The organism is Agromyces terreus, assembly GCF_009749465.1.
Lineage (GTDB): Bacteria > Actinomycetota > Actinomycetes > Actinomycetales > Microbacteriaceae > Agromyces > Agromyces terreus.
Genome location: NZ_WBIS01000009.1, coordinates 1 through 99,190, shown reverse-complemented (window position 1 = coordinate 99,190; position 99,190 = coordinate 1). Strand labels below are relative to the sequence as shown.

General features: G+C 70.4%; 100 protein-coding genes and 1 tRNA gene. 14 read left to right on the top strand and 87 right to left on the bottom strand.

Annotated features, from left to right (window positions below; all coding sequences use genetic code 11):
* Positions 1-561: 561 nt before the first annotated feature.
* The 5 genes from GQQ92_RS14480 to topA form a co-directional block, all read right to left on the bottom strand.
* A tRNA-Thr gene (locus tag GQQ92_RS14480) sits at positions 562-637 on the bottom strand.
* Positions 638-717: 80 nt separating this feature from the next.
* Complete coding sequence (locus tag GQQ92_RS14475) at positions 718-2,295, bottom strand: alpha/beta hydrolase (protein WP_157000012.1); 1,578 nt, start codon at positions 2,293-2,295, stop codon at positions 718-720.
* Positions 2,292-3,491 carry a DNA polymerase III subunit delta' gene (locus tag GQQ92_RS14470; protein ID WP_157000011.1) on the bottom strand — a complete coding sequence of 400 codons (1,200 nt, stop codon included), beginning with the start codon at positions 3,489-3,491 and terminating at the stop codon, positions 2,292-2,294. Before GQQ92_RS14470 ends, GQQ92_RS14475 begins: the two co-directional genes overlap by 4 nt.
* A 55-nt stretch (positions 3,492-3,546) precedes the next feature.
* Positions 3,547-4,167, bottom strand: a complete 621-nt coding sequence (tmk, locus tag GQQ92_RS14465; protein WP_157000010.1) for a dTMP kinase — start codon at positions 4,165-4,167, stop codon at positions 3,547-3,549.
* Positions 4,164-7,034 carry a type I DNA topoisomerase gene (topA, locus tag GQQ92_RS14460; protein WP_157000009.1) on the bottom strand — a complete coding sequence of 957 codons (2,871 nt, stop codon included), beginning with the start codon at positions 7,032-7,034 and terminating at the stop codon, positions 4,164-4,166. The genes tmk and topA overlap by 4 nt, the downstream gene beginning before the upstream one ends.
* Positions 7,035-7,247: 213 nt before the next feature.
* On the opposite strand from topA, the gene GQQ92_RS14455 reads away from it, so the two are divergent.
* Complete coding sequence (locus tag GQQ92_RS14455; protein ID WP_157000008.1) at positions 7,248-7,484, top strand: ubiquitin family protein; 237 nt, start codon at positions 7,248-7,250, stop codon at positions 7,482-7,484.
* 74 nt (positions 7,485-7,558) lie between these two features.
* Here the strand turns inward: GQQ92_RS14455 and GQQ92_RS14450 are convergent, their stop codons facing one another.
* From GQQ92_RS14450 to GQQ92_RS14430, 5 genes are all read right to left on the bottom strand, one after another.
* Positions 7,559-7,954 carry an Rv3654c family TadE-like protein gene (locus tag GQQ92_RS14450; RefSeq protein ID WP_157000007.1) on the bottom strand — a complete coding sequence of 132 codons (396 nt, stop codon included), beginning with the start codon at positions 7,952-7,954 and terminating at the stop codon, positions 7,559-7,561.
* The gene (locus tag GQQ92_RS14445) at positions 7,954-8,262 is read right to left on the bottom strand and encodes a TadE family type IV pilus minor pilin (protein WP_157000006.1); all 309 of its coding nucleotides are present in this window, start codon (positions 8,260-8,262) and stop codon (positions 7,954-7,956) included. Before GQQ92_RS14445 ends, GQQ92_RS14450 begins: the two co-directional genes overlap by 1 nt.
* A 16-nt stretch (positions 8,263-8,278) precedes the next feature.
* Entirely contained in the window at positions 8,279-8,572 is a 294-nt protein-coding gene (locus GQQ92_RS16995) for a DUF4244 domain-containing protein (RefSeq protein ID WP_372493390.1), read from the bottom strand.
* 61 nt (positions 8,573-8,633) lie between these two features.
* A complete protein-coding gene (locus GQQ92_RS14435; protein WP_157000004.1) occupies positions 8,634-9,653 on the bottom strand; it encodes a type II secretion system F family protein in 1,020 nt (339 codons plus the stop codon).
* Positions 9,650-10,654, bottom strand: a complete 1,005-nt coding sequence (locus tag GQQ92_RS14430; RefSeq protein ID WP_232057709.1) for a TadA family conjugal transfer-associated ATPase — start codon at positions 10,652-10,654, stop codon at positions 9,650-9,652. Before GQQ92_RS14430 ends, GQQ92_RS14435 begins: the two co-directional genes overlap by 4 nt.
* A gap of 703 nt (positions 10,655-11,357) precedes the next feature.
* Here GQQ92_RS14430 and acs point away from each other — a divergent pair.
* Positions 11,358-13,310 (top strand): acetate--CoA ligase, encoded by a 1,953-nt coding sequence (gene acs, locus GQQ92_RS14425; protein WP_157000002.1) that lies wholly within the window; start codon positions 11,358-11,360, stop codon positions 13,308-13,310.
* Between the two features lie 67 nt (positions 13,311-13,377).
* Here acs and GQQ92_RS14420 read toward each other — a convergent pair whose 3' ends face one another.
* Positions 13,378-14,424 carry a glycerophosphodiester phosphodiesterase family protein gene (locus GQQ92_RS14420; protein WP_232057708.1) on the bottom strand — a complete coding sequence of 349 codons (1,047 nt, stop codon included), beginning with the start codon at positions 14,422-14,424 and terminating at the stop codon, positions 13,378-13,380.
* A gap of 159 nt (positions 14,425-14,583) precedes the next feature.
* Between GQQ92_RS14420 and GQQ92_RS14415 the strand changes: the two genes are divergently transcribed.
* The gene (locus GQQ92_RS14415; protein WP_157000001.1) at positions 14,584-15,387 is read left to right on the top strand and encodes a Bax inhibitor-1/YccA family protein; all 804 of its coding nucleotides are present in this window, start codon (positions 14,584-14,586) and stop codon (positions 15,385-15,387) included.
* 133 nt (positions 15,388-15,520) lie between these two features.
* Here the strand turns inward: GQQ92_RS14415 and GQQ92_RS14410 are convergent, their stop codons facing one another.
* From GQQ92_RS14410 to GQQ92_RS14380, 7 genes are all read right to left on the bottom strand, one after another.
* Positions 15,521-16,465, bottom strand: a complete 945-nt coding sequence (locus GQQ92_RS14410; protein WP_157000000.1) for an L-lactate dehydrogenase — start codon at positions 16,463-16,465, stop codon at positions 15,521-15,523.
* 111 nt (positions 16,466-16,576) lie between these two features.
* On the bottom strand, positions 16,577-18,160 hold the full coding sequence (gene guaA, locus GQQ92_RS14405; RefSeq protein WP_156999999.1) for a glutamine-hydrolyzing GMP synthase: 1,584 nt from the start codon (positions 18,158-18,160) through the stop codon (positions 16,577-16,579).
* Positions 18,157-18,654 (bottom strand): DUF3817 domain-containing protein, encoded by a 498-nt coding sequence (locus GQQ92_RS14400; RefSeq protein ID WP_156999998.1) that lies wholly within the window; start codon positions 18,652-18,654, stop codon positions 18,157-18,159. Before GQQ92_RS14400 ends, guaA begins: the two co-directional genes overlap by 4 nt.
* A gap of 43 nt (positions 18,655-18,697) precedes the next feature.
* Positions 18,698-19,561 carry an SURF1 family cytochrome oxidase biogenesis protein gene (locus GQQ92_RS14395; protein WP_156999997.1) on the bottom strand — a complete coding sequence of 288 codons (864 nt, stop codon included), beginning with the start codon at positions 19,559-19,561 and terminating at the stop codon, positions 18,698-18,700.
* A gap of 123 nt (positions 19,562-19,684) precedes the next feature.
* Positions 19,685-21,511, bottom strand: coding sequence for a glycerol-3-phosphate dehydrogenase/oxidase (locus GQQ92_RS14390; protein WP_156999996.1), 1,827 nt, complete (start codon positions 21,509-21,511; stop codon positions 19,685-19,687).
* Between the two features lie 133 nt (positions 21,512-21,644).
* A complete protein-coding gene (locus tag GQQ92_RS14385; RefSeq protein WP_156999995.1) occupies positions 21,645-22,769 on the bottom strand; it encodes a GuaB3 family IMP dehydrogenase-related protein in 1,125 nt (374 codons plus the stop codon).
* 22 nt (positions 22,770-22,791) lie between these two features.
* Complete coding sequence (locus GQQ92_RS14380; protein ID WP_156999994.1) at positions 22,792-24,492, bottom strand: ABC-F family ATP-binding cassette domain-containing protein; 1,701 nt, start codon at positions 24,490-24,492, stop codon at positions 22,792-22,794.
* Between the two features lie 201 nt (positions 24,493-24,693).
* Between GQQ92_RS14380 and GQQ92_RS14375 the strand changes: the two genes are divergently transcribed.
* Complete coding sequence (locus GQQ92_RS14375; RefSeq protein ID WP_156999993.1) at positions 24,694-25,863, top strand: MalY/PatB family protein; 1,170 nt, start codon at positions 24,694-24,696, stop codon at positions 25,861-25,863.
* Between the two features lie 137 nt (positions 25,864-26,000).
* Here GQQ92_RS14375 and guaB read toward each other — a convergent pair whose 3' ends face one another.
* Positions 26,001-27,503 carry an IMP dehydrogenase gene (gene guaB / locus GQQ92_RS14370; RefSeq protein WP_156999992.1) on the bottom strand — a complete coding sequence of 501 codons (1,503 nt, stop codon included), beginning with the start codon at positions 27,501-27,503 and terminating at the stop codon, positions 26,001-26,003.
* Between the two features lie 330 nt (positions 27,504-27,833).
* Here guaB and GQQ92_RS14365 point away from each other — a divergent pair, with 330 nt between their 5' ends.
* The 4 genes from GQQ92_RS14365 (at position 27,834) to GQQ92_RS14350 (ending at position 31,904) form a co-directional block, all read left to right on the top strand.
* The gene (locus GQQ92_RS14365; RefSeq protein ID WP_156999991.1) at positions 27,834-29,117 is read left to right on the top strand and encodes a branched-chain amino acid ABC transporter permease; all 1,284 of its coding nucleotides are present in this window, start codon (positions 27,834-27,836) and stop codon (positions 29,115-29,117) included.
* A gap of 9 nt (positions 29,118-29,126) precedes the next feature.
* Entirely contained in the window at positions 29,127-30,107 is a 981-nt protein-coding gene (locus tag GQQ92_RS14360) for a branched-chain amino acid ABC transporter permease (RefSeq protein ID WP_156999990.1), read from the top strand.
* Positions 30,108-30,207: 100 nt separating this feature from the next.
* Complete coding sequence (locus GQQ92_RS14355; protein WP_197738276.1) at positions 30,208-31,167, top strand: ABC transporter ATP-binding protein; 960 nt, start codon at positions 30,208-30,210, stop codon at positions 31,165-31,167.
* Positions 31,164-31,904 (top strand): ABC transporter ATP-binding protein, encoded by a 741-nt coding sequence (locus tag GQQ92_RS14350; protein WP_156999989.1) that lies wholly within the window; start codon positions 31,164-31,166, stop codon positions 31,902-31,904. The genes GQQ92_RS14355 and GQQ92_RS14350 overlap by 4 nt, the downstream gene beginning before the upstream one ends.
* A 696-nt stretch (positions 31,905-32,600) precedes the next feature.
* On the opposite strand, the gene GQQ92_RS14345 is transcribed toward GQQ92_RS14350, so the two are convergent.
* The 3 genes from GQQ92_RS14345 to groES all read right to left on the bottom strand — a co-directional run bounded on the left by GQQ92_RS14345 (position 32,601) and on the right by groES (position 35,654).
* The gene (locus GQQ92_RS14345) at positions 32,601-33,887 is read right to left on the bottom strand and encodes an ABC transporter substrate-binding protein (protein WP_156999988.1); all 1,287 of its coding nucleotides are present in this window, start codon (positions 33,885-33,887) and stop codon (positions 32,601-32,603) included.
* 333 nt (positions 33,888-34,220) lie between these two features.
* A complete protein-coding gene (rarD, locus tag GQQ92_RS14340) occupies positions 34,221-35,174 on the bottom strand; it encodes an EamA family transporter RarD (RefSeq protein ID WP_372493389.1) in 954 nt (317 codons plus the stop codon).
* Between the two features lie 183 nt (positions 35,175-35,357).
* Positions 35,358-35,654, bottom strand: a complete 297-nt coding sequence (gene groES / locus GQQ92_RS14335; protein ID WP_022889766.1) for a co-chaperone GroES — start codon at positions 35,652-35,654, stop codon at positions 35,358-35,360.
* 147 nt (positions 35,655-35,801) lie between these two features.
* On the opposite strand from groES, the gene GQQ92_RS14330 reads away from it, so the two are divergent.
* A complete protein-coding gene (locus tag GQQ92_RS14330; protein WP_156999987.1) occupies positions 35,802-37,019 on the top strand; it encodes a THUMP-like domain-containing protein in 1,218 nt (405 codons plus the stop codon).
* Here the strand turns inward: GQQ92_RS14330 and GQQ92_RS14325 are convergent.
* From GQQ92_RS14325 to glmS, 10 genes are all read right to left on the bottom strand, one after another.
* On the bottom strand, positions 36,998-37,549 hold the full coding sequence (locus GQQ92_RS14325; protein WP_156999986.1) for a DUF4190 domain-containing protein: 552 nt from the start codon (positions 37,547-37,549) through the stop codon (positions 36,998-37,000). The genes GQQ92_RS14330 and GQQ92_RS14325 overlap by 22 nt on opposite strands.
* Positions 37,550-37,554: 5 nt before the next feature.
* A complete protein-coding gene (locus tag GQQ92_RS14320; RefSeq protein ID WP_156999985.1) occupies positions 37,555-38,205 on the bottom strand; it encodes a DUF4190 domain-containing protein in 651 nt (216 codons plus the stop codon).
* Positions 38,206-38,233: 28 nt separating this feature from the next.
* Positions 38,234-38,737, bottom strand: a complete 504-nt coding sequence (locus GQQ92_RS14315) for a DUF4190 domain-containing protein (protein ID WP_156999984.1) — start codon at positions 38,735-38,737, stop codon at positions 38,234-38,236.
* 129 nt (positions 38,738-38,866) lie between these two features.
* Positions 38,867-39,922, bottom strand: coding sequence for a tRNA (adenosine(37)-N6)-threonylcarbamoyltransferase complex transferase subunit TsaD (gene tsaD, locus GQQ92_RS14310; RefSeq protein ID WP_156999983.1), 1,056 nt, complete (start codon positions 39,920-39,922; stop codon positions 38,867-38,869).
* Positions 39,919-40,500 carry a ribosomal protein S18-alanine N-acetyltransferase gene (rimI, locus tag GQQ92_RS14305; protein WP_156999982.1) on the bottom strand — a complete coding sequence of 194 codons (582 nt, stop codon included), beginning with the start codon at positions 40,498-40,500 and terminating at the stop codon, positions 39,919-39,921. Before rimI ends, tsaD begins: the two co-directional genes overlap by 4 nt.
* A complete protein-coding gene (gene tsaB / locus GQQ92_RS14300; RefSeq protein WP_156999981.1) occupies positions 40,497-41,117 on the bottom strand; it encodes a tRNA (adenosine(37)-N6)-threonylcarbamoyltransferase complex dimerization subunit type 1 TsaB in 621 nt (206 codons plus the stop codon). Before tsaB ends, rimI begins: the two co-directional genes overlap by 4 nt.
* Positions 41,118-41,126: 9 nt before the next feature.
* Positions 41,127-41,669 carry a tRNA (adenosine(37)-N6)-threonylcarbamoyltransferase complex ATPase subunit type 1 TsaE gene (tsaE, locus tag GQQ92_RS14295; RefSeq protein ID WP_372493388.1) on the bottom strand — a complete coding sequence of 181 codons (543 nt, stop codon included), beginning with the start codon at positions 41,667-41,669 and terminating at the stop codon, positions 41,127-41,129.
* Positions 41,666-42,847, bottom strand: coding sequence for an alanine racemase (gene alr, locus GQQ92_RS14290; protein WP_156999980.1), 1,182 nt, complete (start codon positions 42,845-42,847; stop codon positions 41,666-41,668). Before alr ends, tsaE begins: the two co-directional genes overlap by 4 nt.
* Positions 42,844-43,218: a holo-ACP synthase gene (locus tag GQQ92_RS14285; RefSeq protein ID WP_156999979.1), complete on the bottom strand. Its 375-nt coding sequence runs from the start codon at positions 43,216-43,218 to the stop codon at positions 42,844-42,846. Before GQQ92_RS14285 ends, alr begins: the two co-directional genes overlap by 4 nt.
* Positions 43,219-43,237: 19 nt before the next feature.
* Positions 43,238-45,088 carry a glutamine--fructose-6-phosphate transaminase (isomerizing) gene (glmS, locus tag GQQ92_RS14280; RefSeq protein WP_156999978.1) on the bottom strand — a complete coding sequence of 617 codons (1,851 nt, stop codon included), beginning with the start codon at positions 45,086-45,088 and terminating at the stop codon, positions 43,238-43,240.
* Positions 45,089-45,243: 155 nt separating this feature from the next.
* Between glmS and coaA the strand changes: the two genes are divergently transcribed.
* Positions 45,244-46,149, top strand: a complete 906-nt coding sequence (gene coaA / locus GQQ92_RS14275) for a type I pantothenate kinase (protein ID WP_232057715.1) — start codon at positions 45,244-45,246, stop codon at positions 46,147-46,149.
* 82 nt (positions 46,150-46,231) lie between these two features.
* Here the strand turns inward: coaA and glmM are convergent, their stop codons facing one another.
* The 34 genes from glmM to rpsJ all read right to left on the bottom strand — a co-directional run bounded on the left by glmM (position 46,232) and on the right by rpsJ (position 67,464).
* The gene (glmM, locus tag GQQ92_RS14270) at positions 46,232-47,599 is read right to left on the bottom strand and encodes a phosphoglucosamine mutase (RefSeq protein WP_156999975.1); all 1,368 of its coding nucleotides are present in this window, start codon (positions 47,597-47,599) and stop codon (positions 46,232-46,234) included.
* Positions 47,600-47,620: 21 nt separating this feature from the next.
* Entirely contained in the window at positions 47,621-48,106 is a 486-nt protein-coding gene (gene rpsI / locus GQQ92_RS14265) for a 30S ribosomal protein S9 (protein WP_156999973.1), read from the bottom strand.
* A 41-nt stretch (positions 48,107-48,147) separates the two neighbouring features.
* Positions 48,148-48,594 (bottom strand): 50S ribosomal protein L13, encoded by a 447-nt coding sequence (gene rplM, locus GQQ92_RS14260; RefSeq protein ID WP_156999971.1) that lies wholly within the window; start codon positions 48,592-48,594, stop codon positions 48,148-48,150.
* Between the two features lie 136 nt (positions 48,595-48,730).
* On the bottom strand, positions 48,731-49,681 hold the full coding sequence (locus GQQ92_RS14255; RefSeq protein ID WP_156999970.1) for a tRNA pseudouridine synthase A: 951 nt from the start codon (positions 49,679-49,681) through the stop codon (positions 48,731-48,733).
* Between the two features lie 144 nt (positions 49,682-49,825).
* Positions 49,826-50,350 carry a 50S ribosomal protein L17 gene (gene rplQ / locus GQQ92_RS14250; RefSeq protein WP_156999968.1) on the bottom strand — a complete coding sequence of 175 codons (525 nt, stop codon included), beginning with the start codon at positions 50,348-50,350 and terminating at the stop codon, positions 49,826-49,828.
* 48 nt (positions 50,351-50,398) lie between these two features.
* Positions 50,399-51,385, bottom strand: a complete 987-nt coding sequence (locus GQQ92_RS14245) for a DNA-directed RNA polymerase subunit alpha (RefSeq protein ID WP_055860115.1) — start codon at positions 51,383-51,385, stop codon at positions 50,399-50,401.
* Between the two features lie 173 nt (positions 51,386-51,558).
* Positions 51,559-51,957 (bottom strand): 30S ribosomal protein S11, encoded by a 399-nt coding sequence (rpsK, locus tag GQQ92_RS14240; RefSeq protein ID WP_156999966.1) that lies wholly within the window; start codon positions 51,955-51,957, stop codon positions 51,559-51,561.
* Between the two features lie 32 nt (positions 51,958-51,989).
* Positions 51,990-52,370, bottom strand: a complete 381-nt coding sequence (gene rpsM, locus GQQ92_RS14235; protein ID WP_156999964.1) for a 30S ribosomal protein S13 — start codon at positions 52,368-52,370, stop codon at positions 51,990-51,992.
* A 172-nt stretch (positions 52,371-52,542) separates the two neighbouring features.
* A complete protein-coding gene (gene rpmJ / locus GQQ92_RS14230) occupies positions 52,543-52,656 on the bottom strand; it encodes a 50S ribosomal protein L36 (protein ID WP_047561540.1) in 114 nt (37 codons plus the stop codon).
* Between the two features lie 68 nt (positions 52,657-52,724).
* On the bottom strand, positions 52,725-52,946 hold the full coding sequence (gene infA, locus GQQ92_RS14225; protein ID WP_021759551.1) for a translation initiation factor IF-1: 222 nt from the start codon (positions 52,944-52,946) through the stop codon (positions 52,725-52,727).
* Between the two features lie 214 nt (positions 52,947-53,160).
* Positions 53,161-54,819 (bottom strand): phosphoenolpyruvate--protein phosphotransferase, encoded by a 1,659-nt coding sequence (gene ptsP, locus GQQ92_RS14220; protein WP_156999962.1) that lies wholly within the window; start codon positions 54,817-54,819, stop codon positions 53,161-53,163.
* A 105-nt stretch (positions 54,820-54,924) separates the two neighbouring features.
* Positions 54,925-55,752 carry a type I methionyl aminopeptidase gene (map, locus tag GQQ92_RS14215; RefSeq protein ID WP_269149185.1) on the bottom strand — a complete coding sequence of 276 codons (828 nt, stop codon included), beginning with the start codon at positions 55,750-55,752 and terminating at the stop codon, positions 54,925-54,927.
* A gap of 5 nt (positions 55,753-55,757) precedes the next feature.
* Positions 55,758-56,372, bottom strand: coding sequence for an adenylate kinase (locus GQQ92_RS14210; RefSeq protein WP_156999960.1), 615 nt, complete (start codon positions 56,370-56,372; stop codon positions 55,758-55,760).
* Positions 56,369-57,688: a preprotein translocase subunit SecY gene (secY, locus tag GQQ92_RS14205; protein ID WP_156999959.1), complete on the bottom strand. Its 1,320-nt coding sequence runs from the start codon at positions 57,686-57,688 to the stop codon at positions 56,369-56,371. Before secY ends, GQQ92_RS14210 begins: the two co-directional genes overlap by 4 nt.
* 138 nt (positions 57,689-57,826) lie before the next feature.
* Positions 57,827-58,516 carry a 50S ribosomal protein L15 gene (gene rplO, locus GQQ92_RS16880; protein ID WP_156999958.1) on the bottom strand — a complete coding sequence of 230 codons (690 nt, stop codon included), beginning with the start codon at positions 58,514-58,516 and terminating at the stop codon, positions 57,827-57,829.
* Complete coding sequence (rpmD, locus tag GQQ92_RS14195; protein WP_055860148.1) at positions 58,516-58,701, bottom strand: 50S ribosomal protein L30; 186 nt, start codon at positions 58,699-58,701, stop codon at positions 58,516-58,518. Before rpmD ends, rplO begins: the two co-directional genes overlap by 1 nt.
* Entirely contained in the window at positions 58,701-59,372 is a 672-nt protein-coding gene (rpsE, locus tag GQQ92_RS14190; protein ID WP_372493386.1) for a 30S ribosomal protein S5, read from the bottom strand. Before rpsE ends, rpmD begins: the two co-directional genes overlap by 1 nt.
* A gap of 26 nt (positions 59,373-59,398) precedes the next feature.
* Positions 59,399-59,758, bottom strand: coding sequence for a 50S ribosomal protein L18 (gene rplR / locus GQQ92_RS14185; protein WP_156999956.1), 360 nt, complete (start codon positions 59,756-59,758; stop codon positions 59,399-59,401).
* A gap of 2 nt (positions 59,759-59,760) precedes the next feature.
* Positions 59,761-60,297, bottom strand: coding sequence for a 50S ribosomal protein L6 (gene rplF / locus GQQ92_RS14180; RefSeq protein WP_156999955.1), 537 nt, complete (start codon positions 60,295-60,297; stop codon positions 59,761-59,763).
* 4 nt (positions 60,298-60,301) lie between these two features.
* Positions 60,302-60,700: a 30S ribosomal protein S8 gene (gene rpsH / locus GQQ92_RS14175; RefSeq protein WP_156999954.1), complete on the bottom strand. Its 399-nt coding sequence runs from the start codon at positions 60,698-60,700 to the stop codon at positions 60,302-60,304.
* Positions 60,701-60,829: 129 nt separating this feature from the next.
* Complete coding sequence (rplE, locus tag GQQ92_RS14170; protein ID WP_156999953.1) at positions 60,830-61,417, bottom strand: 50S ribosomal protein L5; 588 nt, start codon at positions 61,415-61,417, stop codon at positions 60,830-60,832.
* Positions 61,417-61,776, bottom strand: coding sequence for a 50S ribosomal protein L24 (gene rplX / locus GQQ92_RS14165; RefSeq protein WP_055860164.1), 360 nt, complete (start codon positions 61,774-61,776; stop codon positions 61,417-61,419). The genes rplE and rplX overlap by 1 nt, the downstream gene beginning before the upstream one ends.
* A 2-nt stretch (positions 61,777-61,778) precedes the next feature.
* Positions 61,779-62,147 carry a 50S ribosomal protein L14 gene (rplN, locus tag GQQ92_RS14160; RefSeq protein ID WP_156999952.1) on the bottom strand — a complete coding sequence of 123 codons (369 nt, stop codon included), beginning with the start codon at positions 62,145-62,147 and terminating at the stop codon, positions 61,779-61,781.
* A 32-nt stretch (positions 62,148-62,179) separates the two neighbouring features.
* A complete protein-coding gene (rpsQ, locus tag GQQ92_RS14155; RefSeq protein WP_156999951.1) occupies positions 62,180-62,485 on the bottom strand; it encodes a 30S ribosomal protein S17 in 306 nt (101 codons plus the stop codon).
* 2 nt (positions 62,486-62,487) lie between these two features.
* Positions 62,488-62,811: a 50S ribosomal protein L29 gene (rpmC, locus tag GQQ92_RS16955; protein ID WP_092967732.1), complete on the bottom strand. Its 324-nt coding sequence runs from the start codon at positions 62,809-62,811 to the stop codon at positions 62,488-62,490.
* Positions 62,811-63,230 carry a 50S ribosomal protein L16 gene (rplP, locus tag GQQ92_RS14145; protein ID WP_022889731.1) on the bottom strand — a complete coding sequence of 140 codons (420 nt, stop codon included), beginning with the start codon at positions 63,228-63,230 and terminating at the stop codon, positions 62,811-62,813. Before rplP ends, rpmC begins: the two co-directional genes overlap by 1 nt.
* A gap of 2 nt (positions 63,231-63,232) precedes the next feature.
* Positions 63,233-63,985 carry a 30S ribosomal protein S3 gene (gene rpsC / locus GQQ92_RS14140; protein ID WP_156999950.1) on the bottom strand — a complete coding sequence of 251 codons (753 nt, stop codon included), beginning with the start codon at positions 63,983-63,985 and terminating at the stop codon, positions 63,233-63,235.
* Positions 63,985-64,350 carry a 50S ribosomal protein L22 gene (gene rplV / locus GQQ92_RS14135; RefSeq protein ID WP_055860181.1) on the bottom strand — a complete coding sequence of 122 codons (366 nt, stop codon included), beginning with the start codon at positions 64,348-64,350 and terminating at the stop codon, positions 63,985-63,987. The genes rpsC and rplV overlap by 1 nt, the downstream gene beginning before the upstream one ends.
* A gap of 25 nt (positions 64,351-64,375) precedes the next feature.
* Positions 64,376-64,657: a 30S ribosomal protein S19 gene (gene rpsS, locus GQQ92_RS14130; protein ID WP_022889728.1), complete on the bottom strand. Its 282-nt coding sequence runs from the start codon at positions 64,655-64,657 to the stop codon at positions 64,376-64,378.
* Between the two features lie 12 nt (positions 64,658-64,669).
* A complete protein-coding gene (gene rplB / locus GQQ92_RS14125; RefSeq protein WP_156999949.1) occupies positions 64,670-65,509 on the bottom strand; it encodes a 50S ribosomal protein L2 in 840 nt (279 codons plus the stop codon).
* Positions 65,510-65,525: 16 nt separating this feature from the next.
* Positions 65,526-65,828: a 50S ribosomal protein L23 gene (rplW, locus tag GQQ92_RS14120; RefSeq protein ID WP_156999948.1), complete on the bottom strand. Its 303-nt coding sequence runs from the start codon at positions 65,826-65,828 to the stop codon at positions 65,526-65,528.
* Positions 65,825-66,487, bottom strand: a complete 663-nt coding sequence (rplD, locus tag GQQ92_RS14115; RefSeq protein ID WP_156999947.1) for a 50S ribosomal protein L4 — start codon at positions 66,485-66,487, stop codon at positions 65,825-65,827. The genes rplW and rplD overlap by 4 nt, the downstream gene beginning before the upstream one ends.
* Positions 66,488-66,490: 3 nt before the next feature.
* A complete protein-coding gene (gene rplC, locus GQQ92_RS14110; RefSeq protein ID WP_156999946.1) occupies positions 66,491-67,147 on the bottom strand; it encodes a 50S ribosomal protein L3 in 657 nt (218 codons plus the stop codon).
* A gap of 8 nt (positions 67,148-67,155) precedes the next feature.
* Positions 67,156-67,464: a 30S ribosomal protein S10 gene (gene rpsJ, locus GQQ92_RS14105; RefSeq protein WP_017201594.1), complete on the bottom strand. Its 309-nt coding sequence runs from the start codon at positions 67,462-67,464 to the stop codon at positions 67,156-67,158.
* A gap of 556 nt (positions 67,465-68,020) precedes the next feature.
* On the opposite strand from rpsJ, the gene GQQ92_RS14100 reads away from it, so the two are divergent.
* Positions 68,021-68,488, top strand: coding sequence for an OsmC family protein (locus GQQ92_RS14100; protein ID WP_156999945.1), 468 nt, complete (start codon positions 68,021-68,023; stop codon positions 68,486-68,488).
* Positions 68,489-68,545: 57 nt separating this feature from the next.
* Here the strand turns inward: GQQ92_RS14100 and GQQ92_RS14095 are convergent, their stop codons facing one another.
* The 18 genes from GQQ92_RS14095 to GQQ92_RS16640 all read right to left on the bottom strand — a co-directional run bounded on the left by GQQ92_RS14095 (position 68,546) and on the right by GQQ92_RS16640 (position 90,765).
* Positions 68,546-69,838, bottom strand: a complete 1,293-nt coding sequence (locus GQQ92_RS14095; protein ID WP_197738275.1) for an acyltransferase family protein — start codon at positions 69,836-69,838, stop codon at positions 68,546-68,548.
* Positions 69,839-69,985: 147 nt separating this feature from the next.
* Positions 69,986-71,179, bottom strand: coding sequence for an elongation factor Tu (gene tuf, locus GQQ92_RS14090; protein WP_156999943.1), 1,194 nt, complete (start codon positions 71,177-71,179; stop codon positions 69,986-69,988).
* A 134-nt stretch (positions 71,180-71,313) separates the two neighbouring features.
* Positions 71,314-73,428, bottom strand: a complete 2,115-nt coding sequence (fusA, locus tag GQQ92_RS14085; RefSeq protein WP_156999942.1) for an elongation factor G — start codon at positions 73,426-73,428, stop codon at positions 71,314-71,316.
* Positions 73,429-73,511: 83 nt separating this feature from the next.
* A complete protein-coding gene (gene rpsG / locus GQQ92_RS14080) occupies positions 73,512-73,982 on the bottom strand; it encodes a 30S ribosomal protein S7 (RefSeq protein ID WP_156999941.1) in 471 nt (156 codons plus the stop codon).
* Positions 73,982-74,356: a 30S ribosomal protein S12 gene (gene rpsL / locus GQQ92_RS14075; protein WP_022889720.1), complete on the bottom strand. Its 375-nt coding sequence runs from the start codon at positions 74,354-74,356 to the stop codon at positions 73,982-73,984. The genes rpsG and rpsL overlap by 1 nt, the downstream gene beginning before the upstream one ends.
* Before the next feature lie 290 nt (positions 74,357-74,646).
* Entirely contained in the window at positions 74,647-75,294 is a 648-nt protein-coding gene (locus GQQ92_RS14070; protein WP_156999940.1) for a spermidine/putrescine ABC transporter substrate-binding protein, read from the bottom strand.
* 120 nt (positions 75,295-75,414) lie between these two features.
* Entirely contained in the window at positions 75,415-75,891 is a 477-nt protein-coding gene (locus GQQ92_RS14065) for a DUF6121 family protein (RefSeq protein WP_156999939.1), read from the bottom strand.
* 52 nt (positions 75,892-75,943) lie between these two features.
* Entirely contained in the window at positions 75,944-76,285 is a 342-nt protein-coding gene (locus tag GQQ92_RS14060; protein WP_156999938.1) for a hypothetical protein, read from the bottom strand.
* Positions 76,285-77,154, bottom strand: coding sequence for a T6SS immunity protein Tdi1 domain-containing protein (locus GQQ92_RS14055; RefSeq protein WP_156999937.1), 870 nt, complete (start codon positions 77,152-77,154; stop codon positions 76,285-76,287). Before GQQ92_RS14055 ends, GQQ92_RS14060 begins: the two co-directional genes overlap by 1 nt.
* Before the next feature lie 145 nt (positions 77,155-77,299).
* Complete coding sequence (locus tag GQQ92_RS14050) at positions 77,300-77,650, bottom strand: hypothetical protein (RefSeq protein WP_156999936.1); 351 nt, start codon at positions 77,648-77,650, stop codon at positions 77,300-77,302.
* A 214-nt stretch (positions 77,651-77,864) separates the two neighbouring features.
* Positions 77,865-78,152, bottom strand: coding sequence for a hypothetical protein (locus GQQ92_RS14045; protein WP_156999935.1), 288 nt, complete (start codon positions 78,150-78,152; stop codon positions 77,865-77,867).
* Between the two features lie 10 nt (positions 78,153-78,162).
* On the bottom strand, positions 78,163-83,739 hold the full coding sequence (locus tag GQQ92_RS14040; protein ID WP_156999934.1) for a polymorphic toxin type 15 domain-containing protein: 5,577 nt from the start codon (positions 83,737-83,739) through the stop codon (positions 78,163-78,165).
* A 266-nt stretch (positions 83,740-84,005) separates the two neighbouring features.
* On the bottom strand, positions 84,006-84,545 hold the full coding sequence (locus GQQ92_RS14035) for a hypothetical protein (RefSeq protein ID WP_156999933.1): 540 nt from the start codon (positions 84,543-84,545) through the stop codon (positions 84,006-84,008).
* The gene (locus GQQ92_RS14030) at positions 84,542-86,167 is read right to left on the bottom strand and encodes an ADP-ribosylglycohydrolase family protein (RefSeq protein ID WP_197738274.1); all 1,626 of its coding nucleotides are present in this window, start codon (positions 86,165-86,167) and stop codon (positions 84,542-84,544) included. Before GQQ92_RS14030 ends, GQQ92_RS14035 begins: the two co-directional genes overlap by 4 nt.
* Before the next feature lie 44 nt (positions 86,168-86,211).
* A complete protein-coding gene (locus GQQ92_RS14025; protein ID WP_156999932.1) occupies positions 86,212-89,376 on the bottom strand; it encodes an ADP-ribosyltransferase in 3,165 nt (1,054 codons plus the stop codon).
* Positions 89,377-89,458: 82 nt separating this feature from the next.
* The gene (locus tag GQQ92_RS14020) at positions 89,459-89,770 is read right to left on the bottom strand and encodes a WXG100 family type VII secretion target (RefSeq protein ID WP_197738273.1); all 312 of its coding nucleotides are present in this window, start codon (positions 89,768-89,770) and stop codon (positions 89,459-89,461) included.
* Positions 89,763-90,407: a WXG100 family type VII secretion target gene (locus GQQ92_RS16645; protein ID WP_197738272.1), complete on the bottom strand. Its 645-nt coding sequence runs from the start codon at positions 90,405-90,407 to the stop codon at positions 89,763-89,765. The genes GQQ92_RS14020 and GQQ92_RS16645 overlap by 8 nt, the downstream gene beginning before the upstream one ends.
* A gap of 64 nt (positions 90,408-90,471) precedes the next feature.
* On the bottom strand, positions 90,472-90,765 hold the full coding sequence (locus GQQ92_RS16640) for a WXG100 family type VII secretion target (RefSeq protein ID WP_056010942.1): 294 nt from the start codon (positions 90,763-90,765) through the stop codon (positions 90,472-90,474).
* A 168-nt stretch (positions 90,766-90,933) separates the two neighbouring features.
* Here GQQ92_RS16640 and GQQ92_RS14010 point away from each other — a divergent pair, with 168 nt between their 5' ends.
* Positions 90,934-91,554: a hypothetical protein gene (locus GQQ92_RS14010; protein ID WP_197738271.1), complete on the top strand. Its 621-nt coding sequence runs from the start codon at positions 90,934-90,936 to the stop codon at positions 91,552-91,554.
* Positions 91,554-92,297: a hypothetical protein gene (locus GQQ92_RS14005; protein WP_156999928.1), complete on the top strand. Its 744-nt coding sequence runs from the start codon at positions 91,554-91,556 to the stop codon at positions 92,295-92,297. Before GQQ92_RS14010 ends, GQQ92_RS14005 begins: the two co-directional genes overlap by 1 nt.
* Here GQQ92_RS14005 and GQQ92_RS14000 read toward each other — a convergent pair whose 3' ends face one another.
* From GQQ92_RS14000 to GQQ92_RS13990, 3 genes are all read right to left on the bottom strand, one after another.
* Complete coding sequence (locus GQQ92_RS14000) at positions 92,298-92,918, bottom strand: FHA domain-containing protein (RefSeq protein ID WP_156999927.1); 621 nt, start codon at positions 92,916-92,918, stop codon at positions 92,298-92,300.
* A 63-nt stretch (positions 92,919-92,981) separates the two neighbouring features.
* The gene (locus GQQ92_RS13995) at positions 92,982-97,313 is read right to left on the bottom strand and encodes an FtsK/SpoIIIE domain-containing protein (RefSeq protein WP_156999926.1); all 4,332 of its coding nucleotides are present in this window, start codon (positions 97,311-97,313) and stop codon (positions 92,982-92,984) included.
* 25 nt (positions 97,314-97,338) lie between these two features.
* Complete coding sequence (locus GQQ92_RS13990; RefSeq protein WP_156999925.1) at positions 97,339-98,460, bottom strand: hypothetical protein; 1,122 nt, start codon at positions 98,458-98,460, stop codon at positions 97,339-97,341.
* Positions 98,461-98,554: 94 nt separating this feature from the next.
* On the opposite strand from GQQ92_RS13990, the gene GQQ92_RS13985 reads away from it, so the two are divergent.
* Positions 98,555-99,103 carry a hypothetical protein gene (locus GQQ92_RS13985; RefSeq protein WP_156999924.1) on the top strand — a complete coding sequence of 183 codons (549 nt, stop codon included), beginning with the start codon at positions 98,555-98,557 and terminating at the stop codon, positions 99,101-99,103.
* The last annotated feature ends 87 nt before the right edge of the window (positions 99,104-99,190 follow it).

Genomic DNA, 99,190 nt, shown 5'->3' with positions numbered 1-99,190 from the left:
GGTCTTGCCGGGCTTCGACTGCCAGCCGGGTCGCGCGCTCACGCAGCTCGTCCGGATACTTCTTGGGTGTTGCCATGACTCTCATCCTCCGTGAGATCAGAGCCTCCACCGAACCCGGGGCGCATCACGACGCCGCTGACAGACACAGCCCCCGTCGCGACATGCTTTCCCGAATCGGAGAAGCTATTCCCGAGCCCCAGGGATGCAACTGTAAGTGGTGCACCAATCATGCAGCTTCGTGTGTTCCAATCCGCCATGCAGCTGGCTCCGGCGGAGACGAGCCCGGCGCCCGCTGCCGCTACGTCTGCGACAGGCGCAACGCGGGGAAGACCCTCGCAAACACCACCGTAGCAAGCCTTGCATAACCCCCAATATCGCCGACAGCGCCCGCAAAGGCGAGCAACTTGCGTTTGTTACTTTTGGCCAGCGCTTTGGAGTATTCGGCAAGTCGAGCCGACTCGTACACGAGTCGTCGGACACGGCTCTCAAGCGATAAGCGCCGACCACATGAATCTCTTCTCCCTCTACGAGGGGGCGAGATCCGCGGACTGGTCCAGAAGATGGAGCCGCCTGTGGGAATCGAACCCACGACCTTCTCATTACGAGTGAGACGCTCTGCCGACTGAGCTAAGGCGGCGTGCATTCGATCGAGGCTCGAGAGCACCGATCGGCACGAGAGACCATGTTACCGGATCTCGGAGGCGTTGATGACCACCCTCAGCAGGTCAGCCCGTCGGCGGGCACCGTGCCGTCGACGAAGTACGCCTCGACCGCGTCGCCGACGCAGTCGTTCGACTTGTTGTAAGCGGTGTGGCCCTCGCCCTCGTAGGTGACGAGCACGCCGCTGTCGAGCTGGTCGGCGAGCGAGACCGCCCACGTGTACGGCGTCGCCGGGTCGTTCGTGGTGCCGATGACGACGATGGGCGCGGCTCCCTCGGCGTGGATCGGCGCGCGCTCGGCGGTCGACGCGACCGGCCACTGGATGCACCCGAGGTCGCCGTACGAGAAGTACGGCCCGATGACGGGCGCTGCGGCCGCGATGCTCGCGGCCTTCTCTCGCATGACGGCCACGTCGGACTGGTAGGCGTAGTCGAGGCAGTTGATGGCGAGGAACGATTCGGTCGAGTTGTCGCTGTAGGTGCCGTCGGGGTTGCGCCCGTAGTACCCGTCGGCGAACGAGAGTGCGGCGTCGGCATCGCCGAGCATGACCGCGTCGAACATCTGGCTGAGGTACGGCCACGAGTCGGCGCTGTAGAGCGGGTACACGATGGCCGTGACGAGCGTGTCGGCGCCGACCTCGCGGCCGTCGCTGCCCCGGATGGGACTCGCGTCGACCGAGGCGAGAAGCCGGCTGATCTCGTCCATCGACTCGTCGACGGTGCCGCTGAACGGGCAGTCGGCGCCCGCGAGGCAGTCGGCGAGATATGCGCGCATGGCGGACTCGAAGCCGACGGCCTGCTCGCGCGAGACGTCCTCTTCTTTCGCGGCGGGGTCGATGGCGCCGTCGAGCACGAGGCGGCCGACGCGATCGGGGAACAGGCCCGCGTAGGTCGCGCCGAGGAACGTGCCGTACGAGTAGCCGAGGTAGTTGAGCGCGTCGTCGCCGAGGGCCGCGCGCAGCATGTCGAGGTCGCGGGCGGCGCTCTGCGTGTCGATCTCGCCGAGCAGGTCGCCGGTGCCCTCGCCGCACGCGGCGCCGAAGTCGGTCTTGACCTGCAGGGTGTTCTGGATCCACTCGTCGCTGCCGCGCTCGCCCGGCACGATGTCGAACAGGAACGAGTCCATGTCGGCCGGGTCGTAGCAGGCGACCGCAGAGGACCTGCCGACGCCGCGGGGGTCGAACCCGACGACGTCGAAATGCTGCTGCAGCGGCTCGCCGACGGCGTAGTCGAGCGAGTCGGCGATGAAGTCGTAGCCCGAGCCGCCCGGGCCGCCCGGGTTCACGAGCAGCGACCCGAGGCGCTCGCCCGTGGCGCGGTGCCGCACGAGCGCGAGGTCGATCTCGCCGGCCGACGGGTCGCTCCAGTCGAGCGGCGCGGTGGCCGTGGTGCATTCGAGCCCGTCGCCGCACCCTTGCCAGGCGAGCACCTGGCCGTAGAACGGCTCGAGCTCGGCGTCGACCTGCTCCCCGGTGGGCGTCGACTCCGCCTTCTGCGGCTGCAGGAAGGCGGGCACGCACGCGGTGAGCGCGAGCAGCACCGAGAGCGAGGCGGCGATCGCGGCGGCACGGACGCCGGCCCGCGGCATCCGGCCCTCGGAACCCCGTCGCGAGACGCGAGTGGATGAGTCGGTCATGCGGCTCCTCGTTCGGAATCGGGGCGTCGGATCGCGGAGACGAGCATGGCCTCGAGCGCGAGCGCCGGTGCCACGTTGCCCTCGATGCGTTCGCGCGCCTCTTGGATCGCATCGAGCGTCGCGAGGGTTCGCGCCGGAGCAGCGGATGCCGCGGCGCCACGCAACGCGTCGATCATCTCGCGGTTGACGAGCTCGACCTCGGCGTCGAGCTGCAGCAGCAGCACGTCGCGGTAGAGGGTCGCGAGGTCGACGAGGATGCGATCGATGCCGTCGCGCAGGCTGCGGGTGGCGCGGCGCTTCTGGTCGTCTTCGAGCGCCTTGATCTGCGGGCGCAGCGCCGACGGCACGGCCTGCCCCGGGGCGATGCCGAGCGAGTGCAGGGCGTGCTCGCGTTCTTCGGCGTCGCGGAGCGCGGTGATCGCCTTCGCGTCATCGCCCGCGATCTCGAGGTAGCGCGCCGCGGTCGAGACCGCGGTGGCGGCCGATCGCACCTCGAGCGCGAGCCGCAGCGTCTCGGCGCGCCGCCGGCGGGCCTCGTCGCTCGTGGCGAGCCGGTGCGCCATGCCGATGTGGCTCTGCGCCTCGCGGGCGCAGCGCTCGGCGAGGTCGGGATCGATGCCGTCGCGCCGCACGAGGAGGGCGGCGACGTCGGCGACGCTCGGCATGAGCAGCCGCACGGAGCGAACCCGCGAACGGATGGTGGGGATGAGGTCGGCCTCGCTCGGCGCGCACAGGATCCAGACGGTGCGCTCCGGCGGCTCCTCGAGCTCCTTCAGCAGGAAGTTCGACGTCTGCTCGGTCATGCGATCGGCGTCTTCGACGATGATCACGCGGTGCCGCCCGATCGACGGCGCGTAGTGCGACCGCTTCACGATCTCGCGCACGTCGTCGCGCTTGATGATGACGCCCTCGGTCGCGAGCACGTGCAGGTCTGGATGGCTGCGTGCCTCGACCTGGATGCGGGTCGTGTCGTCGCCGTCGGGCCGGCCGGAGATGAGCGCCACGGCGAACGCGTACGCCAGGTTCGAACGCCCCGACCCCGGGGGCCCGGTGATGAGCCAGGAGTGCGTCATCTGCTGCGAGCCGCCGACCTGATCTGCGGATGCCTCGCGGCTCGCGCCGCCCGCCGACTCGGCGGCCGCGCGGAACACCGCGATCGCGGCATCCTGACCCGTCAACTCGCTCCACACGCTCACGGCACCACGCTACCCTTCGGCGCCGACACCGACGACGCCGCGGCCGAGCGCACGGTCAGAGCAGCGTCGAGACGCGCGCGCGCACCGCCTCGGCGATGGCTTCGACGGGCTGCGCCGCGTCGACGACGAGGAAGCGCTCGGGCTCCGCGGCGGCGAGCGCCAAGTACGCCGAGCGGACCCGGTCGTGGAATTCGGATGCCTCGGCCTCGAGCCGGTCGTACCGCGTCCGCGCTCCGTCGAGCCGCTCCCGGGCCGACGCCGCGTCGAGGTCGAGCAGCACGGTGAGGTCGGGCAGCAGCCCCTCGGTCGCCCACTCGGAGAGCCCGCGCACGGCCTCGGGGTCGAGCACCCGTCCGGCACCCTGATAGGCGACCGACGAGTCGATGTAGCGATCCTGGATGACGACGTCGCCGCGCTCGAGCGCCGGGCGCACGAGCGTGGCGACGTGATGCGCGCGGTCGGCCGCGTAGAGCAGGGCCTCGGCGCGCGGGGCGATGTCGCCGCGGTGGTGGAGCACGATCTCGCGCACCTCGACGCCGACGTCGGTGCCGCCGGGCTCGCGGGTGCGCACGACCGCGCGGCCCTGCGCGACGAGCCAGGACTCGAGCAGTTCGGACTGGGTGGTCTTGCCGGTGCCGTCACCGCCCTCGAGGGTGATGAAGACGCCGCGGCTCACGCGTCGCTCGGCTTCGTCGGCGCCTTTCGGACCGCGGGCTTCTTCGCGGCCGACGTGGTCGACGCCTTGGCCGCCGCGGTGGTCTTCGGGGCGGCCTTCTTGGCGGCGGGCTTCTTCGCGGCGGGCTTCTTGGCGGCGGGCGCCTTCTTCGCCCGCGGCGCGGCCGGTCCCTTGTCGCGCTTGATCTGCAGCAGTTCGACGGCGCGCTCGAAGGTGATCTCCTCGACCGACTCCGAACGCGGGATCGTGGCGTTCGTGGTGCCGTCGGTGACGTACGGGCCGAACCGGCCGTCCTTGACCTTGATGGGCTTGCCGCTCACCGGGTCTTCCGCGAACTCCTTCAGCGCGCTCGACGCGCGGCGCGCACCGTACTTCGGCTGGGCGAGGAGTTCGAGCGCACCGGCGAGGTCGAGGTCGAAGATCGCGTCCTCGCTCGGCAGGGTGCGGGTCTCGGCCGCCTTCTTCAGGTAGGGGCCGTACCGGCCGTTCTGCGCGGTGATCTCCTCGCCCGACTCGGGGTCGAGGCCGACGACGCGCGGCAGGTCGAGGAGCTTCAGCGCGGTCTCGAGGTCGACCTCCTCGATCTGCATGCTCTTGAAGAGCGACGCCGTGCGGGGCTTGACCGCCGCGGGCTTCTTGGCGCCGCGCTTGGGCTTCGGGGCGTCGACGACCTCGCCGGTCGCGGGGTCGACGGTCGCGGCATCCGCTTCGGGGGCCGGCTCGAGCTCGGTGACGTACGGACCGAACCGGCCGTCCTTCACCACGATCTCCTTGCCGTTGGCGGGGTTGGTGCCGAGCACGCGGTCGGTCTGCACGGGCGCGTCGACGAGTTCCTGCGCCTTGGCCGGCGTGAGCTCGTCGGGCGCGAGATCGAGCGGGAGATTCACCCGACGCGGGGTCGCGTCGGCCGCGGCATCCGGGTCGACCGTCTCGAGGTACGGGCCGTACTTGCCGATGCGCAGGGTGATGCCGTCGGTGATGCGGATCGAGTTGATCTCGCGGGCGTCGATGTCGCCCAGGTTGTCGACGACCTGACGCAGGCCCCGGTGCGTGTCGCTGCCGAAGTAGAACCCGTTCAGCCAGTCGACCCGGTCGGCCTCGCCCGAGGCGATGCGGTCGAGGTCGTCCTCCATCTCGGCGGTGAAGTCGTACTGGACGAGGTCGGCGAAGTGCTCCTCGAGCAGGCGAACCACCGAGAAGGCGATCCAGCTGGGCACGAGGGCCTGGCCGCGCTGCGTGACGTAGCCGCGGTCGATGATCGTCGAGATGATCGACGCGAACGTCGACGGGCGGCCGATGCCCAGCTCTTCGAGGCGCTTGACGAGGCTCGCCTCGGTGTATCGCGGCAGCGGGCTGGTCTCGTGGCCCTTGGCCTCGACGTGCTCGAGGGAGATCTCCTGCCCCTCCTTCAGCGGCGGCAGCTTGGCCTCGCCCGACGCGTCTTCGGCGTTGCGCTCCTCGTCGCGTCCCTCTTCATAGGCGGCACGGAAGCCCGGGAAGGTGATCACGGTGCCGCTCGCGGTGAATTCGGCGATCGTGTCGGTGATGACGGCGGTCGCCGTCTCGGGAGCAGCGGCATCGGATGCCGTGGGGCCGACCTCGATCGTGACGGTGGCCGTCTGGCCCTTCGCGTCGGCCATCTGCGACGCGACGGTGCGCTTCCAGATGAGGTCGTACAGCTTGAACTCGCTGCCGCGGAGCACGCTCGCGAGCTCGGACGGCGTGCGGAAGACCTCGCCCGATGGGCGGATGGCCTCGTGCGCCTCCTGCGCGTTCTTCGACTTGCCGGTGTACACACGGGGTGCCGACGGGATCGAGTCCGCCCCGTACAGCGCGGTCGCCTGCGCGCGGGCCGCGTCGATCGCCTGCTTCGAGAGCGAGACCGAGTCGGTGCGCATATAGGTGATGTAGCCGTTCTCGTAGAGCGACTGCGCGACCCGCATGGTGTCGCGTGCGGAGAGGCGCAGCTTGCGCCCGGCCTCCTGCTGCAGCGTCGACGTGGTGAACGGCGCCGCGGGGCGGCGGGTCCACGGCTTCTGCTCGAGCTTGGAGACGACGGTGCGCACGCCCGGTGCGCGCAGCGCCTCGGCGAGCGCGAGCGCGGTCGGCTCGTCGAGCACGGCCGCCTTCGACTTCAGCTTGCCGAGGTCGTCGAAGTCGCGGCCGGCGGCGATGCGCTCACCGCCGAGTCGCACGATCTTCGCGTCGAAACCCGAGGCGGATGCCGCGGGCGCGAAGCGCCCCAGGAGGTCCCAGTACTCGGCGGAGACGAACGCGAGGCGCTCGCGTTCGCGGTCGACGACGAGCCGGGTCGCGGCGGACTGCACGCGGCCGGCGGAGAGGCCGGGTCCGACCTTGCGCCAGAGCACGGGCGAGACCTCGTAGCCGTAGAGACGGTCGAGGATGCGGCGCGTCTCCTGGGCGTCGACGAGCGCGGTGTCGAGCTCGCGGGTGTTGTCCTTCGCGCGCTGGATCGCGTCTTTGGTGATCTCGTGGAAGACCATGCGGCGCACGGGGATCTTCGGCTTCAGTTCCTGCAGCAGGTGCCACGCGATGGCCTCGCCCTCGCGGTCCTCATCGGTTGCGAGCAGGAGTTCGTCGGCGTTCTTCAGCGCCCGCTTGAGTTCGGCGACGGTCTTCTTCTTCGAGTCCGAGACGACGTAGTAGGGCTCGAAGCCGTTGTCGACGTCGACGGAGAACTTGCCGAGCCCGCCCTTCTTCAGCTCGGCCGGCAGGTTCTTCGGCTCGACGAGGTCTCGGATGTGACCGACCGACGAGAGCACCTCGTAGCCGTCGCCCAGGTATTGGGCGATCGACTTCATCTTGGTCGGAGACTCGACGATGACCAGTTTCTTCGCGCCTGACACCAGACTCCTCTGTATTCCGTGATGGAGATCGCACGCGGACCGCGCCCCCGAGCGGTGTGCCGCCGGGAGACCGAATGCTCCCGACAAGCCACACCATACACAGTTCAGCCGGGAGCGCACCGATTCGCCGACCGTCGCGACGCGACGCACGGCCCGCGGGAACACGCTTCGCAACCCCTTGCATTCCGCCCGGAGCGGAGGAGAATCATCCTCATGGACACCTCTTCCACGAGCACCTACACCGCCAAGCTGATCGACGGTCCGCTCGAGGGCAAGACGGTCGCGACCGCCTTCCTCGATTCGGGCGACCCCCAGCCGAGGCTCGAACTCAACGTCGAGCAGGGCAAGCACTACATCTATAGCCGAGGCGCCGGACTCGAGTTCAGCGCCGACGACGACGACCGCCCCACGGCGGTCGAGTACCGCTTCATCGAGACCGTCTTCGAGTGATCCGCCCCGGGCGCCGCTGACGCGCCCGACGGCCGCCGTTAGACGTCGATCCGCCGTCCGATTCACCGTCCGGTTCACCGGCCGGTGCCCGGCGGTCCGGCTCGGGCGGATGCCACGGGTTCGACCCCCGGCACGCGGCCGCGCACGGCGACCGAGACCTCGCTGACCGGCCCGTCGACCGAACAGACGACCAGTCGCGCCCCGTTGCGGGCGGCGACGCGCTCGGCGGCTTCGCACGGAACCCCGACGACCGCGCCGGAGAGGGTGTCGGCCGCGGCGAGCGCCGCCGCGTCGGCTGCTGCCGCCGCCCGCCGGGCATCGACATACGACGACACGATGCCGAGCGTGAGCGTGGTCAGCAGCACTACGGCCGCGAGCAGGCCCACCGCGACGACGCTCGCCGCGCCACGTTCGTCGGAGGACCGACGAGTTCGGCCGGGGCGCCCCGGCTCGACGGGGACCGAGCCCATCATCGTCCGCCGGACATCGCGCACGAACCGCTGCTGAGCCGCACGGGGGCGAGCAGTCCGCCGCCCGAAGCCCCCAGCGTGACGCACGCGAAGTCGCCGTCGTCCGATGCGGCGAACGACGAGGGCCCGGCGATGCGCGCGGCGATGCGGGATGCCTCGTCGACGGTCTCGCCCCGGCCGAGCGCCCGGGCTGCCGCGGCTGCGGCGTCGGTCAGGCGCACCTCGAGGCTGACGAGGTGCACGGCCCCGAGGCAGATGGCGAGCACGAGCATGATCGCGGGCAGCGCGACGGCGAATTCGGCCGTCACGCTGCCGCGATCGCGGTCAGCCGACGGTGAGCGCGTTGCGCACGAGGTCGGTGAGGATGCCGCGCACCTCCTCTCCGCGCAGGATGACGACGAGCAGGCCGGCGAAGCCGACCGCGGCCATCGTGGCGACCGCGTACTCGGCCGTGGCCGCGCCGCGCTCGACGGCGAGCATCGCTCGCAGTCCTCGCATCCGGTGCGATCGGCCGCGGCCGCGCAAGGCGCGTCCGGCGCTTGCGACGGGCTCGGGGCCGCCGGTCGGCGCAGTCCCGTCGACGGGTTCCGGGGCGGTGCGACAGGTGGTGATGGACATGGAACGGTTCCTTCCGGTGGGGCCGGCTCGCCGGCGTCTGGGTGGCACGTCTTGGCGTCGTTCACGCGGCACCGCCGAGGGTGCCCGTGACGACGGAGATGAGGAGCGGTGCGACGCCGAGCAGCACGAAGGCCGGCAGCACGCACACGCCGAGCGGGAGCATGAGCCGCACGCCGAGCGCAGCCCCTCTCGTCGCGGCTTCGGTGCGGGCGATGCGCCGCAGCCGACGCGCCTCCGCCCGAAGAAGGTCGACGAGCGGCGCCCCGGCGCGTTCGGCCAGCGCCACCGTCTCGACGACGGCGCCTTCGCCCCTGACCGGGATGCGTTGCGCGGCGAGCGCGTCGACGACGCATCGGCGCGCCCGCTCGACGGACGCCCCGCCCGCCATCGCGATCGCGAGGAGCTCGAGCTCGAGTCCGGCGCCGTCGTCGAACGCCGCGGCTCGGGCGGCGAGGGAACGGCTCCAACGGCGCGCGACCACGAGGAACGCGACCCCCAGCACGAGGCAGATCAGGCCCACAGGGTTGCCGAGCAGCACCGTGGCCGTGTCGAATCCGAGCACGGAGCCGAATGCGAGCGCGACGAGCGGCAGCGCGAGCACCATGCGAGCGCTGGCGGTGGGGCCGGCGAGCGAGGTGCGGATCTCGCGGCGCAACTGCGCCTCGTCGCGGAGCGCCGCCCCGAGTTCGCGCAGGCTCGTGGTGAGCGGCGCCCCGGACTCGCTCGCGACCGCCCAGGCCGCGGCGAGCACGGCCCAACCCCCGGCACGTTCACGCCGACCGGCGGGCCCGCGCGCCTCGCGCGCCTCGCGCCCGTCCGACGGCGCCGAAGGCCCCTGGGCGCGGATCGCCTCGTCGAGGGCGAGCGCGATCGGCTCCCCGCGCCCGGCTGCGGATGCCGCGGCCGCGAGCATGTTCGAGCCGCCGGCCTCCGACAGATACCGCCAGGCCGTGGCCGACGGGACGCCGGCCGAGAGGAGCACGGCCAGTCGCTCGACGACGGCGGCGACCTCGTCGACCTCGGCCGCATCGTCGGGTCGCGGCCGGAGGAACGGCAGGCGCGTGCGGAGCCGGGCGATCATCGCGCCGTCTCCCCCGTGCCCAAAGCCTCGACGGCGAGCGCCTCGCCGTCGAGCCGCAACCGACCGATTCCCGCGACGCGGCGACGGCCGTCGACGCGTTCGAGATGCACGACGAGGTCGAACGCGCTCGCCGCCTGCCGCGCGACGGCGGCGGGCGGCATGCCCGCGACCGAGCCGAGCGCCTCGAGCCGGGCCGCGACGTCGCCGAGGGAATTCGCGTGCAGGGTTCCGGCACCGCCGTCGTGGCCCGTGTTCAACGCCGACAGCAGCTCGCGCAGTTCGGCGCCGCGGCACTCGCCGACGACGAGCCGGTCGGGCCGCATGCGCAGCGCCTCGCGCAGGAGCGCGTCGAGCCCGACCCGCCCGGTGCCCTCGATGTTGGCCTGCCGGGCCTCGAGGCTGGCCACGTGCGGATGCGCGATCTGCAGCTCGGCGACGTCCTCGATCACGACGATGCGCTCGTGCGGCGGGGCCTCGGCCAACAGCGCGGCGAGGAGGGTCGTCTTGCCGGTGCCGCCCGCGCCGGTGACGAGCAGGTTCTTCCGCGAGGCGACCGCTTCTCGCAGGATCCGCGCCCCCTCTGCGTCGATCGCCTCGGCGCGCACGAGCGAATCGAGGGTGAACCCGCCCGGCCGCGGGATCCGGACGGAGAGCAGGGTTCCCTCGGCCGCGAGGGGCGGGAGCACGGCGTGGATGCGGATGCCGCGACCGAGGCGCACGTCGACGGCCGGCGTCGCCTCGTCGATGTGCCGCCCGCCCTTCGCGATCAACCGCACCGCGAGGGCGCGGACGACCGACTCCTCGGCGACCCACTCTGGCCGATGCTCGGCGCCGCGGCCGCGGTCGACCCACAGCCCGGCGGCGCCGTTGACGAAGAGGTCGGTGACGTCGGCGGATGCCGCGAACGGTGCGAGCGGTCCGAGAGCGTCGAGTTCGTGGGGCTCGAGGCGGGCGGCGACGGGCGCGACGATCGGCCCGGCCGCCGCCGCCTGCGGAGGCACGGTTCTCGGGGCCGCCGCGTGCAGAGGCCCGGCACTCGGTGCCGGCGCGTGCGGCGGCCCCGCCTGCGCGGGAACCGTCGCCCCCTCGTCTGACGGACGACGCGTCGAAGACTCGAGGAGCGGCAGCCCCGGCAACGGCGGCCCGAGCGTCGGCGGAGCGAACGCCGAGGCCGCGAACGGCTGATCACGCGCATCGAGCGGGGCCAGCCACGAGGGCGAGGCGACGTAGGGAACGGGCATGCGTCGACGGTACGAACGGCGGGGGCCCCGCGGCATCCGATCGGGCCCGGAAATGGAAAGAGCCTCCTCCACACCGTTGTGGAGGAGGACTCGTTTCTCTCAGCGCCGCCCGCGGACGGCTCCCTTAACGAAAGGGGGCGGCACCCATTGGGGGGAACAGGTGCCGCCTCGGCAGCACAAGGATTGGGGGGAATCGCGAGTGCTGCAGGCCGCAGAACGATGTCTGGGCGGTACTCAGCATACGGCCTGACGATGCCAACGCAAGTACTTTTTGTCCTCATTTGTGCGGACATACAGATTTCTCTGCGCAAAGGCACAGTAATGGTGGAATCGCGCCAAGGGAAGGGGCCGACGCACCGAGTCTCCGACACCGTGCGAAACCCGCTCCACGTGGGAGGTAGGGTGCTTCTTGGGGCAGGCGACCCACCGATGATCCGTATCGCGAAGGAGCGACTGAAGAACCATGACCGTTCAGATCGATCACGCGCTCGAGGAGATCAGGCGATTCCGCCCGAGCCCCGAGTTCGCCGCCAACGCCGTCGCCGACGCCGGCCTCGCCGAGGCTGCGCAGGCCGACCGGCTCGGCTTCTGGGCCGACCAGTCCCGAGAGCTCCTCCAGTGGGAGAAGCCGTTCACGAAGACCCTCGACTGGTCGAACCCGCCCTTCGCGAAGTGGTTCGAAGACGGCGAGCTCAACGTCGCCGTCAACTGCCTCGACCGCCACGTCGAGGCCGGCAACGGCGACCGCGTCGCCCTGCACTGGGTCGGCGAGCCCGGCGACACCCGCGACATCACCTACGCCGAGCTGACCGACGAGGTCAAGCGCGCCGCGAACGTGCTCACCGAGCTCGGCGTCGGCTCGGGCGACCGCGTCGCCATCTACCTGCCGATGATCCCCGAGGCCGTGGTCTCGATGCTGGCCGTCGCCCGCATCGGCGCGATCCACTCGGTCGTGTTCGGCGGGTTCAGCGCCGACAGCCTCGCCTCGCGCATCGACGACGCCGAGGCATCCCTCGTCATCACCGCCGACGGCGGGTACCGCAAGGGCAAGGTGTTCCCGCTGAAGCCCGTCGTCGACGAGGCCATCGGCAAGTCGGTCGCGGGCTCGGTCAAGAACGTGCTCGTCGTGCGCCGCGGCGAGAACGAGGTCGCCTGGAACGACCGCGACCTCTGGTGGCACGACACCGTCGGCGCCGCGTCGAACGAGCACGAGGCCGAGAGCTTCGAGGCCGAGCACCCGCTGTTCATCCTCTACACCTCGGGCACGACCGGAAAGCCGAAGGGCATCCTGCACACGAGCGGCGGATACCTCACGCAAGCCGCGTTCACGCACAAGAACGTGTTCGACCTGCACCCCGAGACCGACGTCTACTGGTGCACCGCCGACATCGGCTGGATCACCGGGCACTCGTACGTCGTGTACGGCCCGCTCGCGAACGGTGCGACGCAGGTGCTCTACGAGGGCACCCCCGACACCCCGCACCCCGGTCGCTGGTGGGAGATCATCGAGAAGTACCGGGTCTCCATCTTCTACACGGCACCGACGGCCATCCGCTCGTTCATGAAGGCCGGGCGCCACATCCCGCAGGCGTTCAACCTGCGCTCCCTCCGCCTGCTCGGCTCGGTCGGCGAGCCGATCAACCCCGAGGCCTGGATCTGGTACCGCCACGTCATCGGCGGCGGCTCCATCCCGGTGGTCGACACCTGGTGGCAGACCGAGACCGGCGCGATCATGATCTCGGCGCTGCCGGGCATCACCGACCTCAAGCCGGGCAGCGCCCAGGTCGCGATCCCGGGCGTCTCGATCGACATCCTGAGCGACGACGGCACGCCCGTCGAGGGCGTCGACGGCGGGCTGCTCGTCGTGACGGAGCCCTGGCCCTCGATGCTCCGCGGCATCTGGGGCGACCCAGAACGCTTCAAGGAGACGTACTGGGAGAAGTTCGGCGACAAGTACTTCGCCGGCGACGGCGCCCGCCGCGACGAAGACGGCGACATCTGGCTGCTCGGCCGTGTCGACGACGTCATGAACGTCTCGGGGCACCGCCTCTCGACCGCCGAGATCGAGTCCTCCCTCGTCGCCCACCCCTGGACGGCCGAGGCCGCCGTCGTCGGCGCGGCCGACGAGACCACGGGGCAGGCCGTCGTCGCGTTCGTGATCCTCAAGGCGAGCCAGGCTGAGCGGGTCACCGATCTCGCGGCGGCGAGCGACGAGCTGCGCAAGCACGTCGCGACCCAGATCGGCGCCATCGCGCGCCCCCGGCAGGTGTTCATCGTGAACGAGCTGCCGAAGACGCGCTCGGGCAAGATCATGCGCCGCCTCCTGCGCGACCTCGCCGAGGGCCGCGACATCGGCGACACGACGACGCTCGCCGACACCTCGATCATGCAGACGATCAGCGACCAGGTGAAGTAGGCGCACGCCTCGAACGACGGATGCCGCGGCCGGGAGGCTTCTCCCGCCGCGGCATCCGTCGTCTGCGTCAGCCCCGGCCCGCGGCGAGCGCCCGAGCCTCGACCCCGAGGTCGGGGTGATCGACGAAGATCCCGTCGACGCCCGTCGCGAGCACCGCGCCGAACGCGCCGAGCCAGTCGCCCCACGCGGCCTTGCCCTTGCCGCGTCGGTACGCGGCCGGCAGGAACCGGTTCTCGGGCCGGAGCGTCCAGGTGAACACGCCGAGTCCGGCATCGTGGGCGGTGTCGACGAGCGCGCGACCGGCGAGCGGGCCGGGCGCAGCGGCATCCGCACCGGAGCCCTCGAGGAGCCGCGCCACGCCGACGCTGACGCCGTCGAAGCGGCCCGCGAGCGAGCGCAGGCCCTCGCGCGTCACGAAGGCGTCGTAGGAAGGCGCCGCCGAACCGGCCGAGCGGATGAGATCGGCGGGCGCGCCCGACCCCTCGATCAGCAGTACGCGAGCACCGCGGATGCCGCGCGCCCCGAGCTCGTCGAGCACGGTCGGCTCGAACGCCTCCATCACGAGGCGGTCGCCGCCGTCGCCCCATCCGGCGGCCTCGAGCTCGGCCGCGAAGAGCTCGTCGAGGGGCAGCCCGATTCCCGCGAAGTACGACGCGTGCTTGAACTCGGCGACCATGCGGAGCACGCGCCCGGCGTCGTCGGCGGCACGGTCGACGAGTTCGAAGAGCTCGCGCAACCGGATCACCGGGTAGCGTCCGTCGAAGCTCGCGCTCGCGTGGCGGAGCGCGCCGAGCCGTTCCCTGGCTCGCAGGGTCGACAGCTCCGCCCAGGTGAAGTCCTCGGTGAACCAGCCCGTCAGCGGGGCGCCGTCGATCTCCCGAGTGGTGCGCCGTGCGGCGAACTCGGGCCGGGACGCGACATCCGTCGTTCCCGAGATCTCGTTCTCGTGCCGCAGCACCAGCACGCCGTCGCGGGTCGCGACGAGGTCGGGCTCGACCGCGTCCGCGCCGAGCGCGAACGCGAGTTCGTAGGCCGAGCGGGTGTGCTCCGGACGGTACCCCGACGCGCCCCGATGGCCGATGACGAGCGGATTCGGCATGGATTCGTCCGTCATGCGCCTCAGCGTAACCGTCGGTGCGGGCGGCGACGGCGGAAATCCGCGCCCATTCACGGCATCATCACGGATTTCACCGGATAGATTGGATGTTGCACCGGATCCAGCATCCGTCCACCTTCCCCCGCACCGACGACAGCCGAAAGCAGAGGAACACCCATGGCTCTCGACAACCCCGCCTTCTCGCGGAACTCCGCATTCTCCTCGCAGGGAGCCCAGGCCGTTGCGCAGAACGTGTCAGCGCAGGAGCTGCACGAGATGTACAACCAGCCCGCGACGCTGCCCGACCGCGAGGTCATGACGGTCGAGAACACGATCTCCAAGACGGTCGGCGCCTTCGCCGTCCTGCTCGTGGGTGCCGCGATCGGCTGGGTCATGACCCCCGTCATGCCGGCGCTGTTCTGGATCGCCTCGATCGTCGGATTCGTGCTGGCCCTCGTCAACATCTTCAAGAAGGAGCCGTCGCCGGCCCTCATCCTCGCGTACGCGGGCGCGCAGGGCATCTTCATCGGCGGCATCTCGCAGATCTACGAGGGCATGTACTCGGGCATCGTGGCCCAGGCCGTCATCGGCACCCTCGTGGTGTTCGGCGTGACGCTCGCGCTCTTCGCGAGCGGCAAGATCCGCGCCTCGAAGAAGGCGACCAAGGTCTTCCTCATCGCCATGGTCGGGTACCTTGTCTTCTCGCTCATCAACATGATCCTCATGTGGACCGGCGTCAACGACGACCCGTGGGGCCTTCGCGGCGCAGAGATCTTCGGCATCCCGCTCGGCCTCGTCATCGGCGTGCTCGTCATCATCATGGCGGCCTACTCGCTCGTGCTCGACTTCGACCTCATCCAGCAGGGCGTGCGCAACCGCGCCCCCAAGAAGTACGGCTGGACCGGCGCCTTCGGCATCATGGTCACCGTCATCTGGCTGTACCTCGAGATCCTGCGCTTCATCGCGATCGCACGCGACTAGCACTCGGCTCGCACGAACGAACGGGGTCGCCTTCGGGCGGCCCCGTTCGTCGTGTCAGCGGCGCAGAGACGACAGCGGGGCGGATGCCGCGACCACGCGACATCCGCCCCGCTGCCTCGATTCCGTGGCGGCGTCAGAATCCGAGCGACGCCAGGGAGCCGCGGATCGTTTCGGCCGAGGTCGCGAGCAGTTCGGCTTCGTCGTCGGACATCGGCGCCTCGGCGATGGGGAACGCCCCCTCGCCGCCGACAATGCTCGGCAGCGACAGGGCGATGCCGTCGAGGCCTCGGATGCCGCTCAGCACCGTGCTGACGGGCAGCACCGCGCGCTCGTCGCCCACGATCGCCTCGACGATGCGTGCTCCGGCGAGTCCGATGGCGTAGTTCGTGGCTCCCTTGCCCTTGATGACCGTGTACGCGGCGTTGCGCACCTCGTCGGCGATCTCGTCGAGCTCGGAGAGGGTGAACGGCTCGCCGCCGCGCCAGTCGAGAATCGGCACAGGGCCGATGCCGGCCTGCGACCAGAGCGGGAACTCGGTGTCGCCGTGCTCGCCGACGATCGCCGCGTGCACGCTCGACGTGGAGACGCCCGCGCGCTTGGCGAGCAGCCAGCGCAGGCGCGAGGTGTCGAGCACCGTTCCCGACCCGAAGATGCGGTTGGCGGGCAGTCCCGAGATGCGCTGGGCGGCGACCGTCATGACGTCGACGGGGTTCGTGACGAGCACGTAGATCGCGTCGGGCGCCCGCTCGAGCAGGTCGGGCAGCAGGCTCTCGAGGATGCGCACGTTCGTGCCCGCGAGGTCGAGGCGCGTCTGCCCCGGCTGCTGCTTGGCGCCGGCCGTGATGACCACGACGTTGGAGCCCTCGACGACGGCGAGATCGGCGCCGCCGCTCACGCTCGCGCCGGTGAACTGGGTGCCGTGCGCGAGGTCGAGCACCTCGGCCTCGACCTTCTCGCGGGCGATGTCGTAGAGCACGACCTCGCTCGCGGCTCCCCTGATGAGCGTGGCGTAGGCGAGGCTCGTGCCCACGCTTCCGGCTCCGACGACGGTGACCTTGACATTCTCGACGACCTTCACCCTGCCCATCCTGCCGTCATCCGTGTCGAATGTCAGGAGCCCGGACCGGAATGCCGCGTGAACGACGAACGGCCGCCCGAGGGCGGCCGTTCGAGTCGCGTCAGGGCGCGATCACTCCCACTCGATGGTTCCCGGCGGCTTCGACGTGACGTCGAGCACGACGCGGTTGACCTCGGGCACCTCGTTGGTGATGCGGTTGGAGATCTTCGCGAGCACGTCGTACGGCAGGCGGGTCCAGTCGGCGGTCATGGCGTCTTCGGAGCTCACCGGGCGGAGCACGATCGGGTGCCCGTAGGTGCGGCCGTCGCCCTGCACGCCCACCGAGCGCACATCGGCGAGGAGCACGACGGGGCACTGCCAGATCTGCTGGTCGAGGCCCGCCGCGCTCAGCTCTTCGCGCGCGATCGCGTCGGCCTCGCGGAGCAGAGCGAGACGATCACGGGTGACCTCGCCCACGATGCGGATGCCGAGGCCTGGCCCCGGAAACGGCTGTCGTCCGACGATCTCTTCAGGCAGGCCGAGCTCGCGGCCGATGGCCCGCACCTCGTCTTTGAAGAGGGTGCGCAGGGGCTCGACGAGCTCGAACTGGAGGTCTTCGGGCAGGCCGCCGACGTTGTGGTGGCTCTTGATGTTGGCCGTGCCGGTGCCGCCGCCGGACTCGACGACGTCGGGGTAGAGCGTGCCCTGCACGAGGAACCGGATCGGCTGCCCGTCGGACTCGGCCTCGGCGACGAGGTCGCGCTCGGCGGACTCGAACGCGCGGATGAACTCGCGGCCGATGATCTTGCGCTTCGTCTCTGGGTCGCTGACACCGGTGAGCGCGTCGAGGAACGTGTCGGCCGCGTCGACCGTGACCAGGCGGATGCCGGTGGCGGCGACGTAGTCGACCTCGACCTGGCGGCGCTCGTCTTTGCGGAGCAGCCCGTGGTCGACGAACACGCAGACGAGCTGGTCGCCGACGGCCTCGTGCACGATCGCGGCCGCGACGGCGGAGTCGACGCCGCCCGAGAGCCCGGCGATGACACGGCCGCTGCCGACCTGCTCGCGGATGCGGGCGACCTGCTCGGCGATGACGTTGCCCGAGTTCCAGTCGGCGGGGATGCCCGCCGCACGGTGCAGGAAGTTCTCGATGACGTCCTGGCCGTACTCGGAGTGCTTGACCTCGGGGTGCCACTGCACGCCGTAGAGCCCCTGCTCGTCGTTCGCGAACGCCGCGACGGGCGTGGTCGCCGTCGACGCGAGCACCTGGAACCCCTCGGGCGCGATCGCGACCGAGTCGCCGTGGCTCATCCATGTGACCTGGTGGTCGGGCTGGCCGCCGAGCAGCGCGTTGTCGTCGTCGGTGCGCACCGTGGTCTCGGTGGCGCCGTACTCGCGGTGGCCGGTGTGCGCGACCTCGCCGCCGAGCTGCTGCGCCATGACCTGGAAGCCGTAGCAGATGCCGAGGGTCGGCACGCCGAGGCGGAGGATGCCCTCGTCGAGCGACGGCGCACCGGGCTCGTAGACCGAGGACGGCCCGCCCGAGAGCACGATGCCGATCGGGTTCTTCTCACGAACCTCTTCGGCCGTGATCGTGTGCGGCACGATCTCGGAGTAGACGGATGCCTCGCGCACGCGTCGTGCGATCAGCTGCGCGTACTGCGCGCCGAAGTCGACGACGAGCACGGGGCGCTGCTCGGTGGGCTGATCGGTCACGGCTTGGCCTCCACGGGATCGGCGTCGGATGCGAGGTCGGGGGTCTGCGATGCGGCCTCACGGGCCTCGCGCTCGGCGAGGTACGCGTTCACCTGGCGCGCGATGCGCCCCTCGAGGAAGAAGGAGAGGAACGGGATGATGCCGCCGAGCGCGATGAGCAGGAACTGCGAGAACGGCCAGCGCATGAGGCTCCAGAGCCGGAAGTCGCCGAAGAGGTAGAGCACGTAGAACCAGCCGTGGGCGATGAGGATGCCCGTCGAGAGGTTGACGCCTTCGCCGGTGGAGACGAGACCCGCGGGGGTCTCGACGACCGGGGCGAACGAGAGGAAGCCGGCCGGACCGAACCCGAAGAGCTCGTAGTGGAAGACGTACTTCAGGATCATCTCGGCGCAGAGCAGGAGCAGCATCACGCCGGTGATGACCGACGTGACGGCGTAGAGCTTCAGCGCCCCGCGAATGCGCGGCAGATCGGCGAGTTTGGGCTCGAGGGGCATGCCACCAGTCTACGTGGCCGGAATCCGAGTGGATGCCGGGAGATCACGCGCCGCGCGGGCCGCCCGAGGGGCCGCCCGGCGCACCGGCAGGCGCACCGTCGGACGCACCGCCCGACGGCGAAGCTGCGCCGCCTGCCGCAGCCGCGGCCGCCTCCTCCGCCTCCTGCTGCTCGCGCTCGACGGCGTCGCGCACCAGGCGGTACCAGAGGTAGACCGCGAAGCCCGCGAACACGACCCACTCGACGGCGTAGAAGACGTTGAGCCAATTGAGCTCGAAGCTGTGCTCGGGCGCCGGCGAGACGATCGGCTCGAGCCCTGGCGCGGCATCGGTCGTCGTGACGTAGCCGAAGTACACGGGCCGGTCGTCGTAGTCGGCCCAGACGTTGATGAGCTGGGCGACGGCCACGGTCGTCATCGCGAACGGGTCGCCGTCTTCATCTGGCGCGACCGGCGCCTCGCTCGGCAGGAACCGTCCGACGACCGAGACCTCCGCCCCGTCGGCCGCGGCGTCGAACGCGTCGGCCGCGGCCTGCGCGGTCTCACGGTCGGCGGCCCAGCCGAGGGCGACGGGCAGGCCGCCGGGCGAGGCATCCGTCACCTCGAGATGGGCGACCGCCCAGTAGCCGGCGACGCCGTCGTTCAGCCGCCCCTCGACGAGCACCGTGTCGCCCGGCACGAACGTGCCGTGCACCTCGACGCGCTGGGCGGTCGCGACCTGCTCGGTCGGCGCGTCGGGCTGCACGAGGTCGCCGAACGGCAGCACCTCTTCGGTCGGTCGCTCGACGGTCGTCGACTGCTCGACCGCGCGCTCGATCTGCCACTGCCCGAGCAGCGCGAACGCGGCCGCCACCGCGAGGGCGAAGAGGAGCGCGAGCACCCATCGCGGGCGCAGCATCATCTGCAGCATCAGGCCCCGATGCCTCGCGCGCGGGCGGTTCGGATGGCGTCGGGCATGCCCTCAAGTCTACGTCGACGAGCCGGCGCCGATTCACGGCGCCGGCTCCTCGACGGGGTGAGCGTGCGAGCCGGGTCAGTCCATCTTCACGATGTCGGGGGCTCCGAGGCGAACGCGGTCGGCCGACTCGTCGTCGGGCTGGAGTTGCGACTCCCGCTCGGCGGCCACGCGCTCCAGGTACCGCTCGACCTCGAGCGCCTCGCGCGCGGCGTCCCAGCCGAGCACGCCGCCCATGAGCCTCGCCGCGACCGGCGCCGCCGAAACGCCGCGGTCCCACGCCTCGATCGAGATGCGCGTGCGCCGCGCGAGCACGTCGTCCAGGTGCAGCGCGCCCTCGTGGGAGGCCGCGTACACGACCTCGGCGGCGAGGTAGTCGTCGGCCCCGGGCAGGGGCTCGCCGAGCGACGGATCGGAGCGGATGAGGTCGAGCAGTTCGTCGGTCAGGGTGCCGTACCGGTTCAGCAGGTGTTCGATGCGCACCTTGTGCACGTCGAACGCGCGCGCGATCTTGGCGCGCTTGTTCCACGCCGCCTGGTAGCCCTCGGCACCGAGGAGCGCGATGTCCTGCGTCGTCGACTTCGGCACCCGGCCGTCGAGCGCGTCGGCCGCCGCGTCGATGGCGTCCATCGCCATGATGCGGTAGGTGGTCCACTTGCCGCCCGCGACGACGACGAGTCCGGGGACCGTGTGCGCGACGACGTGCTCGCGCGACAGCTTCGAGGTCTGGTCGCTCTCGCCGGCGAGCAGCGGCCGCAGCCCGGCGAACACGCCCTCGACGTCTTCGCGGGTGAGCGGAATCGCCAGCACCGCGTTCACGTGTTCGAGCACGTAGTCGATGTCGGCGGCCGTCGCCGCGGGGTGCGCCTTGTCGAGGTTCCAGTCGGTGTCGGTCGTGCCGATGAGCCAGTGCCGGCCCCACGGGATCACGAAGAGCACGCTCTTCTCGGTGCGGAAGATCATGCCCATCGCCGACTGGATGCGGTCGCGGGGCACCACGAGGTGGATGCCCTTCGAGGCCCGCACCTTGAACGTGCCGCGCTCGCCCACCATGCGCTGGGTGTCGTCGGTCCAGACGCCCGTGGCGTTCACGACCTGTTTCGCGCGGATCTCGAAGTGCTCGTCGGTCTGCAGGTCGTGGGCCTTCACGCCCACCACACGCTCGCCGACCTTGATGAAGCCCTCGACCTTGACCCGCGACGCCACGTGGGCGCCGTAGGAGGACGCGGTGCGGGCGAGGGATGCCACGTAGCGGGCGTCGTCGACCTGCGCGTCGTAGTACGTGAGCCCGCCGACGAGCGCGTCGTTCGACAGCGACGGGATCGCGCGCATGACCTGGCGCTTGGAGAGGTGCCGGTGGTGCGGCACACCCGGAGGGCGCCCGCCCGTGTAGCTGAAGATGTCGTACAGCAGCATGCCCGCGCCGATGTAGACGCGCTCGAAGAAGCGCTGCTTCAGCGGGTACAGGAACCGAACCGGCTTGACCAGGTGCGGCGCGATGCGCTGCAGCAGCAGTCCGCGTTCGATGAGCGCCTCGCGCACGAGCCGGAAGTCGAGCTGTTCCAGATACCGGATGCCGCCGTGCACGAGCTTCGACGACCGGCTCGACGTGCCCGAGGCCCAGTCGCGCGCCTCGAGCAGCCCGGTCGACAGGCCTCGCGTCACGGCGTCGAGCGCGGCACCCGTGCCGACGATGCCGCCGCCGACGACGAGGATGTCGAGCTCCTTCTCTTTCAGCCGCGCGATCGCGGCATCGCGTTCATCGGGGCCGAGCTTCGTCGATCGGGCGACGGATGCCGCGGCATCCGCCTTCGCGCCCGTGCTCGCCGCCTTCGCCCCGGCCCTCGGTGCGGTCTTCGCCGCCGAACGCCCGGTGCCCGCCGCTTCCGACTTCTGTGTCGCCATCGTCGTCCCCATCCTCGCGATCGCAGACGGCGACCGCGTGATCCGAGTTCAACGCTACCCGAGCGGAGCCCGGATCAGGCGGGAACCGCGGGATCCGGTCGAACCCCGCGCGAACGAGCGCGGCGTGCGCGGATCAGAACGACTGGTACGGCGCGACGACGACCTCGACGCGCTGGAACTCCTTGAGGTCGGAGTACCCCGTCGTCGCCATCGAGCGACGCAGCGCGCCCACGAGGTTGGCGCTGCCGTCGGCGGCCGGGGCCGGTCCGTAGAGCACCTCCTCGAGCGCGGCGACCTGGCCGACCTCGACCCGGCGGCCGCGCGGCAGCTTGGCGTGGTGCGCCTCGGCGCCCCAGTGGAAACCGCCGCCGGGTGCGTCGGTCGCACGTGCGAGCGCGGCGCCGAGCATGACGGCGTCGGCGCCGCACGCGATGGCCTTGACGATGTCGCCCGAGGTGCCGAGCCCGCCGTCGGCGATGACGTGCACGTATCGCCCGCCCGACTCGTCGAGGTAGTCGCGACGTGCGCCCGCGACATCCGCCACGGCCGTGGCCATGGGCGCGTGGATGCCGAGGGTCGCCCGGGTGGTCGACGCGGCGCCGCCGCCGAAGCCGACGAGCACGCCCGCGGCGCCGGTGCGCATGAGGTGCAGGGCGGCCGTGTAGGTCGAGGCGCCGCCGACGATGACGGGCACGTCGAGCTCGTAGATGAAGCGCTTGAGGTTCAGCGGCTCCTGGTTCTTCGACACGTGCTCGGCCGAGACCGTGGTGCCGCGGATCACGAAGAGGTCGACGCCCGCGGCGACGACCGTGCCGTACAGCTCCTGCGTGCGCTGCGGCGAGAGCGCGCCGGCGACGGTGACGCCCGCGGCCCGGATCTCGGCGAGGCGCTCGGTGACGAGTTCGGGCTTGATCGGCTCGGAGTACAGCTGCTGCATGCGGGCCGTCGCCTGCTCGGGCGCGAGGTTGCGGATCTCGGCGAGCACGGGCTCGGGGTCTTCGTACCGGGTCCAGAGGCCCTCGAGGTCGAGCACGCCGAGACCGCCGAGCTGGCCCATCATGATCGCCGTCTTCGGCGACACGACGGAGTCCATCGGCGCCGCCAGGAACGGGATGTCGAACTGGTACGCGTCGATCGACCACCCCACCGAGACGTCTTCGGGGTCGCGGGTGCGCCTGCTGGGCACGATGGCGATGTCGTCGAACGCGTAGACGCGACGGCCCCGCTTGGAACGGCCGATCTCGATCTCCTGAGTCACCTTGACAGCCTACCGAACCGCGTCAGCGCACCCGTTCCACCCGCGACTCGTCCCAGACGGGCGCGTCGGACTCGACGACCCGACCGTCGGAGCGGAACACGACGAACCGGTCGAAGCTCCTCGTGAACCACCGGTCGTGGGTGACGGCCAGCACCGTGCCGTCGAAGCGCGAGAGCGCGTCCTCGAGCGCCTCGGCCGAGACGAGGTCGAGATTGTCGGTCGGCTCGTCGAGCAGCAGCAGGGTCGCCCCGCTGAGCTCGAGCAGCAGGATCTGCAGCCGCGCCTGCTGGCCGCCCGACAGGTCGTCGAACCGCTGCAGCGCCGCGCCCGCGAGCCCGTAGCGGTCGAGCGCCGAGCTCGCCGCCTCCCTGGCCATGCCGTCTCGGTCGGCGTCGCCGCGATGCAGGATGTCGAGCAGCGTGCGGCCGCGGAACTCGACGTGCTCGTGGTTCTGCGCGAACCAGCCGGGCACGACCCGGGCGCCCAGCACGGCGCGCCCCTCGTGCGGGACGCGGGACAACGACTCCCCCACGGTCGTGACGTGGCCGAGGGTGCGATCGGGATCGGTGCCCCCGCCCGCAAGGAGCCGCAGGAAGTGCGACTTGCCCGAGCCGTTCGACCCGAGCACGGCCACCCGGTCGCCGTACCAGACCTCGAGGTCGAAGGGCTTCATGAGCCCGCTGAGCTCGAGCCCCTCGCACACGACCGAGCGCTTGCCCGTGCGCGACCCACGGAGCCGCATCGACACCGCCTGAGCCGGTGGCCGCTCCTCGGGCGGGCCCGCCTCCTCGAACCGCTCGAGCCGCGTGATCGCGGCCTGGTACCGAGAGGCCATGCCGTCGTTGTACGTCGCCTTGACCTTGAGGGTGTTCACGAGCGTCTTCAGCGCCTGATGCTGCTCGTCCCAGCGGCGCCGCAGCTCGTCGAGCCGCGCGAAGCGCTCCTCGCGCGCCGCGTGGTACCCCTCGAAGCCGCCGCCGTGCACCCACGCGGTGCTGCCGGCCGGGCTCGCCTCGAGCGTGACGATGCGGTCGGCCGCGCGCGCGAGCAGCTCCCGGTCGTGCGACACGAGCAGCACCGTCTTGGGCGTCGCGCGGAGCGCCGCCTCGAGCCATCGCTTGCCGGGCACGTCGAGCGAGTTGTCGGGCTCGTCGAGCAGGAGCACCTGCTCGGGGCCGCGCAGCAGGGCCTCGAGGGCGAGCCGCTTCTGCTCGCCGCCCGAGAGCGTGGACAGGCCGCGCCACCTCGCCCGCTCGAACGGAACGCCGAGCGCCGCCGACGTGCAGTGGTCCCACACGACCTCCTGCTCGTAGCCGCCGGCCTCGGCGTACTCGGCGAGCGCGGTCGCATACCGCATCTGGTTCGCCGTGTCGTCCGTCTCGATGAGCGCCTGCTCCGACGCCTCGAGCTCGACCGCCGCCGCCCTGATCCTCGTCGGCGCGACCGAGACGAGCAGGCTCGCGACGGTCGCCTCGCCCTCGGGCTCCGACGCGGTGCGCCCGACGAACTGATCCATGACCCCGAGTCCGCCGTCGACCTGCACGCTGCCCTCGTCGGGGCGCAGGTCGCCGCGGATGATGCGCAGCAGCGTCGACTTGCCGGCCCCGTTCGCCCCGATGAGCGCCGTCGTGCGGCCGTCGACGACGCGGAACGCGAGATCGACCAGCAGCGGCCGGCCGTCGGGCAGCGAGAAGGAGACGCCGTTGACGTCGATGAACCCCATGCGAGACATCCGTTCCGATTCGCGACCTCCGTCGCGGCGCACAAGGCAGCCGATCAGCCTACCCGCCACGAGCGGATGCCGCGAGCCGACGCCACGAGCCGACGCCACGAGCGGATGCCGCGAGCCGCCACCCGAACGGGGCCGCGACGGCATCCGGGCGCCACGGGGCATCCGCCCGCCCCGATGCGGCATGCTGGAGCCATGCATCGCACCGAAGCGGACTCCATCGATCTGCTGCGCGCACGCACGAGCGTGAAGTGGCGTACCTACGCCGACGACGTGCTGCCGCTGCCCGTCGCCGAGATGGACTACCCCCTCGCCGAGCCGATCGCGCGCGCCCTGCACCGGGCCGTCGACCGTTCCGACACCGGGTACTCCTCGCTCGCCCCCGCGGTCGCCGAGGCGTTCCAGGGGTTCGCCGCCCGCCGATTCGGCTGGGAGCCCGACCCGGCCCGCGTGACCTGCACCGCCGACGTGTCGATGGGCATCGTCGAGGTGCTGCGCCAGGCCGTCGCGCCGGGCGACCGCGTCATCGTGACCTCGCCGATCTACCCGCCCTTCTTCGACCTCGTCACCGAGGCCGGCGGCGTCGTCGACGAGGTCCCGCTGCTCGGCGGCATCCGCGACGGGTGGTCGTTCGACCTGCCCGGCATCGAGGCCGCGTTCGCCCGCGGTGCGCGCGCGATGCTGCTCTGCAACCCGCACAACCCGACCGGATGGGTGCCCTCGCGCGCGCAGCTCGAGGCGATCGCCGAGCTCGCCGCCGCACACGGCGCCACCGTGGTGAGCGACGAGGTGCACGGCCCGCTCAGCCAGCCCGCGACGCCGTACACGCCGTTCCTGACGGTGTCCGACGCCGCACGCGAACACGGCGTCGCCGTCACTGCCGCGACCAAGGCGTTCAACATCGCCGGGCTCAAGACCGCGCTCATCGTCACCGCGAGCGAGCGCGGCGATCGCCTGCGCGAGGCCATGCCCTACGAGGTCGCCTGGCGCATGAGCCACTTCGGCGCCGTCGCCACCGTCGCCGCCTTCGCCGAGGGCGGCCACTGGCTCGACGGCGTGCTCGGTAGCCTCGACGACAACCGGCGACTGCTCGCCGACCTCCTCGAGGAGGATCTGCCCGGCGTCGGCTACCGGGTGCCGGATGCCACGTACCTCGCGTGGCTCGACCTCACGGCGCTGGGCTGGGGCGACGACCCGGCCGAGACCGCGCTCGAGCGGGCGAGGGTCGCCCTCGTGAGCGGGCCGACGTTCGGCGCGCAGGTGGGCCGAGGCCACGCCCGCCTCAACTTCGCCTGCTCGCCCGAGATGCTCGCCGAGGCGATCGCGCGGCTGGCCGACGCACGCGCGAGCGGCGACGGTCGCTGACCCGAGGCATCCGCGGGCCGACGACGACCCGCGACGCCGCAGGCTGACGCCGACCCCGCGACATCCGCAGGCCGACGACGACGTCCGCAGACGCGACGACGCCCGCCCGGGTCGACCGGGGGTCGTCGTGCGAGCGATCAGCGCTTGTAGTTCGGCGCCTCGACCACGATCTGCACGTCGTGCGGGTGCGACTCCTTGAGGCCCGCGGCCGTGATGCGCACGAACTTGCCCTTGGCCTTGAGCTCGGCGATGGTGTGCCCGCCCACGTAGAACATCGACTGCCGCAGGCCGCCGATGAGCTGGTGCGCGACCGCCGCGACCGAGCCGCGGTAGGCGACCTGGCCCTCGATGCCCTCGGGGATCAGCTTGTCGTCGCTCGGCACATCGGCCTGGAAGTAGCGGTCCTTCGAGTACGAGGTGTTCTTGCCGCGGGTCTGCATCGCCCCGAGCGAGCCCATGCCGCGGTAGAGCTTGAACTGCTTGCCGCCCTGGAAGACGACGTCGCCGGGCGACTCGTCGGTGCCGGCGAGCAGCGAACCGATCATGACGGTGTCGGCGCCCGCGACGAGCGCCTTCGCGATGTCGCCCGAGTACTGCAGGCCGCCGTCGGCGATGATCGGCACGCCGGCCTCGCGCGCGGCGAGGTACGACTCGTAGATCGCCGTGATCTGGGGCACGCCCACGCCCGCGACGATGCGGGTCGTGCAGATGGAGCCCGGCCCGACGCCGACCTTCACCGCGTCGACGCCCGCCTCGATGAGCGCCTGCGCGCCCTCGCGGGTCGCCGCCTGGCCGCCGATGACGTCGATGTGCTCGAACGTGGGGTCGGCCTTGATGCGCTTGACCATGTCGATGACGCCGGCCGAGTGGCCGTTCGCCGTGTCGACCACGATGACGTCGACGCCCGCGTCGCGCAGCGCCTCGGCGCGCTCCCACGCGTCGCCGAAGAAGCCGATCGCGGCGCCCACGCGCAGGCGGCCCTCGGCGTCCTTCGTCGCGTTCGGGTACTGCTCGGACTTGTCGAAGTCCTTGACGGTGATGAGGCCCGTGAGCTTGCCCTCGTCGTCGACGAGCGGGAGCTTCTCGACCTTGTGCTTCGCGAAGATCGCGAGCGCCTCGTCGGGGTTCATGCCGACGCGGCCGGTGATGAGCGGCGCCTTCGTCATGACGTCGGCGACCTTCGTGGTCGGCTTCTCGAACTCGGAGACGAAGCGCATGTCGCGGTTGGAGATGATGCCGACGAGCACGCCCCGGCCGTCGACCACGGGCAGGCCGCTCACCCGGTACGTCGCGCACAGCGCGTCGACTTCGGCCACGGTCGCCTCAGGCGTCGTCGTCACGGGGTTCGAGACCATGCCCGACTCGCTGCGCTTCACACGGTCGACCATGTCGGCCTGATCGGCGATCGAGAGATTGCGGTGCAGGATGCCGATGCCGCCCTGGCGGGCCATCGCGATCGCCATGCGCGCCTCGGTGACCGTGTCCATCGCGGCCGACAGGAGCGGGGTCGCGACGCTGATGCGACGGGTGAGCCGGGACGTCGTGTCGGCCTCGCTCGGAATGACGTCGGTGTGACCCGGGAGCAACAGCACGTCGTCGTACGTGAGTCCGATGAATCCGAACGGGTCGTGCTGGTCCATTGGGGCGCCCCTTATCGCGTGATCTGCTTTCGAACGGCACCGCCGCCGGCGCGAAAAGGGCCTTGCACGGTGTCTACCGATTCTAAGGGCGACGGGGCTGGGAGTATTCCCCGTGCGAATCCCTTGCGCGAGAGCAGGTCGCGACGGCGGGAATCACGCGTTTCTCACGATTCGGCTGCGGTTCCCGAACGTGGGGCATGCGAAACACGGACGACACACTACGCTCATAACGTCTCCTTCACGGCCGATGGGACTCCTGTCGCCGTGGTGTCCCAACCTGGAGGTTTCGTGAGATCCCCATTCCCTGCCGTCGCGCACCCACCCGGTCGCATGATCCGGCTCCTCGGCGTCATCCTCGCCGTCACCGCAGCCATGCTCGGCGTCTTCGCGCTCTCGGCCTCACCGGCCGTGGCCGCCGAAGGCGATCCGTACCGCATCAGCGGCAACGTCCAACTCGACGGCGAACCCCTCGAGGGCGTCAAACTCGTGATCGACGGGCCCGGCGGCAAGCAAGAGGTCGAAACCGACGAGAACGGCCAATGGCGCGTCAGCGTCCCCGAGAAGGACGACTACACCGTCACGCTCGATGAAGAGACCCTTCCCGAGGGCATCGCGGTCGTCGACCCCGAAGACGACAGCCCCGACGAGAAGGACGTCACCGTCGGCGCCGGCGGGCGCGTGACCGTGAACTTCTTCATCGGCGAGGGCGAGCGCAACGTCACGAGCATGTGGGACCAGTTCATCCAGCGCACCGTGCAGGGCCTGAACTTCGGCCTCATGCTCGGACTCGCGGCCATCGGCCTGTCGCTCGTGTTCGGCACCACCGGCATCTCGAACTTCGCGCACGGCGAGATGGTGACCTTCGGCGCCGTCGCGGCATCCTTCCTCGTCAGCGCGGGCTCGCTCGCGCTGCCCCTGTGGATCGGCCTGCCGCTCGCGGTGGTGCTGAGCGCCGGGTTCGGACTCCTCCTCGACATGGGCCTGTGGAGACCGCTCCGCCGCAAACGCGTGGGCGTCGTCCAGCTCATGATCGTGAGCATCGGCCTCTCGCTCGCGCTGCGCTACACCTTCCAGTTCTTCATCGGCGGCGGCACGACCCAGCTGCCGTACGCCTCGGCCCCGAAGCTCAACTTCGGGCCCGTGCAGCTGAGCTGGATCGACATCGCGTCGATCGTCATCTCGATCGTCATGATCATCGCGTTCGCGCTCTGGCTGACCCGCTCCCGCCTCGGAAAGGCGACCCGGGCCATCAGCGACAACTCCTCGCTCGCGGCGGCATCCGGCATCGACGTCGACTACGTGGTGCGTGTGGTCTGGATCATCGCGGGCGGCCTCGCCGGCCTCGCCGGCGTGCTCTACGCGTACTACCGACCCGGCATCAAGTGGGACATGGGAGCGCAGATGCTGCTGCTCATGTTCGCGGCCGTCACCCTCGGCGGTCTCGGCACGGCCTACGGCGCGCTCATCGGCTCGCTCATCGTGGGCGTGCTCGTCGAGGTGTCGGGGCTGTGGATCCCCAGCGACCTCAAGTACGCGGGTGCTCTCGTCATCCTCATCGTCATCCTGCTGTTCCGGCCACAGGGCATCCTGGGCCGACGAGAGAGAATCGGTTAGGCACGCATCATGGACTGGATTCAGATACTCTCCAACACCGCGTCGTCGATCCTCAGCCCGGCGACGATCGGGTACGCGCTCGCCGCGCTCGGCCTCGCCGTGCACTTCGGTTACGCGGGACTGCTCAACATGGGCATCGCCGGCTTCATGGCCATCGGCGCCTACGGCTACGCCATCTCCATCCTGACGTTCGATCTGCCCTGGTGGCTGGCCGCGATGATCGGCCTCGTGGCCGCAGCGATCTTCGCGCTCATCCTCGGCGTGCCGACGCTGCGACTGCGAGGCGACTACCTGGCCATCGTGACCATCGCGGCCGCCGAGGTCGTCCGCCTGCTGTTCCTGACGACGGCGTTCGACGACGTCACCGGCTCGGCCGACGGCCTCAGCGGGTACCACGCGAGCTTCCGCGAGGCCAACCCGATCCCGCCGGGCATGTACGGCTTCGGGCCGTGGGTCTACAACGAGAACCAGTGGTGGGTCCGCATCCTCGGCCTGCTCACGCTCGCCATCGCCGTCCTCGTCGTGTGGATGCTCATGCGCAGCCCCTGGGGCCGCGTGCTCAAGGGCATCCGCGAAGACGAAGACGCGGTGCGCGCGCTCGGCAAGAACGCGTTCGCCTACAAGCTGCAGGCGCTCGTGCTCGGCGGCGTGCTCGCCGCGGCCGGCGGCATCGTCTACGCCCTGCCCTCGGCGGTCAGCCCCGGCGTGTACGTGACCTCGCTCACGTTCTTCGTCTGGACGGCCCTCCTGCTCGGCGGCGCCGCGACGGTCTTCGGACCGCTGCTCGGCTCGCTGATCTTCTGGGTGCTGCAGACGTTCCTCAGCAATTTCCTGCCGGCACTCGTGCAGGCGGGGGTGCTCCCGTTCATGACGCAGATCCAGGCGGGCACGCTGCGCTTCATCCTCGTCGGTGTCGCGCTCATGCTGCTCGTGATCTTCATGCCGCAGGGAATCCTCGGCAACAAGAAGGAGCTGACCTTTGTCAAGTGAGATCCCGGCTCCCACCGAGCCCACCACGGATGCCGCGGCCGAAGCCGCGGACCAGCACGACCCCACGGCGGCGCCCGTCGAACGGCCCAAGACGACCGGGCTGCACGTCGGCGACGCGAAGCCCGGAGTCGCGAAGGTCGACCCGATCATCGTGGCCGACGGCGTGCGACGCACGTTCGGCGGCCTGACCGCCGTCGACGTCGAGCACCTCGAGATCCCGCGCGGGGCCATCACGGCCCTCATCGGGCCGAACGGCGCCGGCAAGACCACGCTGTTCAACCTGCTCACCGGGTTCGACAAGCCCAATGAGGGCACCTGGACCTTCGACGGCAAGTCGCTCTCGGGCGTTCCGGCCTTCAAGGTGGCACGTCTCGGCCAGGTGCGCACGTTCCAGCTGACCAAGGCCCTCGGCCTGCTCACCGTGCTCGAGAACATGAAGCTCGGCGCGACGGGCCAGCGCGGCGAACGATTCTGGTCGAGCCTGATCCCCGCCCTGTGGCGCAAGCAGGACGCCAAGATCGAAGCCCGGGCGATGGGTCTGCTCGCGAAGTTCAAGCTCGACGCGAAGGCTCCCGACTTCGCGGCGAGCCTGTCGGGCGGCCAGCGCAAGCTGCTCGAGATGGCCCGCGCGCTCATGAGCGAACCGAAGCTCGTGATGCTCGACGAGCCGATGGCCGGCGTCAACCCGGCCCTCACGCAGTCGCTGCTCGACCACATCCTCGACCTGAAGGACGAGGGCATGACCGTGCTCTTCGTCGAGCACGACATGCACATGGTCCGCCACATCGCCGACTGGGTCATCGTGATGGCCGAGGGCAAGGTCGTCGCCGAAGGCGACCCCTACTCGGTCATGCGCGACCCCGCCGTCATCGACGCCTACCTCGGCGCGCATCAGGAGCTCGACCTCGGCGTCGTGACCGGGCGCGTCACCGCCGAGGAGGCCGACCCGACCACGGATGCCGCCGCGTCGACCAGCGTCGACGCCGACGAGCTCGCGAGCGCCGGCACGGCAGAGGCCGAGGCGGAGTTCGCCCCCGACACCGAGGAGAAGAAGAAGTGACGAACGCGACCGCAACCGCGACCCCCGTCGTCGTCGTCGACGAGGTGCACGCGGGCTACCTCCCCGGGGTCAACATCCTGAACGGATGCTCCCTCGTGGCCGAGCAGGGCGAGCTCATCGGCATCATCGGCCCGAACGGCGCCGGCAAGTCGACCCTCCTCAAGGCGATCTTCGGGCAGGTCAATGTGCGCGAGGGGTCCATCACCCTGCAGGGCGAGGACATCACCGGGCTCAAGGCGAACAAGCTCGTCTCGCGCGGCGTCGGGTTCATCCCCCAGACGAACAACGTGTTCCCGAGCCTCACCATCGAGGAGAACCTCCAGATGGGGCTCTACCAGAATCCCGGTGCGTACAAGGAGCGTCTCGAGTTCGTCACCGGCATCTTCGCGGAACTCGGCAAGCGGCTGAAGCAGCGCGCCGGGTCGCTCTCGGGCGGCGAGCGCCAGATGGTCGCCATGAGCCGCGCGCTCATGATGGACCCGAAGGTGCTGCTCCTCGACGAGCCCTCGGCGGGTCTCTCCCCCGTGCGTCAGGACGAGGCGTTCATCCGCGTCTCCGAGATCAACAAGGCCGGGGTGACCTGCATCATGGTCGAGCAGAACGCCAGGCGCTGCCTGCAGATCTGCGACCGCGGCTACGTGCTCGATCAGGGCCGCGACGCCTACACGGGCACCGGGCGCGAGCTGCTCAAGGACCCCAAGGTGACCGAGCTCTACCTCGGCACGCTCGGTACCTGAGCCGCGGCGAACACGAACGGGCGGGTCCTCGCGCAAGCGGGGCCCGCCCGTTCGTCGTCTCGCGGCCGCTCGGCGTCGTGGCGGCTCGGCGGCTCGGCCACTCTTCACGCCATCAGCCTCTCGGCATGGCACTTTTCAGGAAGGGGTATGGGCAAGACGGCGCACAATGTCGTCATCCACCGCCGGATGCCCCTCCGTGCCCACACCCGCTCCTGAAAACGGTGTCCGTGCCGGCCGTCTGGCGGCGCCTGACGTGCCCGGCACGGGGCGTGTCCCCCTGCTCGCGGGTCGTCGCGGGTGCGCGCCTGCGCCGGGCGCCGAGCGCGCGCGAATGCGACGAGAACACGGTGCCGAGCGCGCGCACTCGTCGCATTCGCGCGCGCTCACGCGGGCCGTCGTGGAGCGGCCGTGCGCCACGAGCGCCACGAACGCGACGTGCGCGACACGTGCGACGAAGTACGACATGCGAGGGTTTCGCCGAGGAGGGGTGTCGGCGGCCGCACGGAACACTCGCGGCATCCGGAATTCAGGACGGGCGGCGATGGGTGCCGCGGATCCACGCCGATCCGCGCCGCGCCACGCACCTATGACCCGGAGCGTTCCTGAATTCCGGCGCAAGGGGGAACACGACGCCGGGCGCACGAAAGGGCCCCGGTCCGAAGACCGGGGCCCTGACGGTTCGGGTCAGACTGTTTCTCAGCCCTCGTACGCGGCGTAGTTGTTGTCTTCGCCGTACTGGTAGATGCCGATCGACGCCTCGGTCGGGTCGCCGACCTCATCGAACGTGATCGGGCCCGAGATGCCGTCGTAGTCGGCGGTGCCGCCGCCCACGATGATGTCGGCGCACTCTGCGAACGTCGAGCACTTCTCGCCGTCGCCGCTGCCGCCCGAGACCTCCTGCAGCTTCGCCGCGATGTCGGCCGAGTCGGTCGAGTTCGCAGCGAGCGAAGCGAGGGCGAGCAGCACGGTGGCGTCGAACGACTCCGCCGCGTAGCTGTAGTCCTCGAGCGCGGGAGTGCCCTCTTCTTCGAGGAAGGCGTCGAGCTCACCCGTGAAGTCCGAGATCGAGTCGATCGTCAGACCGGGCAGCGTGCCCTTGGCGCCCGTGAGGGAACCGGCGGGGAACGCGTCGGCGAAGTTCTTCAGGTTGCCGTCGACGAAGTACAGCTTGTCGGACGGGAACTGACCGAAGAGGCTCGGGAGGATGGTCGACACCTCGTCGAACGTGATCAGTGCGATCGCGTCGGGGTCGGCGGCGAGCACCTCGCTGAGCTGTGCGTCGAACGTCGTGTCACCCGTGTTGTAGGTGGGCGCCGCGACGACCTCGCCGCCGGCGGCCTCGAAGGCGTCGGTGACGTACTTCGCCAGGCCGGTGCCGTACGAGTCGTTCAGCACGAGGAGGCCGAGCGTCTGGTTGCCGTCTTCGGCGATCAGGTTGCCGAGGACCTCGCCCTGCAGCACGTCGGACGGAGCGGTACGGAAGTACAGCCCGTTGTCGTCGTACGTGGTGAACGCGTCGGACGTGTTGGCCGGCGAGAACTGGATGACGCCCGCACCGACGACCTGGTCGATGAACTGGAGCGACGTGCCGGAGGACGCTGCGCCGAGGATGGCGGAGACGTCTTCGCCGAGCAGACGCGGGATCTCGGTCTCGTATGCCTTGTTGTCGGTGTCGCCGGAGTCGCCGTAGACGACGTCGAGCGTGAGGCCCGTCGTGTCGCTGACCTCGTTGATCTGCGACGTGGCGTACGCGACGCCGGCCTCTTCGGGCGGGCCGAGGAAGGCGAGGTTACCGGTCTGCGGCAGGGCGGTGCCGATGGTCAGGGCCAGTTCGTCGCGGGGACCCGCGCTCTCGCCGGAACCGGAATCGGCATCTCCGCTCGCGCAGGCGGAGAGGAGGAGGGCGCTCGCAGCGGTGACCGCCACGCCCGTCCAGACCTTGCCGCGCGAACGAGCCGGTCGGGACTTGCCGAATACGCTCATGTTGCTCCTTGGGACTGAAGGAATGATACAAATCGGCGAGCTGAGGCACGCCGTCCTGTCACAGTATTCGGCCAGTGGCACATCGCAAAGGAATCCCGGTCACAACCCGATAACACTGTACGAAGTGTTACCTTCCCGTCACATTCCGACCGCCGAAAGCGCGTTCCACGCACGATTCCGCCATCTGGCCGCGCCTCGGCCCACCCCGATTCGGGGGGGGTGTCGGCGGCCCGACGAACGGCCCGCAGGCGCGGCATCCGCGCCTCGACGGGCACACGCGCAAGCGCGGCATCCGCCCCTCCGATGCGCACCGCAGCCCCGTCGCCGGGGAGCTCAGGTGAGCTCGACGACCTGGCGCCGCGCCGACCGGGCGCCCCGCGCCAGATCGACGGTGAGCACGAGGAGCGCGAGCCATACGAGCCCGAACCCGATCCACCGCTCGACCGGCATGGGCTCCTGCAGCACCACCACGCCGACGAGGAACTGGATGAACGGCGCGAAGTACTGGATGAAGCCCATGTAGATGAGCGGGAGCCGGCGCGAGGCCGCTGCGAACAGCAGCAGCGGCACCGCGGTGACGGCGCCGGCGAGCAGGAGCAGCACCGTGTGCCAGGGGCTCACCGCCCCGAGCGTGAGGCCGGCGGTGGTGCTCACGAAGACGAGCTGCACGATCGCGAGCGGCGTGAGCCAGGCGGTCTCGAGGGTGAGGCCGGAGAGCGCGTCGACCTTGGGGCCGACCCGCTTCTTGATGAGCCCGTAGAACCCGAACGAGAAGGCGAGCACGAGCGCGATCCACGGCAGCTGGCCGTAGCCGACGGCGAGCACGACGACGGCGATGATCGAGATGCCGACCGCGGTCCACTGCGTCGCGTTCAGCCGCTCGCGCATCACGATGACCCCGAGGAAGACGGTCACGATCGGGTTGATGAAGTACCCGAGCGCCGCCTCGACGACCTGCCCGGACACCGCCGCGTACACGTAGGTCTGCCAGTTCACGTAGATGAGCACGCCCGCGAGCGCCATGGTGAAGAGGATGCGCCGATCGCGGACCAGCACGACGAACGGCCGCCACGCCCTGGTGGCGGTGATGAGCACCGCGCAGAAGACGAGCGAGAGCGTCACGCGCCAGCCGACGATCTCGAACGGACCGGAGGGCGCCAGGGCCAGGAAGTACAGCGGGAGGAAGCCCCAGAGCAGGTAGGAGCCGATCGCGTAGGCGAGACCCGAACGGCTGAGCACCTCGCGGGCGGGCGCGGCGGAACGCGCGGGGTCGGGGCCTGATGTCACCAACCAACAGTACGCCCGACCGCCGACACCGGATGCCGCGGGCGGGCCTCCCGGGTCGCGCAGCGGGCCGCGCACGGGCCTCGTCGTCGTGCGGTCACCGGTGCGCGCCGTCGCGTGCCGTCGCCGGGAACGACGAAGCCCGGATGCCGCAGGGGCATCCGGGCTTCGGAAGGCGGGTGTCGACTAGCGGACGACGACCGCGAGCACGTCGCGGGCCGACAGCACGAGGAAGTCCTCGCCGCCGAACTTGACCTCGGTGCCGCCGTACTTCGAGTAGATCACCTTGTCGCCGACGGCGACGTCGAGCGGAACACGGTTGCCGTTGTCGTCGATGCGGCCGGGGCCAACTGCCACGACCTCGCCCTCCTGGGGCTTCTCCTTGGCGGTGTCGGGGATGACCAGACCCGATGCGGTGGTCTGCTCGGCCTCGACCTGCTTGATGACGATGCGATCCTCGAGCGGCTTGATGGAAACCGACACGGTTGACCCCTTCTGTAGATGAAGAACTGTCTCAATGAAGACTGGTTAGCACCCTCGGAGCGAGAGTGCTAAAACGAGTCTAGGCGCGTTTTGGCACTCGTGCAACGTGAGTGCCAACACTTCGGAGCGGAGTGCTAGCGTGGCCGGGTGGACCGCGCCGAGCTCGTCGAACTGCTCTCCCCCGAGGGCCTCCGGCTCCTCGACTCGTTGCCCGAGTGGCAGGCGAAGACAGACATCGTCGGGGCCGTGTCCGACCTCCGCCGCCGAGGACACTCCCCCTCCCTCGTCGCGGCCGTGCTCACGCAGTCGAAGCTGCGCGCGCGGGCGAAGGCGAAGTTCGGCGACTTCGCCGCCCGCATGCTCTTCACCGAGGCCGGCCTCGAACAGGCCACCCGCCTGCGCGTCGCAGCGCTGCACGCCGGCAGGTTCTCGCGAGCCGGCGTCGGCCACGTCGCGGATCTCGGCTGCGGCATCGGCGGCGACTCCCTCGCCCTCGCCGCCGTCGACCTCGAGGTCACCTCGGCCGAGGCCGACGAGGTGACCGCGGCGATCGCCGCGTACAACCTCACGCCCTTCGAGAAGGCCCGCGTCGTGCACGAGCGCGCCGAAGACGTGCACCTCGGGGGCATCGGCGGCGCGTGGCTCGACCCGGCACGCCGCGTCACGAGCGGGGGGCGCACCCGTCGGCTCTCGGATGCCTCGGACTACACGCCGAGCCTCGACTTCGCGTTCGGGCTCGCCGACCGCATGGCCGTCGGCGTCAAGCTCGGCCCGGGCACCGACCGCGACGTGATCCCGCCCGGCGTCGAGGCGCAATGGGTCTCCGTCGGCGGCGACGTGGTCGAGCTCGGCGTCTGGTTCGGCGCCGTCGCGAGGCCGGGCATCGGCCGCGCGGCGCTCGTGGTCGGCGACCACGGCGCCGACGAGCTCACCGCCGCGGCCGACAGCGAGGACGCCCCCGTCGGCCCGCTCGGCGAATACCTCTACGAACCCGACGGCGCCGTGATCCGCGCGCGCCTGATCGGCGACCTCGCCCGAGGGCACGGCGCATGGATGCTCTCGAGCGGCATCGCCTACCTCACCGCCGACACGGCGTTCGAATCCCCCTTCGCCCAGGGCTTCCGCGTGCTCGAGCGGCTGCCGGTCGACGAGCGCCAGCTCCGGCAGGCGCTCCGCGCGCGCGACATCGGGACCCTCGAGATCAAGAAGCGCGGCAGCGACGTCGACCCCGCGGCGCTTCGCACGAGGCTCAAGCTGCAGGGCGCGGCATCCGCGACCCTCGTGATGACCCGCGAGGAGGGACGTCACGTCGCCCTGCTCGTCGAGCGGATGCCTCGGGCCGGTCAGGTCTCGAGCGCGCCGTAGACGATGGCGTAGTAGCCGATCCAGACGGCCGAGAACACGAGTCCGCCGACGCCGGTGAAGATGGCGACGAAGGCCAGCGTTCGCCCGTGCTCCTCACGGCGCAGGCCGAGCACGCCGAAGATGATCGCCGCGATCGACAGCGGCAGCATCCACCCGACGAGGAGCGATGCGGCGGCGCCGATGATGCCGAAGACGGCGCCGACCCAGCTGTAGACCCGCCGCTGGGTCTCCTCCTCGACGAGGTCTTCGGGCTCGTCGTAGGTCTCGGGGCGGTGCACGATGAGCAGTTGGCCGGTCGGCACCGTGCGCAGCTCGCCGGTGTCGAGCGGCATGTCGAACTTGCGCGGGGCGACCGCGAGCGGGAGCGGGGCGCCGGTGATCGGATCGACGCTCGGGAGCGGGTCCACCGGGGGCAGCCCCGTCGGTGCGGCCCCGTACGGCGCAGACGGAGGCGCCGAGGTGCCGGATGCCTCGGCTGAGGCATCCGGCACCTGCGGCGTTCGCACCGGTTCGGCCGTGGGGTCGGTCATCGAGTTCAGTAGTAGGTGTACGAGCTCGGCACCGACGCGAACAGCACCAGCCAGAACACGATCGAGATGAGCGCGATCGCGATGCCCACGAAGCCGAGGATGATGCCGGTCATCCACATGCCCTTGGCCGCGGGCTCGCGCTTGCGGCCCATGAAGCCGAGCACCACCGCGGCGGCGGGGATGAACAGCTGCATGATGCCGCCGACGAACGGGATGAACACGACGAAGAACCCGACCAGGCCGATGATGCCCGCGATGAGCGAGATCAGGCTGTAGACGGGGGTCGGCTTCGACGGCGTCGCCGGGGCGTAGGGGTTCGCCGGCGCGGCACCGTACGCCGGGGCCGCGGCCGGCGCACCGTACGCGGGCGAGGCGGGAGCGCCGTACGCCGGCGGGGCCGGCGGGGTCGGCGGGGTAGGAGCACCGTAGGACGGCGGGGCCGGCGGGGTGGGCGCACCGTACGCCGGCGGCGCTGCGGGAGCGCCGTAGGCGGGCGGCGCGGGCGGCGCGGGCGGCGCCGGCGCCTCGGGGGCCGCGGGCGGGTTCGGCGCGCCGGGCACCTCGGGCGCCGAGGGCGCCTCGGGAACGGCGGGCGTCTCGGGGGCTCCGGGATCCTGCGGCTCGGAACCTGCTTCGGGGGTGTTCGGGTCGCTCATGGGATCGCCTTCCGTTCGGGGGATCGAATCAGTACGTGTACGACGTGCTGACCGCGGCCAGCGACGCGAAGATCGCGATGAACACGATCGTGAGGATGATCGAGATCACGATGCCGATGTAGCCGATGATGAGACCGGCGATCGCCATGCCGCGACCCTGCTCGCCGTTCTTCTTGATCTGGCTGAGCGAGATGTGGCCGCACACGATGCCGACCAGGAATCCGATGCCGGTGAAGAAGCCGACGAGGGATGCCACGAGCGACACGATCGCGAGCACGTTGGTCTTCGCGGGCTGCGGGGCGCCGTAGGCGGGCGCCTCGGCCGGAGCACCGTAGGCGGGCGCCGGCTGGGCGGGCGGAACCGACGCCGATGCCGCGCCGAAGTCGACGGCGGGCGCGGCCGGAGGCGCGGGCGGGGCGGGCGGCGCCTCGGCGTACGTCGGCTCGGCCGCGACGGGGGCCTCGGGGACCTCGGGGACCGACGGGGTTTCGGGCGCGTCTTCGGGCTTGCCGGGAACGTTCGGATCGGTCACGATGATCTCCTCGATGCTGTGCCGAAGCCGGTCGCGGCCCGCTTCGGATCGATGCGTGCGGAAGCGACTTCCGCCCCCGCTCGCCACTTTAGCGCGGGAGGCCCGCCCGGCACACCTGCAGCGGCGCCGTCAGGCGACCTGCACCTCGGTGGCGGGCAGCGTCGAGTCGGCACCGAAGCCGAGCCCCGACGGCTCGTGCCCGGCCATGATGAGCTGGGAGCCCAGCGCCGCGATCATCGCCCCGTTGTCGGTGCAGAGCGACAGCGGCGGGATGCGCAGCGCCACGCCCGCGGCATCCGCTCGCTCCCGCGCGACCTCGCGCAGCCGCGCGTTGGCGACCACGCCGCCGCCGAGCAGGAGCCGCGGGACGCCGAGGTCGGTGCACGCCGCGATCGCCTTGGACACGAGCACGTCGGCCACCGCCTCGCGGAAGCTCGCCGCGACATCGGCGACCGGCACGGGCTCGCCGGCGGCCTCGCGCTGCTCGACCCACCGCGCGACCGCGGTCTTCAGCCCCGAGAAGCTGAAGTCGTAGCGGTGCGCCGCCTGGTCCTTCGCCTGCGTGAGCCCGCGGGGGAACCGAATCGCCTTCGGATCGCCGCCGATCGCGGCGCGGTCGATCTCGGGCCCTCCGGGGTAGGGCAGCCCGAGCACGCGCGCCACCTTGTCGAACGCCTCGCCCGCCGCGTCGTCGACGGTCTCGCCCAGGAGTTCGACGTCGGAGACGAGGTCGCGTACGAGCAGGAGCGAGGTGTGCCCGCCCGAGACGAGCAGGGCGACGGTCGGGGTCTCGAGCGGCGCATCGGCGTCGAGCAGGTCGGCGCCGACGTGGCCGACGAGGTGGTTCACCGCGTAGATCGGCTTCCCGAGCGCGAGGGCGAGGGCCTTCGCCGCGCCCACCCCGACCATGAGGGCGCCGGCCAGGCCGGGGCCGCTCGTCACGGCCACGGCGTCGAGGTCTTCGAGCGCGACGCCGGATGCCTCGAGCGCGGCGTCGATCGCGGGGCCGAGCGCCTCGAGGTGCGCTCGCGCCGCGACCTCGGGCACGACGCCGCCGTAGCGGGCGTGCTCGTCCATGGAGGACGCGATGACGTTCGCGAGCAGGTCGGTTCCGCGCACGATGCCGATGCCGGTCTCGTCGCAGGAGGTCTCGATGCCGAGCACGAGCGGGGCGTCGCGGTTCATGCGGCTCCTCCGGGGGTCGAGGAGCGGATGCCCCGGGCCGGCGTCGTCGCGGTGCCCGGGGCCGGTCTGCGGGACTGCGGCGTCGGGGACGCGGGGCGGGTCACCGCCTCGGGGACGTCGAGCCGCATCGCGATCGCGTCGACGCCGTCGGGCTGGTAGTACCCCTTGCGGACGCCGATCTCGACGAACCCGAGCGAGTCGTAGAGCGACTTCGCGATCGGGTTGTCGGCGCGCACCTCGAGGAACACGCGTGCGACGTGGATGCGCCTGGCGTGCGTGATGAGCGCGTGCATGAACCCGCGACCCAGCCCGATGCCGCGGGTGGCGGGCGCCACCGCGATCGTCTGCACGTCGGCGTCGCCGGTGCCCGCGGGCGCGTACAGGCCGGCGTAGCCCATGAGCCGTTCCCCGGCGTCGTCGGCCTCGTCGTCGACGGCCACGAGGTAGTACCCGTGCTCGCCCTCGATCTCGGCGCGCATCATGGCCTCGGACCAGGCGTCGTTCGCGAACGTCGCACGCTCGAGCGCCATGATCGGTTCGAGGTCGTCGAGGCGGGCGCGCCGCATGAGCACGCTCATCGCAGGACCCGCTTCCCCGCCGAGGGCGTGACGTCGGGCGCGCGGAGGTAGAGGGGCGACTCGCCCGTGAGCGGAAGCCGCCCGGCGGCGAAGGCGAGCTCGGCGACCATGCCCACGCCGCCCGCCGAGACGGTGGTCGCGTCGACCCGCGTTCCCCGCCGCTCGGGCACGTCGTCGCGTGGCACGAGGACGGGGCCGTCGAGCCGCGTCGGGAGTCCGTCGTCGTCGACGCCGTCGTAGGCGGAGACGGCGAACTCGCGCCGCCGCGCATCGGTGACGACCTGCATCGGGCCGTCGCCGCCGTCGCGGTACCAGACGTAGGCGACCGCGTCGTGGCTCACGACCGGGACGAACGGACGCCGGATGCCGAGCGCGAACGCATGCGCGGCGGCGATGCCCACCCTGAGGCCGGTGAACGGGCCGGGCCCCATGCCCCCCGCGACGCCCGACAGGTCGGCCGGCGCGACTCCGGCTGCGGCGAGCGCCTGGCGGATGAGTTCGCCGACGACCTCGGCGTGCCGCATGGTGTCGGCCGTGCCGACCTCGGCGATCACACCGGCGTCGTGGTCGACCACGGCGACGCTCGTGCCCGTCGAGGTGTCGATCGCGAGCAGCATGGGTCAAGCCTACCGAGGGTCGGCGTACGCGGTGCCCGCCCAGCGGGGTCCGAGGCCCCGAACGGTCACGACGCGCGGCTCGTCGGCACCGAGGAACTCGGCGTCGAAGGGGTCGCCGCCGGCCGGCTCATCGGCGTCGGCACCGATCGGCCCCGAGGCATCCGCCGCGCCCTGCGGCCGTTCGATGACGACCTCGAGGCGGGACTCCCCGACCCCGTCGAGGAGGCCCTCGCCCCATTCGACGACGACGACCGAACCGGCGAAGTCGAGATCGAGGTCCTCGACGAGCTCGGCCGTGCCCAGGCGGTAGGCGTCGACGTGCACGAGCGGCGCCCCGCCGACGAGGCTCGGATGCGTGCGCGCGAGCACGAAGGTCGGCGACTGCACCGGTCCGCGCACCCCGAGGCCCGCGCCGATGCCCCTCGTGAGCGTGGTCTTGCCCGCGCCGAGCGGGCCCGTCAGGATCAGCAGGTCGCCCGCGCGGAGCTCGGCGCCGAGGCTCCGCCCGAGGGACTCCATGCCCGCGGCATCCGCGATCTCCCGGCGCATCATGCGGGCTCCGATCCGGTGCGGGCGGCGTCGCCCGAGGCCGACGCGGTCGAACGCGTGTAGGTGCGCGGCACGCGCGGCCCGATGCGGGTGACGATCTCGTATCCGATCGTGTCGGCGGCGGCGGCCCAGTCGTCGGCGGTCGGGGCGCCCTCGGCCGGGTCGCCGAAGAGCACGACCGGATCGCCGACGGCGACCTCGTCGTCGCCCACGTCGACGACGAACTGGTCCATCGCGATCCGACCGACGACACGGCGGCGGCGGCCGGCCAGGAGCACCTCGCCCCGGCCGGAGGCCTGCCGGGGGACGCCGTCGGCGTATCCGAGGGGCACCAGGGCCAGTGTCGTGGCCCGCTCGGCGCGCCACGTGTGGTCGTACGAGACCCCGGTACCGGCCGCGACGCGGCGCACGGCGACGACCCTGGCGCGCAGCGTCATCGCCGGGGCGAGGCCGAGGTCGGCTGCGGTGCGCCCGTCGCCGTAGGGCGTGACGCCGTACGCGCCGATGCCGATGCGCACCAGGTCGTAGCGGCTGCCGGGCGATTCGAGGGCCGCCGCGGTCGATGCGAGGTGGCGCAGTTCGGGATCGAGGCCGGCGGCGGATGCCTCGGCGAGCGCGCGCTCGAACGCGGCCGCCTGGGCGGCGTCGGCCTCGGCGTCGGTGTTCGCGAGGTGGCTGAACACCCCGCGCACGCGGATCCGGCCCGCGCGCTCGTGGGCGCCGGCGGCCGCCACCAGGCTCGCCCACTGCTCGGGCGCGACCCCGTTGCGGCTGAGCCCCGTGTCGATCTTCAGGTGCACGTTCGCCGGCGCCGAGCCCTCGCCCCCCGCGCGTGCGGCGCGTTCGAGCTGCTCCCCGGACGAGATGCCGAGGTCGACGTCGCGGGCCACGGCCTCGGCGAAGGGGGCGTCGGGGGCGTGCAACCAGGCGAGCACGGGTGCCGCCACGCCCGCGTCGCGCAGTGCGACGGCCTCGACGAGGTCGGCGACGCCGAGCCAGGCGGCCCCCGCCTCGAGCGCCGCCTCGGCGACCGGCACGGCGCCGTGTCCGTAGGCGTCGGCCTTCACGACGACCATCACGCGCGCCGGGCGCACGCGTTCGGCGATCGCGGCGACGTTGCGGCGTACCGCGTCGAGGTCGATGCGGGCCTCGCGCACCGGGTCGATCTGCGCCGCGCTCATTCGGACGCCCCGCTTCGCTCGCCGGTCTCGAGGATCACGAAGGCGCTCGCGATGCCGGCGTCGTGGCTCATCGAGAGGTGCACGCGTTCGATGCCGAGCGAGCGCATGTGCTCGGCGATGGCGCCGGAGAGCACGAAGTCGGGGTTGCCGTCGTCGTCCTGGACGATGCGCATGTCGTGCCAGCGCACCGCCGCGTGCCCGCCGAGCGCCTTGATGAGGGACTCCTTCGCGGCGAAACGCGCCGCGAGGGAGCGGCCGGGGCGCCCGCGTTCGCTCTCGGCGAACAACCGCTCGACGAGCGCCGGCGTCCGCGCGATCGACCGCTCGAACCGAGCGATGTCGACCACGTCGATGCCGATGCCGACGATCACGCGGACGCCCCCGACGGACTCACTCCACCGTCACCGACTTCGCGAGGTTGCGCGGCTGGTCGACGTCGAGCCCCTTGGCCTGCGAGAGCTCCATGGCGAAGATCTGCAGCGGGACGACCGCGAGGAGCGGTTCGAACAGCGGGGCCGCGAGCGGGATGCGGATCACCTCGTCGGCGAACGGCAGCACCGCCGCGTCGCCCGCCTCGGCGATCGCGATGACCCGAGCGCCGCGAGCGCGGATCTCCTGGATGTTCGAGACGACCTTCGGGTGCAGGTTCGCGGAACCGCGCGGGCTCGGCACGACGACGAAGACCGGCTGGCCCGGTTCGATGAGCGCGATCGGACCGTGCTTCAGCTCGCCGGCGGCGAAGCCCTCGGCGTGGATGTAGGCGAGCTCCTTGAGCTTCAGCGCGCCCTCGAGCGCGATCGGGAACCCGACGTGGCGCCCGAGGAAGAGCACCGACCGGGTGTCCGCCATCCAGTGCGCCAGCTGCGCGACGCGCTCGGACTCGCCCAGCACCTCCTCGATCTTGGCCGGGATCGCCTGCAGCTCGGCGAGCGCGTCGACGAGCGCTCCGTGGGGCAGCGTGCCCCGCACGCGTGCGAGGTGCAGGCCGAAGAGGTAGAGCGCCGTGATCTGGGCCACGAACGCCTTCGTCGAGGCCACCGCGACCTCGGGGCCCGCGTGCGTGTAGACGACCGCGTCGGACTCGCGCGGGATCGTCGCGCCCTGGGTGTTGCAGATCGAGATCGTTCGGGCGCCCTGCTCGCGCGCGTACTTGACCGCCATGAGCGTGTCCATGGTCTCGCCGGACTGGCTGATCGAGATGACGAGGGTGCCGTCGTCGATGACCGGCTCGCGGTAGCGGAACTCGTGGCTGAGCTCGATCTCGACCGGCACGCGCGCCCACTGCTCGATCGCGTACTTCGCGACCTGGCCCGCGTACGCCGCCGTGCCGCACGCGACGACGGTGATGCGACGGATGCCTCGGAGCTCGTCGTCGCCGAACGACTCGAGCTCGGGGATGTGCACCTCGCCGTCGACGATGCGCCCGCGGATCGTGTTCGCGACCGCGTCGGGCTGCTCGGAGACCTCCTTGCGCATGAACGAGCTCCAGCCGCCCTTCTCGGCGGCCGAGGCATCCCATGCCACCTCGAAGGGCTCGACCTGCACGGGCACGCCGTCGAAGTCGGTGACGACGACCTCGTCGGCCGTGATCGCCACGATCTGGTCCTGGCCGATGGCCACGGCGCGCTTGGTGTACTCGACGAAGGCCGCGACATCCGAGCCGAAGAAGTTCTCGCCCTCGCCGAGCCCGATCACGAGCGGCGAGTTGCGACGCGCGCCGACCACGAGCCCGGGCTCGTCGCGGTGCACGGCGAGCAGCGTGAACGCGCCCTCGAGCCGGTTCACGACCTGCCGGAAGGCCTCGCGGAGGTCGCCCGTTCGGCGCACCTCGCGGCCGAGGAGCACGGCCGCGACCTCGGTGTCGGTCTCGGACTCGAACGTGAGGCCGTCGGCCTCGAGCTCGTGCTTGAGCTCGGAGAAGTTCTCGATGATGCCGTTGTGGATGAGGGCGAGGCGGCCCTCGTCGCCGAGATGCGGGTGGGCATTGCGATCGGTCGGGCCTCCGTGGGTCGCCCAGCGCGTGTGCCCGATGCCGGTGCGCCCCTCATGCAGCGGATGCGCCGCGAGCTCCTCGGCGAGCACCTTCAGCTTGCCGGCCCGCTTGGCGGTCTCGATCGCGCCGTCGTCGTCGACGATCGCCACTCCCGCCGAGTCGTAGCCGCGATATTCGAGGCGCTTCAGGCCTCCCATGAGCACGTCGATGCTGCTGCGAGCACCCACGTATCCGACGATTCCACACATGGGGTCGATTCTACGTGGCGCCGGCGCCGACCCCGACCGCGCACCGGCCGCGCACCGACCGCCGGGGCCGCTGCCCCGCCGCGCGTCGACACTAGACTGTCGAGGTGCCGGATCCGCAGACTTCGTCGACTCCCATCGCGCAGTTCTCGCCGTTCATGGAGATCCCGCGCGCCGACTGGTCCGAGCTCGCGCCGTCGGTTCCCTCGCCGCTCAGCGAGACCGAGATCGTGCAGCTGCGAGGGCTCGGCGAACCGCTCGACATGCGCGAGCTCGCCGAGGTCTACCTGCCGCTCAGCCGACTGCTGAATCTCTACGTCGGCGGAACGAAGGCGCTGCGCAACGCGACCGGCGAGTTCCTGCGCGAGCGCGTCGAGACCACGCCGTTCGTCATCGGCGTCGCCGGTTCGGTCGCGGTCGGCAAGTCGACGATCGCCCGCGTGCTGCGCGAACTCCTCGCCCGCTGGGAGCACACGCCGAGGGTCGAGCTCATCACCACCGACGGGTTCCTCTTCCCGAACGCCGAGCTCGAGCGGCGCGGGCTCATGACCCGCAAGGGATTCCCCGAGTCCTACGATCGCCGTGCGCTGCTGCGGTTCGTGAGCGAGGTGAAGGCCGGCGCCCCCGAGGTGCGCGCGCCCTTCTACTCGCATCTCGCGTACGACATCGTGCCAGACGCCCAGATCACCGTGCGCCGCCCCGACGTGCTCATCGTCGAGGGCCTCAACGTGCTGCAGCCGCCCGGCCCCGGCCACCGGCTCGCCGTCAGCGACCTGTTCGACTTCTCGATCTACGTCGACGCGCGCACGAGCGACATCGCCCGCTGGTACGAGGAGCGGTTCCTGAAGCTCCAGCGCGGTGCGTTCGCGAACCCGCGCTCCTACTTCCACCGGTACGCGAGCCTGACCGAAGACGAGGCCCGCAACCGCGCGAGCGAGATCTGGCGTTCGATCAACGAGCCGAACCTGCTCCAGAACATCAGGCCCACGAGGTCGCGGGCCTCGCTCGTCCTCCGCAAGAGCGCCGACCACTCGGTCTCGACCGTGCTGCTGCGCAAGCTCTGACGCGCCACGAGGCCGCGGCGGCGGCATCCGCCATCGCGGCATCCGCCCGGCGCGGCATCCGCCCAGCGCCGCTTCCGCCCGATCAGGCCGGAAGGGCCAGCTGGGCCTTCACGATGTCGGCGAGGGATGCCGCGTGGCGCTCGGCCTCGTCTTGGCTGAGCGCCTCGACCATGACCCGCACCATCGGCTCGGTGCCCGAGGGTCGCAGCAGCACGCGCCCGCTCTCGCCGAGCTCGGCCTCGACGGCGGCGACCGCCGCGGCGATCACGTCGTCGCCGGCCATGGCGTGGTGGTCGACGCCCCGCACGTTCACGAGCACCTGCGGGTAGACCGTCATCACGGAGGCGAGCTCGGCCAGGGACCTGCCGGTGCGTGCCATCTCGGCGACGAGATGGAGGCCGGTGAGCACGCCGTCGCCGGTCGTCGCATGCTCGCTCATGATGACGTGGCCCGACTGCTCGCCGCCGAGGGCGAGCTTCTCGGCCCCGAGCGCTTCGAGCACGTAGCGGTCGCCGACCTTCGTCTCGACCACGCGGATGCCGCGATCGGCCATCGCGCGGCGCAGGCCGAGGTTCGACATGACCGTCACGACGAGGGTGTCGTCGGTCAGGGCGCCGCGCTCGTGCATCGCCACGGCGAGGATCGCCATGATCATGTCGCCGTCGACGATGTTGCCGTCGGCGTCGACGGCGAGGCAGCGGTCGGCGTCGCCGTCGTGGGCGATGCCGACGTCGGCGCCGTGCTCGAGCACGGCCTTGGAGAGCAGATCGAGGTGGGTCGAGCCCACGCCGTCGTTGATGTTCATGCCATCGGGATCGGCGCCGATCACCGTGACCTTCGCGCCCGCGTCGCGGAACGTCTCGGGCGACACGCCGGCCGCCGCGCCGTGGGCGCAGTCGAGCACGACGTGGATGCCGTCGAGACGGTTCGGCAGGGTGCCGAGCAGGTGCACCACGTAGCGGTCCTCCGCGTCGGCGAACCGGCGGATGCGGCCGACGCCGCCGCCGATGGGTGCGAGCTTCTGCTTGCCGAGGTAGGACTCGATGCGGTCCTCGACCTCGTCGGGCAGCTTCGTGCCGCCGAAGGAGAAGAACTTGATGCCGTTGTCGGGCGCCGGGTTGTGCGACGCCGAGATCATGACGCCGAAGTCGGCCCCGATCGAGTCGATCAGGAAGGCCGTGGCCGGGGTCGGGATGACGCCGGCGTCGAGGACGTCGACGCCGGAGCTCGCGAGGCCGGCCGAGACGGCCGCGGTGAGGAACTCACCGGAGACGCGCGGATCGCGCGCGACCACCGCGACCGGGCGACGCCCGGCGGCGCGGAGTTCGTCGGCGTGCCGCCCCTGTGTGAGGACGGCGGCAGCCGCCTGGGCGAGGCCCAGGGCCAGGTCAGCCGTGAGTTCACGGTTGGCCAGGCCCCGGACCCCGTCAGTGCCGAAGAGCCGAGGCATTCGGAGAACCGGAGGCCCGGATCAGCGCTTCGAGAACTGAGGTGCCTTGCGGGCCTTCTTGAGACCGGCCTTCTTGCGCTCGATGACGCGGGCGTCGCGAGTGAGGAAGCCGGCCTTCTTCAGGGTGGCGCGGTTGTTCTCGCGGTCGATCTCGTTGAGCGCACGTGCGATCGCGAGACGGAGCGCGCCGGCCTGGCCCGAGGGGCCGCCGCCGGTGATCTTGCCGATCACGTCGTACGAGCCGGTCAGCTCGAGCACGGTGAACGGGTCGGTGATGAGCTGCTGGTGCAGCTTGTTGGGGAAGTAGTCGGCGAACTCACGGCCGTTGACCGTGATGTTGCCTGCGCCCGGGACGACGCGCACGCGCGCGATGGCCTGCTTGCGGCGGCCGACGGCTGCGCCGGACACGTTGAGCACGGGACGGGGGGTGGTGGGAGCTGCCGCGGGGGTGCTCTCGGTGGTGTAGCTCTCCGGAGCCGCGTCGAGCTGGTCTGCGATCTTCGCCATGGTGGTGTGAATCCTTTTCGAGAACGTCGAGGGCGCCGGAATTACTGCGCGACCTGGGTGAGGGTGTACGGCTTGGGCTGCTGAGCGGCGTGAGGGTGCTCGGCGCCCGCGTAGACCTTCAGCTTCTTGATCTGGGCGCGCCCGAGGGAGTTCTTCGGAAGCATGCCGCGGATCGCCTTCTCGACGGCGCGGACGGGGTTCTTCTCGAGGAGCTCGGCGTAGCCGACGGCCTTGAGGCCGCCCGGGTAGCCCGAGTGGCGGTAGGCCTTCTTCTGCTCGAGCTTCTGGCCGGTCAGGGCCACCTTCTCGGCGTTGACGATGATGACGAAGTCACCGGTGTCCATGTGGTTCGCGAAGGTCGGCTTGTGCTTGCCGCGCAGCAGGGCTGCGGTGTGGCTCGCGAGACGACCGAGAACGATGTCGGTGGCGTCGATGACGACCCAGTCGTGCTGGATCTCATTCGCCTTGGGGGTGTACGTGCGCGTCACAGTAGTGCTGCTTTCTGTTCGAGTGAGGGGTTCGTGAATCCCACTCCGATGGGCGTTCTCCCGCGATGCGGTCGAGCGACCCGGTGGAGGGCTCAACTTCGGGTACCGGCGCAGATGGCGATACCAAAGAGACAGCTTAGCCGACGACCCCGTCGATGCGCAATTCGCGGCGCGCCCGCGTCAACCGGGCACGGGTCTCGAGCTCGGCGGCATCGGGGTAGCCGACCTCCGTCAGCACGAGCCCCTTCGCCGGCATCACCTTGAACGCACTTGTGCGTTCGGCGGCGCGCATCAGGGCGACCGGATCGGAGGGTGCGAGCCGGCCCTCGCCCACGGCGACGCACGCGCCGATGAGCGCGCGCACCATGGAGTGGCAGAACGCGTCGGCCTGGAGCGACGCCACGAGCACGCCGTCGGCGGCGCGCCGCCATCGGTACGTCTGGAGGGTGCGGATCGTCGTCGCCCCCTCGCGGGGCCGGCAGTACGCGGCGAAGTCGTTGAGGCCGAGGAGCGTGCCGGCGGCGGCGTCCATGCCCTCCACGTCGAGGGGCCTCGGATAGGAGACGGTCGTGCGTCTCGTGATCGGGTCGTGCGCCGCGGCGGCGTCGGCGACCCGGTACTCGTATCGGCGCCACACGGCCGAGAACCGGGCGTCGAACCCGGTCGGGGCGATCGAGGCGCGGGTGATCACCACGTCGGCGTCCGCGCCGATGATGCCGGTCAGGCGGCGTACGAGCACCGCGGCCCGATCGTGGCTCTCGTGCGCGTGGCCCCGCCGTCGCGAGGTCACCGCGACGAGCGCGGCCTCGGGCACGTCGAGGTGCGCGACCTGGGCCCGCGCGTGCACGCCGGCGTCGGTGCGGCCCGCGACCGTGAGCCGCGGCCGCTCCCCCGCCCGGCGGAAGAGCGTCGCGAGCGCGTCCTCGAGCACGCCCTGCACGGTGCGCAGCCTCGGCTGACGGCTCCAACCGGAGAAATCGGTGCCGTCGTACGCGATGTCGAGCCTGATGCGCACGGCGGATGCCTCAGGGCCGGCGGATGCCTCGCGGTCGATGCCCGCCGTCGGCGGCTCGTCGATCGTGCTCATGCAGGCAAGCCTAGAACGCCCGGCGCGCCTCGGCGGTCGGCGTCGTGCGAGAGCGGACGGGATGCCGTCGGATGGAGCACCCGAGTCGCGGAACGCGGAACGGGCCCCGGTGCAGTGCACCGGGGCCCGTTCCGTCAGGGTCGACTACTTGGCGTCGGCCGACTCCTCGGCGGGAGCCTCGGCCTCGACGGTCTCGTCGGTCGCCTCGGCGGCGTCGACGGTCTCCTCGGCCTCGACCACGGGCTCCTCGGCGGGAGCCTCGTCGGCGACCGGCGCGGCGGCCGGCTTGGCGGCGCGGACCTTGGGCGTGACGGGCTCGAGGACGAGCTCGATCACGGCCATGGGTGCGTTGTCGCCCTTGCGGTTGCCGATCTTCGTGATGCGGGTGTAGCCGCCCTCACGGTCGGCGACCTGGGGAGCGATCACGGTGAACAGCTCGTGGACGACGGCCTTGTCGCCGATCACGGCGAGCACGCGACGGCGGGCGTGCAGGTCGCCGCGCTTGGCGAACGTGATGAGACGCTCGGCGAGCGGACGAAGGCGCTTCGCCTTGGTCTCGGTCGTGGTGATCGACTTGTGCGTGTACAGCGCAGCCGCGAGGTTCGCGAGCATGAGCCGCTCGTGCGAAGGTCCGCCGCCGAGGCGGGGGCCCTTGGTGGGCTTCGGCATGGTTCGTTATCTCCAGTATTCGGGGGTGAGTGCGACGGGCGCGGTCGACTAGTTCTCTTCTTCGAAGCCCGTGTAGAAGTGGGCGCCGTCGAAACCGGGAACCGAGTCCTTCAGCGAGAGACCCATCTCGGTCAGCTTGTCCTTGACCTCATCCACCGACTTCTGACCGAAGTTGCGGATGTTCATGAGCTGCGACTCCGAGAGGGCGACGAGCTCGGACACCGTGTTGATGCCTTCGCGCTTGAGGCAGTTGTAGCTGCGCACCGAGAGGTCGAGGTCTTCGATCGGGATCGAGAGCTCGCTCGAGAGCACCGCGTCGACCGGCGCGGGGCCGATCTCGATGCCCTCGGCCGCGACGTTGAGCTCGCGCGCGAGACCGAACAGCTCGGTCAGCGTGCGGCCGGCCGAGGCGATCGCGTCGCGCGGGCTGATGGCCGGCTTCGACTCGACGTCGACCACGAGGCGGTCGAAGTCGGTGCGCTCGCCGGCACGGGTGGCCTCGACGCGGTAGGTGACCTTGAGCACCGGCGAGTAGATCGAGTCGACCGGGATCTGGCCGGCCTCGGAGTACTCGTTGCGGTTCTGGCTCGCCGAGACGTAGCCGCGGCCGCGCTCGATGGTGAGCTCGAGCTCGAACTTCGCCGACTCGTTGAGCGTGGCGATGACGAGCTCGGGGTTGTGCACCTCGACACCGGCCGGAGCCGAGATGTCGGCGGCGGTGACCTCGCCCGCGCCCTGCTTGCGCAGGTACGCGGTGATGGGCTCGTCGTGCTCGCTCGAGACGACCAGGTTCTTGATGTTCAGGATGATCTCGGTGACGTCTTCACGCACACCGGGAACGGTCGAGAACTCGTGGAGCACGCCGTCGATGCGGATGCTCGTGACGGCTGCGCCCGGGATGGACGAGAGGAGCGTACGCCGGAGCGAGTTGCCCAGGGTGTAACCGAAGCCCGGCTCGAGGGGCTCGATCACGAAACGCGAACGGAACTCCGAGATGTTCTCTTCGGTGAGCGTCGGACGCTGTGCGATCAGCACTGTTGATTCCTTTCGGCAGGGTGTCCGCTATATGACACCTGCGAGTTCGAGGATCTTGAGTTGTAGAACGTGCGTGCCGCCGGTCGAGCAGGCGATTCGGAACCCGTGCGAGGCCCGCGGATGCCGCGGGTCCCGGTTCGGGCGCCGGACGCTGCTCGACCGACGAGGAGTGCTTAGACGCGGCGGCGCTTCGGCGGACGGCAGCCGTTGTGCGCCTGCGGCGTCACGTCGTTGATGCTGCCGACCTCGAGGCCTGCGGCCTGGAGCGAGCGGATCGCGGTCTCACGGCCGGAGCCGGGGCCCTTGACGAACACGTCGACCTTCTTCATGCCGTGCTCCTGCGCCTGGCGCGCGGCCGACTCGGCGGCGAGCTGCGCGGCGAACGGGGTCGACTTGCGCGAGCCCTTGAAGCCGACGCCGCCGGAGGAGGCCCAGCTGATCACGGCACCGGTGGTGTCGGTGATCGAGACGATCGTGTTGTTGAACGTCGACTTGATGTGGGCCTGGCCCACGGCGATGTTCTTCTTTTCCTTCTTGCGCGGCTTGCGAGTAGCCGCCTTGGATGCTGCCATGTGTGAAATCTCCTAGATCTGGCGACGAGCGGTTACTTGCGGCCGGGCTTCTTCTTGCCGGCGACGGTGCGCTTCGGGCCCTTGCGGGTACGAGCGTTGGTCTTGGTGCGCTGACCGCGGACCGGGAGGCCGCGACGGTGGCGGATGCCCTCGTACGAGCCGATCTCGACCTTGCGGCGGATGTCTGCGGCAACCTCGCGGCGAAGATCGCCCTCGACCTTGTAGTTGCCCTCGATGTAGTCGCGCAGCGCGACGAGCTGGTCGTCGCTGAGGTCCTTGACGCGGATGTTGCCGTCGATGCCGGTGTCCGCGAGCGTCTTCAGCGCGCGAGTGCGGCCGACGCCGTAGATGTAGGTAAGTGCGATCTCCACGCGCTTTTCGCGCGGGATGTCGACTCCTGCAAGACGTGCCATGGGTGGCTTCTCCTGTTTTCGAAGTGGAGGTGTGGAGCAACACCGGTGCCCGGGCCTCCGCCCCGAGGTGTCCCCGCGGCATCCGGAGATGCGCGGTTCTGGTGTTGCCGATATGCGATGTTCAGTTGTGGGAGCGGGCCGCGCCCGAGGGGGCGGCCCGGAAGTCTTCTGACTAGCCCTGGCGCTGCTTGTGGCGCGGGTTCTCGCAGATCACCATGACGTTGCCGTGGCGGCGGATGACCTTGCACTTGTCGCAGATGGGCTTGACGGAGGGGTTGACCTTCATGAGTGTTTCCTTGGATTCGCTGTCTTCGTGCCCGCGGGGTGCCGTGGGCCGTTACTTTCCAGCAGCGTTTACTTGTAGCGGTAGACGATGCGTCCGCGCGTCAGGTCGTAGGGGCTCAGCTCGACGATCACGCGATCCTCGGGGAGGATTCGGATGTAGTGCTGACGCATCTTGCCTGAGATGTGTGCGAGAACCTTGTGTCCGTTCGTGAGCTCCACCCGGAACATTGCGTTCGGGAGAGCCTCGACGACCGAGCCTTCGATCTCGATGACGCCGTCTTTCTTGGCCATAGCCTCACTATCGCTTGGAGTTTGGGTTGCTGGTCGTGCGATGATGCTTCGAAGCGGAGCCCGGCCGCTCGACGAGTCGTCGGGCATGCCAAGGCGCACGTGCAGAGCACCAAGGGTCAACTCTAGGTCATTCGACGCGATTAAGCCAGTCGGGCCCGCAATCCGAGCCGGTCGGCCGGTCACACCGGTCACGCCGTCCGTGACAGGGGTGCGCTCAGCCGCTCGCCGGCCGTTCGGATGCTGCAGCGGCCCGCGCCTCTGCGGCACCGTCTGCCGCGAGCGCCGCCTTCGCCATGCGCTCGGCGTCATCGCGCGTGATGCCGGCGAGCGAGGCGCGCACGTCGGCGAGTGCCGAGGGCGACATGGACAGGCTCGTCGCGCCGAGGCCCACGAGCACCGCCGCGAGCAGGGGATCCGCTGCCGCCTCGCCGCAGATGCCGACCGGCTTGCCGAGCACGGCACCGGCCGTGCCGACCTCGCCGATCAGCCGCAGCACGGCCGGATGCCACGGATCCTGCAGCCCGGCGACCGAGCCGAGCAACCGGTCGGCGGCCATCGTGTACTGGGTGAGGTCGTTCGTGCCGATCGAGGCGAAGTCGGCGACCGCGAGGATCCGGTCGGCGATGAGCGCTGCGGCCGGCGTCTCGACCATGACCCCCGCGACGCGGATGCCGAGCTCGCGCGCGAGGCCGGTGAAGTACCGGGTCTCCTCGACGGTGGCCACCATCGGCGCCATCACCTCGAGTCGGGCGTCGGTCGCGGCATCCGCTCTCGCGAGGGCCGTGAGCTGATCGCGCAGGATCTGCTCCGAGACGCGGAGCGAGCGCAAACCGCGGAGGCCGAGTGCCGGGTTCGGCTCCTCCGATGCGTCGAGGAACGCCAACGGCTTGTCGGCACCGGCGTCGAGCACCCGGACGACGACCTTGCGACCCGGGAACGCGGCGAGCAGGCGGGTGTACTGCTCCTGCTGGGCGTCGACCGACGGCGCCTCCGCGGCGTCGAGGAAGAGGAACTCGGTGCGGAACAGCCCGACGCCCTCGGCGCCGAGCGCGGCGGCCTCGGGCGCCGCGGCGGCCGACCCGAGGTTCGCCAGCAGCGGGATCGGGGTGCCGTCGGCGAGTGCCCCCGGCAGCGCGGGCGCGTCGGCGCGCGCAGCCCGCTGCTCGATGCGGACGCGTGCCGCCGCGAGCTCCTCGGCCGAGGGGTCGGCGACGACGGTGCCGTTCGCGGCGTCGACGACGACCTCGGCGCCGTCGACGAGGCTCGACGCATCGTGCGCGCCGACGATCGCGACGAGCGCCTTCTCCCGGGCCAGGATGGCGGTGTGCGAGGTGGGGCCGCCCTCGGCCGTGACGACGGCCAGCACCAGGTCGAGGTCGAGCGAAGCGGCATCGGCGGGCGAGAGGTCGTGGGCGACCAGGACGAACGGATGCCCCGGCGCCGGCAGGCCGGGCGCCGCGACCCCTGCGAGCGCGGCGCGCACGCGCTGCGACACGTCATCGAGGTCGGGCGCACGCTCGGCGAGGTAACCCCCCATGCCGAGCAGGACCTCGCGGTAGCCGGCGAATCCCTCGAACACCGCCCGCTCGGCGGTCGCACCCTGTCCGACGCGCTCGGCGATGCCGCCGGCGAGCGTCGGGTCCTGCGCCATGAGCGACTGCGCCTCGAGGATCTGCTGCGCGGCGCCGCCTGCGCTTCGGCCGCGCTCGAGCAGCTCGGCGCCGACCGCTGCGAGCGCCCGGTTCGCCCGATCCGCCTCGGTCGCGGGGTCGAGCCTGCTCGGCTCTGCGGACGGTTCCGGCAACGGATCCGCCATGCGAGCGACGGGGCCGATCGCGACTCCCCCGCCGATGCCCGTGCCAGTGATCAGCATCCGTCGTCCTCCCGTCTGGCCGTTCAGACCGGTCTCGAGCGTCCTGCACGGCTCCCCCGCACCTCACCCTAGTCGCCGAGGGACGCGGGCGCGCCGTTGCGGGCGTCAGGGAATCGGAACGGGTGCGATGCCGAACGGCGCGAGCCCCGCGGCGCCGCCGTCCTCGGCGGTCAGCACCCAGATGCCGTCGGCGTGGACGGCGACCGAGTGCTCCCAGTGGGCCGAGTCGGCGCCGTCGGAGGTGGTCACGGTCCAGCCGTCGTCGCGCACGAAGGTCTCGATCGATCCGGCCACGATCATCGGCTCGATCGCCACCACGAGGCCGGGCCGCACCACGGGGCCCCGCCGATCGACACGGTAGTTGAACACCGGAGGTTCCTCGTGCATCGACCGGCCGATGCCGTGGCCCACGTAGTCGGTGAGAATGCCGTATTCGCCCTCGCGCTCGACGAACTCCTCGATCGCGAATCCGACCTCGTTGAGCCGGCGCACCGTCGCGAGGGCCGCGACTCCCGCCCACAGCGCCCCCTCGGTGACCTCGCTCAGCCGCATGCGGGCGGCCACCACGTCGGGCCGCTCCGGATCGGGGATCACGGTCGTGAACGCGGCGTCGCCGTTCCAGCCGTCGACCTCGGCCCCGCCGTCGACGGAGACGATGTCACCGGGCCGGAAGGCGCGGTCGACGGGGATGCCGTGCACCACGTCGTCGCCCACGGACACGCAGAGCGTGTGACGATAGCCCGGCTCGAGCTTGAAGTTGGAACGCCCGCCTCGCTCGAGGATCACGCGCTCGGCCGCCGCGTCGAGCGCGAGTCCGTCGGAGCCCGGCACGATCAGCCGTCGTGCGGCCGCGAGGGCGGCCGCGGTCGCCTCGCCGGCGGCGCGCATGGAGCGCAGCTCCTGCGCCGACTTGTAGATCGACCGGCGGAACACGCGGGTCAGGCCGCGGCGCCCGCGACCAGCCCGCGCGTCGCGAGGCCTTCGAAGATGCGCTGCGTGACCTCGTCGAGCGTTCCGACGCCGTCGATCTTCACCACGAGGCCGTGTTCGCGGTACACGTCGAGGATCGGGGCGGTCTCGCGCTCGTAGATCGCCAGACGGTTCGCGATGACCTCTTCGGTGTCGTCGGTGCGGCCCTGCTGCACGGCGCGGTCATGCAGTCGCGCGATGCTCTCGCGGCGGGGGACGTCGAGCTCGATGACCGCGTCGAGCGCCTCGCCCCGTGCCGTCAGGAACGCGGCGAGGTCGTCGACCTGGCCGCGGTTGCGCGGGTAGCCGTCGAGCAGGAAGCCCTGCGCCGCATCGGCCTGCTCGAGGCGGTCGCGCACGAGTTCGCTCGTCAGCGCGTCGGGCACGAGATCGCCGGCCTCGATGATGGCCTGCACGCGCTTGCCGAGCTCGGTGCCGCCGGCGACGTTCGCGCGGAAGATGTCGCCGGTGGCGACCTGGGGCACGCCGAAGGCCTCGGCGACGAGCACGCCCTGCGTGCCCTTGCCGGAGCCCTGCGGGCCGACGATCAGGAACCGAGCGGAGCCGGTGGCGGAGGCCGTCATCGGAGGAGCCCTTCGTAGTGGCGCTGCTGGAGCTGCGCATCGATCTGCTTCACGGTCTCGAGGCCGACACCCACGATGATGAGGATCGAGGCGCCGCCGAACGGGAAGTTCTGGTTGGCGCCGAACGCCGACAGCGCGATGAGCGGCAGCAGCGCGATGAGGCCGAGGTAGAGCGAGCCCGGCAGCGTGATGCGCGTGAGCACGTAGTCGAGGTACTCGGCGGTCGGGCGGCCGGCGCGGATGCCCGGGATGAACCCGCCGTACTTCTTCATGTTCTCGGCGACCTCGTCGGGGTTGAACGTGATCGCGACGTAGAAGTACGTGAACCCGACGATGAGCAGGAAGTACAGGAGCATGTAGAGCGGGTGGTCGCCCTTGGTGAGGTAGTTCGTGATCCACACGACCCATGCCTGCGGCTCCTCGCCGGCGGCCGGCTGGTTGAACTGCGCGATGAGGGCGGGCAGGTACAGCAGGGACGAGGCGAAGATCACGGGCACGACGCCGGCCATGTTGACCTTGATCGGGATGTAGGTGTTGTTGCCGCCGTACGTGCGCCGCCCGACCATGCGCTTGGCGTACTGCACGGGAACCCGTCGCTGGGACTGCTCGACGAACACGACGGCGACGACGACCAGCAGCCCGACGGCGAGCACCACGAAGAACGTGTCGAGGCCGCGCGCCTGGGCGATCGACCAGAGCGAGCCGGGGAAGCTCGAGGCGATCGAGGTGAAGATGAGCAGCGACATGCCGTTGCCGATGCCGCGCTCGGTGATGAGCTCGCCCATCCACATGATGAGGCCGGTGCCGGCGGTCATCGTGATGACCATGAGGAGGATCGCGTACCAGGCGTCGTTCGTGATCAGCTGCGAGCACGACGGGTCGCTCGAGGGGAACAGCGCACCCGAACGGGCGACGGTGATGAGCGTGGTGGACTGCAGCACGCCGAGCGCGATGGTCAGGTACCGGGTGTACTGCGTGAGGCGGCCCTGACCCGACTGCCCCTCCTTGTAGAGGGTCTCGAAGTGGGGGATGACGACGCGCAGGAGCTGCACGATGATCGATGCCGTGATGTACGGCATGATGCCGAGCGCGAAGATCGACAGCTGGAGCAGCGCTCCGCCCGAGAAGAGGTTCACGAGCTCGTAGAGGCCCGTCGTGGTCTGGCTGGCGGCGAGACACGCCTGCACGTTGCCGAAGTCCACGAACGGCGCGGGGATGAACGAGCCGAGTCGGAACAGGGCGACGATGCCCAGCGTGAACCCGAGCTTGCGGCGAAGATCCGGCGTGCGGAAGATCCGCCCGATGGCGTTGAACACTCGTCCTCCTGTTACTCCGTCGTGGAGTCAGTCTTACTCCGTCGTGGAGTCAGTCCAAATATGGCTCGAGCCTGTCGAGACCCTCGTGAATCATACGCGAGGTCCCGACAGGCTCGAACCGATGGTGGTGCTTTGGTCCTACTTGACCGAACCGCCGGCGGCGACGATCTTCTGCTCGGCGGAGCCGGAGACCTTGTCGACCGCGACGTTCAGCTTGACCTGGAGGTCGCCGTTGCCGAGGACCTTGACACGCTCGTTCTTGCGGACGGCGCCCTTCTCGACCAGGTCGGCGATGGTGACGTCGCCGCCCTTCGGGTAGAGCTCCGCGAGCTTGTCCAGGTTCACGACCTGGTACTCGACGCGGAACGGGTTCTTGAAGCCGCGCAGCTTCGGCGCACGCATGTGGTACGGAAGCTGGCCACCCTCGAACCCGGGGCGGATGTTGTTGCGGGCCTTCGAACCCTTGGTGCCGCGACCGGCCGTCTTGCCCTTGGAACCCTCACCGCGTCCGACGCGGGTCTTGTCCTTCTTGGCACCGGGGGCCGGACGAAGGTGGTGCACCTTCAGCACGGGCTCGCGCTTCTCGGCGACGTCCGCCTTGGGAGCGGCCGTCTTCGCAGGAGCTGCCTTCTTCGCGGGGGCCTTCTTCGCAGGCGCCTTCTCGGCGGCGGCGTCGTCGGCCTTCGCGGCGGCGGCCTTGGCCGGCGCCTTCTTGGCAGCGGCCGCCTTGGGGGCGGCCTTCTTCTCGGCGGCGGGCTTGTCGGCCGCCTTCTTCGCGGGAGCCTTCTTGGGGGCTTCTGCGGTGGCGTCGATCTTCTCGTCAGCCATTAGTCAATCTCCTCAACCTTCACGAGGTGAGCGACGGTGTTGACGTACCCGCGGTTCTGCGGGTTGTCCTCACGCACGACCGACTGGCCGATTCGCTTGAGCCCGAGGCTGCGCAGCGTGTCACGCTGGTACTGCTTCTCGCTCACCTTGGACTTGATCTGGGTCACCTTGAGCTGCTTGGCCATCAGGCACCTGCCTTCGCTGCTGCGGCGGCCTCGGCCGCCTGCGCCTCGGCACGCAGCAGACGGGCCGGCGCGACCTGGTCGTAGTCGAGACCACGACGGGCGGCGACGGCACGCGGCTCTTCGAGCTGCTTCAGCGACTCGACGGTTGCGTGCACGATGTTGATCGTGTTCGACGAGCCGAGCGACTTCGACAGCACGTCGTGGATGCCGGCGCACTCGAGCACGGCGCGCACGGGACCGCCGGCGATGACACCGGTACCCGGCGACGCCGGACGCAGGAGGACGACACCGGCGGCCGCCTCGCCCTGCACGGGGTGCGGGATGGTCGAGCCGACGCGGGGAACGCGGAAGAAGTTCTTCTTCGCCTCCTCGACGCCCTTCGAGATCGCGGTCGGGACCTCGCGCGCCTTGCCGTAGCCGACGCCGACGAGACCGTTGCCGTCACCCACGACGACGAGCGCCGTGAAGCTGAAGCGACGGCCGCCCTTGACGACCTTCGACACGCGGTTGATGGTGACGACGCGCTCGAGGAACTGGCTCTTCTCGGCGTCGCGGCCACCGCGGTCGCGGCCGCCCTGGTTGCGATCGCGACCGCCGCCGCGGCGGTTGTCGCGCTCGTTGCGAGCCGGCTCAGAGGCTGCGGCCGTCTCGACGGGTGCCTCTGCAGTCACCTCGGTCTCCTTCACAGTGTTCTCACTCACAGGTTGAGCCCTGCCTCTCGCGCTCCATCGGCGATCGCTGCGACACGACCGGCGTACTTGTTTCCGCCGCGGTCGAAGACGACCGACTCGATGCCGGCCTGCTTCGCGCGCTCGGCGACGAGCTCGCCGACCTTCTTGGCCTTGGCGGTCTTGTCACCGTCGAACGCACGGAGGTCTGCCTCCATGGTCGAGGCGCTGGCGACGGTCAGGCCCTTGCTGTCGTCGACGACCTGCACGAACACGTGACGTGCCGAGCGGGTGACGACGAGGCGCGGACGCAGCTCCGTGCCGACGACCTTCTTGCGAAGGCGGGTGTGGCGGCGCGAACGCGCAGCCGTCTTGGTCTTCACAGCCATGATTACTTACCTGACTTTCCGGCCTTGCGACGCACGACCTCGCCGGCGTAGCGGATGCCCTTGCCCTTGTAGGGCTCGGGCTTCTTGATCTTGCGGATGTTCGCAGCGGTCTCGCCGACGGCCTGCTTGTCGATGCCGGCGACCGTGATCTTGTTGTTGCCCTCGACAGTCAGCGTGATGCCGGTCGGGGCTTCGACGACGACGGGGTGCGAGAAGCCGAGCGCGAGCTCGAGCGACGAGCCCTTCTGCGCGACGCGGTAGCCCGTGCCGACGATCTCGAGGCCCTTGGAGTAGCCCTGAGTGACGCCGATGATCTGGTTCGCGATCAGCGTGCGGGTGAGGCCGTGCAGCGAGCGCGAGGCGCGCTCGTCGTCGGGACGGGTGACGAGAACCTGGTTCTCCTCGACCTTCGCCTCGATGGGCGACGCGATGGTGAGCGCCAGCTCGCCCTTGGGGCCCTTGACGGAGACGGCGGAGCCGTCGATCTTGACCTCGACACCCGCGGGGATGTCGATGGGGAGTCGTCCGATTCGTGACATGGAACTACCACACGTAGGCGAGGACTTCCCCACCCACGCCCTTCTTCTCGGCCTGGCGGTCGGTCAGCAGACCGCTGGAGGTGGACAGGATCGCGACGCCGAGGCCGCCGAGCACCTTGGGGATCTCGGTCGACTTCGCGTAGACGCGGAGGCCGGGCTTCGAGACGCGCTTGATGCCCGCGATCGAACGCTCGCGGTTCGGGCCGAACTTGAGGGTCAGCGTGAGATCCTTGCCGACGCGCGCGTCGGTGATCTCGAAGCCGGCGATGTAGCCCTCGTTGGTGAGGATCTCGGCGATGTGCGACTTCAGCTTGGAGTTCGGCATCTTCACGGTGTCGTGGTGCGCCGAGTTCGCATTGCGAAGGCGGGTCAGCATGTCAGCGACCGGGTCGGTCATCGTCATGACAGATGTTTCCTAACGTTCACCAGGTTTCAACACCCGTTACACGAGTGGTGACCTGTGGTGGTTGGCTCCGACGGATGTCGGGACCGGGGTCGGATGCCGCGGGGCTGGCCCCGCGGCATCCGAGGATCACTTGGCGGACTCGGCGGCCTTGAACGGGAAGCCGAGCGCCTTGAGCAGCGCACGACCCTCGTCGTCGTTCTTGGCGGTGGTCACCACGGTGATGTCCATGCCGCGAACGCGGTCGATCTTGTCCTGGTCGATCTCGTGGAACACGGACTGCTCCGTGAGACCGAAGGTGTAGTTGCCGTTGCCGTCGAACTGCGCGTCCGAGAGGCCGCGGAAGTCGCGGATACGGGGCAGCGCGAGCGAGAGCAGGCGGTCGAGGAACTCCCACATGCGGTCGCCGCGGAGCGTGACGTGCGCACCGATGGGCTGGCCCTCACGCAGCTTGAACTGCGCGATGGACTTGCGTGCCTTCGTGACCTGCGGCTTCTGACCGGTGATCTTGGTGAGATCGGCGATCGCGCCGTCGATGATCTTGCCATCGCGCGCGGCCTCGCCGACACCCATGTTCACGACGATCTTCACGAGACCCGGAACCTGGTGCACGTTGGTGTAGCCGTGCGCCTCGGTGAGGGCTTTCGAGATCTCGTCCCGGTACTTGGTCTTCAGTCGCGGCTGGATTTTGCCAGCCTGCGTAGCCGTGTCGGTCATCAGATGTCCTTGCCTGACTTCTTTGCGTAACGAACGCGGACCGTCTTGGTGACGCCGTCCTTCGTGATCTGCTCTTCGCGGAAGCCGACGCGGGTCGGCTTCTTCGTCTCGGGGTCGACGAGCGCCACGTTCGACACGTGGATCGGCGCCTCGTGGGTCTCGATGCCGCCGGTCTTCGAACCGCGCTGCGTCTGGCCGACGCGCACGTGCTTGGTGACGAAGTTCACACCCTGCACGACGACGCGGTTCTCGGCGACGAGCACCTCGATGACCTTGCCCTGCTTGCCGCGGTCTCCGCCGCGGGCCTGGCTGCGGCCCGAGATGACCTGAACGAGGTCACCCTTCTTGATGTTGGCCATGACTAGATAACCTCCGGTGCCAGCGAGATGATCTTCATGAACTTCTTGTCGCGAAGCTCGCGACCGACCGGTCCGAAGATACGGGTGCCGCGAGGGTCACCATCGTTCTTCAGGATCACCGCGGCGTTCTCGTCGAACTTGATGTACGAACCGTCGGGACGACGGGTCTCCTTGACGGTGCGGACGATGACGGCCTTGACCACATCGCCCTTCTTGACGTTGCCGCCGGGGATCGCGTCCTTGACCGTGGCGACGATGACGTCACCCAGGCCGGCGTAGCGACGCTTGGACCCGCCGAGCACGCGAATGGTGAGCAGCTCCTTGGCGCCGGTGTTGTCGGCGACCTTGACTCGTGATTCCTGCTGAAGCACTGTTGTCTCCTTCTAACAAGCAAGCCAGAGGCTTACTTGGCCTTCTCGACGATTTCGACGAGGCGCCAGCGCTTCGTGGCGGAGAGCGGACGGGTCTCGGTGATCACGACGAGGTCGCCGATGCCGGCGGAGTTCTGCTCGTCGTGGGCCTTGATCTTCGAGGTGCGGCGAATGACCTTGCCGTAGAGCGGGTGCTTCACGCGGTCCTCGACCTCGACGACGATGGTCTTCTCCATCTTGTCGCTGACGACGTAGCCACGACGAACCTTGCGGTACCCGCGAACGAGTTCGGCCGACTCGGCGACCTCGGCTGCAGCAGCCTTCTTGGTCTCAGCCATGTTCAGGCCTCCTTCGTCTCTTCGGCCTCGGCCGGGGCAGCTGCCTCGGCCTTGGCCTTCTTCGTCTTCTTCTCAGCCTTGGCCGGAGCCTCGACCGGTGCGGGAGTGGCACGGATGCCGAGCTCGCGCTCACGGATGACCGTGTAGATGCGGGCGATGTCGCGCTTGACGGCACGCAGGCGGCCGTGGCTCTCGAGCTGACCGGTGGCCGACTGGAAGCGCAGGTTGAACAGCTCCTCCTTGGCCTTCTTCAGCTCGTCGACGAGTCGCTCGTCTTCAAAGGTGTCGAGCTCGACGGTGGCGAGCTCCTTCGTTCCGACGGACATTATGCGTCGCCCTCCTCGCGCTTGATGATGCGTGCCTTGAGGGGCAGCTTGTGGATGGCACGGGTCATGGCCTCGCGAGCGAGTTCCTCGGAGACGCCCGAGACCTCGAAGAGGACCCGACCCGGCTTGACGTTGGCGACCCACCACTCGGGCGAACCCTTACCGGAACCCATGCGGGTTTCGGCCGGCTTCTTCGTGAGCGGACGGTCGGGGTAGATGTTGATCCACACCTTGCCGCCACGCTTGATGTGACGCGTCATGGCGATACGAGCGGACTCGATCTGACGGTTCGTCACGTAAGCGGGCGTCAGCGCCTGGATGCCGTACTCACCGAACGACACCTTGGTGCCGCCGGTGGCCTGGCCCGAGCGGCCGGGGTGGTGCTGCTTGCGGTACTTGACTCGACGGGGAATCAACATGGTTATGCCTCAACTCCTGCTGCCACCGGCTCCTGCGCCTTGGGCGCACGGCGGGGACGGTCATTGCGGTCGCCGCGGGACGGCTTCTGCGAAGCCTGCTCACGAGCGAGCTCCTTGTTGGTGATGTCGCCCTTGTAGATCCAGACCTTCACGCCGATGCGGCCGAAGGTGGTCTTCGCCTCGTAGAAGCCGTAGTCGATGTTCGCGCGAAGCGTGTGCAGGGGCACGCGGCCTTCGCGGTAGAACTCGGAACGGCTCATCTCGGCGCCGCCGAGGCGGCCCGACACCTGGATGCGGATGCCCTTGGCACCTGCGCGCTGGGCGCCCTGCAGGCCCTTGCGCATCGCGCGGCGGAACGCCACACGTGCGGAGAGCTGCTCGGCGATGCCCTGGGCGACGAGCTGGGCGTCGGCCTCGGGGTTCTTGACCTCGAGGATGTTGAGCTGGATCTGCTTGCCGCTCAGCTTCTCGAGGTCGGCGCGGATGCGCTCGGCCTCGGCGCCGCGGCGGCCGATCACGATGCCGGGACGCGCGGTGTGGATGTCCACACGCACACGGTCACGGGTGCGCTCGATCTCGATGCGCGAGACTCCCGCGCGGTCGAGCGACGTCTGGAGCAGACGACGGATCTTGACATCCTCGGCGAGGTAGTCGGCGTAGCGCTGTCCGGGCTTGGTCGAGTCGGAGAACCACCGCGACACATGGTCGGTGGTGATGCCGAGACGGAAGCCGTACGGGTTTACCTTCTGACCCATTACTTCGTACCCTCCTCGGGCGTGGCGAGCACGACGGTGATGTGGCTCGTTCGCTTGTTGATGCGGAAGGCACGACCCTGCGCGCGCGGCTGGAATCGCTTGAGGGTGGTGCCCTCATCGACGAATGCGCGGCTGATGTAGAGGTCCTGCTCGTCCAGGTAGGTGTTCGTTGCATCGGCCTTGACGCGAGCGTTCGCGATGGCCGAGGCGACGAGCTTGTACACCGGCTCGCTCGCACTCTGGGGTGCGAACTTCAGGATGGCGAGTGCCTCCTGTGCCTGCTTGCCGCGGATCAGGTTGACGACGCGACGGGCCTTCATGGGGGTCACGCGGATGTGACGCACGCGTGCGATCGACTCCACCATTTCTCTCCTCCTTTTCGCCCCCGCGTCAGCGGCGGCGACCCTTCTTGTCGTCCTTCACGTGTCCACGGAAGGTGCGGGTGGGGGCGAACTCTCCGAGCTTGTGACCCACCATGGTCTCGGTGACGAACACCGGGATGTGCTTGCGGCCGTCGTGCACGGCGATCGTGTGCCCGAGCATGGCCGGGATGATCATCGAGCGACGGGACCACGTCTTGATGACGTTCTTGGAACCGGCTTCGTTCTGGACGACGACCTTGCGAAGCAGGTGCTCGTCGACGAAGGGGCCCTTCTTAAGACTGCGAGGCATCTTCTCTTACTCCTACTTGCGCTTCTTGCCGACGGTGCGACGACGGACGATGAGCTTGTCGCTTTCCTTGTTGGGGCGACGCGTGCGTCCCTCGGACTTGCCCCAGGGGCTGACCGGGTGGCGACCACCGGAGGTCTTGCCCTCACCACCACCGTGCGGGTGGTCGATCGGGTTCATCGCGACACCGCGGACGGTCGGGCGGACGCCCTTCCAGCGCATACGGCCGGCCTTGCCCCAGTTGATGTTCGACTGCTCGGCGTTGCCGACCTCGCCGATGGTGGCGCGGCAGCGTGCGTCGACGTTGCGGATCTCGCCCGACGGCAGACGGAGCTGCGCGTAGGGGCCGTCCTTGGCGACGAGACGCACCGAGGCGCCGGCCGAGCGGGCCATCTTCGCGCCGCCGCCGGGGCGGAGCTCGATGGCGTGCACGACGGTACCGGTGGGGATGTTCTTCAGCGGCAGGTTGTTGCCCGGCTTGATGTCGGCGTTGGGGCCCGACTCGATCGGGTCGCCCTGCTGCAGCTTCGCCGGAGCGAGGATGTAGCGCTTGGTGCCGTCCACGAAGTGGAGCAGCGCGATGCGCGCGGTGCGGTTGGGGTCGTACTCGATGTGAGCGACCTTGGCCGGCACGCCGTCCTTGTCGTTGCGACGGAAGTCGATCACGCGGTACTGGCGCTTGTGGCCACCACCGATGTGACGGGTCGTGATGCGACCCTGGTTGTTGCGTCCACCGGTCTTCGAGAGCGGCTTGAGCAGCGACTTCTCGGGCGTCGAGCGCGTGATCTCCGCGAAGTCGGCGACCGACGAACCGCGACGACCCGGGGTCGTGGGCTTGTACTTACGAATAGCCATGTTCTTCCTCTGCTCCTTAGCCGACAGCCGTGAAGATGTCGATCGAGCCGGACTTGAGGGTGACGATCGCGCGCTTGGTGTCCTTGCGCTTGCCCATGCCGAACCGGGTACGGCGGGTCTTGCCCTGACGGTTCAGGGTGTTGATCGACGCCACCTGGACGTTGAAGATCTTCTCGATGGCGAGCTTGATCTCGGTCTTGTTCGAGCGGGGGTCCACGGTGAACGTGTACTTGCCCTCGTCGATCAGGCCGTAGCTCTTCTCCGAGACGACCGGCGCGAGGATGATGTCGCGCGGGTCCTTGTTGTGTGCGGCGCTCATGCCGAGACCTCTTCCTTCTTCGCCGTCTTCGAGGCGATGAAGGCCTCGAGTGCGGCGGTGCTGAAGACGATGTCGTCGGAGACGAGCACGTCGTAGGCGTTCAGCTGGTCGACCGGCAGCACGTGCACGGTCGGGATGTTGCGGACGGCGCGCTCCGAGAGCTCCTCGCCGCGCTCGAGCACCACGAGGTGGCGCTTCGCCGGGGCGATCGACGTGAGGAGCGCGAGCGCTTCCTTCGTCTTGGCCACGTCACCGGCGACGAAACCCTCGACCGCGTGGATGCGGCCGCCGCGTGCGCGGTCGGAGAGCGCGCCGAGCAGAGCCGCGGCGATCATCTTCTTGGGGGTGCGCTGCGAGTAGTCGCGCGGCTGCGGGCCGTGGACGATGCCACCGCCGGTCATCTGAGGAGCGCGGATCGAGCCCTGACGAGCGCGGCCGGTGCCCTTCTGCTTGAACGGCTTGCGGCCGGCGCCGGAGACCTCACCACGGGTCTTGGTCTTGTGCGTGCCCTGACGCGCGGCGGCGAGCTGGGCGACGACGACCTGGTGGATCAGCGGCACGTTGGTCTGCACGTCGAAGAGCTCGGCGGGGAGCTCAACGGTGCCGGACTTCTTGCCGGTGGCGTCGAGGGTGTCGATGGTGTTGGTCGCGGTAGCCATGGACTACGCCCCCTTCACTGCGTTGCGGACGAAAACGAGACGGCCGCGCGCACCGGGGACGGCGCCCTTGACGAGCAGCAGACCCTTCTCGGCGTCGACGGCGTGCACGCGGAGGTTGAGCACGGTCACGCGCTCGCCACCCATGCGGCCGGCCATGCGCATGCCCTTGAAGACGCGGCTGGGCGTCGACGAGGCACCGATGGAACCGGGCTTGCGGTGGTTGCGGTGCGAACCGTGCGAGGCGGAGACGCCCTTGAAGTTGTGGCGCTTCATGACACCGGCGAAGCCCTTGCCCTTGCTCGTGCCGACGACGTCGACGAGCTGGCCGGCCTCGAAGGCACCCTCGACGGGGAGCTCCTGGCCGAGGGAGTACGACGCGGCATCCGCGGTGCGGACCTCGGTCAGGTGGCGGCGGGGGGTCACGCCGGCGGCGGCGAAGTGGCCGGTCGCGGGCTGGTTGACCTTGCGCGGGTCGATGGCGCCTGCGGCGATCTGCACAGCCTCGTAGCCGTCGCGCTCGACGGTACGCAGCTGGGTGACCACGTTGGGGGCGATCTCGATGACGGTCACGGGAACGAGCTTGTTGTTCTCGTCCCACACCTGGGTCATGCCGAGCTTGGTGCCGAGCAGACCCTTCACGTTCTTGGTAGCGGAAGACATCTGTTACCTCAGAGCTTGATCTCGATGTTGACGTCGGCCGGGAGGTCGAGACGCATGAGCGAGTCGACGGCCTTGGGCGTCGGGTCCACGATGTCGATGAGACGCTTGTGGGTGCGCATCTCGAAGTGCTCGCGGCTGTCCTTGTACTTGTGGGGCGAACGGATGACGCACACCACGTTCTTCTCGGTCGGAAGCGGCACGGGGCCGACGACCGTGGCGCCCGCGCGGGTCACCGTGTCGACGATCTTGCGCGCCGAGGTGTCGATGACCTCGTGGTCATACGACTTCAGTCGAATGCGGATCTTCTGTCCCGCCATCTCGGACTCTCTCTCTGTCAAGGCGTCGTACCCCTTCCGAGGGCATTGGACGCCGCGTAGCGACTTCTGGTGAAGCAACCACTGTTCTTCTGTCAAAGGCCGTGATCGAGCCTGTCGAAACCACCGTTGCTCGGTGACCTCGGCACGCTCGACCCGCAAGCCGTTCCCCGACCCCCGCGCTCGGGCGTGTCTTCCTGGCGGAGGACATGGATGACCCAAGGCGCGTGTATGTGGGATTCGGTTCAGTCGTGTTCTGCTGCCCGCGGCCTAACCTGACCCCTGGCGCACCGTGACGAACACGTGCGCGGGTGGTTATGCACTGCCTGGCAGTGATTCGAGCGCATGCCGTGGCGCGCGCTCGAAATGTTGAACTCACCAAGTTTGCCATATCCGGCACATCGCTGCAACCCGGGCGTGTCGCGCACGTTCCCGGCCGCAATGCTGCGCCGAACCTGACCGAACCGGCTCATGCCATTCTCCCACTCGGTCCTGAGAGATCTCCGGGCGTCCGCCGATGCACGGGCGCCACGAGCACCCGCTGTGGTGGAATCGGGGCATGAGCAACGACGGAGACGACACCGCACGCACCCACGCCGTCAGCGAGCGCATCGGGCCCGGCAGCGTCTCGGTCGCGCGCACCGGCGACCGAACGTTCGAGGGCCTCAACGAGCGCGGCGCGACCATCCGCATCGGGCACGCGGAGGCCGAGGGGCACTTCACCCCCGGCGAGCTGCTGAAGCTCGCCCTCGCCGCCTGCGCGGGCATGAGCGCGGACCGCGTGATCGCGCGCCGCCTCGGCGAGGACGTCTCGTACACCGTCTGGGCGCACGGCACCTCAGAACCCGACAACCGGTACGACCGCGTCGTCGAGGAACTCCTGCTCCCCCTCGGCGAGCTCGACGCCGACGAACGCGCCAAGCTCGAGCGCCTCATCGACGCGTCGATCGAACGGAGCTGCACCGTCGCCCGCAGCGTCGAGCAGGACATCGACCTCGAACGCGAGATCGTCGACCTCGACGCCTGACGCCGCCCCGCGGCATCCGTCCGATCCGCAGAGCCGGCACCGCCCCGCGGCATCCGCTCACTCGGCCTGGCGACGGCTCTGGCAGATCTCGTCGGCGACCTGCGGGGCCACCGCCCCCATCGCGATCACGCCGACCAATGCCGCGGTGAGGGCCGCCGCGATGACACGCGGGTGGGCGCCGATCGGCCCGCTGCGGCGCCGGAACGGGTCCTCGATCCATCGCTTCGAGGCCCACGACACGGCGAGCGAGAGCCCGACGAGCAGCACCATCAGCCAGGGCGGACTCGGCATGCCGAGCAGCATGGGCGTGAACATGAAGATCGGCCAGTGCCAGAGATAGAGCGAGTACGACACGTCGCCCAGCCACTGCACGGGCCGGAGCCCCGCGAGCGTCGACGTCGACCAGCGCGGCGACGGCGTGCCGGCCCAGATGACGGCGAGGGTGCCCACGACCGGGAGGAGCACCCAGAGCCCGGGGAACGCCTCGACGTCGTGGAACGAGACGATGGGAACGGCGATGAGGGCGAGGCCGATCCACGACGTCGCCGCTCGCAACCGCCCGTACCGGGCGAGCGCCGCGAACCCTGGTGAGGCCGCGGCCAACGCGAGCAGCCCGCCGACGCCGAACTCCCAGCCGCGCGAGAGGGTCGAGAAGTACGCGAGGTTGTGGTCGACGGCCGTCAGCACGAGCGATCCGAGGAAGGACGCCAGCGTCGTCGCGCCGAGCACGGCCGCGAGCACGCGACGGATGCGCCACGGGCGAGGCGCGGGCGCTGCGGATGCCGCGACCTCCGCGCGCCTAGGCGCCGACGGCACCGAAGCGCGCCGAGCCGACAGCCGCACCAGCATGAGCGCCGCCAGGATGAGCAGCGGCCACCCGAGGTAGAACTGCTCCTCGACGGAGAGCGACCAGAAGTGCTGCACGGGCGTCGACTCGAGGTCGGCGAACGCGGCCGTCTGGGAGTCGATCGCCAGCCGCCAGTTCTCGACGTAGAAGGCGCTGGCCAGGATCTCGCGGAAGTACGGCCCCCAGTCCCGATACGGCGCCAACCAGACGCTGAGCAGCGACACCGCCACCAGGACGACCATGGCGGCCGGCAAGATGCGGCGCGCGCGTCGGAGGTAGAAGCCCGAGAGCGAGATGCGGCCCGTGCGCTCCACCTCGCGGAGCAGGAGCGCCGTGATCAGGAACCCGGACACGACGAAGAACACGTCGACGCCCATGTACCCGGCCGGCGCGACCGCGGGCCAGCCGTGATGGAGCACGACGGCCGCGACGGCCACGGCCCGGAGCGCCTGGACCTCGGGCCGGATCGTCGTCGGTCTGCGATCACGCGTGTCGCCAGCCATCCATCCGAGCGTAACCCTCATGGGGGGCGAGATCCATGCCGGCTTCGGGGCACCCGCCGACCGCGGACCCCCGCGCCCGTCGGAGACGGCGAAACGGGGCCGGGCCCGAAGGCCCGACCCCGTCTCAAGGTCGCAATCGCGAAGGTCTTACTTGAGGACCTTCGTGACCGTACCGGCGCCGACCGTGCGGCCACCCTCGCGGATGGCGAAGCCGAGGCCCTCCTCCATGGCGATCGGCTGGATGAGCTCGACCGTCATGTCGGTGGTGTCGCCGGGCATGACCATCTCGGTGCCCTCGGGCAGCGTGATGACGCCGGTGACGTCGGTGGTGCGGAAGTAGAACTGCGGACGGTAGTTCGCGTAGAACGGGTTGTGACGCCCACCCTCATCCTTGGACAGGATGTACGCGGTGCCCTCGAAGTTCGTGTGCGGGGTGACCGAGCCGGGAGCGACGACGACCTGGCCGCGCTCGACGTCCTCGCGCTTGGTGCCGCGGAGGAGCAGACCGCAGTTCTCGCCGGCCCAGGCCTCGTCGAGCTGCTTGTGGAACATCTCGATACCCGTGACCGTGGTCTTCTGCGTCGGGCGGATGCCGACGATCTCGACCTCGGAGTTGATCTTCAGCGTGCCACGCTCGGCGCGGCCCGTGACGACGGTGCCACGACCGGTGATCGTGAAGACGTCTTCGACCGGCATGAGGAAGGGCTTGTCGCGGTCGCGCACCGGGTCCGGCACGGACTCGTCGACGGCGGCCATGAGCTCGAGGACCGAGTCGGCCCACTTCTCGTCGCCCTCGAGAGCCTTGAGGCCCGAGACACGCACGACGGGAGCGTCGTCGCCGGGGAAGCCCTGGCTCGAGAGCAGCTCGCGAACCTCGAGCTCGACGAGCTCCAGGATCTCCTCGTCGTCGACCATGTCGGACTTGTTCAGCGCGACGAGCAGGTAGGGCACGCCGACCTGCTTGGCGAGCAGCACGTGCTCACGCGTCTGAGCCATCGGGCCGTCGGTGGCGGCGACCACGAGGATCGCGCCGTCCATCTGAGCCGCACCGGTGATCATGTTCTTGATGTAGTCGGCGTGACCAGGGGCGTCGACGTGCGCGTAGTGGCGCTTCGGCGTCTCGTACTCGACGTGCGAGATGTTGATCGTGATGCCGCGCTGGCGCTCTTCGGGAGCCGAGTCGATCGACGCGAAGTCGCGCTGAACGTTGGTCGCCGAGGGGTACTTGTCAGCAAGCACCTTCGAGATCGCCGCGGTGAGCGTGGTCTTGCCGTGGTCGACGTGACCGATCGTTCCGATGTTGACGTGCGGCTTGGTCCGCTCGAACTTGGCCTTAGCCACTGTGGGTCCTCCTCAGGACTCGTGTAGATCCTCCGGGCGCTGGATTGCGACCGGCGATCTACGGGGTTTGTAGATATGTTACGCGAACCGGCTGGCTCGTGCGTCGGAGAGGGCCAAGGCCCCCGCCAGGGAGGTTATTCGCCCTTGTTCTTCTGGACGATCTCGTCGGCGACAGCCTTCGGGACCTCCGCGTAGCTCTCGAACTCCATCGAGTACACCGCGCGGCCCGAGGTCTTCGACCGCAGGTCGCCGATGTAGCCGAACATCTCCGAGAGCGGGACGTGCGCGCGCACGACCTTCACGCCTGCGGCATCCTCCATCGACTGGATCTGACCGCGACGCGAGTTCAGGTCGCCGATGACATCACCCATGTATTCCTCAGGGGTGCGGACTTCGACCGACATGAGCGGCTCGAGCAGAACCGGGTTCGCCTTCCGAGCGGCTTCCTTGAAGCCCATCGAGCCGGCGATCTTGAACGCCATCTCCGAGGAGTCGACGTCGTGTGCGGCGCCGTCAAGCAGGGATGCCTTGACGCCGACCATCGGGTAGCCGGCCAGGATGCCGTACTGCATGGCGTCCTGGAAGCCGGCGTCGACCGAGGGGATGTACTCGCGGGGAACACGGCCTCCGGAGACCTTGTTCTCGAACTCGTACGTCTTGTCGGCCGTGACCTCGAGGGGCTCGAGCGCGAACTGGATCTTCGCGAACTGGCCCGAACCACCCGTCTGCTTCTTGTGGGTGTAGTCGTGCTTCTCGACCGCGCGCTTGATGGTCTCGCGGTACGCGACCTGCGGCTTGCCCACGTTGGCCTCGACGTTGAACTCGCGCTTCATGCGGTCGACGAGGATGTCGAGGTGAAGCTCGCCCATGCCCTTGATGACGGTCTGGCCGGTCTCGGGGTTGAGCTCGGTGCGGAACGTCGGGTCCTCTTCGGCGAGCTTCTGGATCGCGGTGCCGAGCTTCTCCTGGTCGGCCTTCGTCTTCGGCTCGATCGCGACCTCGATCACGGGGTCGGGGAAGGTCATCGACTCGAGCACGACCTGGTTGTCGGGGTCGCAGAGGGTGTCACCGGTGGTGGTGTCCTTGAGGCCGATGACCGCGTAGATGTTGCCGGCGGTGACCGAGTCGACCGGGTTCTCCTTGTTGGCGTGCATCTGGAAGATCTTGCCGATGCGCTCCTTCTTGCCCTTGGTCGAGTTGATGACCTGGGCGCCGGAGTCGAGGTGGCCCGAGTAGACGCGGACGTACGTGAGGCGACCGAAGAAGGGGTGCACGGCGACCTTGAAGGCCAGCGCCGAGAACGGGTCCTTGGCGTCGGCGTGACGCTCGATGACCTCTTCTTCGTTGCGGGGGTTGCGACCCTCGACGGCCGGCACGTCGAGCGGCGACGGCAGGAAGTCGATGACGGCGTCGAGCATGGGCTGCACGCCGCGGTTCTTGAACGCGGAGCCGCAGAGCACCGGGTAGATCTCGGAGTTGACGGTCATCTTGCGAATCGCGCCCTTGATCTCGGCGACCGTGAGCTCTTCGCCGCCGAAGTACTTCTCGAGCAGCGCGTCGTCGGACTCGGCGACGATCTCGAGCAGCGCGGTGCGGTACTCGGCGGCCTTGTCGACGAGGTCGGCGGGGATCTCCTCGATCTCGTACTTGGCACCCATCTGGACGTCGCCCTTGGCGTCGCCGCGCCACGTGAGCGCACGCATCTCGATGAGGTCGACGACGCCCTCGAACTGCGACTCGGAGCCGATCGGCAGCTGCAGCACGAGCGGCTTCGCGCCCAGGCGGCTGATGATCGTGTCGACCGTGAAGTAGAAGTCGGCGCCCAGCTTGTCCATCTTGTTGACGAAGCAGATGCGGGGCACGTTGTACTTGTCGGCCTGACGCCAGACGGTCTCGGACTGGGGCTCGACGCCCTCCTTGCCGTCGAAGACGGCGACCGCACCGTCGAGCACGCGGAGCGAACGCTCGACCTCGACCGTGAAGTCGACGTGGCCGGGGGTGTCGATGATGTTGATCTGGTTCTTGTTCCAGAAGCAGGTCACGGCGGCCGACGTGATCGTGATGCCGCGCTCCTTCTCCTGCTCCATCCAGTCGGTCGTCGAGGCGCCGTCGTGCGTCTCACCGATCTTGTGGTTGACGCCCGTGTAGAACAGGATGCGCTCGGTGGTGGTGGTCTTGCCGGCATCGATGTGCGCCATGATGCCGATGTTGCGGACCTTGCTCAGGTCGGTGAGCACGTCTTGTGCCACGGGGGTTCCTCCGGAGAGTCAGGAAAGGGAAGGAGAGGGAGAGCGGATGCCGCGAGCCGCGGCTGCGGCATCCGCTCGGCCTACTACCAGCGGTAGTGGGCGAATGCGCGGTTCGACTCGGCCATCTTGTGCGTGTCTTCACGACGCTTGACGGCTGCACCGAGGCTGTTGGACGCGTCGAGGATCTCGTTGGTGAGACGCTCGGTCATCGTCTTCTCGCGACGGGCCTTCGCGTAGCTCGTGAGCCAGCGCAGGGCGAGGGTGTTGGCGCGGTGCGGCTTGACCTCGACGGGGACCTGGTAGGTCGAACCGCCGACGCGGCGCGAACGCACCTCGAGGGTGGGGCGCACGTTGTCGAGCGCCTTCTTGAGCACCGTGACGGCGTCCTGGCCGGACTTGGCGGCCACGTTCTCGAGCGCTTCGTAGACGATGCGCTGAGCGAGGTCCTTCTTGCCGTCGACGAGGATCTTGTTGACGAGCTGGCTGACGACCGGCGAGCCGTAGACGGGGTCTGCGACGACGGGGCGCTTCGGAGCGGGTCCCTTGCGAGGCATTACTTCTTCTCCATCTTCGCGCCGTAGCGGCTGCGAGCCTGCTTGCGGTTCTTCACAGCCTGCGTGTCGAGGGCGCCGCGGATGATCTTGTAACGGACACCCGGGAGGTCCTTCACACGGCCGCCGCGCACGAGCACCATCGAGTGCTCCTGCAGGTTGTGGCCCTCACCGGGGATGTAGGCGGTGACCTCGGTGCCGTTGGAGAGCTTCACACGTGCGACCTTGCGGAGCGCGGAGTTCGGCTTCTTCGGGGTGGTGGTGTACACACGCGTGCACACGCCGCGCTGCTGGGGGTTGGCCTTCAGGGCGGGAGCCTTGGTCTTGGTGACCTTCGGCGAGCGACCCTTGCGGACCAACTGCTGAATGGTTGGCACTGCTTCTCCTTGTTGGTGCTGCACGGTGACAGCGTTTGATGGATTTCACATCACGACCCACCGACCACGCAGATCTGCGTGATCATGTCAGTGGTGGGTATGCCGTGGGGGCGGACCGCAAGACGCGCGGCAGCCCTGGATGAGCACGCCGAAGCGCGCACACCCGATCTATGGTAATCCCGCGTAACCTTCCGGTCAAATGAGGGCGGATGCCGCGGGCGGGTGCCCAGCGGTCTCGCAGACGTCGCTCAGCTGCGGCGGGTCGACTGCGCGGGGTCAGGAGCGCCGGGTCAGCTCGGCCAGCCCGGGGAGTCGAGTTCGCGATCGAGGTCGGCCAGCATGTCGGCCACCTGGGGCTCGATGAGCCGCTCGACCGCGTTGCCGATGCGGAAGCGATGCTGCGCGAGCTCGACGCAGATGCGCCGGCCGAGCTGCTTGGCGAAGTCGTCGGCGAGGCGCACCTCCTCGCGGAGGGCCTCCTTCTCCTCGGGCGTGAACGGCCGGGGCGCCGGCAGGGCGGCTTCGGCGGCCGTCTCCTCCTCGAGGCCGCCGAGCGTGAACAGGAACGGCTGGTCGGCCACCGGCTCGGGGTCGACGTCGAGACCGGCGTACTCGGGGTCCAGCCCCTCCCCCGCCCGGTACGGCCGGCGAGCCTTGCGCTCCTCGGCGAGGCGGATCTCGCGGTGCAGCATCGGCAGGTTGCGGGACGTGTAGTCGTCGACGGCGAGGTCGATGACCCCCTTCATGCGCATCGAGAACGCGTGCTGCACCGGATGCGGCACGTCGATGTCGAGGCCTGCGGCGGCGAGGATCGGCGAGCCGAAGCAGCGCTGGCAGAGGCGCACGCGAGCGCGGTGCGTGCCCGGCCGCCATCGCGGCAGCCACTGCAGCCAGCGATCGACCTCGTGGCTCACGCGCGCCTCGATCGAACCCTCCACGGGTTCACGATAGCGCCGCGGGCCCCGCGAGGTCGGGACACGGCGGTCGACTGGCGCGGCGCACCCCGCGCCCGAGCGGGTCGTCCACGTCGAGATACCCGCCGGGCGGCGAGGCATCCGTCATTCGACGTCGTCGTGCTCCCACGGCCAGCGCGGCCGTTCCATGCCGTCCTGCCGGCCGCGCGCGACGAGCACCGCGAACACCGCGACGATCGCGGCGGCCGCCGGCACGAGCACGCCGAACCATCCGAGTCCGAACAGGACGCCGAACGCGACCGACTGCATGACCGATCCCGTCGACGAGAGGAGGTGCGCGACGACTGCGACGAGGACGAGCGCGAACCAGCTGCCGAACGCCGAGAGGACGACGGTCGCCGCCATGCGCTCGGGGCGCACGAGACGCAGGCCGAGCGTCACGAGCAGGGCGAGCACGGATGCCCCGACCGCGACCGGTGCCACGAGCACCCCGACCTCGGGGTCGGCCACGACCTCCACGTCGGCGAGCAGGCTGACGAACCCGTACGCGCAGACGATGAGCGCAAGGTCGAGAGCCGCCGCGAACCCCGCGACGACCCAGGCGTTGCGGCGCGGATCCATGGTTCGAGCGTACGCGCGGTTCCGGCGGTCGAGGCGCCGGCGGGTTCGCGGATCAGCCGGTGACCGACCACCCCGGGAATCCGGCGCACCCGTCGGTGAGTCGGATGAAGCCGTCCTGCTGGTCGGTGAGGATCGCGTAGGACTTCGCCGCGTCGCCGGACTCGACGGCCTCGGACATGCGGTCGAGCACGCGCTGCCCGGTCGGAAGCCAGTCACGGAGCGCCCCCGCCGGCAGGCCCGACGCGTCCTCGGCGAGGATGGCCCGCACGACGCCGATCACGCGGACGAGCTCGGGCACGTCTTGGGACCGGTAGACGGCGGCCATGCTCATCGCCACGAGCTCGGTCACGGGCTGGCGCAGCCGTTCGCAGCGCTCCTCGATCGTGTCGGCCATCAGCGGTTTCCGCCGCGGTCGATGTCGAACTTCTCGGGCGGCGTGCGCACGCCGTCGCGGAACGCGCCGAGGCCCGTCTCGAAGTCGACCGACGACCCGACGAAGAGCGCGGTCTCGTCGGGTGCGACGAAGATCGTGCCGCCGCCGCGGACCGCGTGGATGAGGCAGACGCCGAGTCCGTCGGGCAGGCGCACCACGTTCAGCGCCGCCTCTGGCGTGAGCTTGGCGAACAGCGCACGGCCCACGGTGACGAGGCGATCCTCGTCGGCCGCGGCATCCGTCGCATTCGCCGGCTCCGACGCCGCGAACTCGAGCACCTGGCGCACCTGCGGCCGCCCCGCGAACTGCGCGATGACCGCGAGGTGCTCGTAGAGCCCCGCGCGCTGCAGGTTCTCGGGCTGGGGCGACCCGCCGAGCGCGAGCAGCGGCACGTAGCCGAAGCATTCCTCGAAGCCGGGCACGCCGTCACGGTCGCGTGCGGCCGGGTACGGCTCCCATTCCCACGCGGCCTCACGCTGCGCCGGGTCCTCGAGGTGGGCGACGAGCTGGTCGAACGTGGTGTCCTGCACGACGTCGATGGCACCCACGCGCGCCTTCACGACGAGGTAGAGGCCGTTCACGTGGGAGATCACATCGCCGAGCGCGGTCGTGAACAGCACGGTCGCGCCTTCGGGCAGCTCGAGCACTCCGGCGAGCATCTCGGCGGCGCGCGCCGGATCGACGACCCGGAAGTACCCGTCGGTGCCGACGAACCCGGCTCCCTGGGAGCGCCAGAGCTCGGTGACGCCATCGGGCACCTGCCCGGCGAATCGTGCGATCGTCTCATCGCTGATCGGGGCGACGGGATCGAAGGTGCGGAACGTCGTCATCGGGGCCTTCCTGAATGAACACGGCCGGCGGATGCCTCGCACCGAACCCGTACGGACGGTGGCCGGACCACCTCGGCGAGTCTACCCATCTCCCGGCGGGCGCCAATGGGGAGCCGTGCCCATCTCTGCGTCACCGAGCACCCCGTCAGACGTCGATGCCCTCGGCGCGGAACAGTCCGACGAAGGCCTCGTACTGGTCGGCCGGGATCCGCTCGCGCCGCCAGACGGACTGCGCGGCGAGCTTGGTCGTCGCGATCGCCGACCGCAGGCCGCCGGGCTTCACCGCCAGTTCCTCCCCTCGGGAAGAGATGAGATCGCGGACGCGCTTGTCGAGGGCGCTGAACTCCGAGGCCGACAGGGTCGGCGCAGCGGACGGATCGAGCGAACCGGCCGCAGTGGCGGCTGCCGCGGCCCACCGGATGCGGTCGAACGCCTCGGCACTCAGGCCGGATGCCGCTTCGACGAATGCCTCGACCTCTGCCGGCAACAACGACACGCCGCCTCCTCGATCCTGCGGGCGGCACGCCGCCCGCCCGTCCATGTCCTGGACGAGCCTATTGCAGTGACTCGACATTCAGCACGCCCACGCGTTCACCGCGGAAGGATCCTCAGCCCAATCTGTGAACGGACCGCTCTTCAGGCACCGTGGCGACCCGACGCCCGAGTGGCCGCCCCCGACGCGGTCGGGGGCGCCTTGGGACGGAGCAGCCTCACTCCGGAACGGCGACCGGCGTCATGGCCCGGATCTTGTCGAAGTTCGGTGTGTGCAGATCGGAACGCACCTCGCCGGTGCGCTTGTCGATGAAGATCGCCGAGTTGTCCCAACGACCGTACGACGTGTCGCCGTCGACGAAGAACTCTCGCGAGCCCCAGGTCGGGAGGTAGTCATCGGCGTCTTCGTGCCACTCGGGGTCGATGTACAACTCGCCGGAGATCGCAGGCGGATGCTCGGCGAAGTACGCGACGAGCAGTTGCCTGGCTTCAGAGGGACTCACCATTTCTCCAGTCTCACGCACTCGCGGTTCCCTGACCAACCCCGGCAGGACCCGTCTGCGGCGTCTGCGGCGCGTACTTCGCCTTGAATCGATCGAGCCCTCGCGCCAGCCGGTCGCTCTGGACGATGAACGACTGCCGCTCGCCGGCCGCACGGCGCTTGTCGGCTGCACTGGCGTGGGGGTCGGCGAGGATCCGGTCCCGCTCGGCGATCAGTTCGCCGTTCCGAGCCTGCCAACGTTCGTTCGCCGCGATCTCCCGCTGGATCATCTCCTGCGGCGGCGCATCCGGGTTGTTGCGCCAGTCCACGATCAACTGGTACTCCGACGCGTTCCATCGCTTGGAGGTCTTCACGACCTCGGCCGTCGGCACGAGGTCGTCGACGCGCAGTACTGAGATGTCCTTCCACGCTGCGGAGGCGGGGTCGAACTGCAGTTCGTCCAGGTACCCGCCGGCGTCGGCCTTGTTGACCTGGGCATCGAGGAGGCGAACGCCGTCGGCTTCCTTGACGATGGTGAAGACGTGCCCCCCACCACCGCTCTTCCACATACCGCCGATGAACCCGCGGCCGCCGACGGGCCAGGATGCGGTGAGGGCATCGAGGGCGTCTGCCGCCGACCCGGTACCGAATTGGCTCAGGGACGTGAACTCCCGCCTGGTGCCATCCGACTGGATCCAGTCCGCGGCGATCTGGGACGGCATCCGTCCTTCGAACATGTCATCCCAGGCGTTGGTGTTCGGGTTGTGCGCGGCGCTCTGGACGGTCGGGCTCGCGATCACGTCGTACCCGCGCATGCGGAGCTCGAATGCGTTCACGACGTAGTGGCAGTTGTTGCCGAACCGTCCTCGATCGCCCCAGTAGCCGGTCTCATTGGCCCAGCGCGCCGCGTCTGCCGCGGCTTCGGGGGACGTCAGGCGATCGAAGTTCGCGTCCAACCCCTGGTGATACATCGTCGACGGAACCGTCGACTCAGCCGGTACTGCGATGTCCTGCCCGCCATCGCCCTGGGTCGGCTCGACCGTGTCGTCGGCGCCGAACACCGGCTCGGAGTTGGACTCGCTCGACTCGTCGAAGCGGCTCTCCGCGACACCGTCGACCGCCTCCGTGGTGGCGCCTCCCTCGGCGTCCTGCGCGCCTCGATCAGCAGAAGGCGCGTCATGCGATGCGTCCGCCGTATTCGGAGCCGACGCGTCGCCGCCGGCCGAACCGGCCGAACCGGACGAACCGGCCGAACCGGCCGAACCGGCCGAACCGGCCGAACCGGCCCAGGCTGACGTACCCGCGCCCCGGGGGCCTGCCGCCGCCTCGTTCGACGCGGACCCCGACCGAGCAGGAACCGCATCACTCGACGAACCGATGCGTGCCGGAGCCGCTGTCGTGCTCGCGGCTGCACCGGGCGAGGCGGTGCTCGCAGTGCCCGAGGAGGAGACCCCGGACGGCGCCGCTCCGGAGGAGGACGTTCCGGTAGGAGCCTGCCCGGCTGGGGACGCGCCGGCAGCCGCCGCGGCAGCTGTCGTCCCGGCCGCGGGTCCGGAGGTGATCGGTTGCGCCGAGGTCAGCGTCGACTGCGACGCCACTGCGTTCGTCTCGAGGTTCCGCGCGCCGAGTTCCACGTTCAGCTTGATGTGCGCGTGGAGGTTGTCGGGGATGCGCGCCCCGACGGCGTCGACGCCGAGGCCGAGCGGGTCGATGCGCTGACCCCACTGTGCTCCGAGCGAGCTGTTGATGCCGAGGTCGCCTGCGCCGTCGAACCTGTTCGGCCGGCCACCGGCCACCTGGTCGGGACCATGCAGGGCCGCGGGATTGTCAAGCGGAACGCCTGCGGCCTTGTAGGCCTTGATCGCCGTGCTCTGCGCACTCGACGCGACGCGGTTGTAGTTGTCGTAGAAGTCGACGTTGTGCTGCCACTCGGCGATCGTCAGCTGGTTGAGTCCCTGCTGCTGCAGCCCGACCTGGCGCTGGAACTCGTCCCAGTCGTGGTTCGGGTTGTCGGCGAGATTCGGGTCGGAGCGGTTGAACTCGGCGACGGCGATCGGGTCTTTGAGGGAGTACGAGCCGTCGGGGTTCTTGACGATCGGCGAGCCGGGCTTCGCGGCCAGATCGTCGAGTTCTGCCCGGATCTCGGGCGTGAGCTCGGGGATGTCGTAGCCGTTGTACGTGGTGCCCGGGCCGGCCGAGCCGTCGGACGGGTGGTTCGGCAGGACGGTGGCCTTGCTCTTCCAGGGCTTTCGGCCGCTGCGGTCCTCGGCGTCGGTGGACGATGCGTCGCCATCGGTGGAGCCGGTTCCCGCGTCGGTCGCGGCATCCGTACCGGTCGCGTTCGTCGCCTCGGGAGCGGCGTGCGTCGTGTCGGCGACGGCGGCCGGCGAGGCCGCATCCGTGCTCGCTCCGTCGGTTGCGGAGGACGGCTCGACCTCGTACACGTTGGTGCCGTCGGGGTTGACGACGTTCTCGGGGTGGATCGAGGCATCCCAGTGGGTCGCGAGCGGCTCGTGCGGCGGCCAGGGGGTACGCGTGTCGTTCTGCGCGTCGATCGCCCACACGGTGTCGCCGTCGTAGAACGCGGTCATCCAGTGGCCGGCGACCGGGGTCGGCTGGCCGTCGATCATGGCGGTGCGGTCGATGCCGACGACGCAGTGCGATCCGGGGCCGAGCGCACGCAGGGTCGCGTCGATCTGCGCCGGCGTCGCCGTCGTCTGCGGGAAGCCCGTGCGCGCCTCCATCTCGGCGATGCCGAGCGTGCCGGTGCCGGCCTCGACGGCCGGCTTGCCGTTGAGGTAGTCGTGGTAATTGGCGCTCGTGTTGCCGCAGTTCGTCGCGTACCCGTTCTCGGGGTCGGACGGGTCGTACTTGGGGTTGATCTCTCCGCGGGCCGGATCGGCATCGGCGAGGCTGCGCTCGCTCGAGGCGTGCGGCTTCGGCTGGGAAGGCGGATTGCCTGCCGCGGTGCCGTTCAGGCCGCCCGCCGTGCCGGGCGAGAGAAGCGAGGGCTTGAACGCGAGGGCCGCGGCGCCGGCTGCGGCCGCACCGCCCGCCGCGACCGCGTCTTCAGGAGCGATGGCGTCCACATCGTCGGATGCCTCGCCGTCGGAGCCTTCGCCATCGGATGCCTCAGCCGTGCCGTTCTCGTCGGCGGCCGAGCCGTCGGCGGCCGAGCCGTCGGCGGCGTCAGCGGCGTCGGCGGCGTCGGCGGCGTCGACTCCGTCGGCGCCCGTCATCGAGTCCGCCGTGGCCGCGATGTCGGCGGTGGAGGGCGCGGTCACGGCCGCGCCGGACGGCTGGTCGGACGCGTCGGCGGCCCCGGAGTCCGTGGCGACATCGGAGGTCACGGCATCGGCGGATGCCGCGATGTCGGCGGCGGTCGGCACGTCGATGTCGGCCAGGGCGTCGACCTGCGCGACCACGTCGGCCGAGGATGCGTCGGCGTGCGCCGGAGCATCGCCGGCCGTCGCGTCGGCGGGCGCCGGGGCGTCGGCGGGCGTCGGGCCGTCGGCCGGCGGGACGTCGGCCTGTGCGGGCGCGTCCGATGCGGGCGCGTCGGACGCCGTCGGGGCGTCGGTGTGCGCCGGAGCATCCGTGCCGGGAGCATCAGCATGAGCCGGAGCATCCGTCGCGGGAGCATCAGCATGAGCCGGAGCATCCGTCGCGGGAGCATCAGCATGAGCCGGAGCATCCGTCGCGGGAGCATCAGCATGCGCCGGAGCATCCGACCCCGGACCATCAGCGTGCGCCGAAGCATCCGTCGTCGGAGCATCAGCATGAGCCGGAGCATCCGACCCCGGACCATCAGCGTGCGCCGGAGCATCCGTCGTCGGAGCATCAGCATGGGCCGGAGCATCCGTCGCGGGAGCATCAGCGTGGGTCGGAGCATCCGTGCCGGGACCATCGGGGTGAGCCGGGGCGTCCACGCTCGGGGCGTCGGCAGGTGTCGCGCCGTCGCTCAGGTCGACGCCGCTCGAGTCGACCGCGCCGGGCAGATCGACCGAACCGCCGCCGTCACCGCTCGCACCGGCGCCGTCGGCACCGCCCGAACCGGGCGTCGGGGCGTCGTTCGACACGTCGACGGCGCCGCCGCCGCCCGAGGTGCTCGAACCGCCGCCGCCCGCGCCGGGCGTGGGTGCGTCGGAAGGAACGTCGACGGACGCGCCGCCACCGGGCGTGCCCGCGTTCGCGTTCGTGCCGGTGCCCGACGGGATGCCGCTCGTGTCGATGTCGGGCCCGGAACCGCCGGGACCGCCCGTGCCCCCGGGCGAGGACGGCGAGGAGGGTGCGTGCCCGCCGCCGGGGCGCCCGGCCAAGGCGCCGCCGAGCAGCGCACCGGCCGCCATCGACGACAAGGGCTGGAACGGCTGACCGGACAGACCCGACTCCGCGAGACCCGATGCGAGCCCATCGACCGCGCCGCCGCCGGTCTCGACCGCGATATGCGTGACCCGGCGCATCGCGCCCGAACTCACACCGCCGGTCAACCGGCCGCCGGCGCCCGACACTCCGGCACCCGCCGCGCCGCCGACCGCGGCCGACAGCGCCGCGGTCAGGACGTTCTGCGGCTGGTAGTTCGGGTCGAGGGCACCGCGCACCGTGTTGAACGACACGGTCGTGATGCCGCTCGCGAGCCCCGCGGAGATCGACTCCTTCGCGACGCGGATGCCGCCGCGGATCGCCAGACGAGCCGCTCGCAGCGCCATCATGATGAGCGTGCGCAGCTTCTTGCACAACAGGGAGATCTTGATCGCCCACCGCACGACCGTGGTCATGATCTTCGCCGCCATCGCGGCCGCACCCGCACCGAAGGTGACCATGCCGAGCAGCGCGCCGATGCCGATCTCGATGCCGATCTCGATCGCCATCTGGGCGATGAACCAGCCGATCTCCTCCCACGCCTGGTCGACCGCGTCGATCATGCCGCGCGCGAACCCCGACATCGAATCCGCCGAGTCGGCGACCTTGCCGAACGAGGAACCCAGCGAGCGCTGGCACGAGAGCATGCTCGACTTCTGCGGGAACGTCATCGAGGACGAATTCGTGAAGGCACTGTCGACCCGCGACTGCGCACGCGTCATCGCGCCCGACAGCTCGCTCCACGCCGACTCGGCACTCGAGAGCTTGCCGCGATCGGCCGACGGCAGCACCACGCCGAGCGTCGCGAGCGCGTCTTTCAGGAAGTGGCCGAACTCGCCCAACGGCCCCTCGGGGCCCTTGCCCAGCGACGTCGGCACCGACGCCGACGGCGGCACCACGGTCGGGCTCTCTTCGGGAATGCGCGAGGACGAGGCCGGCTTGAACGCGCCGACCAGCTGCGCGCCGTCGTACGCACGACCCGTGTTGCCCAGCGCGGCATCGACGATGCGCAACGCGTTCGCCAAGCCCAACGCCGACTTCATCACATCGACCGCGTACTGGTCGTAGCCGGGCTCGCCGTCTTGACCGTGCGCGAAGACCTCGGCCGACTCGTCGTCGCCGGCCATGCCGCCGGTACCGCCGAGGGCGGACTCGCACGCACGCACCGCCTGCGACACCGACTGCGCGATCGAGAACAGCGCAGTGCCATCCGCGGCGAGCCGCGCAGCATCCAACTGAAGGTGCGACATGAAACTCCCGAACTCCTGAGTGGTGGTGGGTATCGACGGTTCCCAGCGAACCATACGAAGGAGGTCTCTGCCATGGGGAGGACTCTCCATGCGCCGCGCCGCACCGGTTCGTCAGGCTCCCGGTCACCACTCACGCAGACACGAGCGGATGCCGCGCCTCCTTCATCCGGGGAACGGTACACGGAGGACGGCGGCCATGCTCATCGCCACGAAATTCGGTGACGCGCTGGCGCAGCCGGTTGCAGCGCTGTCGAGCGTGTCGACCCTCAGACGTCGCCGATCGGCGCGACGGGACCGTCCGAGGTGGGTGCGCCCCCCGAAGCGGCCGCCGACCCGAGCAGCGGCAGCGGCCCCACGAACTTGCCCGGGCTATGGACGACCACTGGGGGGAGAGTCCGTTCCCGCGCGACATGCGCGACGACGCTTTCGAGCAGATCGCGCGGCGTGCCGTGCCCGCCCGGCTCGATATGCTCGCCGAGTTCCTCGAGGATCACGATCCGAAGCCCCCCTGGTGCTTCACCCTCGATGACCCGGCCGAACGTCGTTCCAGGCAGAAAGACCACTTCCCGTTCGTCGGGGTGGCCGGACAGCGCCGACAGCTCACGTCCGGTTCGTCCAAGAACGACGATCAGGGTCGTGGAGCGGAGATTCTCGGTGGCCACAAGGATCGATCTCGAGGTCGCGAGAACGCCGACGAGCGTGCCGGGGTCCACCGTTTCGTTGCCACCGTGGAAGGTCACCCCCGACGTCGGCGGAAGTTTCCCGACCGCGCTCACGAACGCTTCGAACTTCTCCTGGTCGCTCATGGGCGTCTTCCTTCAGCCTCGATATTCGTCGTTTCTCCGCCTCGCCCGGATGCGGCGAGTCGTCGTGCGAGACGCAAGATCGTGTCGCGTCCCTCGACCTGATCCACGAGCCCGGGAGGAAGGGCACCGCGGCCGTGCGCCGCACCGAGCAGGTTGCCGCAGATCGCACCCGTGGAGTCGCTGTCGCCGTCATGGGACACGGCGAGTGCGAGCGCATCGCCGATGTGTTCGGGTCCGGGGAAGGCGAGCGCCGCGTACACCGCGATCGCGAGGGCCTCCTCGGCCGTCCACCCGTCGCCGAGCGATTCGACCCGAGTCCGGGTCGGCGCGCCTGCGAGAACGAGTTCGCATGCAGACCGCAACGCCGCGATGGTCTCGCCCGCACCGCCGGCGAGAGCGAGGAATCCGACCGTGTGCTGCACCGCATCGACCGGTGAGAGGCCGTCGACGAGCAGCCGGACGATCATGGCCGTCGCACCTGCCGCCTCCGCAGCGGTCGGATGACCATGGGTCAGCGCTGCGGCCGAGGCCGCAGCGTCGAAGGCGAATCGGGGCGTCCATCCCGGGACGAGGCCGTATGGCGCCGCCCGCATCACCGTACCGCACCCTTTGCTTTCGTTGACCGCATCCATGACCAGGGCTGCGTCGGACTGATGGGCGACCTCGCCGATCGAACCCATCATCGTCATGCCGGGCGCACGCCTGGCGTACAACCACGACTCAGTGGCGAGTCCCGTCGCGGCAGCATCCGGAGCCTGCCGGACCTGGGTGCCGTACCACCGCACGTTCGCCGAATGCGAAGCCCGACGGACGGCACGCACGTCGTCATGCGTCAGGCTCGAGAGTTCTTCGACGGTGAACAACGTGAGCTGCGTGTCGTCGCTGATCGAGCCGTCGCCGACCGGGAACCCACCGTACGTCACGATGATCTCGCCGAGCTCGGACCCCTTCGAGAACTCGATCGGGTACCCGAGGGCATCGCCGATCGCCCCACCCAGCAGCGCGCCCTCGACCCGATCGACGACATCGCGTCGACCCAGCCCGAGCCGCCCGTCTTCGGCCTCGAGTCCGTCGATGCGACGCAGCAGCTCATCCGGGGCGAGCAGGCACGCCGCCGCCAGTTCGTATGCGACTCCCGGATCCGACGTTCGTGGCCCGAGCCCCCACGACTCGGCATCGGCGGGAACCACGTGGAATGCGAGTGCATTCGAGGACCTGCGAAGCGGAAGCCGGGCGCTCGCTTCATCGGCGGCGGTGAATCGGGTCGCCCATCGGAGACTGCCGAACCGATACAGGGCTGCAGACGAGGCAAAGCGATAGGGCGAATTCGTCGAATGCCATTCGATGCCGCCGCGGAACTCGATCAGCTCTGCGTCGCGCAACCCGAACCTCATCAGGATGACCTGATCGCCATCGATCAGCACGGCGACCGACGTGTCATGCACCTCGACATCGACCTGCGAGACCTCCGCGAGGCGAACGAGCGTCTCTACGACACGCGCCACGCGTTCGGCGATGACGTCGCGGGGGCGTTCACCGGTGGCGTCCATGCCGAGCCACTTCTCGACATTCGACCAGCGGCCCTGCCGGGCCTGGAGCTGGTCGGCAAGCCGATCGAACACAGCCTCGCCGTAGGCCCTCGGATCGGACGGCACTCCTCGAACGGTCATTTCCGCTCGGCCAAGTCGATTTCCCATATGCCGGGCGAGACCTCTTCCTTTCGAACCACGTCGAAGCTGACGCCTCGCTGGAACAGGATCTCATCTTCGCTGCGGTACCGCGAGAACGGGCCGACATCGACGCCCGACCGCCCTGTGATGGTCACCTTGATACCGCCGCCTGCGCCAAAGCCGTCGGCGACGGACGATGAGGTCGATGAGCTGAGGAAGGCCGGATCCGACCACTGCTTGCTCTGCACGAACTGGTCGAGCAGCCCCGGACGGATCTCCATGCCACGATACGTGATGCCCGGGACCGGGGGTAGCTTCGCGATCGCGGCGGTCGTCGCGTTGAGCCGTGTCTCGAGCCCGGGGACATCGCTCGGCGTGCTCAGTCCGCGCAAGTAGCCGTTCATCTCGGCGTAGGAGTTCGTCGTGTAGTCCCAGATACCGAGGACATCGGCCGACGTCAGGGTGGGATAGGCCTTGGAGACCTTCGCCGCCCACTCGTCGAGCTTGTCGGCGGGGATGTCACCGTTCGGCTCGCGGTACTCGGCGTCTAGCGCGCTCAGGTCGGGCACCTTCGGCGTGGTCGACGGCGCTCCCGCCCCCGGCGCGTTCAGGTTCGTATGGGACGGCGTGTGCGCACCGGTTCCGCTGCCGCCGGCGCCAGGCGTCGATGCCGGCGGCACGGCCGTACCCGGCGTGCCGGCCGCTCCCGGCATCGCGGGGCTCGCACCACCCGGCGTATGCGACGGGAGGAAGGACGGCTTCAAGGCGAGTGCCGCGGCTCCCGCGGCGGCAGCACCCCCGGCACCGGCGAGGTCTTCATGTTCGAACTCGCCGAGGCCGTCATGAGCGGACGCCGCGCCCGAGCCGCCCTCATCGGCAGACGATCCGTCTGTCGACGGCCCATCGGCGGCATCGGCTGCCACCGCGTCGGCGGTCCTGGCGATATCCGCGTCGGTCGGTGCCGAGGCCGACGAGGCGGCCGCGTGGGCGGGGGACGCTGTCGCGACTGCGGGCTTCGGGTCGGTCGCAGAACCGTCGGAGTCGACGGGCGCGTCGCCCTGCGTCGGGGCGTCACCCTGCGTCGCCGCGCCAGCCGGGCTCGACGCGTCAAGCGGGCTCGACGCGGTGCCAGCAGCGGGGCTCGACGCATCCGAAGCGGGCGCACCGGCGTGCGCCGCGGGCGCATCGCCGTCGGCATGGATCGGGGAATCGGCGACCGCTCCATCGGCGTGGCTCGACGCATCCGAAACAGGCGCGTCGGTGTGCCCAGGGGGCGCATCGCCGTCGGCAGGCTCCCCATCGGCATGCGTCGGGGCATCCGTCGCGGGTCCGTCGGCATGAGCCGGCGCAGCCGCTGCGGGCGCATCGCCGGCCACGGAAGCGTCGACGCCCGAAGACGCATCGGCGGCAGGCGCATCCGTACTCGTGGACGCATCGGCCGCGGGCGCATCCGCGCCCGTGGGCCCGTCGACGGGCGGCGTGTCGACGGTCGGGGCGTCCGCGGAACCCGCGTTGCTCAGATCCACACCACTCGTATCGACCGCACCCGGAATGTCGACCGAACCACCACCATCACCGACACCCGAACCCGCATCACCCGCGCCGGGCGTGGGCGCGTCGTTCGACACGTCGACGGCGCCGCCGCCACCCGACGTGCTCGAACCGCCGCCGCCCGCGCCGGGCGTGGGTGCGTCGGAAGGAACGTCGACCGACGCGCCGCCACCGGGCGTGCCCGCGTTCGCGTTCGTGCCGGTGCCCGACGGGATGCCGCTCGTGTCGATGTCGGGCCCGGAACCGCCGGGACCGCCCGTGCCCCCGGGCGAGGACGGCGAGGAGGGTGCGTGCCCGCCGCCGGGGCGCCCGGCCAAGGCGCCGCCGAGCAGCGCACCGGCCGCCATCGACGACAAGGGCTGGAACGGCTGACCGGACAGACCCGACTCCGCGAGACCCGATGCGAGCCCATCGACCGCGCCGCCGCCGGTCTCGACCGCGATATGCGTGACCCGGCGCATCGCGCCCGAACTCACACCGCCGGTCAACCGGCCGCCGGCGCCCGACACTCCGGCACCCGCCGCGCCGCCGACCGCGGCCGACAGCGCCGCGGTCAGGACGTTCTGCGGCTGGTAGTTCGGGTCGAGGGCACCGCGCACCGTGTTGAACGACACGGTCGTGATGCCGCTCGCGAGCCCCGCGGAGATCGACTCCTTCGCGACGCGGATGCCGCCGCGGATCGCCAGACGAGCCGCTCGCAGCGCCATCATGATGAGCGTGCGCAGCTTCTTGCACAACAGGGAGATCTTGATCGCCCACCGCACGACCGTGGTCATGATCTTCGCCGCCATCGCGGCCGCACCCGCACCGAAGGTGACCATGCCGAGCAGCGCGCCGATGCCGATCTCGATGCCGATCTCGATCGCCATCTGGGCGATGAACCAGCCGATCTCCTCCCACGCCTGGTCGACCGCGTCGATCATGCCGCGCGCGAACCCCGACATCGAATCCGCCGAGTCGGCGACCTTGCCGAACGAGGAACCCAGCGAGCGCTGGCACGAGAGCATGCTCGACTTCTGCGGGAACGTCATCGAGGACGAATTCGTGAAGGCACTGTCGACCCGCGACTGCGCACGCGTCATCGCGCCCGACAGCTCGCTCCACGCCGACTCGGCACTCGAGAGCTTGCCGCGATCGGCCGACGGCAGCACCACGCCGAGCGTCGCGAGCGCGTCTTTCAGGAAGTGGCCGAACTCGCCCAACGGCCCCTCGGGGCCCTTGCCCAGCGACGTCGGCACCGACGCCGACGGCGGCACCACGGTCGGGCTCTCTTCGGGAATGCGCGAGGACGAGGCCGGCTTGAACGCGCCGACCAGCTGCGCGCCGTCGTACGCACGACCCGTGTTGCCCAGCGCGGCATCGACGATGCGCAACGCGTTCGCCAAGCCCAACGCCGACTTCATCACATCGACCGCGTACTGGTCGTAGCCGGGCTCGCCGTCTTGACCGTGCGCGAAGACCTCGGCCGACTCGTCGTCGCCGGCCATGCCGCCGGTACCGCCGAGGGCGGACTCGCACGCACGCACCGCCTGCGACACCGACTGCGCGATCGAGAACAGCGCAGTGCCATCCGCGGCGAGCCGCGCAGCATCCAACTGAAGGTGCGACATGAAACTCCCGAACTCCTGAGGTCAAAACAGCGACCCGGCCCGACGGGCGTACCTCGTCGGGCCGGGTCGGGTGAGCGAAAGATCAGCCGCTGAGGCCGGAGGCGAGCTTGTGCCAGGAGTCGTCGAGCGACTCGATCGTCTCGGTGTAGGCCTTGTGGGCGCCATCGACCTGGTCTTGCAGGCCCTCGGCGGCCTGGGCCATGGCCTCGGCCCCGAGCTGCCACTTCTCGAACATGCTGAGGAAGTTGCTCATCGCGGGGCCCTGCCACTCGGCGGGCAGCATGTACGCGAAACCGCTCGCGCCCTGCTTGAGCGCGGTGCAGTAGGTGACGAGCTCGCCGAGCATGTCGGCCAGCGCCTTGAGGTCGGCCGTATCGGCCTGCTGCTCAGCCATGCTTGCTCCCGTCGGATGGTGCGTCGATGTCGGGCACCTCGGCGATGTGCACGGGTGCGGCGCCCTCGACGACGACCGGCTCGCCGTCTTCGCCGAGGCGGAACACGCCCTCGCCGATCGAGTCGTCATCGCCGTCGCCGTCGCTGTCGCCCGACCCGCCGCCGGTCGCCTGGCCGGTGCTCTTGCGGGCGCCGAGCATGCCGCCGCCGTAGAGCTCCTTCTCGCCGTCGCCGTCGTAGTCGCGACCGAAGAACTCGGCCATGTCTTCGGCGCGTTCCTCGCCGCGGTCGACGACCGCGCCGAGCTTGCCGGAGTTCGACCGCATCGCCGCGACCGAGGGGGCGCGGCCGTTGAACGAGCGCTGCACGCCGGATTCGTTCTGCGTGTACGACCCGTCGGCGGCGATGAGCCCCGTCTGGAGGGCCGCGAGCGACTGGCGCACGAACCCCGCGGTGGTCATGAACGTCGCCCAGCCCTCGGAGAAGCTGTCGGCGTCGTCGCCCTTCCAGGTGACGTCGACCGTGCGCTTGACCTGCGAATCGACCGTCGACAGGTTGGTGTCGAACGTCGCCAGCACAGTGCCGAGCAACGCCGCCACCTCGCTCAGCGCAGTCGCGCGGACTCTGAATGAGACCACGGGTACCCCTTCCCACCGGATGAGCGCCGGGGGCGTTGGACCCCGGCGCTCACGTCACCGAATGTCAGCCGTTGAACGTGCCGGCGATGGCGTTCTCGCTGTCCTCGTAGGACAGTGCCGCCTGGTTGAGCAGGTCGCTGATGCCCTGAAGGGACTCCTTGAGCTGCAGGCCGGCCTGGTCCCACTGCGAGTAGAGCTCGTTGAAGCTCTGCGACGCCGTGCCCGACCAGTCGCCGGAGATGAGTCCTTCGACGAGCGACTTCAGGTTCGACAGCTGCGACTCGATGGACTGCGAACCGCTCGAGAGCTGCCCGGCGACGCCGGCGAGCGAGTCGGACGTGACGCGGATCTCCGCCATGATGTTCCTCCGTTGAGTGGATGCCTCGTGTGAGCACGGGCGGGGTGACCCCGATTTCCCGTGCGTCGAACACGTTACCCGCTGGCCCGCGAGAATGGCATGGGGAGGACTCCCCGTGCAACGAGTGGGTACAGTCGAGGCATCCGATCTCCGACCGAAAGGCCGTCCGTGCGCCCCGACGACGCCACCCTCGCCGCCCGCCCGCAGTTGTTCCGCTACTCGCGGGCCACGGCCCCCACCGTCGTCTTCGCGATCCTGGCGCTGCTCGCCCTGATCGGGCTCGTGCTCGTGCTCGCGAACTTCGAGTCGATCCGCGACGACGCGAGCGAGATGACCGGTCGCCGCTCGGGCCTGCGCAGCATCGTCGCCCCGGCGCTCGTGGTGATCGCGGCGTTCTTCGCGGTCGCCTTCGCCTGGGTCGCGGTCGCCGGCTCGCATCGGTGGCACCGGGTCGAGACCGGAACCCGGCTGACCGCGCGGCACTTCCTCGTCTCGGGCGGCTCCGACGTCGCCGACGTCGTGCACGCGAACTTCGCGACCGGCGACCCTGCTCGCTACCTCCCCGTCCCGAACCACAAGAAGGGCGGCATCCGCGTCGCCGTCTACCGGGCCGACGCCGACCGTCTCGCCTTCGTCACCGTCCAGATGGGCAAGGGCGCGGATGCCGCGGCGTGGCCGCTCATCACCATGCGGGATCGCGCGTTCGTCGACCTGAAGCGCCTCTCCCCCGAGGACTTCTCGCGGCGCCCGAGCGGCGCGGGATCCGTCGACCCGAACCTCTTCGGCTGATGACGTCCGCCCTGCCGCCCGCGCCGTCGCACTTCGAGGCGCTCGTCGACCCCGTGAAGGCGGGCTCGGCCCGTCGCTGGAACGCCGGATTCATCGTCACGGGCTCGCTCCTCCTCGCGGCATCCGCGGTGGGCGTCGCCGTCATGCTCGCCACCGGGTTCGGCTCGTGGTTCACGGTCGTGCTCGTCGCCGTGCTCGGCGTGCTCAGCATCTCGCTGGTCGTGACGAGCGTGCTGCGCGGGCGGATCCTCCGGCTGCTCACGGGGTCCGGCGCGGTGGCCTGCCGCATCGACGACCGCGGGGTCGTGCTCGCGAACTCGCCGGCCATCCCGTGGTCAGAGGTCGTGTTCGTCGGCGTGCTGAACGACCGCGCCCGCACCGCCAGGCTGCGCGCGGTGCCGGTGTTCGGCTGGTTCGGGTCGCTCGCGCTGAAGGCCGGCAACGGCACGATCCTGTGCGAGATCGCCGTGCGCGACGGCGAGTCGCTCCGCGCGGGCATCCCCGATCGGGGCGCGGCGCGGCGCATCAGCCTCTACGGCCGTTGGCCCGACGGCATGCGCCACGGGCTCCTGCCGCTCCTGCTCGACTCCGTGCTCTCGGAGGAGACCAGCCAGGCCGTCGTGCGCGCCCTCTTCAGCGAGGCGCAGGCGCGCGGCATCCCGTTCTCGATGCACGAGTCCACGTTCGGCTTCCTGAAGTGGAAGGGACCGCTGCTCGACCCCGAGTGGCCGACCGCGCTCTGATCAGGCCGGGCGGATCTCGAACGACAGGTCGCCGAGCCAGACCGTGTCGCCGACGGATGCCTCGACCCGCGTGCCGGCGGACTCGAGCTGCTGGATGCGACCGCCGCGCTCGAGGCGCGCGCCGTTCGCCGACCCGGCATCGCCGACGTGGATGCGGCCGTCGGCCAGGTCGAGGAAGAGGTGCACCCGCGACACGGAACGCGTGTCGTCCTGCACCTCGACGGCGCGAACCCCCATGGCCAGGGCGGTGTCAGCAGGCTTCCGCCCGATGACGGCGCTGCCGGAGACGACGATGCGCTGACCCGTCGAGAAGGCGAGCTCGATGCGCTCGACCTTGGGCGGCGCGGCCGCGGCGGGAGTCGCCTGCGCCGCGGCATCCGCCCTCGAACCGCCCTGCTGCCATGGCAGGCTGCGCGGCAGCGGCACGGGGGTGACGGCGCCGGCGGTCGCGCCGGGAACGGGCGCAGGCGCCGCCGCCGGGGCGGTGCGCTGGGGCGCCGCGAACTGCGTGGGCACCGGCGGGCGGGCGGCCTGCTGCGGGATGAGCTGGCCGCACTCGACGCAGTACATGCTGTTCGGCTGCAGCGTCGCGTCGCAGTAGACGCAGCGGGCAGAAGCCACGGAGTCGGTCCCTTCCTCGGTTGGGCGTTTCGCCCGGGTCAGTCTACGTGCGTCGCCGACGCGTCACTGGCGGATGTCGGGAACGCGCACCGGGAGCCATCCGGCCGGGGTCGTGAAGACCGCGGACCCGGGCGTTCCCCGGCCGAGCATGAACTTCGGGATCGGGGAGCCGATCGTCTGCGTGCCCATGACCGCCGACTCGGGACGCAGCACGAGCGCGCGGCGGGCGCGCTTCGCCTCGACGACCGGGCCGCCGAAGAGCGTGGAGAGCGATTCGGAATCTGCCGAGACGATGAACGCCGCCCGGTGCTTGGCGCCGGTCAGGGCGTGCTCGATCGGCGCGTTCTTGTACTGCTCGGCGTCGTCGACGATGACCGTGACGAACTCGCCGGCCGCGTCGAGCATCTGCTGGATCGTGCCGGGGTCGGTGTCGCCGGCCGCGATGACCGGGATGCCGTGGCCCGTCGCGACCTCGGTGAGCACCGACTCCCTCGGCGACACCACCAGGAGCGGTGTCTTGCGCCACGCGAGCTGGTGCACGATGGCCGCGAGAGCCGACGACCGACCCGACTTGCGCGGCCCGGCGACGACGAAGCCGCCCTCGGCCGGCCAGTCGATCGTGAACCGCGACAGCACGTCGCCGCCGACCGCGACGACGGGGCCGTCGGCGGGACCGGAGTCGCCGAGCGGCAGGTCGTAGGCGGCGGTGAGCGCGAAGTGGCCGGGCAGCGGGTCGACCCGCACCGGCTGCGGGAGGCCCGCGAGCTGCGGGTACTGGTCGAAGTGGTCGTGCACCTGCTCGACGATGCGCCGGAGCGCCGTGGTCTGCGCCTCGCCGCTCGTGTCGCGCACGAGCACCGCGAGCTGCGCCTCGGCGCCGCCGGCCCCGAACAGCACGCGGCCGGGCGGGAGGTCCATCGGCACGTCCTTCGCGAGGATGCCGGCCGTGCGGTAGTCGGACAGGTCGCGGAGCGGCAACACGTACTGCGCGTCGATGAACGAGGAGATCTTGTCGCCCGAGATGCCGCGGTCGCCCGTGATGAGCACGCGCACGCCGACGGCCGGGCCCTCGCGCAGCACGCGCATGAACTGGTCGCGGAACGTCACGAGCTGGTCGGCGTTCATGGTCGAGAGCATGCGCTCCCAGCCGTCGACGACGACCACGGCGTACGGGAGCCTCGTGGCCGCGTCGGACTGCGCCCGCTGCTCCGAGATGTGCCCGACGCCGGCGGAGGACAGCACCGACTGGCGACGCGCGAGCTCTTCGAGCAGGCGCTGCACGAGGCGGGGCAGGCGGTCGGCGTCGAGCTGCGTGACGACGGCGCCCGTGTGCGGGGCGTCGACGAGCGGCAGGAGCGCGCCGTTGCCGAAGTCGATGACGTAGAGGTGCAGGTCGGCCGGGGTGTGCTCCTGCACGAGCTGCGCGAGCATGGTGCGCAGCGCCGTCGTCCGGCCCGAGAGCGAGCCGCCGATGAAGAGCACGTGCGAGTCGGTCTCGATGTTCCAGGTGAGGCTGCGCTGCGACTGCTCCCCGGGCACGTCTTCGAGGCCGAGCACGATCGCGCCCTCGGGAACCGGCTGGTCCTGGAACTTCTCGAGCGGGAGCACGGCCGGCAGCGGCACGAGCCACGGCGACGGGTTCTTCGGGATGCCGAGCTGCTGCGTCGCCGCGGTGATGAGGTTCACGAGCGCACGCAGGTCGGTGTCGTCGTGATCGGTGACCTGGGCCTGCGAGGAGGCCGCCTTGGGATACCTGGCCGGGAACCCGAGCAGATCCCACTGCAGGCGGGCCTTGCGCGGCAACACCTTCACGCTGCGCTGCACGCCGGGGCGGATGCCGGCCACACGCGCCGTCTGGAAGGCCACGGGCGCCGACGAGGGGCCGGTGCGCACGAAGCCGCGACCGGGCGTCGTCGGGCTGATGAGCGCCGCCTCGCCGGAACCGAGGATGTCGGAGGAGTCGGTGCGGTCGGTCACGCGCAGCGCGACGCGGAGATTGATGTTCGACTGCATCTCGGGGGTGACCACGCCGGCCGGACGCTGCGTCGCGAGCACGAGGTTGACGCCGAGCGAACGGCCGACGCGCGCGATGCGCACGAGACCGTCGATGAACTCGGGCAGCTCCGTGCGCAGCTCGGCGAACTCGTCGATGACGATCATGAGGCGTGCGAGCCCTCGACGGGCCGCCGTGTCGGCGTCGCGCGCCCACGCGGAGTCGACGTCTTTCGCCCCCATGTCGCGCAGCACCTTCTCGCGGCGCTTGAGCTCGGCGTCGAGCGAGGCGAGGGCGCGCTCGGTCTCGCGGGCGTCGAGGTTCGTGACCATGCCGACCGTGTGGGGCAGCCGCTCGCAGTCGGCGAACGCCGAACCGCCCTTGTAGTCGACGAGCACGAAGTTCAGGGCGTCGGGGCGGTTGGCGAGCGCGAGGCTGACCACGAGGGCCTGGAGGAACTCGGACTTGCCCGAACCGGTGGTGCCGGCCACGAGCGCGTGCGGGCCGTCGCGCGAGATGTCGACCGCGAACTCCCCCTCGCCGGTCGCGCCGACGACGACGAAGGTGTTGCGCGGCTGCGTCTGCCACCGGCGCACGAGCGGCTCGGGGTCGTCGAGGTCGATCGCGAGCAGGTCGGCGAAGCGCACGGCCGACGGCAGCATGGCATCGTCGCCGACGCCGCTGACGTGCCGCAGCGAGCAGAGGCTGCGGGCCATGAGCTCGGCGCGGGGCACCGAGAGGCCGTCGAGCAGCACGACGGGGTGGTAGTCGGTGCCGGTCTCGACGCGCGCGACGGCGGGGTCGGAGGGGTCGATCGCGACGACGCTCTTCGCCTCTTCGGGAAGGCGCTCGCGTTCGGTGTCGAGCGCGACGAGGTGGATGCCGTGCGCCGCGCCGTGCTCGAGCAGCTGCACCATGCCCGGCAGCATGCGCAGGCGACGGGCACCGTCGACGATGACGAGCACGCTGCTCGGCGGCTCGGCGCCGCGCTGGCCGGCGGTGCGCATTCGGAGGTCGAGCAGCTCGGAGAGCTCGCGGAGGCGCTCGCGCCGGGAATCGTCGGAGTTGCCGACCGACGCGGCGGCGGCGGCGGGCTGCGCGTGCGGAAGCCACTGCACCCAGCTCCAGTCGGCTTCGGCGTCGTCGGGGCAGAGCACGACGAGCTCGGCGTCGCGCGGCGAGCGCAACGTCGCCCAGCCGGCGACGATGACGCGCGCGAGGCTGCGGGCGGCGTCGACGGGGCCGGCGATGCCGAGCGGGCCGGAGCGCAGGTCGGCCGCGATCGGCACGGGCGCGACGCCGACGCGGCGCTCGCTCGTGCGGTCTTTTCCGCCGCCCTCGAAGCGCACGTCGAGGGCGACCTCGGTCACGCCCAGTCGCACGGCGAGCGAGTCGGCGTCGGTGCGACGCCGCTCCCAGAGCCGCGAGAGCGGGCGGGTCGCGATGTCGAAGAGCACGACGGGGTCTGGCAGGCGGTACCAGGACTCGATGCGCTGGCGCTTGGCCAGCTCGCCGATGCGTGCCTCGGTCGCGCGCACGTCGTCGATCCACTGCTGCTCGGTCTTCACGCCCTTGTTCTTGGCGAGCTTGCGGTTGGTCAGGAACGAGCCGATGACCATGATGGGGCTCGCGGCGGCCATGAGCAGCATGATGGGACGGCCGAACACGACGGCCATGGTCACGCCGAGCACGACCGGGATGATCGCCGAGAGCCACGGCATGGGCGACTGGTCGGGGTCTTCGGGCTTGTCGCCCGGAAGGGCGACGACGGGCTGCTCGGCGGCCGGCCGGATGCGGCTCGGGCGGTTGAACCCCCTCGCGCCGAGCGCGTCGCGCGTGAGGTCGGCGTCGCCGACGGGCGCGATGCCGAGCCGCAGCACGCTCGAGCCCGCCTGCACGAGGTCTGCCGGCACGACGTCGGTCGGCTCGGTGATCACGACGCCGTTGACCCACACCTGGGCGCCGCGCTCGGGGGCGACCGAGGCGGTGAGCGGCACCGGGCGCCCGTCGCTGCCGGCGCCGCCCGGCGAGACCGTGATCGTCACGTGGTGGGCGAGCAGGGCGGGGTCGGCGATCGAGAGCGAGACGGATGCCCCGTGGCCGATCGTGACCGCGGCGCCCCGGACGATCGGCAGCGAGTCGCCCGAGAACGGGCCGCCGACGAGTTCGAGCCTGAGGCCGCCGGCCGGCGTGTCGGCGTGGGCGGTCTGCGGCACCTGGCCGCCCGAGAGCACGGCGCTGTCGGCGAGGGGCGTCGTCGGCGCGGGCTCGCCGTCGAGCATGGCCTCGGGCACGCCGAGCGACTCGGCGACCTCGCCGACGGTGGTGCCCTCGTCGACGTCGAGCATCCATGATCCGGCGGCGTCGCCGGCGCGCTGGTCGAGCGTGAGTCGGAGGCTCATGGGTGCTGCCTTTCGGAGGGGATCGTCATCGTGCGGTGCGATCGAGGACGGCGATGAACGCGTCGAACGGTCCGCCGACGGCGGGCTGCTCGGCGGGGACGGGCGGGATGAACAGGGTCGTCACGGGTTCGTCGTCGGCGTCGGTCGGCGCCGCGGGCACGGGGCCCGACGAGGGGAACGCGGTGCCCTCGGGCAGTTCGGTGCCGGCCGGCACGAGCGTGACGGATCCGTGCGCCTGCTCGCCGGAGGCGGCGACCTGGAAACCGAACTGGTCGGCCTCGCCCGTGCCCGTGTAGCGTGCGGCGCCGTCGGCGTCGCAGGCCGCGGCACCGTGGATCGCCGCGCCGCACGAGACGAAGACGACGTCGTCGCCGGCGATCGCGGTCACGAGCGCCGCGAGATCGATCTCGGCGTCGCCCGAGCCGTCGAGCGGCACGGCGACGTCGAGCGCGACGAGCGGCGAGTCTGCGCGGTAGACGCCCACGCGCACGACCCCCTGCCCCGTGGTGCCGAACTCGTCGGCGATGCCGAAGCCGACCTCGGCCGCGCCCGTGAACGACGCGGAGGCGCGGAACACGAGGTGCGTCGCCGTCGCCCACGCCGTGCCGGCCTCGGCGGGCTCGACCCCGACGGCGACGAGCCCGGCGCCGCCCCCGCAGCGGGTGCAGGTCGCCCCGAGGTCGGAGAACGGCACGAGCAGCAGGCTGCCGGATGCCACGGGCCGCACGCTCGCGGACGGCGAGGGCTCGGGTGCCGGCGGGGCCGCGAGGCTCACGCGGTATGCGACCGTCATCGACACGGAGCCGTCGGTGAGCGCGACGGGCAGCACGGTCGTGCCCGCCTCGGGGTCGTAGTCGGGGGCCGACAGCGTGATGTGCTCGGAGTCGCACTCGACGACGAGCGCGCTCGTCGACCTCGGGCCGGCGCAGTCGGAGATGCGCCACGGCAGCGGCGGCTGGATCTCGGCGGTCTCGCGGTACGGGATCTCGATCTCGGCGGCGTTCGTGGACTCGGCCGCGGCCGCCTCCTCGTCGGCGGGCGCGTCGCCGGAGGCGGCTCCGGCCGATGCCGCGGTGCCGAGGACGAGGAACAGCGCGACGACCGGCACGACGGCGAGGAGCGACCTCTTGCGTGCGACGCGGCTCACCGTGCTCCTCCCCATGCGGCCGCCCGCGTTCGGGCGCCGATATAGCATGGTACGCGGTCGGCGCCGCCGACCGCGGCGATGAGGAGGAGCGGCGATGTCCGATCGGCTCATGCCGCCATCCGGCCACTCGGTGCTCGGACACGCGCCCGGCCAGCCCGCGCTCGGCGATCACGCCGGCGCCCGCGCGCTCGGCTCCGGCTCGACCGTGCTGCCCGAGCTCGCCGAGACGCCCGAACGCGAGCGCAGCTGGTGGCGCCACCCGGCGTTCCTCGTCTCGATGATCCTGACCGTGCTCGCACTCGGTGCGGCGGCGGCCTGGTGGATCGTCTCGATCGTGACCGACGACTCGGTGCGCGTCGACGGGCTCACGGCATCCGTCGAGGGCGGCAATCTGCACCTCGACTGGGGCGGGCCCGACGCCGACTACACGCTCTACGCGGTCGACGCCGACGGCGCGGTCACCGACCTCACCCAGCTCGTGCGCGGCACCGAGGCGTGGATCCCCGCTGCGGCGGGCGTCGCCGACGACTCCACGTGCTTCGTCGTGCGACCCGCGACGGTCACCGCCGACGTGAGCCTCGACGCGGCCACGCTCGACGGCCAGCGCGGCGCCGGGGTCTGCGCGGCCGACGCGGGCGCCTGATGCCGCCGGTGCGCCCCCGACGTCCGGCAGCCGGTCCGCGCCGTACGCCCGGTCGCCGCGCGCTCCGGCGTCGCGCGGCCGTGCTCG

Coding starts and splice junctions, on each gene's coding strand:
- GQQ92_RS14060 (WP_156999938.1), bottom strand. CDS start 76,285: ATGGCCGACACGATCGAGGAGCGCTGCGAACGGCTGCGCCAGCCCGTG.
- GQQ92_RS14095 (WP_197738275.1), bottom strand. CDS start 69,838: ATGGCTGGCGACACGCGTGATCGCAGACCGACGACGATCCGGCCCGAG.
- GQQ92_RS14435 (WP_157000004.1), bottom strand. CDS start 9,653: ATGATCGCCCGGCTCCGCACGCGCCTGCCGTTCCTCCGGCCGCGACCC.
- ptsP (WP_156999962.1), bottom strand. CDS start 54,819: ATGCTGATCACTGGCACGGGCATCGGCGGGGGAGTCGCGATCGGCCCC.
- tsaD (WP_156999983.1), bottom strand. CDS start 39,922: ATGAACCGCGACGCCCCGCTCGTGCTCGGCATCGAGACCTCCTGCGAC.
- GQQ92_RS14005 (WP_156999928.1), top strand. CDS start 91,554: ATGACGTCCGCCCTGCCGCCCGCGCCGTCGCACTTCGAGGCGCTCGTC.
- rpmC (WP_092967732.1), bottom strand. CDS start 62,811: ATGTCCGTCGGAACGAAGGAGCTCGCCACCGTCGAGCTCGACACCTTT.
- acs (WP_157000002.1), top strand. CDS start 11,358: ATGACCGTTCAGATCGATCACGCGCTCGAGGAGATCAGGCGATTCCGC.
- rplP (WP_022889731.1), bottom strand. CDS start 63,230: ATGTTGATTCCCCGTCGAGTCAAGTACCGCAAGCAGCACCACCCCGGC.
- rpsJ (WP_017201594.1), bottom strand. CDS start 67,464: ATGGCGGGACAGAAGATCCGCATTCGACTGAAGTCGTATGACCACGAG.
- GQQ92_RS14035 (WP_156999933.1), bottom strand. CDS start 84,545: ATGAGCGACCAGGAGAAGTTCGAAGCGTTCGTGAGCGCGGTCGGGAAA.
- GQQ92_RS14020 (WP_197738273.1), bottom strand. CDS start 89,770: ATGGCTGAGCAGCAGGCCGATACGGCCGACCTCAAGGCGCTGGCCGAC.
- rplO (WP_156999958.1), bottom strand. CDS start 58,516: ATGGCTGACGAGAAGATCGACGCCACCGCAGAAGCCCCCAAGAAGGCT.
- GQQ92_RS14375 (WP_156999993.1), top strand. CDS start 24,694: ATGCATCGCACCGAAGCGGACTCCATCGATCTGCTGCGCGCACGCACG.
- tsaE (WP_372493388.1), bottom strand. CDS start 41,669: ATGATGCGCCGGGAGATCGCGGATGCCGCGGGCATGGAGTCCCTCGGG.
- GQQ92_RS14360 (WP_156999990.1), top strand. CDS start 29,127: ATGGACTGGATTCAGATACTCTCCAACACCGCGTCGTCGATCCTCAGC.
- GQQ92_RS14100 (WP_156999945.1), top strand. CDS start 68,021: ATGAGCAACGACGGAGACGACACCGCACGCACCCACGCCGTCAGCGAG.
- rpsK (WP_156999966.1), bottom strand. CDS start 51,957: ATGGCAGCATCCAAGGCGGCTACTCGCAAGCCGCGCAAGAAGGAAAAG.
- GQQ92_RS14420 (WP_232057708.1), bottom strand. CDS start 14,424: ATGACGGACGAATCCATGCCGAATCCGCTCGTCATCGGCCATCGGGGC.
- rplB (WP_156999949.1), bottom strand. CDS start 65,509: ATGGCTATTCGTAAGTACAAGCCCACGACCCCGGGTCGTCGCGGTTCG.
- GQQ92_RS14400 (WP_156999998.1), bottom strand. CDS start 18,654: ATGCCCCTCGAGCCCAAACTCGCCGATCTGCCGCGCATTCGCGGGGCG.
- rplV (WP_055860181.1), bottom strand. CDS start 64,350: ATGGTGGAGTCGATCGCACGCGTGCGTCACATCCGCGTGACCCCCATG.
- GQQ92_RS16995 (WP_372493390.1), bottom strand. CDS start 8,572: ATGTCCATCACCACCTGTCGCACCGCCCCGGAACCCGTCGACGGGACT.
- rplD (WP_156999947.1), bottom strand. CDS start 66,487: ATGGCTACCGCGACCAACACCATCGACACCCTCGACGCCACCGGCAAG.
- rplR (WP_156999956.1), bottom strand. CDS start 59,758: ATGGCTGTGAAGACCAAGACGGCTGCGCGTTCGCGCCGCCACACCCGC.
- rpsQ (WP_156999951.1), bottom strand. CDS start 62,485: ATGGCTGAGACCAAGAAGGCTGCTGCAGCCGAGGTCGCCGAGTCGGCC.
- tsaB (WP_156999981.1), bottom strand. CDS start 41,117: ATGCTGCTCGCGATCGACACCTCGACGGGCACGAGCGTCGCCGTGGTC.
- rplQ (WP_156999968.1), bottom strand. CDS start 50,350: ATGCCGAAGCCCACCAAGGGCCCCCGCCTCGGCGGCGGACCTTCGCAC.
- GQQ92_RS14040 (WP_156999934.1), bottom strand. CDS start 83,739: ATGTCGCACCTTCAGTTGGATGCTGCGCGGCTCGCCGCGGATGGCACT.
- guaB (WP_156999992.1), bottom strand. CDS start 27,503: ATGGACCAGCACGACCCGTTCGGATTCATCGGACTCACGTACGACGAC.
- GQQ92_RS14055 (WP_156999937.1), bottom strand. CDS start 77,154: ATGACGACGTTCCGCACCTTCGATCCCGTCGCCCCGATCAGCGATGAG.
- rpsI (WP_156999973.1), bottom strand. CDS start 48,106: ATGGCGAAGATCGCAGACCAGCTCGACGCGGCTCCGGAGAGCTACACC.
- rimI (WP_156999982.1), bottom strand. CDS start 40,500: ATGAGCGTGCTCATGCGGCGCGCCCGCCTCGACGACCTCGAACCGATC.
- glmM (WP_156999975.1), bottom strand. CDS start 47,599: ATGCCTCGGCTCTTCGGCACTGACGGGGTCCGGGGCCTGGCCAACCGT.
- rplC (WP_156999946.1), bottom strand. CDS start 67,147: ATGTCTTCCGCTACCAAGAACGTGAAGGGTCTGCTCGGCACCAAGCTC.
- GQQ92_RS13985 (WP_156999924.1), top strand. CDS start 98,555: ATGTCCGATCGGCTCATGCCGCCATCCGGCCACTCGGTGCTCGGACAC.
- rpsC (WP_156999950.1), bottom strand. CDS start 63,985: ATGGGTCAGAAGGTAAACCCGTACGGCTTCCGTCTCGGCATCACCACC.
- GQQ92_RS14365 (WP_156999991.1), top strand. CDS start 27,834: ATGATCCGGCTCCTCGGCGTCATCCTCGCCGTCACCGCAGCCATGCTC.
- rpsM (WP_156999964.1), bottom strand. CDS start 52,370: ATGGCACGTCTTGCAGGAGTCGACATCCCGCGCGAAAAGCGCGTGGAG.
- GQQ92_RS14345 (WP_156999988.1), bottom strand. CDS start 33,887: ATGAGCGTATTCGGCAAGTCCCGACCGGCTCGTTCGCGCGGCAAGGTC.
- rpmJ (WP_047561540.1), bottom strand. CDS start 52,656: ATGAAGGTCAACCCCTCCGTCAAGCCCATCTGCGACAAGTGCAAGGTC.
- GQQ92_RS14455 (WP_157000008.1), top strand. CDS start 7,248: ATGGACACCTCTTCCACGAGCACCTACACCGCCAAGCTGATCGACGGT.
- GQQ92_RS14210 (WP_156999960.1), bottom strand. CDS start 56,372: ATGACGGCCTCCGCCACCGGCTCCGCTCGGTTCCTGATCGTCGGCCCG.
- rplW (WP_156999948.1), bottom strand. CDS start 65,828: ATGAGCGCCGCACACAACAAGGACCCGCGCGACATCATCCTCGCGCCG.
- coaA (WP_232057715.1), top strand. CDS start 45,244: ATGGAGATCCCGCGCGCCGACTGGTCCGAGCTCGCGCCGTCGGTTCCC.
- GQQ92_RS14475 (WP_157000012.1), bottom strand. CDS start 2,295: ATGACCGACTCATCCACTCGCGTCTCGCGACGGGGTTCCGAGGGCCGG.
- infA (WP_021759551.1), bottom strand. CDS start 52,946: ATGGCCAAGAAAGACGGCGTCATCGAGATCGAAGGCTCGGTCGTCGAG.
- GQQ92_RS14450 (WP_157000007.1), bottom strand. CDS start 7,954: ATGGGCTCGGTCCCCGTCGAGCCGGGGCGCCCCGGCCGAACTCGTCGG.
- alr (WP_156999980.1), bottom strand. CDS start 42,847: ATGAGCGCGGCGCAGATCGACCCGGTGCGCGAGGCCCGCATCGACCTC.
- glmS (WP_156999978.1), bottom strand. CDS start 45,088: ATGTGTGGAATCGTCGGATACGTGGGTGCTCGCAGCAGCATCGACGTG.
- rplF (WP_156999955.1), bottom strand. CDS start 60,297: ATGTCACGAATCGGACGACTCCCCATCGACATCCCCGCGGGTGTCGAG.
- GQQ92_RS14395 (WP_156999997.1), bottom strand. CDS start 19,561: ATGCTGCAGATGATGCTGCGCCCGCGATGGGTGCTCGCGCTCCTCTTC.
- rpsS (WP_022889728.1), bottom strand. CDS start 64,657: ATGCCTCGCAGTCTTAAGAAGGGCCCCTTCGTCGACGAGCACCTGCTT.
- rplE (WP_156999953.1), bottom strand. CDS start 61,417: ATGACCGACACGGCTACGCAGGCTGGCAAAATCCAGCCGCGACTGAAG.
- GQQ92_RS13995 (WP_156999926.1), bottom strand. CDS start 97,313: ATGAGCCTCCGACTCACGCTCGACCAGCGCGCCGGCGACGCCGCCGGA.
- GQQ92_RS14320 (WP_156999985.1), bottom strand. CDS start 38,205: ATGAGCGACCCGAACACCCCCGAAGCAGGTTCCGAGCCGCAGGATCCC.
- rpsH (WP_156999954.1), bottom strand. CDS start 60,700: ATGACGATGACCGACCCGGTCGCTGACATGCTGACCCGCCTTCGCAAT.
- GQQ92_RS14025 (WP_156999932.1), bottom strand. CDS start 89,376: ATGTCGCACCTTCAGTTGGATGCTGCGCGGCTCGCCGCGGATGGCACT.
- GQQ92_RS14380 (WP_156999994.1), bottom strand. CDS start 24,492: ATGGGGTTCATCGACGTCAACGGCGTCTCCTTCTCGCTGCCCGACGGC.
- rplX (WP_055860164.1), bottom strand. CDS start 61,776: ATGGCCAACATCAAGAAGGGTGACCTCGTTCAGGTCATCTCGGGCCGC.
- rpmD (WP_055860148.1), bottom strand. CDS start 58,701: ATGGCCAAGCAGCTCAAGGTGACCCAGATCAAGTCCAAGGTGAGCGAG.
- rpsG (WP_156999941.1), bottom strand. CDS start 73,982: ATGCCTCGCAAGGGACCCGCTCCGAAGCGCCCCGTCGTCGCAGACCCC.
- GQQ92_RS14390 (WP_156999996.1), bottom strand. CDS start 21,511: ATGGCGACACAGAAGTCGGAAGCGGCGGGCACCGGGCGTTCGGCGGCG.
- GQQ92_RS14045 (WP_156999935.1), bottom strand. CDS start 78,152: ATGGTGAGTCCCTCTGAAGCCAGGCAACTGCTCGTCGCGTACTTCGCC.
- GQQ92_RS14065 (WP_156999939.1), bottom strand. CDS start 75,891: ATGGATCCGCGCCGCAACGCCTGGGTCGTCGCGGGGTTCGCGGCGGCT.
- GQQ92_RS16640 (WP_056010942.1), bottom strand. CDS start 90,765: ATGGCGGAGATCCGCGTCACGTCCGACTCGCTCGCCGGCGTCGCCGGG.
- GQQ92_RS14325 (WP_156999986.1), bottom strand. CDS start 37,549: ATGACCGACCCCACGGCCGAACCGGTGCGAACGCCGCAGGTGCCGGAT.
- GQQ92_RS14255 (WP_156999970.1), bottom strand. CDS start 49,681: ATGAGCACGATCGACGAGCCGCCGACGGCGGGCATCGACCGCGAGGCA.
- GQQ92_RS14415 (WP_157000001.1), top strand. CDS start 14,584: ATGGCTCTCGACAACCCCGCCTTCTCGCGGAACTCCGCATTCTCCTCG.